At 38.0% G+C, this 115,343-nt stretch carries 114 protein-coding genes and 2 tRNA genes (1 of these 116 only partly in view); 47 read left to right on the top strand and 69 right to left on the bottom strand.

Features of this window, described 5'->3' with window-relative positions; genetic code table 11:
- Positions 1–89: 89 nt before the first annotated feature.
- Positions 90–1,088 (bottom strand): MBL fold metallo-hydrolase, encoded by a 999-nt coding sequence (locus BS34_RS0103040; protein WP_029407079.1) that lies wholly within the window; start codon positions 1,086–1,088, stop codon positions 90–92.
- A 388-nt stretch (positions 1,089–1,476) separates the two neighbouring features.
- Here BS34_RS0103040 and exbB point away from each other — a divergent pair, with 388 nt between their 5' ends.
- The 3 genes from exbB (at position 1,477) to BS34_RS0103025 (ending at position 3,232) form a co-directional block, all read left to right on the top strand.
- Entirely contained in the window at positions 1,477–1,917 is a 441-nt protein-coding gene (exbB, locus tag BS34_RS0103035) for a TonB-system energizer ExbB (protein WP_029407078.1), read from the top strand.
- Positions 1,918–1,934: 17 nt separating this feature from the next.
- On the top strand, positions 1,935–2,339 hold the full coding sequence (locus BS34_RS0103030; protein ID WP_029407077.1) for an ExbD/TolR family protein: 405 nt from the start codon (positions 1,935–1,937) through the stop codon (positions 2,337–2,339).
- An 83-nt stretch (positions 2,340–2,422) separates the two neighbouring features.
- Entirely contained in the window at positions 2,423–3,232 is an 810-nt protein-coding gene (locus tag BS34_RS0103025; RefSeq protein WP_158660967.1) for an energy transducer TonB, read from the top strand.
- A 26-nt stretch (positions 3,233–3,258) separates the two neighbouring features.
- On the opposite strand, the gene BS34_RS0103020 is transcribed toward BS34_RS0103025, so the two are convergent.
- Complete coding sequence (locus tag BS34_RS0103020; protein WP_158660966.1) at positions 3,259–3,795, bottom strand: YbjN domain-containing protein; 537 nt, start codon at positions 3,793–3,795, stop codon at positions 3,259–3,261.
- A gap of 155 nt (positions 3,796–3,950) precedes the next feature.
- On the opposite strand from BS34_RS0103020, the gene BS34_RS0103015 reads away from it, so the two are divergent.
- On the top strand, positions 3,951–4,385 hold the full coding sequence (locus BS34_RS0103015; RefSeq protein ID WP_029407074.1) for a SufE family protein: 435 nt from the start codon (positions 3,951–3,953) through the stop codon (positions 4,383–4,385).
- A gap of 133 nt (positions 4,386–4,518) precedes the next feature.
- Here the strand turns inward: BS34_RS0103015 and htpX are convergent, their stop codons facing one another.
- The 4 genes from htpX to gatC form a co-directional block, all read right to left on the bottom strand.
- Complete coding sequence (gene htpX, locus BS34_RS0103010) at positions 4,519–5,415, bottom strand: protease HtpX (protein WP_029407073.1); 897 nt, start codon at positions 5,413–5,415, stop codon at positions 4,519–4,521.
- Positions 5,416–5,675: 260 nt separating this feature from the next.
- Positions 5,676–7,106 carry an Asp-tRNA(Asn)/Glu-tRNA(Gln) amidotransferase subunit GatB gene (gatB, locus tag BS34_RS0103005; protein ID WP_029407072.1) on the bottom strand — a complete coding sequence of 477 codons (1,431 nt, stop codon included), beginning with the start codon at positions 7,104–7,106 and terminating at the stop codon, positions 5,676–5,678.
- Positions 7,107–7,122: 16 nt separating this feature from the next.
- Positions 7,123–8,577 carry an Asp-tRNA(Asn)/Glu-tRNA(Gln) amidotransferase subunit GatA gene (gatA, locus tag BS34_RS0103000; RefSeq protein WP_029407071.1) on the bottom strand — a complete coding sequence of 485 codons (1,455 nt, stop codon included), beginning with the start codon at positions 8,575–8,577 and terminating at the stop codon, positions 7,123–7,125.
- 13 nt (positions 8,578–8,590) lie between these two features.
- Positions 8,591–8,878 carry an Asp-tRNA(Asn)/Glu-tRNA(Gln) amidotransferase subunit GatC gene (gene gatC, locus BS34_RS0102995; RefSeq protein ID WP_029407070.1) on the bottom strand — a complete coding sequence of 96 codons (288 nt, stop codon included), beginning with the start codon at positions 8,876–8,878 and terminating at the stop codon, positions 8,591–8,593.
- Positions 8,879–9,418: 540 nt separating this feature from the next.
- Between gatC and BS34_RS0102990 the strand changes: the two genes are divergently transcribed.
- From BS34_RS0102990 to BS34_RS0102940, 11 genes are all read left to right on the top strand, one after another.
- Positions 9,419–10,465: a rod shape-determining protein gene (locus BS34_RS0102990; RefSeq protein ID WP_029407069.1), complete on the top strand. Its 1,047-nt coding sequence runs from the start codon at positions 9,419–9,421 to the stop codon at positions 10,463–10,465.
- Between the two features lie 70 nt (positions 10,466–10,535).
- On the top strand, positions 10,536–11,408 hold the full coding sequence (gene mreC / locus BS34_RS0102985) for a rod shape-determining protein MreC (RefSeq protein ID WP_084151549.1): 873 nt from the start codon (positions 10,536–10,538) through the stop codon (positions 11,406–11,408).
- Positions 11,405–11,902 carry a rod shape-determining protein MreD gene (gene mreD, locus BS34_RS0102980; protein WP_029407067.1) on the top strand — a complete coding sequence of 166 codons (498 nt, stop codon included), beginning with the start codon at positions 11,405–11,407 and terminating at the stop codon, positions 11,900–11,902. Before mreC ends, mreD begins: the two co-directional genes overlap by 4 nt.
- 23 nt (positions 11,903–11,925) lie before the next feature.
- Entirely contained in the window at positions 11,926–13,785 is a 1,860-nt protein-coding gene (gene mrdA / locus BS34_RS0102975; RefSeq protein WP_038126251.1) for a penicillin-binding protein 2, read from the top strand.
- A complete protein-coding gene (rodA, locus tag BS34_RS0102970; RefSeq protein WP_029407065.1) occupies positions 13,782–14,909 on the top strand; it encodes a rod shape-determining protein RodA in 1,128 nt (375 codons plus the stop codon). Before mrdA ends, rodA begins: the two co-directional genes overlap by 4 nt.
- 199 nt (positions 14,910–15,108) lie before the next feature.
- Positions 15,109–16,305: a D-alanyl-D-alanine carboxypeptidase family protein gene (locus tag BS34_RS0102965; RefSeq protein ID WP_029407064.1), complete on the top strand. Its 1,197-nt coding sequence runs from the start codon at positions 15,109–15,111 to the stop codon at positions 16,303–16,305.
- A 121-nt stretch (positions 16,306–16,426) separates the two neighbouring features.
- Positions 16,427–17,317 (top strand): D-amino acid aminotransferase, encoded by an 891-nt coding sequence (locus tag BS34_RS0102960; RefSeq protein WP_029407063.1) that lies wholly within the window; start codon positions 16,427–16,429, stop codon positions 17,315–17,317.
- A 17-nt stretch (positions 17,318–17,334) separates the two neighbouring features.
- Positions 17,335–17,619: a YbeD family protein gene (locus BS34_RS0102955; RefSeq protein ID WP_029407062.1), complete on the top strand. Its 285-nt coding sequence runs from the start codon at positions 17,335–17,337 to the stop codon at positions 17,617–17,619.
- A gap of 94 nt (positions 17,620–17,713) precedes the next feature.
- Positions 17,714–18,340, top strand: coding sequence for a lipoyl(octanoyl) transferase LipB (gene lipB, locus BS34_RS0102950; protein ID WP_029407061.1), 627 nt, complete (start codon positions 17,714–17,716; stop codon positions 18,338–18,340).
- 179 nt (positions 18,341–18,519) lie between these two features.
- Entirely contained in the window at positions 18,520–19,449 is a 930-nt protein-coding gene (gene lipA / locus BS34_RS0102945) for a lipoyl synthase (RefSeq protein ID WP_233993192.1), read from the top strand.
- A 79-nt stretch (positions 19,450–19,528) separates the two neighbouring features.
- Positions 19,529–20,419 (top strand): Hsp33 family molecular chaperone HslO, encoded by an 891-nt coding sequence (locus BS34_RS0102940; RefSeq protein ID WP_233993130.1) that lies wholly within the window; start codon positions 19,529–19,531, stop codon positions 20,417–20,419.
- A 116-nt stretch (positions 20,420–20,535) separates the two neighbouring features.
- Here the strand turns inward: BS34_RS0102940 and BS34_RS0102935 are convergent, their stop codons facing one another.
- Together BS34_RS0102935 and yaaA are read right to left on the bottom strand one after the other, a co-directional pair.
- On the bottom strand, positions 20,536–21,447 hold the full coding sequence (locus BS34_RS0102935) for a Dyp-type peroxidase (RefSeq protein WP_029407058.1): 912 nt from the start codon (positions 21,445–21,447) through the stop codon (positions 20,536–20,538).
- A 62-nt stretch (positions 21,448–21,509) separates the two neighbouring features.
- The gene (gene yaaA, locus BS34_RS0102930) at positions 21,510–22,286 is read right to left on the bottom strand and encodes a peroxide stress protein YaaA (protein ID WP_029407057.1); all 777 of its coding nucleotides are present in this window, start codon (positions 22,284–22,286) and stop codon (positions 21,510–21,512) included.
- A gap of 550 nt (positions 22,287–22,836) precedes the next feature.
- Between yaaA and BS34_RS0102925 the strand changes: the two genes are divergently transcribed.
- Positions 22,837–23,049 (top strand): cold-shock protein, encoded by a 213-nt coding sequence (locus tag BS34_RS0102925; RefSeq protein ID WP_029407056.1) that lies wholly within the window; start codon positions 22,837–22,839, stop codon positions 23,047–23,049.
- 133 nt (positions 23,050–23,182) lie between these two features.
- Here BS34_RS0102925 and BS34_RS0102920 read toward each other — a convergent pair whose 3' ends face one another.
- The gene (locus BS34_RS0102920) at positions 23,183–23,449 is read right to left on the bottom strand and encodes a hypothetical protein (RefSeq protein ID WP_029407055.1); all 267 of its coding nucleotides are present in this window, start codon (positions 23,447–23,449) and stop codon (positions 23,183–23,185) included.
- A gap of 373 nt (positions 23,450–23,822) precedes the next feature.
- Positions 23,823–24,545: a pseudouridine synthase gene (locus BS34_RS0102915; protein ID WP_029407054.1), complete on the bottom strand. Its 723-nt coding sequence runs from the start codon at positions 24,543–24,545 to the stop codon at positions 23,823–23,825.
- A 136-nt stretch (positions 24,546–24,681) separates the two neighbouring features.
- Here BS34_RS0102915 and BS34_RS0102910 point away from each other — a divergent pair, with 136 nt between their 5' ends.
- A complete protein-coding gene (locus BS34_RS0102910; protein ID WP_029407053.1) occupies positions 24,682–25,134 on the top strand; it encodes a PAS domain-containing protein in 453 nt (150 codons plus the stop codon).
- Positions 25,135–25,203: 69 nt separating this feature from the next.
- Here the strand turns inward: BS34_RS0102910 and murU are convergent, their stop codons facing one another.
- Positions 25,204–25,938 carry an N-acetylmuramate alpha-1-phosphate uridylyltransferase MurU gene (murU, locus tag BS34_RS0102905; protein ID WP_304412647.1) on the bottom strand — a complete coding sequence of 245 codons (735 nt, stop codon included), beginning with the start codon at positions 25,936–25,938 and terminating at the stop codon, positions 25,204–25,206.
- A 49-nt stretch (positions 25,939–25,987) separates the two neighbouring features.
- Positions 25,988–27,031 carry an aminoglycoside phosphotransferase family protein gene (locus BS34_RS0102900; RefSeq protein ID WP_029407051.1) on the bottom strand — a complete coding sequence of 348 codons (1,044 nt, stop codon included), beginning with the start codon at positions 27,029–27,031 and terminating at the stop codon, positions 25,988–25,990.
- A gap of 124 nt (positions 27,032–27,155) precedes the next feature.
- On the opposite strand from BS34_RS0102900, the gene BS34_RS0102895 reads away from it, so the two are divergent.
- From BS34_RS0102895 to BS34_RS0102870, 6 genes are all read left to right on the top strand, one after another.
- Positions 27,156–29,528, top strand: a complete 2,373-nt coding sequence (locus BS34_RS0102895; protein WP_051640652.1) for an LPS-assembly protein LptD — start codon at positions 27,156–27,158, stop codon at positions 29,526–29,528.
- 54 nt (positions 29,529–29,582) lie between these two features.
- On the top strand, positions 29,583–30,884 hold the full coding sequence (locus BS34_RS0102890; RefSeq protein WP_038126249.1) for a peptidylprolyl isomerase: 1,302 nt from the start codon (positions 29,583–29,585) through the stop codon (positions 30,882–30,884).
- A gap of 188 nt (positions 30,885–31,072) precedes the next feature.
- Entirely contained in the window at positions 31,073–32,056 is a 984-nt protein-coding gene (gene pdxA / locus BS34_RS0102885; RefSeq protein WP_029407048.1) for a 4-hydroxythreonine-4-phosphate dehydrogenase PdxA, read from the top strand.
- Positions 32,057–32,065: 9 nt separating this feature from the next.
- The gene (gene rsmA, locus BS34_RS0102880; protein ID WP_029407047.1) at positions 32,066–32,884 is read left to right on the top strand and encodes a 16S rRNA (adenine(1518)-N(6)/adenine(1519)-N(6))-dimethyltransferase RsmA; all 819 of its coding nucleotides are present in this window, start codon (positions 32,066–32,068) and stop codon (positions 32,882–32,884) included.
- Between the two features lie 36 nt (positions 32,885–32,920).
- Positions 32,921–33,778: a symmetrical bis(5'-nucleosyl)-tetraphosphatase gene (locus tag BS34_RS0102875; protein WP_029407046.1), complete on the top strand. Its 858-nt coding sequence runs from the start codon at positions 32,921–32,923 to the stop codon at positions 33,776–33,778.
- 6 nt (positions 33,779–33,784) lie between these two features.
- Positions 33,785–34,351 carry a hypothetical protein gene (locus BS34_RS0102870; RefSeq protein WP_029407045.1) on the top strand — a complete coding sequence of 189 codons (567 nt, stop codon included), beginning with the start codon at positions 33,785–33,787 and terminating at the stop codon, positions 34,349–34,351.
- 13 nt (positions 34,352–34,364) lie between these two features.
- Here BS34_RS0102870 and BS34_RS0102865 read toward each other — a convergent pair whose 3' ends face one another.
- On the bottom strand, positions 34,365–34,664 hold the full coding sequence (locus tag BS34_RS0102865) for a BolA family protein (RefSeq protein WP_029407044.1): 300 nt from the start codon (positions 34,662–34,664) through the stop codon (positions 34,365–34,367).
- A 256-nt stretch (positions 34,665–34,920) separates the two neighbouring features.
- On the opposite strand from BS34_RS0102865, the gene BS34_RS0102860 reads away from it, so the two are divergent.
- Both BS34_RS0102860 and BS34_RS0102855 read left to right on the top strand, forming a co-directional pair.
- Positions 34,921–35,445, top strand: coding sequence for a DsrE family protein (locus tag BS34_RS0102860; protein WP_029407043.1), 525 nt, complete (start codon positions 34,921–34,923; stop codon positions 35,443–35,445).
- A gap of 73 nt (positions 35,446–35,518) precedes the next feature.
- Entirely contained in the window at positions 35,519–36,232 is a 714-nt protein-coding gene (locus tag BS34_RS0102855; RefSeq protein WP_038126246.1) for a VIT1/CCC1 transporter family protein, read from the top strand.
- Positions 36,233–36,362: 130 nt separating this feature from the next.
- Here the strand turns inward: BS34_RS0102855 and BS34_RS0102850 are convergent, their stop codons facing one another.
- The gene (locus tag BS34_RS0102850) at positions 36,363–37,202 is read right to left on the bottom strand and encodes an ion transporter (RefSeq protein WP_029407041.1); all 840 of its coding nucleotides are present in this window, start codon (positions 37,200–37,202) and stop codon (positions 36,363–36,365) included.
- A 137-nt stretch (positions 37,203–37,339) separates the two neighbouring features.
- On the opposite strand from BS34_RS0102850, the gene BS34_RS0102845 reads away from it, so the two are divergent.
- Complete coding sequence (locus BS34_RS0102845) at positions 37,340–37,591, top strand: 2Fe-2S iron-sulfur cluster-binding protein (protein WP_029407040.1); 252 nt, start codon at positions 37,340–37,342, stop codon at positions 37,589–37,591.
- A 104-nt stretch (positions 37,592–37,695) separates the two neighbouring features.
- On the opposite strand, the gene BS34_RS0102840 is transcribed toward BS34_RS0102845, so the two are convergent.
- The 7 genes from BS34_RS0102840 to BS34_RS0102810 form a co-directional block, all read right to left on the bottom strand.
- Positions 37,696–38,655, bottom strand: coding sequence for a PstS family phosphate ABC transporter substrate-binding protein (locus BS34_RS0102840; protein WP_029407039.1), 960 nt, complete (start codon positions 38,653–38,655; stop codon positions 37,696–37,698).
- 311 nt (positions 38,656–38,966) lie between these two features.
- Positions 38,967–40,253 carry a phosphate regulon sensor histidine kinase PhoR gene (phoR, locus tag BS34_RS0102835; RefSeq protein ID WP_029407038.1) on the bottom strand — a complete coding sequence of 429 codons (1,287 nt, stop codon included), beginning with the start codon at positions 40,251–40,253 and terminating at the stop codon, positions 38,967–38,969.
- A 3-nt stretch (positions 40,254–40,256) separates the two neighbouring features.
- Positions 40,257–40,955 (bottom strand): phosphate regulon transcriptional regulator PhoB, encoded by a 699-nt coding sequence (gene phoB, locus BS34_RS0102830; protein ID WP_029407037.1) that lies wholly within the window; start codon positions 40,953–40,955, stop codon positions 40,257–40,259.
- A gap of 23 nt (positions 40,956–40,978) precedes the next feature.
- On the bottom strand, positions 40,979–41,725 hold the full coding sequence (phoU, locus tag BS34_RS0102825; protein WP_029407036.1) for a phosphate signaling complex protein PhoU: 747 nt from the start codon (positions 41,723–41,725) through the stop codon (positions 40,979–40,981).
- Positions 41,726–41,794: 69 nt separating this feature from the next.
- Positions 41,795–42,613: a phosphate ABC transporter ATP-binding protein PstB gene (pstB, locus tag BS34_RS0102820; RefSeq protein WP_029407035.1), complete on the bottom strand. Its 819-nt coding sequence runs from the start codon at positions 42,611–42,613 to the stop codon at positions 41,795–41,797.
- Between the two features lie 194 nt (positions 42,614–42,807).
- Complete coding sequence (pstA, locus tag BS34_RS0102815; RefSeq protein WP_029407034.1) at positions 42,808–44,448, bottom strand: phosphate ABC transporter permease PstA; 1,641 nt, start codon at positions 44,446–44,448, stop codon at positions 42,808–42,810.
- Between the two features lie 11 nt (positions 44,449–44,459).
- Positions 44,460–46,733 (bottom strand): ABC transporter permease subunit, encoded by a 2,274-nt coding sequence (locus BS34_RS0102810; RefSeq protein WP_029407033.1) that lies wholly within the window; start codon positions 46,731–46,733, stop codon positions 44,460–44,462.
- 435 nt (positions 46,734–47,168) lie between these two features.
- Between BS34_RS0102810 and glnA the strand changes: the two genes are divergently transcribed.
- Positions 47,169–48,575, top strand: a complete 1,407-nt coding sequence (gene glnA, locus BS34_RS0102800) for a type I glutamate--ammonia ligase (RefSeq protein ID WP_029407032.1) — start codon at positions 47,169–47,171, stop codon at positions 48,573–48,575.
- Between the two features lie 90 nt (positions 48,576–48,665).
- On the opposite strand, the gene glnE is transcribed toward glnA, so the two are convergent.
- Positions 48,666–51,410, bottom strand: coding sequence for a bifunctional [glutamate--ammonia ligase]-adenylyl-L-tyrosine phosphorylase/[glutamate--ammonia-ligase] adenylyltransferase (gene glnE, locus BS34_RS0102795; protein ID WP_038126243.1), 2,745 nt, complete (start codon positions 51,408–51,410; stop codon positions 48,666–48,668).
- A gap of 132 nt (positions 51,411–51,542) precedes the next feature.
- Positions 51,543–52,328 (bottom strand): class I SAM-dependent methyltransferase, encoded by a 786-nt coding sequence (locus tag BS34_RS0102790; protein ID WP_038126242.1) that lies wholly within the window; start codon positions 52,326–52,328, stop codon positions 51,543–51,545.
- Between the two features lie 157 nt (positions 52,329–52,485).
- Between BS34_RS0102790 and BS34_RS0102785 the strand changes: the two genes are divergently transcribed.
- From BS34_RS0102785 to fliL, 3 genes are all read left to right on the top strand, one after another.
- The gene (locus BS34_RS0102785; protein WP_029407029.1) at positions 52,486–52,824 is read left to right on the top strand and encodes a P-II family nitrogen regulator; all 339 of its coding nucleotides are present in this window, start codon (positions 52,486–52,488) and stop codon (positions 52,822–52,824) included.
- A gap of 14 nt (positions 52,825–52,838) precedes the next feature.
- Positions 52,839–54,086, top strand: a complete 1,248-nt coding sequence (locus BS34_RS0102780) for an ammonium transporter (RefSeq protein WP_029407028.1) — start codon at positions 52,839–52,841, stop codon at positions 54,084–54,086.
- A 333-nt stretch (positions 54,087–54,419) separates the two neighbouring features.
- Positions 54,420–54,830 (top strand): flagellar basal body-associated FliL family protein, encoded by a 411-nt coding sequence (gene fliL, locus BS34_RS0102775; RefSeq protein ID WP_233993129.1) that lies wholly within the window; start codon positions 54,420–54,422, stop codon positions 54,828–54,830.
- A 139-nt stretch (positions 54,831–54,969) separates the two neighbouring features.
- On the opposite strand, the gene BS34_RS0102770 is transcribed toward fliL, so the two are convergent.
- The gene (locus tag BS34_RS0102770) at positions 54,970–55,404 is read right to left on the bottom strand and encodes a hypothetical protein (RefSeq protein WP_029407026.1); all 435 of its coding nucleotides are present in this window, start codon (positions 55,402–55,404) and stop codon (positions 54,970–54,972) included.
- 68 nt (positions 55,405–55,472) lie between these two features.
- Between BS34_RS0102770 and BS34_RS0102765 the strand changes: the two genes are divergently transcribed.
- The 3 genes from BS34_RS0102765 to BS34_RS0102750 all read left to right on the top strand — a co-directional run bounded on the left by BS34_RS0102765 (position 55,473) and on the right by BS34_RS0102750 (position 59,964).
- Positions 55,473–56,264, top strand: coding sequence for a flagellin N-terminal helical domain-containing protein (locus BS34_RS0102765; protein WP_029407025.1), 792 nt, complete (start codon positions 55,473–55,475; stop codon positions 56,262–56,264).
- 240 nt (positions 56,265–56,504) lie between these two features.
- Positions 56,505–59,273 carry a valine--tRNA ligase gene (locus BS34_RS0102755; protein ID WP_029407024.1) on the top strand — a complete coding sequence of 923 codons (2,769 nt, stop codon included), beginning with the start codon at positions 56,505–56,507 and terminating at the stop codon, positions 59,271–59,273.
- Entirely contained in the window at positions 59,251–59,964 is a 714-nt protein-coding gene (locus tag BS34_RS0102750) for a TIGR04211 family SH3 domain-containing protein (protein ID WP_029407023.1), read from the top strand. Before BS34_RS0102755 ends, BS34_RS0102750 begins: the two co-directional genes overlap by 23 nt.
- Positions 59,965–60,316: 352 nt before the next feature.
- Here BS34_RS0102750 and BS34_RS0102745 read toward each other — a convergent pair whose 3' ends face one another.
- The 7 genes from BS34_RS0102745 to ffh form a co-directional block, all read right to left on the bottom strand.
- On the bottom strand, positions 60,317–61,066 hold the full coding sequence (locus tag BS34_RS0102745; protein ID WP_029407022.1) for a DsbC family protein: 750 nt from the start codon (positions 61,064–61,066) through the stop codon (positions 60,317–60,319).
- Positions 61,067–61,386: 320 nt separating this feature from the next.
- The gene (gene xerD, locus BS34_RS0102740) at positions 61,387–62,310 is read right to left on the bottom strand and encodes a site-specific tyrosine recombinase XerD (RefSeq protein ID WP_029407021.1); all 924 of its coding nucleotides are present in this window, start codon (positions 62,308–62,310) and stop codon (positions 61,387–61,389) included.
- Positions 62,311–62,498: 188 nt separating this feature from the next.
- On the bottom strand, positions 62,499–62,846 hold the full coding sequence (gene rplS / locus BS34_RS0102735; RefSeq protein ID WP_029407020.1) for a 50S ribosomal protein L19: 348 nt from the start codon (positions 62,844–62,846) through the stop codon (positions 62,499–62,501).
- A 93-nt stretch (positions 62,847–62,939) separates the two neighbouring features.
- Complete coding sequence (trmD, locus tag BS34_RS0102730) at positions 62,940–63,608, bottom strand: tRNA (guanosine(37)-N1)-methyltransferase TrmD (protein WP_051640803.1); 669 nt, start codon at positions 63,606–63,608, stop codon at positions 62,940–62,942.
- A 22-nt stretch (positions 63,609–63,630) separates the two neighbouring features.
- Positions 63,631–64,152, bottom strand: a complete 522-nt coding sequence (gene rimM, locus BS34_RS0102725) for a ribosome maturation factor RimM (protein WP_029407018.1) — start codon at positions 64,150–64,152, stop codon at positions 63,631–63,633.
- A 33-nt stretch (positions 64,153–64,185) separates the two neighbouring features.
- The gene (gene rpsP / locus BS34_RS0102720) at positions 64,186–64,422 is read right to left on the bottom strand and encodes a 30S ribosomal protein S16 (protein ID WP_029407017.1); all 237 of its coding nucleotides are present in this window, start codon (positions 64,420–64,422) and stop codon (positions 64,186–64,188) included.
- A gap of 291 nt (positions 64,423–64,713) precedes the next feature.
- Positions 64,714–66,099 carry a signal recognition particle protein gene (ffh, locus tag BS34_RS0102710; RefSeq protein WP_029407015.1) on the bottom strand — a complete coding sequence of 462 codons (1,386 nt, stop codon included), beginning with the start codon at positions 66,097–66,099 and terminating at the stop codon, positions 64,714–64,716.
- A gap of 760 nt (positions 66,100–66,859) precedes the next feature.
- Between ffh and BS34_RS0102705 the strand changes: the two genes are divergently transcribed.
- From BS34_RS0102705 to BS34_RS0102695, 3 genes are all read left to right on the top strand, one after another.
- Positions 66,860–67,651, top strand: a complete 792-nt coding sequence (locus BS34_RS0102705; RefSeq protein ID WP_029407014.1) for a cytochrome C assembly family protein — start codon at positions 66,860–66,862, stop codon at positions 67,649–67,651.
- A gap of 79 nt (positions 67,652–67,730) precedes the next feature.
- Positions 67,731–69,029, top strand: a complete 1,299-nt coding sequence (locus BS34_RS0102700) for an HlyC/CorC family transporter (protein WP_029407013.1) — start codon at positions 67,731–67,733, stop codon at positions 69,027–69,029.
- A complete protein-coding gene (locus BS34_RS0102695; RefSeq protein WP_051640650.1) occupies positions 69,022–69,861 on the top strand; it encodes an inositol monophosphatase family protein in 840 nt (279 codons plus the stop codon). Before BS34_RS0102700 ends, BS34_RS0102695 begins: the two co-directional genes overlap by 8 nt.
- A gap of 210 nt (positions 69,862–70,071) precedes the next feature.
- Here the strand turns inward: BS34_RS0102695 and BS34_RS12485 are convergent, their stop codons facing one another.
- Complete coding sequence (locus BS34_RS12485; protein WP_051640649.1) at positions 70,072–72,342, bottom strand: ATP-binding protein; 2,271 nt, start codon at positions 72,340–72,342, stop codon at positions 70,072–70,074.
- 140 nt (positions 72,343–72,482) lie between these two features.
- Here BS34_RS12485 and BS34_RS0102685 point away from each other — a divergent pair, with 140 nt between their 5' ends.
- Positions 72,483–73,079 (top strand): HvfX family Cu-binding RiPP maturation protein, encoded by a 597-nt coding sequence (locus BS34_RS0102685; protein ID WP_029407010.1) that lies wholly within the window; start codon positions 72,483–72,485, stop codon positions 73,077–73,079.
- A 113-nt stretch (positions 73,080–73,192) separates the two neighbouring features.
- On the opposite strand, the gene BS34_RS0102680 is transcribed toward BS34_RS0102685, so the two are convergent.
- The 20 genes from BS34_RS0102680 to BS34_RS12480 form a co-directional block, all read right to left on the bottom strand.
- The gene (locus BS34_RS0102680; protein WP_029407009.1) at positions 73,193–74,467 is read right to left on the bottom strand and encodes an OmpP1/FadL family transporter; all 1,275 of its coding nucleotides are present in this window, start codon (positions 74,465–74,467) and stop codon (positions 73,193–73,195) included.
- 151 nt (positions 74,468–74,618) lie between these two features.
- A complete protein-coding gene (radA, locus tag BS34_RS0102675; RefSeq protein ID WP_029407008.1) occupies positions 74,619–75,983 on the bottom strand; it encodes a DNA repair protein RadA in 1,365 nt (454 codons plus the stop codon).
- A gap of 142 nt (positions 75,984–76,125) precedes the next feature.
- Positions 76,126–76,392 (bottom strand): Txe/YoeB family addiction module toxin, encoded by a 267-nt coding sequence (locus BS34_RS0102670; RefSeq protein WP_029407007.1) that lies wholly within the window; start codon positions 76,390–76,392, stop codon positions 76,126–76,128.
- Positions 76,382–76,639: a type II toxin-antitoxin system Phd/YefM family antitoxin gene (locus tag BS34_RS0102665; RefSeq protein ID WP_029407006.1), complete on the bottom strand. Its 258-nt coding sequence runs from the start codon at positions 76,637–76,639 to the stop codon at positions 76,382–76,384. Before BS34_RS0102665 ends, BS34_RS0102670 begins: the two co-directional genes overlap by 11 nt.
- Positions 76,640–76,829: 190 nt before the next feature.
- Positions 76,830–77,489, bottom strand: a complete 660-nt coding sequence (locus BS34_RS0102660; protein WP_029407005.1) for a cytochrome c1 — start codon at positions 77,487–77,489, stop codon at positions 76,830–76,832.
- On the bottom strand, positions 77,490–78,734 hold the full coding sequence (locus tag BS34_RS0102655) for a cytochrome b (protein WP_051640648.1): 1,245 nt from the start codon (positions 78,732–78,734) through the stop codon (positions 77,490–77,492). It abuts the gene before it with no gap.
- Positions 78,734–79,348 carry a ubiquinol-cytochrome c reductase iron-sulfur subunit gene (gene petA / locus BS34_RS0102650; RefSeq protein WP_029407003.1) on the bottom strand — a complete coding sequence of 205 codons (615 nt, stop codon included), beginning with the start codon at positions 79,346–79,348 and terminating at the stop codon, positions 78,734–78,736. Before petA ends, BS34_RS0102655 begins: the two co-directional genes overlap by 1 nt.
- A gap of 221 nt (positions 79,349–79,569) precedes the next feature.
- On the bottom strand, positions 79,570–80,310 hold the full coding sequence (locus BS34_RS0102645) for a Nif3-like dinuclear metal center hexameric protein (protein WP_029407002.1): 741 nt from the start codon (positions 80,308–80,310) through the stop codon (positions 79,570–79,572).
- 247 nt (positions 80,311–80,557) lie between these two features.
- Positions 80,558–81,859, bottom strand: a complete 1,302-nt coding sequence (gene hisD / locus BS34_RS0102635) for a histidinol dehydrogenase (RefSeq protein ID WP_029407001.1) — start codon at positions 81,857–81,859, stop codon at positions 80,558–80,560.
- Complete coding sequence (hisG, locus tag BS34_RS0102630) at positions 81,852–82,493, bottom strand: ATP phosphoribosyltransferase (protein WP_029407000.1); 642 nt, start codon at positions 82,491–82,493, stop codon at positions 81,852–81,854. The genes hisD and hisG overlap by 8 nt, the downstream gene beginning before the upstream one ends.
- 130 nt (positions 82,494–82,623) lie before the next feature.
- Positions 82,624–83,886, bottom strand: a complete 1,263-nt coding sequence (gene murA, locus BS34_RS0102625; protein WP_029406999.1) for a UDP-N-acetylglucosamine 1-carboxyvinyltransferase — start codon at positions 83,884–83,886, stop codon at positions 82,624–82,626.
- Positions 83,887–83,976: 90 nt separating this feature from the next.
- Complete coding sequence (locus BS34_RS0102620) at positions 83,977–84,195, bottom strand: BolA/IbaG family iron-sulfur metabolism protein (RefSeq protein WP_029406998.1); 219 nt, start codon at positions 84,193–84,195, stop codon at positions 83,977–83,979.
- A gap of 21 nt (positions 84,196–84,216) precedes the next feature.
- A complete protein-coding gene (locus BS34_RS0102615) occupies positions 84,217–85,011 on the bottom strand; it encodes an ABC transporter permease (protein WP_233993128.1) in 795 nt (264 codons plus the stop codon).
- The gene (locus BS34_RS0102610; RefSeq protein WP_029406996.1) at positions 85,011–85,928 is read right to left on the bottom strand and encodes an ABC transporter ATP-binding protein; all 918 of its coding nucleotides are present in this window, start codon (positions 85,926–85,928) and stop codon (positions 85,011–85,013) included. Before BS34_RS0102610 ends, BS34_RS0102615 begins: the two co-directional genes overlap by 1 nt.
- A gap of 173 nt (positions 85,929–86,101) precedes the next feature.
- On the bottom strand, positions 86,102–86,404 hold the full coding sequence (locus tag BS34_RS0102605; protein ID WP_029406995.1) for an STAS domain-containing protein: 303 nt from the start codon (positions 86,402–86,404) through the stop codon (positions 86,102–86,104).
- Positions 86,401–87,057: an MlaC/ttg2D family ABC transporter substrate-binding protein gene (locus BS34_RS0102600; protein ID WP_233993126.1), complete on the bottom strand. Its 657-nt coding sequence runs from the start codon at positions 87,055–87,057 to the stop codon at positions 86,401–86,403. The genes BS34_RS0102605 and BS34_RS0102600 overlap by 4 nt, the downstream gene beginning before the upstream one ends.
- The gene (gene mlaD, locus BS34_RS0102595; RefSeq protein WP_029406993.1) at positions 87,058–87,528 is read right to left on the bottom strand and encodes an outer membrane lipid asymmetry maintenance protein MlaD; all 471 of its coding nucleotides are present in this window, start codon (positions 87,526–87,528) and stop codon (positions 87,058–87,060) included.
- Positions 87,529–87,584: 56 nt separating this feature from the next.
- Positions 87,585–88,349 (bottom strand): lipid asymmetry maintenance ABC transporter permease subunit MlaE, encoded by a 765-nt coding sequence (gene mlaE, locus BS34_RS0102590; protein WP_199774088.1) that lies wholly within the window; start codon positions 88,347–88,349, stop codon positions 87,585–87,587.
- Positions 88,350–88,380: 31 nt separating this feature from the next.
- Entirely contained in the window at positions 88,381–89,187 is an 807-nt protein-coding gene (locus BS34_RS0102585; RefSeq protein ID WP_029406991.1) for an ATP-binding cassette domain-containing protein, read from the bottom strand.
- A gap of 406 nt (positions 89,188–89,593) precedes the next feature.
- Positions 89,594–90,205 carry a DUF72 domain-containing protein gene (locus BS34_RS12480; protein ID WP_029406990.1) on the bottom strand — a complete coding sequence of 204 codons (612 nt, stop codon included), beginning with the start codon at positions 90,203–90,205 and terminating at the stop codon, positions 89,594–89,596.
- A 118-nt stretch (positions 90,206–90,323) separates the two neighbouring features.
- On the opposite strand from BS34_RS12480, the gene BS34_RS0102575 reads away from it, so the two are divergent.
- The 8 genes from BS34_RS0102575 to BS34_RS12475 all read left to right on the top strand — a co-directional run bounded on the left by BS34_RS0102575 (position 90,324) and on the right by BS34_RS12475 (position 96,813).
- Positions 90,324–91,313 carry a calcium/sodium antiporter gene (locus BS34_RS0102575; RefSeq protein WP_029406989.1) on the top strand — a complete coding sequence of 330 codons (990 nt, stop codon included), beginning with the start codon at positions 90,324–90,326 and terminating at the stop codon, positions 91,311–91,313.
- Positions 91,314–91,403: 90 nt separating this feature from the next.
- Positions 91,404–91,946, top strand: coding sequence for a KdsC family phosphatase (locus BS34_RS0102570; RefSeq protein WP_029406988.1), 543 nt, complete (start codon positions 91,404–91,406; stop codon positions 91,944–91,946).
- A 36-nt stretch (positions 91,947–91,982) separates the two neighbouring features.
- Positions 91,983–92,606: an LPS export ABC transporter periplasmic protein LptC gene (gene lptC, locus BS34_RS0102565; protein WP_029406987.1), complete on the top strand. Its 624-nt coding sequence runs from the start codon at positions 91,983–91,985 to the stop codon at positions 92,604–92,606.
- Between the two features lies 1 nt (position 92,607).
- Complete coding sequence (gene lptA / locus BS34_RS0102560) at positions 92,608–93,180, top strand: lipopolysaccharide transport periplasmic protein LptA (protein ID WP_051640647.1); 573 nt, start codon at positions 92,608–92,610, stop codon at positions 93,178–93,180.
- 11 nt (positions 93,181–93,191) lie between these two features.
- Positions 93,192–93,914, top strand: a complete 723-nt coding sequence (lptB, locus tag BS34_RS0102555) for an LPS export ABC transporter ATP-binding protein (protein ID WP_029406985.1) — start codon at positions 93,192–93,194, stop codon at positions 93,912–93,914.
- A 169-nt stretch (positions 93,915–94,083) separates the two neighbouring features.
- Positions 94,084–94,416 carry a ribosome hibernation-promoting factor, HPF/YfiA family gene (gene hpf, locus BS34_RS0102550; protein WP_029406984.1) on the top strand — a complete coding sequence of 111 codons (333 nt, stop codon included), beginning with the start codon at positions 94,084–94,086 and terminating at the stop codon, positions 94,414–94,416.
- Positions 94,417–94,623: 207 nt separating this feature from the next.
- The gene (gene mgtE, locus BS34_RS0102545; protein WP_051640646.1) at positions 94,624–95,985 is read left to right on the top strand and encodes a magnesium transporter; all 1,362 of its coding nucleotides are present in this window, start codon (positions 94,624–94,626) and stop codon (positions 95,983–95,985) included.
- A 180-nt stretch (positions 95,986–96,165) separates the two neighbouring features.
- Positions 96,166–96,813, top strand: a complete 648-nt coding sequence (locus tag BS34_RS12475; RefSeq protein WP_051640645.1) for an OmpA family protein — start codon at positions 96,166–96,168, stop codon at positions 96,811–96,813.
- 216 nt (positions 96,814–97,029) lie between these two features.
- Here the strand turns inward: BS34_RS12475 and BS34_RS0102535 are convergent, their stop codons facing one another.
- From BS34_RS0102535 to queA, 6 genes are all read right to left on the bottom strand, one after another.
- Complete coding sequence (locus BS34_RS0102535) at positions 97,030–98,604, bottom strand: peptide chain release factor 3 (RefSeq protein WP_029406981.1); 1,575 nt, start codon at positions 98,602–98,604, stop codon at positions 97,030–97,032.
- A 179-nt stretch (positions 98,605–98,783) separates the two neighbouring features.
- Positions 98,784–99,812, bottom strand: coding sequence for a protein translocase subunit SecF (gene secF, locus BS34_RS0102530; protein WP_029406980.1), 1,029 nt, complete (start codon positions 99,810–99,812; stop codon positions 98,784–98,786).
- Positions 99,813–99,821: 9 nt separating this feature from the next.
- On the bottom strand, positions 99,822–101,705 hold the full coding sequence (gene secD, locus BS34_RS0102525) for a protein translocase subunit SecD (protein ID WP_029406979.1): 1,884 nt from the start codon (positions 101,703–101,705) through the stop codon (positions 99,822–99,824).
- 111 nt (positions 101,706–101,816) lie between these two features.
- Complete coding sequence (yajC, locus tag BS34_RS0102520; protein WP_029406978.1) at positions 101,817–102,146, bottom strand: preprotein translocase subunit YajC; 330 nt, start codon at positions 102,144–102,146, stop codon at positions 101,817–101,819.
- A gap of 179 nt (positions 102,147–102,325) precedes the next feature.
- Positions 102,326–103,441, bottom strand: coding sequence for a tRNA guanosine(34) transglycosylase Tgt (gene tgt, locus BS34_RS0102515; protein WP_029406977.1), 1,116 nt, complete (start codon positions 103,439–103,441; stop codon positions 102,326–102,328).
- A 13-nt stretch (positions 103,442–103,454) separates the two neighbouring features.
- Positions 103,455–104,516 carry a tRNA preQ1(34) S-adenosylmethionine ribosyltransferase-isomerase QueA gene (queA, locus tag BS34_RS0102510; RefSeq protein WP_029406976.1) on the bottom strand — a complete coding sequence of 354 codons (1,062 nt, stop codon included), beginning with the start codon at positions 104,514–104,516 and terminating at the stop codon, positions 103,455–103,457.
- A gap of 222 nt (positions 104,517–104,738) precedes the next feature.
- Here queA and BS34_RS0102505 point away from each other — a divergent pair.
- Both BS34_RS0102505 and BS34_RS0102500 read left to right on the top strand, forming a co-directional pair.
- Positions 104,739–104,825, top strand: a tRNA-Leu gene (locus BS34_RS0102505).
- Between the two features lie 25 nt (positions 104,826–104,850).
- Positions 104,851–104,927: transfer RNA gene (locus tag BS34_RS0102500), tRNA-Val, on the top strand.
- Positions 104,928–105,319: 392 nt separating this feature from the next.
- Here the strand turns inward: BS34_RS0102500 and BS34_RS0102495 are convergent.
- The 11 genes from BS34_RS0102495 to BS34_RS0102445 all read right to left on the bottom strand — a co-directional run.
- Positions 105,320–105,634, bottom strand: coding sequence for a hypothetical protein (locus BS34_RS0102495; protein ID WP_029406975.1), 315 nt, complete (start codon positions 105,632–105,634; stop codon positions 105,320–105,322).
- Positions 105,635–105,655: 21 nt separating this feature from the next.
- The gene (locus BS34_RS0102490; protein WP_029406974.1) at positions 105,656–106,567 is read right to left on the bottom strand and encodes a DUF697 domain-containing protein; all 912 of its coding nucleotides are present in this window, start codon (positions 106,565–106,567) and stop codon (positions 105,656–105,658) included.
- Between the two features lie 11 nt (positions 106,568–106,578).
- Positions 106,579–107,964, bottom strand: coding sequence for a YcjX family protein (locus BS34_RS0102485; RefSeq protein ID WP_029406973.1), 1,386 nt, complete (start codon positions 107,962–107,964; stop codon positions 106,579–106,581).
- A 30-nt stretch (positions 107,965–107,994) separates the two neighbouring features.
- Positions 107,995–108,207: a hypothetical protein gene (locus BS34_RS0102480; RefSeq protein ID WP_029406972.1), complete on the bottom strand. Its 213-nt coding sequence runs from the start codon at positions 108,205–108,207 to the stop codon at positions 107,995–107,997.
- Between the two features lie 231 nt (positions 108,208–108,438).
- Positions 108,439–108,576 (bottom strand): hypothetical protein, encoded by a 138-nt coding sequence (locus BS34_RS12940; RefSeq protein ID WP_158660965.1) that lies wholly within the window; start codon positions 108,574–108,576, stop codon positions 108,439–108,441.
- Positions 108,577–108,714: 138 nt separating this feature from the next.
- Entirely contained in the window at positions 108,715–110,187 is a 1,473-nt protein-coding gene (locus BS34_RS0102470) for an ATP-dependent DNA helicase (protein WP_051640644.1), read from the bottom strand.
- 3 nt (positions 110,188–110,190) lie between these two features.
- On the bottom strand, positions 110,191–111,066 hold the full coding sequence (locus tag BS34_RS0102465) for a hypothetical protein (protein ID WP_029406970.1): 876 nt from the start codon (positions 111,064–111,066) through the stop codon (positions 110,191–110,193).
- Complete coding sequence (locus BS34_RS0102460; protein ID WP_029406969.1) at positions 111,066–112,835, bottom strand: DUF3696 domain-containing protein; 1,770 nt, start codon at positions 112,833–112,835, stop codon at positions 111,066–111,068. The genes BS34_RS0102465 and BS34_RS0102460 overlap by 1 nt, the downstream gene beginning before the upstream one ends.
- The gene (locus BS34_RS0102455) at positions 112,836–113,174 is read right to left on the bottom strand and encodes a hypothetical protein (RefSeq protein WP_029406968.1); all 339 of its coding nucleotides are present in this window, start codon (positions 113,172–113,174) and stop codon (positions 112,836–112,838) included.
- Between the two features lie 60 nt (positions 113,175–113,234).
- Positions 113,235–114,623, bottom strand: coding sequence for a DUF2130 domain-containing protein (locus BS34_RS0102450; protein WP_029406967.1), 1,389 nt, complete (start codon positions 114,621–114,623; stop codon positions 113,235–113,237).
- 180 nt (positions 114,624–114,803) lie between these two features.
- On the bottom strand, positions 114,804–115,343 hold the 3' portion of the coding sequence (locus BS34_RS0102445; protein WP_029406966.1) for a DEAD/DEAH box helicase. 2,463 nt of this gene lie beyond the right edge of the window; 540 of the gene's 3,003 nt are visible here — the last part of the coding sequence; its start codon lies off the right edge, out of view — the gene reads right to left on this strand; the stop codon is at positions 114,804–114,806.

The raw sequence follows: 115,343 nt of genomic DNA, 5'->3' as shown, positions 1-115,343 counted from the left end.
ATTTTGTTTCATCTTTAATGCTCTAAAAACCAAAAAGCCCGAAAAGACTCTTCTTGTCGGGCTTTTTGGTCATTTAAACAAATAACCTATTAGAAAAGATTATTTTCTACCTCAGCAATGGCAACCACAATAAACTTACCAATTGCTGATTCATAACCAGGCCATTGACTTGCCACATTTTTCATAAAAGGTTCTGCCATAATTTTAGGTTTCATCTCAAAATCAGATAACCCTTCATCATAATACTTGGCAGTTTGGTTATAGATAGTTTCCATAAACTCTTTACCTTCCTCAAGCAGCTTCACGCTATCATGTGCTCCGTGCATAGGAATATAATGATTTAGTTTCATATCAATCATCTTCTGCAAACCATTTATGGTACCCAGATAAGAACCATCTTCCATATTGGCAACACGGCGCATAACCATATCCCCAGTATATAAAGAGCTATCTTCTACAACTTGAACAGCAAGGTCAGAATCGGTATGCATTTTTCCAAAGTGATGAATCTTAAGCGTTGTGTCACCCAGCTTAATCGCCTCACCACCTTTTAGAGTTTTATTGGGTAAGCTCACCACCGTACCAGTAATTTTATTATTGGTATTAGTTTGCATAAAATCAAACCAAAACTGATCTCCACCTGCTTTCAAGTTATCAATACAAAGTTGATGAGAGTATATATCCACATTTGGATAAGCCGCTACAAATGCGTGGTTTCCTAACCAATGATCGCCATGAAAATGCGTGTTAATGACTTTAATAACCGGTTTATTAGTCACCTTCTTAATTTGGCGAAGAACCATTTCACCTATCTGAACTGAGCTTCCTGTATCAACAACAACAACCCCTTCAGAAGTCACAATAAAACCTGGATTAGAGAACATACCAAAATTATCGGGCGTTGGAACAGAGCCTAATGCAGGGATGGTATAACTTCGGTCACTTACCTTGATTGCATTAACATCAGGTACTTCTGGCCCACGAAAACCTTCCAAATCATCGTTTGCATACAATGGATTTATAGCAGACATACCAACTAAACTAGCTGATAAACCCAATGCCGATTTTAATAAATCGCGACGCTTCATAACAATCTCCTAACGATATTTAGTTTTTTTGATTTCAAGAAGTCTAGCATCTTTAAAAGAATATAAAATAATCATAATTACCACCTTTCCCCAAGGTTATATTTATACCCATATACAATTTAACTTATGTTAATTTAATACTTTCTTAACCATCCAGCATGACAAAGTATTAAAATACCTTGCATTATGAGAATTTTGCATAGAGAGTATGTGCGAATAAAAATGGTTCTAGGTACACCTTTAAGGTGAAAAATTAGGCAAATTTTCTCTCATTTTTCTTTCGCACCTATCTCGAGTTTAAGCCCTTGGATGCAAAGATCTCATTATAATCAAGTGCTTTGTACAAAAGGAGCACCTAAAACACCTAAACGCAGGAAGACTCTCTTCAATGGAACTATTAAAAGCCTATCTTGATTTAACTATTTTTGGAATATTAGGATTTATGGGGTTTATCACTTTATGGGTAATGATTGAACGTATTTTGTTTTATCGTTCAATTAATCTAGATGACTATGAGCACCAAGACATATTAAACATTGAACTCACTCGTAATCTTACATCTCTATCTATTATTGGCTCTAATGCGCCTTTTATTGGCTTATTAGGTACCGTCATAGGAATATTAATTACTTTTTATGACATGGGACAAAATCAAGCAATTGACACAGGATCCATTATGATAGGCTTAGCTCTTGCACTTAAAGCCACCGCTGCAGGTATAACTATTGCCATCCCAACAGTTATGATTTATAACGGATTAATGCGAAAGGTTGACGTCATAAACGCACAATATGGTTCTCGATTTAGTCAAAAAAATAAATTTAATTAAGAAAAATTACAATCAATATGGCTCATTACAAACCCAAACGTTTTGAAAGTATCAATGTCATTCCGCTAATTGACGTTATGCTAGTGTTGCTCGCAATCGTACTAATGTCTGCTAGTTTTATTGTAAAAAATAGCTTAAACATTGAGCTACCTGAAACAACTAACACGCAAACTTATCTACCCGCTGAAGACGAAGCTCCTATTCATTTATACATCAATGCACAAAATGAATATTTTATTGATGAAGTTCCAATCGACTTCAGAAAAATGGTATTACGCTTAACTGAACTGAATAAAAAACAATCCATTACATTACAAGTCGACAAAAGAGCTGACTTTGGTAGCTTCGTAAAACTTGTTGATATTTTAAAAGGTCAAAAACTTAACAACCTAACTATTTTGACCAAATCTCAACAATCATGAAAACAAGAGCCCTCATTTCATTTTTTGCCGCTTTAACTCTGTATAGTGTTTTTTTATTAGCAGGAATTTTGCTATGGCAGAGCGTGCCAGAAAAACCGGTAAAAGAAAATATAAAAATAGTTCCTGTTAACTTAGCAATGTTTGAAGAACCAAACATCAAACCCATAACTGAACCGACAATTAATACCAAACCCATTGAGCTAATTAAACCAATTAAACCAGTAGAAATAAAAAAAACTGAACCTATAAAAGAACAGATAAAAAAACTTAAAAAAGAAATTAAGAAAGAACCTAAGAAAGAAATTAAGCCGATTATTAAGCCAAAACCAATTCAGAAACCAGTCCATAAACTCATCCCTAAGCCTAAGCCTAAGCCTAAGAATAAGGCTATTAAGACGCCACCAAAGCCCGTCAAAAAAAATAAGCCTACTACTAAGCCAAAAAACCTGGTTCAAAAGACTCAAAAAAAAATTGAAAACAATTTAGACACTAAAACAGAAGCTATCAAACAAGTAGAACCCATAAAACCAGCTAAATTAGCCAAACCAGTTCCAGCAACAAAACCCACTTATAACAACCAACAAATTGCGGATGCTGAAAAAAAATATTTACTTGAATTAAGAAAACAAATTATTAATTATGCTAGAGACACCTACCCAAGAAGAGCTAAAAGGCGTAACTGGGAAGGAGATGTAACCATTCAATTTGTATTAACCTCAAATGGTTCCATTACAAATTTAAAAATAATCAAAAGCTCAGGAAAAAACATATTAGACCAAGCTGCACTAGAGGTCTTTCAAGACAAGATGCAAAGCCAGTTTAAGGCCTTTCCTAAAGAAATTAACCGTAAAACTTGGTTAATTAAAGTCCCTGTTGGTTATCATTTTAGATAATTTTTTTAGAAATATCTTTACAAGAATCAACGGCGCATAGCGTTTATTTCAGTTCCTATCGTTTGAGCTGTGCGATTGAAAACATTAAAAACATTGACTTGAAACTCTTTAGGGTTAAAGCCAAATTGCACCGGATAATTTACACTCAACACCATTTTTGAACGATTTTTCATCGAAATCTTGGGAACTTTTTGATTGGCATTCCAATCATTCGCATACTCTACGAGCTCTTCATAGCGGGTCACTTTAGTCGCAAATTGCGTTCTGACCTGCAAGTTCCATAACTGACTTTTACCCTGAATATACTGATTTGTTGTGTAGCTAAAAATAATATAGCCTTTCCAACCTTTATCTTTAAACGTGTACAACAAGTCACCGTCGGCATCTACGGTGTAATCCACCCCCATCTCATCTAACACTTTCATAACGGCCGTTTTTGATGGCTCATACACCGCTTGATAATTTAATTTTTCACCATGCAGCGTAACGGCGTGAGCATTTACTGATAATAAAGCACACGTTAAAAAAACAATTTTAGAAAGCCTTAACAATGAAATATCCACCTTAATTCACATTAAAAAAATAGATTACTTGAATCGCACCCGAATTACCATTTATGAATATGAAAATTTCAATAAATAACCCTACTCATATACGAAAATACAAAGCCAGTGTAATTTGGTAAAATGTGTCGCATTAAAATTTAAAGGATTAACTTGTGGACTATACCATTCCAGAAAAAACCATAGAAGAAGTACAAGCCGACTTAACCAAGCGTTTTATGCACTTTGCTAATCCAAAAGATCGTTACAAATATTTAATTGATATGGGCAAACAACTTCAGCAACTGGATGATAGTTACCAGACAGAAGAGAACCGAATTCACGGTTGCCAATCTCAAGTATGGATACATATTGAAGAAAAAGAGGGTCGCTTGTTCATGCAAGCCAAAAGTGATGCTGCGATTGTTTCTGGCTTAATTGCACTGTTATTAAAAATCTACAACGGAAGAAGCCCTAAAGAAGTCGCAACCACCCCTTTAGAATTTTTAGGTAAGATTGGCCTATTACAACAACTCTCGCCTAATCGATCTACCGGGCTTTATCACATGATTAAACGCATTCAAGCGGAAGGAGCTAAGCGCATTGCCTAAAACCACAACCACTTCTCTTTCAAGCCAGGTTTACTTCATTTGACCTTTGCATGATGCCATAAAAAATGTATAAAAAAGCCCCACTTAGTTACAACTAAGCGGGGCTTTCTGTATGAAATTTTAAAAGAGCTTATTAAGCGACTTTTAACTGGTCTTGAGTGGTTGCTTCTAAACGAGCAATACGGTCTTCAATGTCTGGGTGAGACTTGAATAAATCACCAAAAGACGATTTTTTAGCTGATATACCAAATGCGGCCATTTGATCTGGAAGTTCACCAGGCTGCATAGTTTGTAAGCGACGCAGTGCGGCAATCATATTCTCTTTACCTGCCAAATAAGCTCCACCATTATCAGCATGGAATTCACGGTAACGTGAGAACGCCATAGCAATCATACTTGCTAAAATACCAAATAAGATTTGAGCCACAATATCTACAACAATGAATGTAAGACTATGTCCCTCTTCTTCGTTTTTAAGTATTACACGGTCAACAATGTAAGCCACAATTTTAGCGAAGAAGATAATGAACGTGTTCAAAACACCTTGTAAAAGCGCCATGGTGACCATATCACCGTTGGCAACGTGAGCCATTTCGTGACCAAGAACGGCTTCAACTTCGTTTTGACGCATACTGCGTAATAACCCTGTTGAAACTGCCACCATTGAACTATTTTTAGTCATACCCGTAGCAAAAGCATTTGGCTCTGGGGAATCATAAATAGCAACTTCTGGTGTTTTAACGCCAGCTTTAGCGGCTAGTTTTTGAACCGTTTCCAGCAACCATCTTTCATCTGCGTTACGAGGTGATTCAATCACTTTTGCACCCGTAGACATTTTTGCTAACCACTTTGACATTGCCAAAGAGACAAAAGATCCCGCAAAACCAAAAATTAATGCAAACATAAACAGGTTGCTTAAATTCAGACTTGTGCCCTGCATGTAGTTCCCTACACCCAAGATATTCATTACTAACATTGCCACCGCAATGACCGCAATGTTTGTTAATAAAAATAAACCAATACGCTTCATGATTTTCTCCTTAGAAGAGTTGTGAGGTATTCATAATTTGCTTAACAACCAATATAAGGATTTTTTATAACCTTTCAAGTCTTATTGTTTGTTTTTTTAATAAATTTGCCATTATTTTAAGATTACCAGGCCTGGTAACCTTAAAAAGCTTTATTTAAACGTTATTAAACTGCATTTCATTAAATAAACTTATCATTAACATGGGTTTTAAGACTCATGGAATCTTTGTCAGTGTCGATAAGTGGATAAAACAATAATGTTTAACTCAACTTCTCTTTTAACATCTTATTCACTTGACCAGGGTTAGCCTGACCACCTGAAGCTTTCATGATTTGTCCTACAAAGTAACCCATCATTTTCTCTTGGCCGCCTTTATAGGCTTCAACTTGAGATTGATTATTCGCAAGCACTTCATCAACTAAAGCTTCAATTGCACCAGTATCGGTAATTTGCTTTAAGCCTTTCGCTTCAATAATTTCATCCGCAGTACCTTCACCATTCCACATTGCTTCAAAAACTTGTTTGGCGATTTTTCCTGAAATCGTATCGTCCATAATACGATTTAACATGCCGGCTAACATTTCTGCAGTAATTGGCGCATCTGTAACAGCTAGATTATCTTTATTAATGGCGGCGGCAAATCCAGAGGTCATCCAGTTTGCACACAACTTAGCATCTTTATTGTCTGTGGCCTTAACCACAGCCTCAAAAAATTCTGCCATGTCACGAGAGCCTGTAAGCACTTCGGCATCATAATCACTTAAACCAAACTCAGACACAAAACGAATACGCTTAGTATCTGGCAATTCAGGCATCGTCGCTTTAACCGCTTGAATATCTTCTTCGGTGATAATTACGGGTAGCAAATCCGGACAAGGGAAATAACGATAATCATTCGCCTCTTCTTTTGAACGCATTGAACGAGTCGTGTCGTTTTCAGAATCGTATAAACGCGTTTCTTGAACCACTTCACCGCCGTTTTCAATGACTTCGATTTGACGTTCAATTTCAAACTCAATCGCTTTTTCAATAAAACGGAACGAGTTAATATTCTTTAACTCTGTACGAGTACCAAACGGCTCACCTGGCTTGCGAATGGATACGTTTGAATCCACACGAAAAGAACCTTCTTGCATATTTCCGTCACAAATACCTAAGTACTGAACCAATTCATGCATTTTTTTAGCGTAAGCCACCGCTTCTTTAGCCGATGACATATCTGGATCTGAAACGATTTCTAATAATGGCGTACCGGCACGGTTTAAATCGATACCACTCATTCCAGGAACAACACCATGATTGGATTTACCCGCATCTTCTTCTAAGTGAGCACGAGTAACCCCAATGACTTTCTTTTCACCATCCACATCAATTTCTAAAGAGCCCTGCCCCACAATTGGAAACTCCAACTGGGTCGTCTGATAACCCTTAGGTAAATCTGGATACATATAGTTTTTGCGGTCAAAGACTGATTTACGCCCAATCTCTGCATTTAGCGCTAAACCAAGACTGATTGATTTATCAATCACCCCTGCATTAAGCACTGGCAACATCCCTGGCATACCTAAATCAATCGCACTTGCTTGACTATTTGGCGATGCTCCATAAGCAATGGATGACCCTGAAAATATCTTTGATTGTGTGGTTAACTGAGCGTGTATCTCTAAACCAATTACAACTTCCCAACTCATTTCTGTTAACTCCTAATTATTGATACTGTTCAGGCATCTGTTTATGCCAATCAGTCACTTGCTGATATTGATGACCAATATTCAGCAGTTTAGCCTCACTAAAATAAGGCCCAACAATGTGTAAACCTACGGGTCGATTATTAACAAATCCAGCAGGAACAGACAGGCCTGGTAAACCTGCTAAGTTAACCGGAATGGTGTATAAATCTGAAAGATACATACTGACTTGATCATCGGACTTTTCACCAATATTAAAGGCTGGACTAGGTGCAACAGGCCCCATAATCACATCACAAGACTCAAAGGCTTTAGTGAAGTCATCACGCACCATACGACGTAACTTTTGCGCTTTTAAATAGTAAGCATCATAAAAACCAGCAGACAATGCATAAGCACCCACCATAATACGGCGTTTAACTTCCGCACCAAACCCTTCTGAACGCGAGCGTTTATAAAGATCTTCTAAATCTTTAGGGGCCTCACAACGGTGTCCAAAACGAACACCATCAAAACGCGATAAGTTAGAGGAAGCTTCTGCTGGCGCCAATACATAATATGAAGGAACCGCTAAATCTTTGTTTGGTAAATGAACTTCAACCGTTTCTGCTCCAAGTTTTTCAACTTCAGCAATGGCATTACGAACAACGTCCTCAACCCCGGAATCCAAACCTTCACCAAAATATTCAGCAGGAACCCCAATTTTTAGGCCTTTTAAAGGTTGATTTAACTCAGCGGCAAAGTCCGGTGTTTCACGTTCTAAACTTGTTGAATCACGCTCATCAAACCCCGCCATAGCATTTAGCATCCAAGCAGCATCCTCAGCAGAACGTGTCATCGGTCCGGCTTGGTCAAAACTAGAGGCGTACGCTACAATTCCAAAACGAGAAACAGAACCGTAAGTTGGTTTAATACCCGTAATTCCACAGAATGAAGCCGGTTGACGGATTGAACCACCTGTATCAGTCCCCGTTGCCATTGGCGCTAAACCAGCAGAAATAACCGCTGCCGCACCACCAGATGAACCACCTGGTACGGCATTTAAATCCCAAGGGTTTTTGGTTGGACCATAATAACTACTTTCAGAAGTCGAACCCATGGCAAACTCGTCCATGTTGGTTTTACCCAAAATAGGCATTCCTACCTTTTTCAATTTCTCTACAACATAAGCATCATACGGTGCGATAAAATTATCTAACATTTTTGAACTACACGAGGTTTTCACGCCATCAGTACAAAAAATATCTTTATGGGCAATTGGAATCCCGGTTAACAATTCACCGTTTCCCGCTGCCAACATTTTATCAGCCGCTTCTGCCATTGAAATAGCAAGCTCTGGCGTTACGGTTACGAAAGCATTTAATTCCGCATCATATTGAGAGATACGATCTAAGTAATGTTGCGTTAATTGCACACTGGTAATTTCACCAGCGTGTAATTTTTCGCTCATTTGTTTAATGGTTAAATTATGCATTTTGTCTCTCTACTCACTCAATCACTTGTGGCACTAAGTACAAATCGTTTTCCACTTTTGGGGCTACCGATTGTAATTTTTCATGCTGGTCAACAGCTGTGACCACATCAGGACGCAATCGCTGAACCTGATCTAATGGATGAGCCATTGGCGATACGTTTTCGGTATCTGTTGCTTGCATTTGTGAGAACAAATCTAAAATATTAGACAATTTAGCGGCCACATCATTAACTTCAGATTCGTTAACTTCGATAGCCGCTAGACGTGAAATGTATTCGACTTCAGTTTTTCCTAAAGACACACGCTACTCCTAATCGGATACGGTTGAACTACTGGTTGAACGACTGCTTAACCTTTTAAGCGACTTTGTTAAACCTCTCATAACCAAACTTTCGTTAAAACCAGTAGATAAAATTTGGCCGTATAAAATACCATATTAACGTTTTCTTCTAAAGTTTAATTAACGCTTTTAAAAAGGAATTTTCCGAACAGAGAGGCCAATATGGAATCTTAAAATCCTTAAAACCATTAGCTTCAATCTATATATTCTACCCACTTGTCAATTTTCACAATAAAAGTAATCTTTTCACAAAAATTAGTCTTCTACCCTCATGCATAATAAGTTAAAATGCCAAGATTATTTTTCAGAGACTTTTGCCCGCGTCAGAGATGTAAGAAAAAAGAGATCGAACTCTTTAGCTGCAGTCTAAAAAAACACACAGAATAGCCAGAGCTATTGTGTGGTTTTTTAGGCTGGAGATAGAGACTTATAGCCTTTTTTAACCATTCATCGACTCTTGCAAAGCTCTTTTTCAGTCTAAATCTTTAAGGGCCACACTCTATGTTTCGCAAATTCATGGGACTTTTCTCAAACGATCTATCTATTGATTTAGGTACCGCAAACACGCTTATTTACGTTCGTGGGAAAGGAATGGTATTAAACGAGCCGTCAGTCGTTTCAATTCGCAACAACAAACGAAGTAACAATAGTCGTTCAATTGTGGCTGTAGGTGAAAACGCTAAATTAATGCTCGGTAAAGAAAACCAAGATATTCAAACTGTTCGCCCTCTTAAAGATGGTGTTATTGCTGACTTTGAAGTCACAGAAAAAATGCTACAAGCTTTTATCAAAAAAGTTCATGAAGCTAAATTTTTTCAGCCAAGTCCTCGTGTATTAGTTTGCGTGCCTTGTGGTTCAACCCAAGTAGAACGTCGTGCTATTCGTGAATCGGCCGCAGGTGCGGGGGCTCGTGAAGTTTACTTAATTGAAGAACCGATGGCTGCGGCTATTGGGGCGGGTATGCCAGTAAGTGAACCAACGGGTTCTATGGTGGTAGATATTGGTGGAGGTACTACTGAAGTTGCCACACTTTCTCTAAACGGCATTGTTTGGTCTGACTCGGTTAAAGTGGGTGGAGACCGTTTTGATGACGCTATAATCAAATATGTTCGTCGTAACTACGGCATGATTATTGGTGAAACGACTGCAGAAAAAATCAAAAAAACCATTGGTACCGCTTACCATGAAGTAACCCCTGACACGATGGAAGTTCATGGCTCTAACATTGCAGAAGCCGTACCTCGTCGTTTCACTCTAAACAGTAACGAAGTACTTGAAGCATTGCAGGAACCTCTATCTGCAATTGTCAGTGCGGTTAGAACCGCTCTTGAAAACACTCCTCCTGAATTAGGTGCTGATATTGCAGAACACGGAATTGTGTTAACCGGTGGTGGAGCTTTGCTTCGCAACCTAAGCACTCTGCTTTCAGAAGAGACTGGAATTCCTGTCATTATTGCGGATGACCCACTAACATGTGTAGCACGTGGTGGAGGCCGAGCACTAGAACTTATGGATGAAAAAGGCGTTGACGTTTTTTCTTTTGAGTAAAACGGCCAACTAACTCACTCCTAGGAGAACACTTATTAAGCTAATATCCCCATCCTCGCACAAGGAAGGCATGCAGTTTATTATTGCATTTCTGCTTTCCATTGTGCTAATGGCGGCCGACCACTATGGTCAAATTTTAGGTAGCTTGCGCAGTGTTCTTTTAACCACCTTAACGCCCATTGAAAGAGCAGCAACCTTTCCTCAACAAATCTATAATTTAATCACAACAGACTTTAGCTCAATTAATACTCTTGAAAGAGAAAACCAGCAACTAAAGACTGAAATGTTATTACTCAAAGCCAAGCAACAACAAGTTATTAATCTTGAACTGCAAGTTCAGCGTTTAGAGTCGTTACTCGGCACCACCGGTAAAATCACAAACCAAAATGTACAAATCGCAACAGTCACTTTTTATAGCAGTAATCCTTTATCTCAATTTCTAACCTTAAATAAAGGTAATCTTGATAACGTTAAAAAACAACAAACCGTTATTGATTCACAAGGCATTATGGGGCAAATAATACAAACGACCCCTACCACATCAAGAGTTTTATTAATTACAGACCCTGAACACCAAATTCCAGTTAGAGTTCAAAGAACTGGACAACGTGGTATTTTAAGCGGTACCGGACACGACAATACTCAACTAGGCTTTATCCCTGTGAATAGCGCTATTAGAGAAGGGGATATTTTAGAGAGTTCTGGTTTAGGCGGAATTTTTCCTGCGGGGTATCCCGTAGCGATAATTACCCAAATTGAAACACAAGGTGACAACCCTTACTTTAGAATTACAGCCACCCCTATTGCTAAATTAAACCAATCCCATAAAGTCTTAATCATCAACCAACAAGAAGATGAGAATTGGAATAATGACTTTGATTTTGATTTAGACTTTAATCTAAAGAGTCAAAAGGATGCATCTAGCAAAGGTAAAGAGCCATGACCGAAAGTTTTGTAAACATCCGATCTAGTCAGGTTCGTTGGTTAATCTTGCTAACCTACTTACTTGGGCTAATCATTGACAGTATGGTGCTATTAAATAGCTCCCTACAAATTTTGCCTCCAATGACTTTATTGGCTGTTCTATACTGGAGTGGCCATTTTTTAGATAGAACTTATTTTATAGGGGCATTCTCTTTAGGTGTTCTAACGGATGCGCTTTATCAAACTACACTTGGAGCGCATGCGCTTCTATACTGCGTCATTCTGTTTATGATGATTAGAAACCGCTTGCAATTTCGCACTTATCCCTCATGGCAACAAGCCTTTATTATTGGGCTCTATTTATTGATTTATCAGGCCTTAAACACACTATTTTTTAATCCTGTTTTAGATGATGGAACATTTGTGCCTTATTGGAGCATGCCGGCTGCCGGCATTTTAATCTGGCCTGTTTTATCAGGCATATTAAATAAACTTACGCAAAACACTCCCTAAAAGGACTAGGTAATAAGATTAATATGCAGGATTCCTTAAAATTCAACAGTGATGCTGAGAACCTCCAGCAAAAGCGACTTTTTCGCTTTCGTCTTTACTTTGCTTATGGCTTTGTACTTGTTCTATTTGCCTTTTTAATTGGGCGTATGGCACATTTACAATGGTATAACTTTGAACGCTACCATGGTTTAGCAGAAGGTAACAGAATCTCCGTTGAAACCTTACCGCCAACTCGTGGAAAAATTTATGACCGCAATCACATCTTATTAGCTGATAACCAACCCGTTTATGCTCTTACCATGATTCGAGAAAAAATGGATGATATTAAAGCCTTTAAACTTGAATTAATGAATTTATTAGATACCACTAAGCCCGAGAAAATAGAGCAGTATTTTAAAAAATTTAGACAATGGAATCGTTCAAAATCCTATACCCTGCCTTTTTCGGTTACCGAAGAACAGGCAGCACGCTTTTCCGTTATTAGCTATAAACATCCTGGCGTCACCCTAACCGCTCGCCTTAAACGCGTCTACCCAAATAAAAGCACAGCAGTTCATGCATTGGGCTACGTTGGCAGAATTAATGAAAAAGAGCTAAAAGGGTTAAATGCAAAAGAGTATTTAGGCACAAATATTATTGGTAAATCAGGAATAGAACGCTATTACGAAAAAATTCTTCACGGTTCGCCTGGTATTCAACAAATTGAAACCAATGCTCGTGGTCGAATCTTACGTAAGTTAGAAACCATACCCGCTACGCCCGGTAAAGATATACAACTCACTTTAGACATTAAGTTACAACAATATGCTGAATCTCTGTTAAAAGAAAAACGTGGTGCAATCGTTGCCATCGACCCGCAAAACGGTGAAATTTTAGCCTTTGTAAGTATGCCGACTTTTGATCCAAATTTATTTGTCGATGGTATTAATCAAAAAAACTACAGTCACCTGCTTAATGACCCAGACCGTCCATTTATTAACCGTGTTATAAACGGACAATACCCTCCTGGTTCAACAATTAAACCTTTTGTGGCCTTAGGAGCCATTGAGAACAACTATATTTCGCCCAAAAAGACAGTTTTTGATCCGGGCTATTTAGAATTTGCGGGGCACCGTTATCGTGATTGGAAACGCTGGGGACATGGATTGGTCGATATGAATGCGGCAATCGCTCAATCATGTGATACTTACTTTTACAAACTGAGTTTACTTATGGGTGTGGATGCTATTCACGATGCATTAGCACCTTTTGGCTTTGGTTCAAAAACCAATATTGATATTAATGGTGAATCTAAGGGGATTTTGCCGTCTCAAGAGTGGAAACAAAAAACCAAAGGTAAACCCTGGTATCGGGGTGAAACAATTATATCGGCGATCGGTCAAGGTTATAATTTAACCACTCCATTGCAATTAGCAAAAGCAACTGCCATATTAGCTAACCGCGGAAAAATTATTCAACCACATTTACTTAGAAATGAATTAACCGATTCACCCTCAGAGCAAATTGAAATTAAAAAAATCTCAAATTGGGAAGCTGTTATCCAGGGAATGAAAAATGTCATGCATGGAGCAAGGGGCACTGCTCGCAGAGATGGTAAAAATCTACCCTTTAAAATGGCCGGTAAAACTGGTACGGCACAAGTATTTAGCTTAAACCAAGGTAAATATAATGCCTCTGAATTAGCCAAACGATTACATGACCACTCATTATTTATTGGTTTTGCTCCTGTTAATAAACCTCAAATTGCAGTTTCAATTATTATTGAAAATGGCGGTAGAGGAGCATCAACCTTGGGGGTTAATTTAATAAAAAGATACTTAAAAGACAAGCTTCCTGATAAAAATACTAAATCAGATAAAAAACAAAAAACTACTTCAAAATGAAACTAGAAAATATACAACCACAACAGATGTATCGCCAAAATAAAGGCCTATTAGTCGCCCTGCATATTGATGGTTGGCTACTGTTAGTTTTATTACTTTTATTAACTGTCAGTATCGCAATTGTTTACAGTGCATCAGGTGGCGATGAGGCTGTTATTACCCGCCATATTATCCGAATTGGTTTTGCATTAGGGCTTATGTTTGTTTTTGCTCAAATCCCACCAAATATTATCTATATATTTACACCTTGGTTATTTCTATTAGGCATACTCATGCTAATAGCGGTGATTTTATTTGGTGACATTGGTAAAGGCGCACAACGTTGGCTAGATTTAGGGATAGCTAAATTTCAACCCTCTGAATTAATGAAACTTGTATTACCTATAACAGTTGCTTGGCTCTTTGCTAATAGCGAATTCCCGCCAAGTTATAAACGCTTATTCATGGGTGCCTTAATAATCGCATTAACCGCCAGCTTAATTGTGGTGCAGCCTGATTTAGGAACTTCATTACTGATTGCGATGAGTGGACTGTTTGTATTGTTTTTTGCAGGCCTGCCATGGAAAGTCATTCTAGCCGCCATTACTGCCACCGTTGCTAGCGCCCCCATTGCATGGCATTTTATGCACGCTTATCAAAAGCAGCGTGTTTTAACTTTTTTAAATCCTGAATCAGACCCTCTAGGCAGTGGTTACCACATTATTCAATCTAAAATAGCCATTGGTTCAGGAGGGATTGAAGGCAAAGGGTTTATGGGAAGCACTCAAGCACATTTAGACTTTTTACCTGAAAGTACAACCGACTTTATCTTTTCCGTACTTTCCGAAGAGTTTGGATTATTGGGCGTGATTACCCTACTTACGCTTTACTCATTTGTTATTGCACGTGGCTTGTATATAGCCTCTCAGGCACAAGATAACTTTACTCGCCTCATTGCAGCAAGCTTAACCATGACCTTATTTGTTTATATTTTTGTCAATATTGGAATGGTCAGCGGTCTACTTCCGGTTGTTGGTCTGCCCCTACCATTAATCAGTTACGGAGGGAGCTCGTTAGTTACTCTTATGATTAGTTTTGGTATATTAATGTCGATTCATACCCACAAACGCTTACTTACCGATTAATTTGCTACAAGAAGCACCAACCAGGCCTGGTAGCTTACTCTCTGACAATAAAAACATGCCTAATTTTTAGCCCTTAATTAATCATATTTCAAGGTTATATCGTTTAGATTCAACTTAAAATATGTTAAATTACTCCTTTTTAAAGCCTTTAAAACACTTCAGATTTAAACCCAATAACCGTAGGGAACTAGACGCAGCTATGCTTACTCTAAAAAATACAATTACGCTTTTAACGCTAAGCTTTTTCAGCTTAATAACCATGGTACAAACAGCTTCAGCTGACGCACTTCCCACCCCTACCATTGCAACACCACATGTTATTCCTTCTGCGCCAAACATCGCCGCTAAAGCCTATCTTGTGCTTGATTTTAACAGTGGTTCTACACTAGCAGAAAAAGATTCTCACTTAAGAGTTGAACCCGCAAGTTTAACCAAAATCATGACGGGATTTGTGGTCATTAATGAGCTGGCTAATGACAATATTCATTTAGATGACATGGTAACGATTAGTAAAAAAGCCTGGAAAATGCCAGGCTCTAAAATGTTTATTGAAGTTGGTAAACAAGTCTCTGTTAAAGATTTAATTAAAGGCATGGTTATTCAATCTGGTAATGATGCTAGTGTGGCGTTAGCTGAACATATTGCAGGAAGTGAAGAAGTTTTTGCAGAACTGATGAACAAATATGCAAAAAGTTTAGGAATGGAACATACTCACTTTGTTAATGCCACAGGCCTTCCTGACGCTGACCATTACACTACCGCTTATGATTTAGCATTACTCACCAAAGCGTTAATCACTCAATTCCCTGAAGAGTACAAATGGTATTCACAGAAGAAATTTACCTTTAATGGCATTACTCAATACAATCGCAACAAACTTCTTTGGCAAGACCCAACGGTAGATGGTTTAAAAACAGGCCATACCCAAAGTGCAGGTTATTGCCTAGTGTCTTCTGCTAAGCGCGAAAACGACCGTTTAATCACCATTGTTCTTGGAACATCAAGTTCTAAAATGCGAGTACAAGAGAGTCAAAAACTTCTTAATTACGGTTTTCGTTTTTTTGAAACACATAAACTTTATGCCGCTAAACAGCGTTTAAATGATGTAAAAGTTTGGGAAGGTACACGTGATTTAATTGGTGTAGGTTTAACCGATGATTTATACATCACTATTCCACGCGGGCAATATAAAAATATCAAAATAGAAAGTTCTGTTAACCCAGAAATTAAAGCCCCTATTGAAGAAGGAGTAACATTAGGTACCTTGCATATCACCTTAGGTGATGAAACTATTGCTGATAAAACATTAGTTGCTTTAGACCCAGTTGAAGAAGGTTCTTTCTTTAAAAAATTAATTGACCAATTTAAGTTATTCATTAACTCTCTTCTTGGCTAATAACTTTTTTAACTGTTTAACTGTTTAACTGTTTAACTGTTTAACTGTTTAACTGTTTAACTGTTTAACTGTTTTATGCCATGTTTATTTTTAGCATGGCATTGTCATTACAGGACACAAAATGACCCATACTCTTAATCAACAGATTGCCTATTTAAATGGCCAATACCTACCGGTTTCCGAAGCCCAAATCTCAACACAAGATCGTGGTTTTTTATTTGGTGACGGCGTCTATGAAGTCATTCCTGTCTATAATCAAAAAATGTTTTGGTTTGCAGAACATTTACAACGTTTAAAAAATAGCTTAAAGGGTACGAATATTCTCAACCCTCTGAGTGATAGTGAATGGCAAGAAATCTTAGAAACGCTAATCAAAAAACACGATTGGCAAGATCAATTTATCTATTTACAAGTCACGCGTGGCGTACAAATGCAACGTGACCATATGCCAGCCGATTGCCTCACTCCAACGATTTATGCTTATACTAACCCTCTCAAGCCTGTGGCAAAAAGCATACTTGAAAACGGTATTAAAGTAGTCACTTTAGATGATATACGCTGGTTAAGATGTGACATTAAAGCCATAACCCTTTTACCAAACGTTATGATGAAGCTCGCTGCAAAAGCTCAAGGTGCCGATGATGCAATCTTAATCACTAAAAAAGGCCTCGTCTCTGAAGGAACGGCCAGCAATGCTTTTATTGTTAAAGATAATGTTTTAATTACACCACCCAATAGTAATAAAATTTTACCCGGCATTACGCGCATGGTGATTGAATCGATTGCTATAGAGCACCATATCACTTTAGAAGAGCGCAATATTACGCAAGAAGAGTTGCATAATGCTGATGAGATTTGGTTATCAAGCTCAACTAAAGAAGCATTACCAGTCACCCAATTAGATGATAAACCTGTTGGAACAGGTAAACCGGGTGCGCTTTGGTTAAAAATGAATAAGCATTACCAAGCACACAAACAGCATTTTATTAAAGCTCATACTCAAAAAGACTAAAAGCTTAAGGTTCAATTATGACAAAAGACTTACACACTCCAGACAACGAATCACTCATTGAGTTCCCTTGTGACTTTAAACTAAAAGCCATGGGAAAAAACAGTGAAAACTTTGTCGATGTGGTTTATGAAATTACCTGTAAATACGCCCCAAACACTCCAAGAGAAAATATTCAAATCACGCCCTCTAAAGGCGATAAGTTTATCTCGGTTAACATTACTATTTACGCTACCTGTTTAGAACAAATTCATGGTATTTATGGCGATTTGAAAAAGCACCCTGAAGTGCTTATGTCGCTGTAAACTATGTCGCTGTAAACCGTGTCATTGTATACGTTGCATCTGTAATATTGTCTTTGTAAACAATGTTTTAAACCATCACCTATAGCGGGTTCTTATGTCAATTATCATAAAAAGTCTTGGCCTAAAAGACTACCAGGCCTGTTGGGAAGCAATGCAGACCTTTACAGATAATCGCACTGACGCCACCCCTGATGAATTATGGGTGGTTGAACACCCCCCGGTATTTACCCAAGGTTTAAACGGCAAAGCCGAACATCTACTCCAACAGACTGATATTCCAATTGTACAAACCGATCGTGGTGGACAAATCACCTATCATGGTCCCGGCCAAACAGTGGTCTATGTTTTAATTGATTTAAAGCGTAATAAACTTGGTGTTCGTGCTTTAGTCACGCTACTTGAAAACAGTATTATTGCCTATCTAACTCAATTGGGTATTGACTCTAAAGCACGTTCAGATGCTCCAGGCGTTTACGTTAACGGTCATAAAATCGCCTCATTAGGCTTAAAAATCCGCAAACAAAAAAGTTATCATGGCTTAGCGTTAAACGTAAACATGAATTTATCCCCTTTCAGTAAGGTGAATCCCTGCGGTTTACAAGGTATGAAAATGACTCAACTCGCCCATTTAGTGAGTACTAAAAACTGCCCTACAACTGATCAAGCGGGTCTTGCTATTGCCCATATACTCAGTCAAAGTATTACTGCTGCAGCGCAATAAACGCTAATCCAATTTTAAATCAGTTTTAAACCAATCCTAATCCAACGCTAATCCTTTATAATACCCATATTATTTATTTACTTAAGTCTGTAGAAGTTATGTCTAACCCTCCACAAATACAAGAAATTGGTCTTGATGCTATTGGCAATCGCAAGAGTTTAAAAGAGCAGTTGCAAACTATGCCAAAAGGTCAATACAAAACAAAGTCTTTAAAGCATCGTCCAGACCCAACGGCGGATAAGCTTAAAAAACCTCGCTGGATTAAAGCTCAATTGCCTAAAGCAAAAGATATGCATCGCGTGAAAGAGCTTAAGAATATTATGCGTGATAAAGGACTACACTCAGTTTGTGAAGAAGCATCTTGCCCTAACTTGGGGGAGTGTTTTGGTCATGGCACGGCAACCTTTATGATTATGGGTGACATCTGTACCCGTAAATGTCCTTTTTGCGATGTGACTCACGGTCGTCCAAAACCATTGGACAATAACGAACCAAAGCATTTGGCTGAAACGGTAAAAGCGATGCAACTTAAATACGTGGTCATTACATCCGTAGATCGCGATGATTTAAGAGATGGGGGTGCTCAGCACTTTACCGATGTGGTCACTGAATTACGCCAAAGCTTACCAAACTTAAGAATCGAAACCTTAGTACCTGATTTTCGAGGTCGCCTATCTGTGGCTCTAGAAACGCTGGCTCAATCTGCCCCGGATGTGCTTAATCACAACCTAGAGACCGTTCCTCGCCTATACGAAGAAGCTCGCCCAGGAGCAGACTACCAGGCCTCCTTAGATTTATTAAAACGCTTTAAATCAATGCAACCCAATGTAGTCACTAAATCAGGTTTAATGGTTGGTTTAGGCGAAAGCATGGAAGAATTATTGCAAGTGATGCGTGATTTAAGAGCGCATGATGTTGAAATGTTAACCGTAGGTCAATATTTACAGCCTAGTGATTTTCACCTTGGCGTAAAAAAATACTGGACCCCAGAAGAGTTTAAACAGGTAGAAGAGGAAGGTTATGCCATGGGATTCACCAATGTTGCATCCGGTCCAATGGTGCGCTCATCTTACCACGCCGATTTACAGGCTAAAGAGCTTGCGCAATAACCTAGAATAATGCCACCTTATTTGAGACTTTTTCACAAAATGAGTCTCTATTTACCAACGATTATTTACGAGAATCACCATGTCACAAGACTCATCGCCTATATCGCCAATGTCACCTAATGCTGTGCAACGTTTTTTATTTAAAGAACTCAACATTCGTGGTCAGCATATTCAACTTCAACAAAGCTGGCAAGAGATGATTAAAGATCGTCATTACCCTGCTGCTATCATTAACCTTTTAGGTGAACTAACGGCGATGTCGGTATTGATGGCTAATGGGATGAAACATAAAGGGCGTATTACCTTGCAAATTCAAGGTTCAGGCCCTATTACTCTATTAGTGGTGGATGTCACACATGACCTTAAGGTTCGTGGTATGGCTAAGACCAATAAAGAAATCACTACCGAATCGACATTAGATGAACTACTCGGTGATGGCCAAATCTTAATGACCTTAGAAAACACGCAAACGCAACACCACTTTCAATCATACGTGCCACGAGAAGGAGAAACCGTTGCTGAAGCATTTGAAACCTTCCTAAGTCAGTCAGAACAGCTCCCATCTAAAATCTGGCTTGCCGCTAATGAGCACAGCTTAGGTGGCGTGATGATTCAAAAAATGCCTGAAACCGATGGCCATGATATTGATGGTTGGGAACGAATATTACACTTAACCACAACCGTTCAGAATGATGAACTCACCTCTCTTCCTGCAGAAGCCTTATTGCACCGCCTATTTCATGAAGAGTTACTAGAACTATTTGACGCTGAAGAAGTCGTTTATGAATGCCCTAAGGATGAAGAGCGAGTGCACAATATGCTTAAATCTTTAGGAGAGGATGAAGTTCGTAAAATACTAGAAGAGCAAGGTCAAATTGTTATTCACAATGAAATGTGCAACTTCCATATGCGCTTTGAGAAAGAAGATATTGATGCCTTATTTGCTGATAAACAAACAACGGTTCAATAACTTAGGTTCAATAACTTAGATTCAATAACTTAGGTTCCGTAATTTAAATAGCTTAAATTAAAGCTACCAGGCCTGGTAGCTTTTAATATATTCTTCAACTGTACCACTAAAAACTCTTACCTAAGGTCTGTTAATACGGCATTTAAATCTTCAAGAGCCGGTGCAAACCAATAACTTCCTGATACCGCCTTTGAATAATTAATAAGTTGGTCTATTTTTCTATCCTTTGTTAATCCATACATACTGTCTAACTGGGTAGTAAAACGTTTTAATTCGCAAGCAAACGCTAAGAACATTAATCCCTTTTCGACTACTGTTCCATAGGGTGCCGAACGACGATATATTTTCATTGGCACACCGTCTACAGTTAAATCAGTGCGACTAATATGAGAATCTTCAGGCATCGCATCACCTTCTAATTCTATATTTTGTTCTTTCGTACGACCCACAATCCCTTCTTGGCAATGAACCGGTACCGCGTCCCATTTATCCATATCATGCACCCATTTTTGGCACATAACCAAACTTCCCCCTTCACCAGGTTGCCCAGCAGGAATTAAAGCCGCCGATCGTTTTAAATCGTCGGTTTTAGGGTTAGCTGTTCCATCTTCAAAGCCGATTAAGTCTAAATTCTTATGGTAATCAAACCCTTGTTGTTCCAAGCTTAACTCGGCAATGGTTTTTAAACTTTTATGCACCTGCATAGCTTGGTCATACACCACCCCCATATCTAATCCCTGAATCCAAAAAAACAGATCCGATTGAGTAGATGGAGCACAATGACCTTGTTCACCATTCAGCGTCATAAAATTTTCTAACGTTTGAGGTGTCCAATTGGGCTGCAAAAGTTGCCAGGCCTGCTTACCAAAACTAATCACCAAAGAAACTTCACCTGGCTGAATATTTTGAATTGCTTCAGTAATAGCCTTTTTAATAAGATTGCAGTTATTGCTTGTTAAGCGATATTCTAAAAAATGCATGTGATGCGAGTTTTCTCTAAAAATACCGGATTGTGGAGTTTTATTCATAATTTTCTTTTTGAAATATATAAGTTGAGACCAGCTAAAGGCTGTTTTTAATGCTTTAGCGACTATTCAGTCATTTTTCGAGTAAAGACCCAATCGGTTTCTGATGAAATTTCAGGATTAAATGCATAGCCATCCGTGTCAAAAAACTTTAAATCTTCAGCATTTTCAATAAAGTTATCGGCAGCATAACGTGCCATTAAACCACGGGCTTTTTTAGCGTAGAAACTAATGATTTTATATTGGCCATTTTTCCAGTCTTTAAAAATTGGCGTAATAATCCGTGCATTCAACTCTTTTTTCTTAACCGCTTTAAAGTATTCATTTGAAGCTAAATTAACCAATGTAGTGCTTTCATTTTTTAATAGATCTTGATTCAACTGTTCGGTAATTTCACTACCCCAAAATGTGTATAAATCTTTACCTTTTTTATTGGCAAACTTAGTTCCCATCTCTAAACGATAAGGCAACATGTCATCACAAGGTTTTAATAAACCATAAAGCCCTGAAAGAATTCTTAAGTGGTTTTGAGTGTATTCAATGGCCTTATCCGATAACGAATAAGCATCTAACCCTTGGTAAACATCCCCTTTAAATAACCAAGCCGCTTGCTTAGCTTTATCTTTTGGAAATGGCATTGTCCAATCTTGAAAACGCTCATAATTTAATTCAGAAAGTTTTTCACTAATGTGCATTAACTGACCAATTTCTACCGGGCCAACCTCTTTTAACTGTTCAGCTAATTCTTCCGCTTGTTTTAATAGAGGAGCTTGGGTGTGTAATTGCGTTTGTACCACAGATGTTTCATCTAAAGCCTTTGCTGGCGAGACTACCATTAACATTAAATAAACCTTTATATTTGAGACCTTTGGAGGAGTCGATGAATGTATAATTTTTTTAAATTATATACGAAGCAAGCACTCACTTTGATTGTAAACGTCTATCAAGTTGGTTGAAATAAACAATAACTGATTAATTTAGACACTTTACTCAACCAGGCCTGGTAACTTCTTAATCAAGAATCGGGCTGTTTTTAGTTATTTTATTCCTAGAAACCTCTTATAAAAAAGTCTCATTAAGCAAATAAAAAGCAAGACTAAGTTAAGAATTTAAAGTATTATTTAAAATTAGATGTTTAATATCAATATATTACAGACCGACCAATGTTAAAAACTTTTAACAAAAGTTTTTAGTAATGTCATATTAATTTCACTTTTATTATTAGTAAATCTGTATATAATGATTGGCGTAAGATTAAATGCTTTTATTTTTGTTTTTCGATTTCGTCCCGTTTTACGTTTCGCTTAGATTTCAATAGGTAACTGCACAATCTTCAGAATTTACGCCTGATAATCAGGCTTGTTTTACTTATGAAAAAATTAGGATTAGATTATGTCTACCACTACTGGCACCGTAAAATGGTTTAACGAAACAAAAGGCTTTGGTTTTATTGCACAAGATTCAGGACCTGATGTATTTGCTCACTTCAGTCAAATTTCTGGCGATGGCTTCAAAACTCTAGCAGAAGGCCAGAAAGTTCAGTTCACTGTAACTGACGGTCAAAAAGGACCTCAAGCAGAGAACATCGTTGTTGTTGAAGGGTAATTCTTTCCAATAACCTTGACATAAAAAAGGCCTGCATTTGCAGGCCTTTTTATTGCTTATGACTTTTAGCGACTGACTTTAGCGACTTTTAAAACCAATGCCTTAAAAGTCTTCTCATCGCATCAAATAATTTCTAAATCGTATCTGGCGTTAACTCTACTGATTCCAAAAAGTGTCTTAATTTAGTCACCTCAGCTTTATCCGCTAGCTCATGTCCATGATGCGGTAATCCCAATACTATTTCTTGATCCTTTAAAAACACCTTAGCTTTATTGCTATTTGAAACATCAATCGTCGCACCAAAATGCTCTAATGCACTTGATAATTTCTTCCAATCTAAATTGGTTGCGATAGGGTGAGCAAATACTTTTTCTATTAGGGCTTTATGTTTATGACTCATTTAATCATCCTTTATTTAATTAAGTTATCTAAGTTAATTCCATTTTATAACACCACCCAATAAAGCCAAGCTTTATTCATTTAAAAGTTATTTCAAATTAAGCATTAAGAGACCTACAAAAGTCTCAATGAGACCTTTGCACGAGAGTATGCACGAGTAAAAATGGTTCTAGGTGCCCCTTGAGGGTAAAAATTCACCTGATTTTTGTTGTACTCCAAGGGCACTTCCGTTGGGCGACAACTTGCGAATAGCTAGCTATTCCCTGCGTTTTCCGCCGCAAACGAAGAACTCGACGCCCGAAGGGGTAAGTCGAGAATCAGGCAAATTTTCACTCATTTTTCTTTCGTACCTATCTCGTGCAAAGGTCTCTCAATTAATTTTCATTACTAGAATTTGCAATTGACTTTTGCAATAAACCAACCTCATTAGCACTTAATTTTCGATATTCTCCTGGCATTAAACCCTCTAAACCAAACTGCATAATTTGAGTGCGTTGCAGACGACAGACTTTATAACCTAATGCTTTACACATTCTTCTTATTTGTAAGTTTAAACCTTGGGTTAGGGTTATCTCAAACACGTTTTCATCAGAAAATTCCTCCACAACCTCGACCTTACAGGGTAAGGTTGTGGTTTTTAAGATAGGCACTCCAGATGCCATTTTTAATAAAAAATCTTGAGTCAAAACCTTATTAACCCAAACACGGTAGACTTTTTTATGATGGTTTTCTGCACGCATTATCCTATTAACAATGTCACCTTGATTTGTCATCAATAACAAACCTTCTGAGTCTTTATCTAGGCGTCCAACGGCAAAAATTCGCTGTGGATAATTCAGAGCACTTTCAATATTATTTGTCACATTTAAATCATGAGTACAAACAACCCCTACCGGTTTATGATAAAGAATAATCACAGGTTCTGGTTTTATACTAATGGTTTCGCCATTAACTCGAACCGTATCCTCTGGTGCCACACACATTCCTAAAAACGCCACTTTCTGATTAACTGTTACCAAGCCATCTGCAATTAAACGGTCTGCTTGCTTGCGCGAACAGACGCCCATTTCACTTAGCCATTTGTTTATTCTTGTCATTGCTTAGATTTCTTATCCACAAAATTAAAAAGGTTTTATAACCTAATCATTGAATATTGTTAAAATCGCCTGTTATTCAGCCCTGAATCTCATCATTGCAAATTCTTATAACGCAATACTTTCAAAGGACTATATAGTGAAAGACAACATTGCTGTCACAGATAATGAATTTTTAATTCCAGAAGGCATGATAATCATGTCTGAAACGGATCTATTTGGCACCATAACAAAAGTTAATGATGCTTTTGTTCACTGCAGTGGTTACTCCGCAGAAGAGTTAATTGGCCAGCCCCACAGTATTCTTAGACACCCTGATGTTCCTAGTGGTGTGTTTGCGGATATGTGGGAAACGATTCAGCAAGGTAAGAGCTGGTCACAAATTGTAAAAAACCGCCGTAAGAATGGTGATTACTATTGGTTAAGAGCCAATGTTGGCCCAATTTCTGATGATACTGGCAACCTAGTCGGTTACATTTCTCATCGCATGCGCTGTATGGGACAAGAAAAAGATATTATGCTAGAACTCTACCAAGATGTGGTCGATGGTTACTTAACCATTAAAGGTGGTGAGATTGGCATTCCAGAATAAAATAAAACGACTCTGTTAAAATCTAATTTAGCTAAAATCTAATTTAAGTAAAATCTATTCGCAGTAAAACTATGAGTGACCTTTAGTTATTAAGCGTTCAGTTTCTTGCAAACGTTCTAAGGTACCCACATCTGACCATAAACCATATTCAAGTTGCCCGCTTATCTTCTTATTTTGCATGGCTTGACGCAAAATTGGGGCAAGCGGAACAAAATCGACTTCCATCCCGTTAAAAAGCTCGGGTCTTAAGATGCTGATGCCTGCAAAAGTATAATCACCTTGAGCTTCAACTTTATTTTGAGCATCCAGACCAAAATCACCTTTTAAGTTATGTGCTGGGTTAGGCACTAAAACTAAATGCCCCATGTTTTCTGTAGATATTTGACCATTCATTTCGGCTAAGCTCTTTGCTTTATTAACCAAAGAATCAAATTCCATTTCACAGTAAACATCACCATTAATCACCAAAAAGGGTTTGTCTCCCAGTAATGGCAAGGCATTAATTATGCCCCCTGCAGTTTCTAGCCCACCTTCTGGTTCTGCGGAATAATAAATTTTTACATTCCAGCGAGCCCCATCACCGAGCTGAGCTTCAATTTTTTCTCCCAACCAAGCATGGTTAATGATAATTTCATTGACCCCTGCTTTGGCTAACTTTTCAATATGATATTCAATTAAGGGCTTCCCACAAACAGGAACTAAGGGTTTTGGAGTGGTATCAGTTATGGGGCGTAAACGTTTGCCTCTTCCTGCAGCAAGAATCATGGCTTTAATTGATGATGTTTTATTAGAGGTTTGGCTCACGTGGTTTCCTAAAATATCGGGCTTGTGTACAACATGTAATCAATGACATTTAGTCCATTTTAGCTAATTTAGGCAGCACTTTTTGTTCTACTAAATTAGCTAAAGCGTGTGTATCTGAATATTTGCTGCCCACTTGTACAATGTAATTTAAGGTTAATGGAATGTCATTCAAATACCCCTCTTTACCATCGCGATGATATAAGCGTGCAAATATACCTGCTGCCTTTAGGTGTCGTTGAATCCCCATTAAATCCATTGATTTTTGAAACCCTGACCACTCGTCACGATGCAATATATTAGCTTGGCAAAGCTGTAAAAAGTAATTACGCTGCCACTCTAACACCTGCTCTTCTGGCCAAGAGATATAACAATCTCTTAACAACGAAACCGCATCATAAGTTAACGGGCCTTTTACTGCATCCTGAAAATCCAATACACCAGGGTTAAGCATTGCTGGATTTGTGTTATCCAAGACCATTAGGTTGCGACTATGATAATCACGATGGACATAGGTTTGTGGTTGCTTTAATGCAGATTCGACCAATGTTTGTTGTACATTTTGCCAGGCCTGGCTCTCAAGTTTATCCAACTCAATATCAAGGTGCTCGTCTAACAACCAATCTGAAAATAGTGACATTTCAAACATAAGTAAGGCTTCATTATAAGCTGGCAGTTCCTGTGAGGATTCTTTACCTTTTGTTTGTAAATTCACCAATGTTTTTAATGCATCGCCGTAAAGCTCATCAACTTCATGTTCTTGAGCTTGTTCTAAAACAGAAAGGTAAGTTGTATTGCCTAAATCCGTTAATAATAAAAAACCTTGGGTTAAATCTTGCTCTAACACCTTTGGCACCGTCAACCCCATCTCAATTAACTGTTGTGAGATCGCAATAAACGGACGACAATCTTCATTTTCAACAGGTGCATCCATAATAATATAACTTGTATGACCAGAGCTTCCCTGTACTTCAATTCTATAGTAACGCCTAAAGCTGGCATCACTCGATGCCGAAACCGGCTCGGTTACATCACAATCTTGCAAAACAGGTAGGTTTTGCATCCAATCCAACATCATTTGAAATCTTTCAGTCATTCGTTAAATACTCGGTTAAAATAAGCAGTCCGTGAATAATTAATGATTCTCTATTAGATGTCAAATTCTGAATGAAAATATCTGAATGAGATAAACAAGATTAACGCCGTTAAATAGAACCCGCATGAAGAATAAAAACACAGTCACCTCTACAATTCGCTTCAACACATTTAATACGCTACTGTGTTTATTTAGCTTTTTGCCTAACCAGGCCTGGTCACAAGAGACGATTCAACCTTCGACCCAACCTTCAACCCAAGCTTTGTCCCAGGCTGCCAAAAATTCAATGAGCACTAATCCTTGTGCCCCGCAACTTATTGCAGAGCCTCAAAGCATTACGCCAAAAGATCCAAAACAGGTTAATCCCCCTCAACATATTGAAGCAGACAGTTTATTACAGCCAAGTAAAGACGAATATTTATTACAAGGTAACGCCAATTTAAAACAACCAGGCCTGGTAGTGTTAAGTGATCAAGCTGTTTTAAACAAGCAGAAACAAACCGCTATTTTTTCTGGCAATGTTGAACTTCATCAGCCAGAAATAACGATTACCGCTAAAACGGCAGTCATAAATAATAAAAACGAAACCGCCAAATTAAAACAAACCCAATATCAAATGCTACCCAGTCGCACTCATGGACACTCAAAAAGCATTAAAATTGATCAAAAAGCCAAACTAGCCGCTTTAGCTAAGGCCACACTCACCACCTGTAAAGTCAACAGTGACAAATCATTAGATTGGGACTTAACCTTTGATGAATTGACTGTTAATAATGAAACCCGTCGTGTCGTTGGTAAAAACACCACTCTTTACTTTAAAGATGTCCCGATTTTCTATACCCCTTATTTTGATTATCCGTTAGATGATCGAGCAAGTGGATTACTGTTTCCTGAGTTCGGCAGTTATAAATCACTTACCCAAGATTCCTCTAACCAATATGCCAAAATACCTTATTACTTTAATATCGCCCCCAATATGGATGATACGCTAACGGCTATTCCCATGACTCAGCGAGGCCTAGCGTTAGAAAATGAATTTAGATACATCGCTAAAACCAATAACATTACCCATGGGGCCAAAATAACCTTAACCGGATTACAAGATCAATTAACGGCTTCAGAAGGAATCGTTTCTAGTGATTCCAGTGGCAACTTAATTTATGGAGATAAACGTTCTGAACGTTGGCGTGCAAGCATTGAAGCTAACCAAAACTGGAGCCATGGTTTTACTAGTAATGTCGATTGGGATGAAGTTTCTGACGAGAGTTTTTTTGCCGATATCCCCGTGCAAACCAACCTTAAAACGGCAACCCAAAAACAGCGTAAGGCACAACTTAATTATAAAAATCAAAATTTTAGTGCCTATGTTCAGCTGCTAAGTTATTTACGTTTACAGAACGCTTCAATAAACTATGAAAAGCGCCCCGAAATTAGTGCTAGTTACCTCAAACAAGTTGGTAATTTTGATTTTGATATTAATGCCACGGTGACCGATTTTGTAACCCCCGTTGCTGTCACAAACAAATATGAAGGCTTACGTTTTACCACCTCTCCTACCTTAAGCTATCAAATACAAAACAGTTACAGCTATTTAAAAACAACCTTAGTCGCAAATCAAACACAATATTCAATGCGAGATGATGGCTTTAATAATGAACCTCAAGATAAAAATATCACTCGCTTCGTTCCGCAAATAGCGGTTAAAAGTGGATTAACCTTTGAACGTAATATTGAATTTAATAAACAGAATTATATTCAAACCTTAGAACCCGAAATTCAGTACCTATATACGCCTTATGAAGATCAATCCAACATTACATTATTTGATACTGCCGAACGCAGTTTAGACTTTAGTAATCTCTTTGCCCTTAACCGCTTTACAGGCGCTGATCTGATTGGCGATACTCGACAGATATCCACCGCGTTGACCAGCAGATTACTGAGTCCCGTTGGTAAACAAATAGCAGAAATGGGAATCGGTCAGATTCTTTATTTAGAAGACCGCAATGTCACCTTAGACGACATTCCAGAAACCGAAAAGGTTTCAGATATTTTTGTTAAATTAGGGTTTGCGTTCAATGAATGGTATTTTGCCTCAACCGCTCAACTAGATAGCGATGACCAACATTTAACAAATGCTAATACAAGATTAAAATGGCAAAAAAATAACAATATCGCTTTAATTAACCATACTTTGTACGACCAAGGCACATCATCTGAAACAGAAATGCTTTCATTAGGTGGTTACACACAAATCAATTCCGATTGGAACCTAGGCATCTACAGCAGTTATGACCTAAATGAAAACGATTTTTATGAAATGCAACTTGGTTTACGCTACGACAGTTGCTGTTGGGCAGCAGAATTTGTTGCAGAACGTACACAACTTGAAAATGGCTTGTATAATGACGGAATTCAAATGCAATTTGAGCTTAAAGGTTTGAGCTCTTCTGGCACAAAATTTAAACAAACTTTAACCGAAAAACTCAATTTTTAGAGATTTTATCCAGCAATGTTAATACCTACATTTAGGATATTTAAAGGCACACGCATGAAAAAAACGCTTCAAACCCTACTACTGGCAATATTGACTAGTCTTACCCTGACGGCAACCTTAAGTTCTAACGCCGTTGCGAATGATGTTTTACTTGATAAAGTGGTTGCAGTGGTTGATGACCACATTATTCTTAAAAGTGAATTAACGGCCAAAATGTATGAACAAGCTCAAGCATTAGCTGCACAAAACATTCCGGTAAAGGATGCTCAAGCTCTTCAAGAAAAAGTATTAGACAGTCTTATTTATGAAGTGTTACAAGAGGACCGTGCTCATAAAATTGGTTTAAAAGTTAGCGATGAAGAAATCAACGAGCAGATGCAAAAAATAGCTGAAAAAAATAATTTATCGCTACTTGATTTACGCAACCAACTTAACCTAGAAATGTCCGGTGGATTTCAAAAAGCGCGTCAAAAAATCAAACAACAACTGCTTATCCAAAAATTAAGAGAAGCCGAAGTTATTAGCCAAGCTCAAGTAACCGAAAGTGAAATTCAAAACTATTTAAAACGCCAAAAACTGGCTGAAAAAAATGTTCAAGTTAGACTCAATCATATCTTAATTGAGCTTCCCGAATCAGCAACCCCTCAACAAAGAGAAAAAGCCTTAGCACAGATTAAATCTTTGCAAAAACGCATTCAATCTGGAGAAGATTTCTCTCAACTTGCCGTACGCTATTCAAACGGTGGTAAAGCCTTGCAAGGTGGTGACTTAGGTTGGATGAAAGAATCAGAAGTTCCTACCTTCTTTGCTGATGCCATCGAAAACCTAAAAGTTGGTCAAGTGAGTAATGTTATTCAAAGTGCTAGCGGCTTTCACTTAATTAAATTAGCGGATAAAAAAGATACCAGTCAAGTAGATGAAGTAACTGAGTATCATCTTTTCCGTTTTATTATTTTAAGTGACGATGTGAATAGAAATAAAATTCCTACCAGTTTAATGAAACTCTCTCAGTCGCTAAACAGCATGCAAGATTTTCAAGCACTTTCTACCAAGTACCCAGATATTCCGGCAGAAGTTAATGCCAATAGTGATTTAGGCTGGAGAACGATTGATAAAATTCCGAGTGTCATTCGTCAAGATGTCGCACAACAGCCAATCAAGACCGCATTACCCCCTCTTGCAACCGATAAAGGTTGGATGTTGTTATACCTTGATGACAAACGCGAAATAAACAAAGCCGGCGAAGACCAAACACAAAAAGCAATTCAAGCAATTCGTGTTCGCAAAGCAAATGAAATGTTTGATTTATGGCTACGTCGTTTAAAAGACGAAGCGTTTATTCAAATCAAACAATAAAAAATAAAAAACAAACCCAACTAAAAGCAGAGTGTTGAGCCAAATAACTCAACACCTGCTTTTTTGGCTTTAATAAACCTAATTGAAACCTAATTGAAACTTTATTAAGACTTTCTTAAAACCTTTTTAAGCAAAGGTTTCAATATCTACCAGGCCTGGTAGTTCTTAAAACAACAACGGAAATTAACATGACTCAACGTTTAGTAATCACCTCTGGAGAACCTGCTGGTATTGGACCTGATTTAGTGCTTCAACTTGCACAAAAAAGCTGGCCAATTGAAATGGTGGTCATTGCTGATAAATCCCTGCTTGCTCATAGAGCAAAACGTTTGGGTTTAGAGGTTGAGTTTATCAATTATGACGCGAGTCAGCCAGCCAAGCCGAGCCAAGCAAAAACACTCTTAATTGACCAAATTAACACTGATGAACCGGTTGTGGATGGAGAACTTAACCCGGCTAATGCAAACTACGTCATTAAAATGCTCAAACGAGCTATTCAAGGTTGCATGAATAATGAATTTTCAGGGATGGTTACCGGACCGGTTCATAAAGGCGTTATAAATGAAGCTGGCTTGCCATTTACTGGACATACTGAGCTATTGGCAGAAGACAGCAATACCCAACAAGTTGTTATGATGCTAGCCACTCCAAGCCTAAGAGTGGCTTTAGCCACAACACACCTACCATTAGCCGACGTGCCTAAGGCAATTACTCAGCCACTCTTAACAGATATTTTAAATATTACCCATCACGCTCTCCAAACACAGTTTGGTATTAAAGAACCCCATATTTTAGTCACAGGATTAAACCCTCATGCTGGAGAAGGTGGACACATGGGTCGTGAAGAAATTGATGTGATTGAGCCTGTTTTAGAAACACTCGGCAAAAAGATGAATTTAAATGGCCCCTTGCCTGCTGACACGCTTTTTACACCTAAATATCTAGAACAAGCCGATGCCGTTCTAGCGATGTATCATGACCAAGGCCTCCCCGTTCTTAAACACATGGGGTTTGGTAATGCCGTGAATATTACCTTAGGTTTACCTTTTATTCGTACCTCCGTAGACCATGGTACTGCTCTCGATTTAGCAGGAACCGGTAAAGCCGATGTTCGCAGCTTTGAATATGCGATTGAAGTTGCACTTCAAATGGCTAGTACGCAGGAACAATGAGAATCAATCATGGCAAAAAATAATAACCATCGTCCTTCTGGGCACAAACACAAAAAGCAGTTTGGGCAAAACTTTCTGAACAATGGTCGCGTGATTGATCAAATTGTGGCCGCAATTCGTCCTCAGCCTGAAAATCATTTGGTTGAAATTGGCCCTGGTGAAGCGGCATTAACAGAGCCATTAATCGATGTGGTTAAACGAATGGACATTATCGAGATAGATAATGACCTTATTGGACCTCTAAAAATTCGTTTTGCCAGCAAACCTGCTTTCAATCTGCACCACACAGATGCACTAGCTTTTGATTATGCCACCTTGCTAGAATTTGAGCCTGAACAACCATTACGTATCGTTGGTAACCTGCCATACAATATTTCTAGCCCATTAATGTTTCACCTGCTTAACTTTAGTGACCATATTCAAGACATGCATTTTATGTTACAAAAAGAAGTGGTCGACCGCATTACCGCAAACCCAGGCATTAAAGCCTATGGTCGTTTAAGTGTGATGATTCAATACGCCTGTGAAACCGAATATCTATTTACCGTTGGGCCAGAAAACTTTACCCCTCCTCCCAAAGTCGACTCCGCAATTGTTCGTTTGCTTCCCTACAAAAGTAAACCTTTTATTGCAGATAATGAAGCCGATTTTGCTGAACTTGTTAAACAAGCATTTAGTCAAAAACGTAAAACATTACGTAATACCTTAAAAGGATTTTTAGAGGTAGAAGACATTGAAGCTTGTGGAATTAATCCAACAGCCAGAGCCGAAACACTGAGTGTAGAAAAGTTTGTTGAACTAGCCAATGTTTACCATAAAATTAAATAACAATCGACCCACTAATATTTAGAGACCATTTACCAAATGACAACCTACGCTATTGGAGACTTGCAGGGCTGCTACGATGAACTGCAAGCCTTGCTAAAACACATTAACTATCAACCGGACTCTGATCATTTATGGTTTGTAGGAGATATTGTTAATCGTGGTCCAAAATCACTGGCTTGTTTACGTTTTGTTAAACAACTTTGTGAACAAGGTAAAGCAGATATGGTTTTAGGTAATCATGACTTTCACTTGCTAGCCGCCTATTCAGGCCTAGATAAATTTACCTCAAAATCAGATACCTTAAGAGATATTCTTGAAGCGGATGATGTCGATGAATTAATGGATTGGTTGCGCCTCCAACCTCTTATGGTGACCCACTCCTTTTATCATGCCGTGATGGTACATGCAGGCATTCCACCGCAATGGTCAATTTCTGAAGCTAGAAATTACGCTCAAGAGGTTCATAATCAGTTAGCACAACCTAACTGGCAAGATTTTATTGCCAAGAAACTGTTTGGTTCAGAACCTCGAGAATGGGATAACAGCCTAGCAGGTGATGATCGTCTGCGCTATATCGTGAATGCTTTCGCAAGAATGCGTTTTTGTACTGCAAACGGAAAACTTGAATTTAAGCTAAAAAATGCGCCAAAAGACTCTGATTCAAAGTATCAACCCTGGTTTGTTTTTCCCAAGCGTCGTAACAAAGATTATGAGATTTTTTTTGGGCATTGGTCAACGCTTGGTGCAATAGATGCTTATCATATTCATTCAACCGACACGGGATGCCTATGGGGTGGCAAAATGACCGCTTATGCATTAGATTCAAAACAGCGTTTTACAATTGATTGTGAACAACAGTGTAAACCTAAACTTAAAAAGAAAAAGTCGTTATAAATCAAAATGGATGATACCAGTCAAAATCAAGATTCTACACAAAACACGCCTTCTCCCGAGGAGATGTTAAAGCGTCTTAATGAAGTTGATGTTCAGCAATTTAATATAGATAAAGTCGCTGATGAAATTAAAGGCAACTATATTTGGGTATCCATTTTAACCATTCCCGTAAGTGCTTTAATTTTGGTGACCGTTACTCTACTGGGCAGTTTTCTATATGACCGCCCTGTTATTAGCTTCTTACTAGCGGCAGGGTTACTTTTTTGGGTAAGTAAAATTTTAGAATCTCAAGAACGAACAATTAAATTTAAAGCTCGTCAAGAGGTTATGAAGCGTATCGGCGAAACCGAAGGGGAATTTGGCTTAATCGCGCACTTTAAGCACTTTTTGCCCAATAAATATCGCCACCTTTATCAATCGGTTAGAAAAGGAAAATTCCATTATATTGAGCAATATGTTCAAGCCATTCTATTATTACAAAATAAGCTAGATGCCGAAAAATTTAGTCATATTTGGTATCTAACCTATCCTGAGACCGACCCCGATTACGTTCCCGACGAAGAACAAACTTAAGTTTGTTAATCAACTAATGCCCACCAGTACATTTTGGTGAAGCCGGAATACTCTGTTCTATTTCCAACCATTCGCTAGGCGTATAGGTATGAAGTGCCAAAGCATGAAATTGTGGCATCAACGCTACTAAAGCTTTATAAACAGCTTGTTGTCTTTTAACTTTATTTAACCCTTCAAAGGTACTAGAGACAATCGTCAATTTAAAATGCGATTCTGGAGCTGGCCCTGAGTGCATATGGCTTTCATTAAGCAACTCCATAAACTGAACGTCAAATTCGTTATTAATGGCCTGCTCTATTTGTGGTTGTATCATTTCTTTACTTCCTTAAAGTCTTTTTACGTGATTAAATCTCGGACTGAAAATCTCTTCCTAAGATTAACCAATAAGATTAACTTATTAGCTATATAAACAATTTTATTACAAGTTAATGTTTTGATGTAATAAATCAACATACAATAAACTAATAACTAAATGTTTATTTAGATTTCAATATTAGAGAGACCTTTGCATGAGACCGGCGCGAAAGGTCTCTAGAGTTAAAAACCTATTAAGGTAAAAGGAAAGACCTATGCGTTTATTCATCACCCTACTATTAAGCTTAAGTGTCATCTTTTCTAGCGCAATCAGTTTTGCCAACGAAGAGGCAAATACATCAACCACAGCAAAACATACCTTAAAAGTCACACCAGAAGTCAACGGTCCATCTAGCGATCGTTTCCCGGGGGATCCAGCTTCGCATAAAGTGGTTTATATGTTTAATAAATCAGATGCAGAGTACCAAACCCATATTCTTAACTCTATTCAAGCGATGATTCAACTTTATGGCGATGATGTACAAGTTGCCGTTGTTGCCATTGGACCCGGTATTCATGTTTTAGCCAAAAAGCCAATGCGTAAAGTTGACCCATTAATCTATCAACGTGTTGAAAGTTTTGCTAAAGATTACAATGTTCGCTGGATTGCTTGTGGTAACACCATGAAAACTATTGGCTGGACAGATGCTGATATTCGTCCTTTTGCCGAATATGCTCAAGTTGGCGCTGCGGCCTTGATGGTGCTTCAAGAAAAGGGTTATAAATTACTGGTTTGGTAATTTATTAGAATACTTCAACTAATGTGAGACTCTTGTAAAGAGTCTCAATGCTAAAGACAGAGTGGCAAACTCAATGAATACTACAGAAGATTTAAATACACATCTCATTGCAGAGCATTATAGCCATCGCATGGGTTGGTTAAGAGCGGCTGTTTTGGGTGCTAATGATGGCATTATCTCGGTAGTGAGTTTAATTGTAGGTGTTATTGCGGCTGGCGCTGACCGTGAACATATTTTACTGGTTGCCATTGCGGCATTAGCCGCAGGAGCTATGGCAATGGCCGCAGGAGAATATGTTTCTGTCAGTTCTCAATCTGACACTGAAGAAGCAGACCTTGAGATTGAAAAAAAGGCTTTGCAAGACAACTGGGAAACAGAAAAGCATGAACTCGCTCTAATTTATATGAATCGCGGGGTAAGCGAACAAACTGCCCACCAAGTAGCACATGAACTTATGGAGCATGATGCTCTCGATGCGCATCTTAGAGATGAATTAGGCTTATCAGAAATTCATAGCGCTAACCCAATTCAAGCGGCCTTTGCCTCAGCCGTTTCTTTCATTACGGGTGGAATTATTCCCGTTATATTAGTTATTTTTCTACCATTACAAAATATGGGAATCGTCATCACCATATCCTCATTAATTCTATTAGGTACTCTAGGAGCATTATCAGCCTGGGTAGGAGGAGCAAGCAAAATAAAAGGAGCAATGCGTGTCATCATATGGGGAAGCATTGCTATGGCGATTACAACATGGGTAGGAATGATTTTTGGTGTTGCCGGTTAATCAGCCTAAAAATTACCAACATCTTAAACAGTACCATCAAACTAAACATTACCAGGCCTGGTCATTGGGTTATTAAGAGATCTTTGCACGAGACGATACTCACCCGACGGTACAAACATCTCTTAACAATTTATTTATTGGATTGCTGCGCTAATAATGCATCGAGTTTTTGATGTAATAAAGCAATTTCTGTTTCCATCTTTTGTTCATGATTTTGAATAGCAACTAACTCTTCTACTTCTTGCGCTCTGTTGTTTTCCGCTTCCATTTTTTTATGCTCTTCATCAAGTACTTCAACGACGATACCTATCATCATATTTAAAAAGACAAATGCTGAGAAAAAGATAAAACTGATAAAGTAAATCCAACTTAAACCATACAGAGTCATTGCCTCGTACATCACATCAGTCCAATCTTCAAAAGTGGCAACACGAAACAGCGTCAATAACGAAACTCCTAAATCGCCCCAAAGCACAGGGTTAAGCTGTGCATACAGCATATTTCCAATAACGGCATATAAATAGAAAATGATAAACATCAACAAAGCCACATAACCCATTCTAGGCAATGCGGAAATTAAGGCACTCACTAAGACTCTAAGCTCAGGAATAAAGGAGATTAAACGCATAACACGGAACAAACGTAACATACGAGCGATTAGAGCATATTCAGAGTCATCTAAAGGAATTAAGCTAACCACCACAATAACAAAATCAAAGATATTCCAACCTTTTTTAAAAAAATCTCTAAAACGTGATTCTGCCGCCATACGGATAGAAATTTCCATCACAAAAAACAACGTAACCGCATAATCTAAAGAGACTAAAATCGTTTCTACCAGGCCTGGTAACTCATAAGTACGGATACCAATCATCAATGATGAAAAGATAATGACAAAAATAACAAAAAGCTCAAAGACCTTGTTATCACGAATTTTTTGAAAACGGTTTTGAAAGTCGAGCCACGTCATGTCATAAATACCTTATTAATTAAATGCTTAATTAAATGCTTAAACAATGTTAAAAATTTTGGCTATTTTACTGTATTGATTGATGAATTAAATTGTTAAAATAATGTTTTTTTATGAAAACAGGAATGAACTAAACCATGGCTAAGATTACAGTAGTAGGACAAGGGGAATGTGAATTTGATGGACAATTCTCAATGCTAGAAGCATTAGATGAAAATGGATTTGATATGCCTTATAGCTGCCGAGGGGGTAACTGTGGCGCATGTGCCGTACGTTTAATTTCTGGTGATGTAGAAGAAATTCAAGATCCCGCTTACGACACCCAAAAAGGTGAGATTTTAACCTGTAGCGTGATTCCATTAAACGATGTAGAAATTGAATTGATTTAAGTTATTTAGAAGTTTAATAACGTCTTTTTCAAGATATTAACAAACTCTACATACTAAAAAGCCCCGAATTAACGGGGCTTTTTTAATGCTGATTAAGACTTAAATTAGTTAAGTTTTTTCAACTCTTTAGCAGCAAACTTAGCTGGTAGAGGGATATAACCATCTTTTACTACCGCTTCTTGACCTTGCTTAGAAAGTACTAACTTAACAAACTCAGCAATAACAGGCTCAACACCTTTGTTAGGAGCTTTGTTTACATATACGTAAAGTACACGTGCTAGAGGGTAAGTACCGTTTAAAGCATTCGCAGGAGTAGCTGCTACTGCAGCTCCACCTTGTTTCTTAGAAAGAGGAACTGCCTTAACACCGGCTGTCTTATAACCAATACCAGAATAACCAATACTGTTTAAAGAAGCAGAAACTGACTGAACAACAGAAGCTGAACCAGGCTGTTCATTTACAGATGACTTGTAATCACCTTTACATAAAGCGTGCTTTTTAAAGTAACCATAAGTACCAGATACTGAGTTACGACCATAAAGCTGGATTGTCTTATTAGATAATGCACCTGTTACACCAACTTGCTTCCAGTTAGTCACATCTTCTTTGTCTCCACACTTACGAGTAGAAGAGAAAATTGCATCAACTTCAGGAATTGATAGTGCATTAATTGGGTTATCTTTGTTTACATATACTGCTAATGCATCAATAGCTACACCAATAGGAGTTGGCTTGTAACCATTCTTAGATTCAAACATCGCAATTTCTTTAGTTTTCATTTTACGACTCATAGGACCAATGTTAGAAGTCCCTTCAGTTAGCGCTGGAGGAGCAGTAGAAGAACCAGCTGCTTGAATCTGAATATTTACGTTAGGGTAAGTACGTTTAAATTCTTCAGCCCAAAGAGTCATTAGGTTAGCTAATGTATCAGAACCAATTGAAGAAAGGTTACCAGAAACACCAGAAACTTTTTGATAAGTAGGAAGATCAGCTGTTGCATATGCAGATGTTGTTGCAACTGAAGCTGCAAGACCCATAGCTAGAAAGATACTAGATTTTTTCATATTAAAACTCCAAAAATTAAATAAAATGAAACTGTTTGAATACGTGACAAAGTATAAAAAGCCTTCATAAAACAAACTTGACACTAATATGACAATTTCATGACAACCACTATGAGTAATTAATCTCATTCGTTCTGAGATATTTGCACAAGTTTGGGTGGAGATATAAAAAGAAGTCTTTAGATTTAGTCTGAAAACCACGCATAGTAGCTAGGTATTGATTGGATTGAATAAGCTCAAGATTGATAATATAAAGCCTTTGTTATAGATTCATGGGATTTAGCAAAAGCCTCTTTATAAAAGCCTAAATGCTAATGAGCCAAACTCAGTGGAAATTCACACCTAAAGGTACTGCCTTTGCCAAGCACACTCGTAATTTGTAAAGAAGCATTATGCTTTTCTAAAACATGCTTAACAATGGCCAACCCTAAACCAGTACCTCCTGTGACGCGAGAGCGGTCTTTATCTACTCGATAGAAACGCTCCATTAAACGGGGAATGTGTTCTTGCGAAATTCCTAAACCATTGTCCTCTACTTCATACACCAAATGTCGTTTAGTACCAAACCAGCGAACATAAATATTCCCCCCATCTGGCGAGTAACGAACAGCGTTGGAGACTAAATTCATAAAAAGACTTTTTAACGGTTCGGGATAACCATACATTTCTAGGGATTCGTCCACCTCAAAGAAAAATTGATGCTTACCAGCACTCAATTGCTTAGCATCTATTTCAAGTTGCTTTAATCTATCCGGTACGTTTATTTTCTCTTTTTCTGCGGTAATCGACTCTGATTCAATTGTTGATAGAGCAAGTAAGTCTTCAATTATCGATTGCATTCGATGAGCCTGAGTTTGCATATGCTCAAGCGGTAATTCCCAATGTTCTTGATGCTCACCTGGGGTATCAAACATCACTTCTAAATACCCTCTAAGGACCGTAAGCGGGGTTCGTAATTCATGCGAAGCATTCGCAATAAAATCTTTTCGAATCTGAGCTAACTGATAAAGTTCTGTAATATCTCTGACAACCAATAATTTATGGTTTTCAAAATATGGAATAATTTGCATCTCATAGGTGCGAGAGGGACGATAAGACGAATTGACGGTTAAAGGTTTAGTAAAATCATTTTTTTTTAAATATTCAACAAATTCAGGCTGTCTTATCACAGATGCAATTCTGCTACCTTTATCGTGAGTTCTAATACCCAATAATGATTTAGAAACACTATTAAACCACTCTATGCGATTGTGTTTTTCTAAAGAAACAACCGCATCAGGAATAAGCATAGAAGCGGCTTTAAACTGTTCCGATTTGTAAAGATTTAGGTCAGCATGTTTTTCTAAAGCTCGTTGCTTTTTAGAGACTAGATAAGTGAGTTCACTCCAAAAACCGGTCACCGGTGGATGTCTATTTTTTAAGCGACTATCCATCCATTTTTCAAATTGTCTAATACTCCATAACTGGCGAGCAATGTAAGATATGATAAAGATAAAAAGTGATAGCACCCACTGATCAGTTACTAATGCAAACAAGAGTAACACGCTAGCAGTGCTTACAATCCAGGTTAATTCACGTTTTATGCCATTAGATGACAAACGTTATTCCTCTACGACAGAGAATCGGTAGCCTGAACCACGGATGGTTTGTATATAGTTAGCTACTTGGGTGGGCTCAAGTAACTTTCTTAAACGGCGGATATGAACATCAACAGTACGTTCCTCAACCACTACATTTACCCCCCAAACCTGGTCTAGTAATTGCGCTCTAGAATAGACTCTATTAGGATGAGACATAAAAAAATGTACTAGTTTAAATTCTGTTGGCCCAAGCTTAATTTCTGCATCAACAACATAAAAACGATGAGACTTTAAATCTAACCGCATATTGCCTGTAATAAGTTCATCGCCTTTCGACTGATCAGGTGATTGACGTCTCAATAAAGCTTGTATTCGTGCAACTAAGGCTCGAGGAGAAAACGGTTTGATAACATAGTCATCTGCCCCAGAATTAAAACCTTGAACTTGGTCTTCTTCTTCACCACGCGCAGTTAGCATAATAATGGGAATATTTTTTGTTTTATCATTTTGACGTAATCTTTGAGCTAGGGTTACACCTGGCGTACCAGGCATCATCCAGTCAAGCAATATCAAATCTGGAATTTCTTCCAAAACCAATTTCCAGCCATCTTCAGCATTGCTCGCTTCGCTTACACTAAAGTCAGATGAGGTTAAAGTGAATTTAAGCATGTCACGTATTGCTGCTTCATCCTCAATCACTAATATTTTACTTTGACTCAAAAGTTACTCCAAAACTTGTTTTATTAACTTTTATCTTCTTCAGCCTTATTTAAAAAGTCATTTAGCTTTTCAGAATTCACATTACGTACATGCTCACCCTCAACCAAGTAAATAATACTCTCACAAACATTAACAATATGAGCTGAAACACGTTCTGCAGAACGAATTGAAACTATCATTTGCATGATATATTCAGCTAATGCATCAGAATTATTGTTTAAAGACTGTTGAATTTCAACTAAAGCTTTCGCTTTTATTGCAGAGACTTGATCTTCATACTCAATGATATCTGATAGACCATTTATATCTAACTCTGCAAAGCTCGTCAATACCTTTTGCAACATAGCTCTGTCAAAATCAAGAATCTGCATTAAATAGTCATAGGCTGGTAAGGTATTACAAGGTACTTCATCTGTTTTAGACATTTTAATGGCTAATTTAGAAGCATTAACCGCTTCATCACCAATACGCTCAAGATCAACCGCAATGCGGATTGCACTCACTACTAAACGTAAATCAGATGCTGTCGGTTGCTGTCTCGCAAAGACGCTTGCACAAAGCCGGTCAATTTCAACTTCTTCTTTATTAACAATTCTATCCAGTTGCTTGATTTTTTTGGCTAAGCTTTTGTCTTCACACTTAATAGCTTCAACCGCATTTTCAAGTTGTTTTTCTACCAAACCACCCATTTCTAAAACCTGATTAAAAAGGTCTTCTAAACTAGCATTGTATCGTTGCGATATATGAGATTTAAACTCTGTTTGTTCCATTTTATTTCTTCCTAATCTTTAACTAAAACACTTTATAAAAACTAACGAATGTAGAATTAAGTGGTTAAATTAGCCATAACGTCCTGTGATGTAATCTTCAGTGCGTTTTACTTGAGGATTTGTAAATAGACTATCCGTATCGGTATATTCGATTAAGTCTCCCATATACATAAATGCAGTGTAATCTGATACTCGAGCTGCTTGTTGCATATTGTGAGTCACAATTAAAATTGTAAAATCTTTTTTAAGTTCAAAAATAAGTTCTTCAATCGCTAAGGTAGAAATAGGATCTAATGCAGAAGTAGGTTCATCTAAAAGTAAAACTTTTGGTTTAATGGCAATGGCTCTAGCAATACATAAACGCTGTTGCTGCCCACCAGACATACCCAATGCATTCTCATCTAAACGATCTTTAACTTCTTCCCATAAACCAGCACCTTTTAATGCCCACTCAACAGCTTCATCAAGTGTGTTTTTATTTGTAATTCCCTGAAGTCTTAATCCATAACAAACATTTTCATATATCGATTTTGGGAAAGGATTTGGTTTTTGAAAAACCATACCTACACTACGACGTAAAGCCGATATATCCATGCTTTTTGAATATATATCGTCACCATGAAGGGTCATTTTTCCTTCAACCCTTACAATATCTATCAGGTCATTCATGCGATTAAAGCAACGAAGCAGAGTTGATTTACCACACCCTGATGGGCCAATAAAAGCCGTTACGCGATTTTCAGGTATAAGCATATTAATCTTATTAAGCGCTTGCTTAGCACCATAATATAGATCTAAATTTTCAACTTCAATTGAAATCTTTTCGCTCTCTAAAGACAATGATTGACTCTCTCTATCGACTGAGATTGATAAACCTTTTTCACTCATAATAATTTCCTCATTTAATTGATTTAATATACATAAACCAACACATAGTATTTAAATAAGATTTAATTGATGATTCATGACACTTACATCAATTTGAATTTTTAATATTTCTTAAAAGCCCTTACACCAATGAATAGAACAAAATAGAAAGCCGTTCTAATTTTTGGTCTTTACTCAATGTAATATCAGTTTAATTAGTGTTCTAAAGCCTTATATTTCTCACGTAAACGGTTACGGATAGAAATTGCACCAATATTTAATCCAACAATAATAATGACAAGCAATAATGATGTTGCATATAGCAATGGCTGCGAAGCTTCTACGTTAGGGCTTTGGAAACCAACATCATAAATATGGAAACCTAAATGCATAAACTTACGATCTAAATGAAGAAATGGGGCAATTGAATCAACCGGTAATTCAGGAGCAAGTTTAACCACACCAACCAACATTAATGGCGCTACTTCACCCGCAGCTCGTGCAATAGCTAAAATAAGCCCTGTCATAATTGCCGGAGTCGCCATTGGTAAAACGATTTTCATAATGGTTTCAAACTTGGTTGCTCCCAAGGCCAAACCACCCTCTCTAAGCGAACGTGGAATACGAGACAAACCTTCTTCTGTAGACACAATCACAACGGGTAAGGTTAACAACGCCATGGTTAATGCCGCCCATAATAAACCAGGAGTTCCAAATGTGGGGCTAGGTAAAGCATAGTCATAGAAAAGCTCATCTATTGAGCCCCCTAAGATATAAACAAAAAAGCCTAAACCAAAAATACCAAATACAATTGAAGGAACTCCAGCCAAGTTATTGATTGAGATTCTAACAATTCTTAACATAAACCCATCTTTAGCGTATTCACTCATATAGATAGCTGCAATAACCCCCATTGGAGTTACAAAGATAGTCATCAGTAAAACCATCGTGATGGTACCAATCATGGCAGGGAACACCCCCCCTTCGGTATTGGCTTCACGCGGATCGTCTAATAAAAAACTTTTAACCGAATGGCCGAAAAAACCAATCTTTTCAATAAAGTTCATATTATTTGGTTGCCACAAACTCACAATCTTTTTAAGTGGAATCGTCAGTTTTTGACCGCCACTAATTTCAACGGTAATACTTCCAAAACCATTTAATTGCTTATATAACACCGCAGTTTGTTTTTGAAATTCCTTAAATTGTGTTTGTAATAATGAACGTTCCTCATCAATTCTTGCAGCATCTTCTGGTGTGAATTCATTCTTTAAACGCAGTTTTTTCTCTTCAAAACGTAGTTGCTCAATTTCATAGTTAACCTTACCAATCTCAATTTTTTCGATATGGCGAATTTGTGAGCGTATTTCGGTACTTTTATCTACTTGTTGGTTAATTAACGCTAATAAATCATTTTGATTATTTAGTGTTTTTTCTCCAAGTTTCGCACTAATAAGGTGTCCATAAACATTACCGTATTCATAACGTTCTACAACTAAAACATCTTTGGATAGTTTATCTACTCCACCATCGAGAACATTACTGTTAACCCATCTAAAATCAATACCATAAACATCACGGTTACCCACTTTGAAAAGATATTGATCAACCGGTGTTTCCACTCCTGAAATGGGGTCAGTTGCATGTCCGGTTTTTTCATCATGAAGTTCTCCAACAATAGTCTCTTTTTGACCATTTTGATCTAGATGAACTTCATAAACCGCGTGTGGCCAAAAGTGTATCCCGCCTTTGTAGGTAATCATTCCCATCAATCCAATGACTAGAACCACACTGATACTAACCATGGCCGAACTCATCCATATCCAGTGTTCGCCTTTGTTAAACCATTCTTTCATCTCAATGTCTCCTATAATGAACCATATTTACGGCGCATACGTTGACGAACAACTTCCGCTAAGGTATTAAAAATAAAGGTAAAGATAAACAATACCAGGCCTGCTAAGAATAAAACTCGATAATGTGAACTTAAGACTTCTGCTTCAGGCATTTCCACAGCTAAGTTAGCTGATAGCGTTCTCATCCCTTCAAAAATATTCACTTCCATTAATGGGGTATTACCTGAGGCCATTAACACAATCATGGTCTCCCCCACTCCTCGTCCAAAACCAAGCATGATAGCTGAGAATATACCCGGACTTGCGGTAGGTAAAACCACACCCACCAAAGTTTGCCAGCCACTCGCACCTAGGGCTAAAGAACCATTAACCAGATAACTAGGTACATTGTAAATAGCATCTTCCGTTACAGAAAAGATTGTTGGAATTAAAGCAAACCCCATTGCAAAACCAATAACCATTGCGTTTCGTTGGTCAAAATCAATACCTGCTGATGCTGTTAACCAGTGACGCATATTGCCATCAAACATAACATTTTCAATAGGACCACTTAACTGCAAGGAGAACCAACCTAAAAAGATAATCACCGGCATCATTAAAACAGCACGCCTGCCTACCGGAATCATTAAGCGAATATTTTCAGGTAACCTTGACCACATATAACCAAATAAGATAATACCGACGGGTAAAACGACTAATATCGCAAAAAAGCCTGCCAAGTGCGTCTCCATATAAGGAGCAAGCCAAAGTCCTGCAAGAAAACCTAAAATAACAGTTGGTAAAGCTTCAATCATCTCTACCGAAGGTTTTACCCATTGACGTGTTGCTTTATCCATAAAGAAAGCAGTATAAATTGCGGCTAAAATCGCAATCGGAACTGCAAATATCATTGAGTATAATGCCGCTTTAATTGTACCGAAGGTTAAAGGCATTAAAGAGAACTTAGGTTCAAAGTCTGAACTTGCTGATGAAGACTGCCAAGTATAAGTTGGCTCTTCATAACCTTCATACCAAACTTTGCCCCACAAACTTTTAAATGAAACATCAGGGTGTTCATTATCAATTTCAAAATGTACTAACTGACCATTAGCCGATTCAACAATGGCCCCATCTGCTCGTGGTGAAATCGTGACCATTCCAGCCGCTTGACCCTCTACCACTGAGCGAGAACCTAAGTTACGTTCAGATGTTGAATGAAGTAGATGAAATTGGCCATTTTCATCGGTAGCTGCAAAACCTTTACGAGCCAATTCTATCCCAATTGATTTAATGGCCGATTCAGACACTGAAAACTTACGTATTTCTTTTAAGGAAAATTCATTTTGCTCATCACGAACAGGAAACCATTGATATATATTTCCCTTATCCGTTCCTATCATTAAAGAATAGTCACCTAATAAAAAACGAATGACTGTTGGCTTTTCACTATCAGCTAACAAACTAACATGCTGTACTAGGCTTGGTGATTCTAGATTAGAAATATCATAATAATCAGTTGTGCCTTGTTTAGAAATCAGGTAAAGATTTCTTCCACTGGTATCAATTTTCAACCATTTAACATCGCTAGTAGTTGAAACCTTAGATTCACGATCAAGCTCTAAAGTGACATCATCGGTTAGCATTGACTCAGTTTTAGTGTATTGTTTTATCGCTATCTGATTTGAGCCTTTAACTTGATAGGCTATGCGAACTTCAGAATCAGAGCTTTTAACCGCTAAACTTGTAATTTCTGTATCTGTCACTTGTAACGGTTCTTCTCCAAAAGGATAAGTGACTTCTGGCGTAATCGTTCTAACATCATTTGGATAACTTACTTTATAACCATATTTAGCAAAAAGTATTTGACCACTTGAAAGCCCCAAAGCGATGATGTGATCAAGTTCATTAACAACGGTAAAAGAAGTGATTTTTGCACCATTCAAAGGTAAAGCATCTGTAAAGTTAATTTCACCATCCGCAAGGGTAAATCCAATCAACTTACCTGATTGAGTAAATCTTATTGCCGAAGATTGATATTCATCTACACCATAATAAAGTGACTTTTCTACTGTTCCACCTGGTACTGAATAACTTGTGTTCTTTTCAATGGTAGGTGGAATAAACAACGGTATAACCACATACATTAAGAAAAACATAATGAGCAAAACAGCAAAGATAACACTGATTCCGCCTGTTGAGATCCCGTATTTTGAAATCGTATTCGCCATATTCCTACGGCGAATACGCTTTTCAAACGCTGGGCCACTTAGAACTGCGTCTAACTTATTTTGAATTGTTGTTGACATAAAAATCCAACCTTCTTTAAGAGCGATGCTTTTCACATTAAGCAAAGTAAAAACTAACCTTAAGTGAATCCATATAAATAAATTTATGAAGAATATTAACAAAGCTATATGACGTTAAAATGACATTAAATTTTATTTGAAAAAATTAAGCTTTATCTTTGTCATAAAACTGTAATATTTTAATGGCATCAATTTAAAAAATAAGACTTAAATGCAATTCAAAACCTCATTTTTGCACCATACCTTTCATTAGCATGCACCAAAAAAATCTTTTGAAAACCAAAAATCTCACCCATAAATTCATCTAAAAATGTCAAGCCATTGAAAACTAAAGAAATTAGAAGATTAATAAAAATAATTGGAATACTGGCACAGTTCACGCTATTATCTCTTCTGTTAATTTTTTATTTTCACAGCTGAAAAAAGGACTAAAAAATGCCACAAGCTATTTTAGATATGATCAAAGAGAATGATGTTAAATGGGCAGATTTACGCTTTACTGATACACACGGTAAAGAACAACACGTAACCATCCCTGCATCAAAAGTAGACGAAGATTTCTTTACCGATGGTGAAACTTTTGATGGTTCATCAATTGAAGGTTGGAAAGGCATTAATGATTCAGATATGCTATTAATCCCGCAAACTGACGGCGCATATCTTGACCCTTTCACCAATGATTCTACTATCATTATTCGCATGATGATTGTTTCTCCAGCAACAATGGAATCATATGATAAAGACCCTCGCGGTATTGCTAAGAAAGCAGAAGCTTACCTTTCTTCTACTGGTGTAGCTGATTCTGCATTCTTTGGTCCTGAACCTGAATTTTTCATCTTTGACAACGTTCAATGGGGTGAAGACATGTCGGGTTGTTTCGTTAAGTTAGATTCTGGTGAATCTTCTTGGGAAGCGGCTCGTGAACTTGAAGGTGGAAACATGGGTCACCGCCCTTCAGTTAAAGGTGGTTACTTCCCTGTTCCTCCTGTAGATCAACTACACGAAGTTCGTGCTGACATTTGTGCCATGGCAGAAGCAATGGGACTTGAACTTGAAGCTCATCACCACGAAGTTGCTGCTGGTGGACAGTGTGAATTAGCCGTTGCTGGTAACACGCTTACAGCTAAAGCTGATGAAGTTCAGATTCTTAAATATGCTGTGCACAACACATGTCATGCACTTGGTAAAACAGCGACATTCATGCCTAAACCAATTGTTGGTGATAACGGTACTGGTATGCACATTAATATGTCTTTATCTAAAGGTGGTAAAAACATCTTTGCTGGTGATGTTTACTCTGGTCTTTCTCAAGAAGCACTATGGTACATTGGTGGTTTAATGAAGCATGCTCGTGCACTTAACGCTTTTACTAACCCTGGTACAAACTCTTACAAGCGTTTAGTCCCTGGTTTTGAAGCTCCTGTACTGATTGCTTACTCTGGTAAAAACCGTTCTTCTTCAATCCGTATTCCTTACGCTCCTTCAGAGCGTTCACGTCGTGTTGAATTACGTTTCCCAGATCCAACAGCTAACCCATATCTAGCATTCGCTGCTTCATTAATGGCTGGTCTTGACGGTATTATTAACAAAATTGAACCAGGTGAACCTTCAGAGAAAGATCTATATGACCTTACTCCTGAAGAAGAAGCTGAATACAACACAGTATGTGCTTCTTTAGAAGAAGCTCTTGATGCTCTTGATGAAGATCGTGAGTTCTTGAAAATGGGTGGTGTATTCTCTGACGATGCAATTGATTCATATATTGATCTTAAAATGGAACAAGTTACACGTTTACGTGCAACAACTCACCCTATTGAGTTTGACATGTACTACTCAGCTTAATCCTTCTGGATTAACCAAAAAAACCTGCTTTTACGCAGGTTTTTTTATAGCTACCAGGCCTGGTAACTTTCTATTTTATCTTCACTTTAATCACGTCAAAAACAAATCATTCCAAACACTTTTAACCGCTTTACGGTTTTCTACAAAACTGTCATTTGAAACCAAGGGGTTTTCGTTTGCCAAAGCCATTCGATGGTATTTTTCACGGTAAACTTTGTAAGCTTCTGTTAACTGCGAGACAGACTCTGCAGAGAGCAACTCAAATTTAGCAACCACTTCTAAAATACGAACATTATCAGTATAAACGGCTAATTCAGGATATTTATTTGCATAAGACAATACTAAAAACTGCATCATAAATTCAATATCCACAATACCGCCTTCACCCTGCTTTAAATCAAAAACGGAATTACTACTTTTATCCAATGAATCTTTCATTTTTTGGCGCATTTCTACAACACTCTGCCGAATAGAATTAACCTCTCTAACCTGAGTTAAAAAGGTGGTTCTAAAAGAATCAAATGCATTAACACTTTCATCATCACCCACTACAGCTCGCGCTCTAACTAACGCTTGATACTCCCAGTTCCATGCTTTGTTTTCAATGTATTGCATATAACTATTAAAATCGGTAACCAACATGCCTGAATTACCATTTGGACGCAAACGCGTATCCACTTCATAAAGTCTTCCAGAAGGCATTACCGTAGAGAGCAAAGAGATAACCTTTTGCCCCATTCGTATAAAATAAATCGCATTATCTAGTGTTTTTCCATTAGCATTAATGGTCTGCTCACTAGAACCCACACCTTGATATACAAAAACTACATCCAAATCAGAGCCAAAACCTAACTCTAACCCGCCAAGCTTTCCGTAACCTAAAACCATAAAGGGGTTTCTAGGCGAATTAACCTCTAACCCACCGGGCAATCCACTACGCTTTTGCATTAATTGCCATGCAAATTCTACACTTACATTAACCACCGCCTCAGCAACCCAAGTTAAATAATCACTGACTTTCATTAAAGGTAAGTGCCCCATTAAATCAGCAGCTGCAACTTTAAAGACTTGTGCATGACGCCATTGACGCATTTTATCCATAAAAACTTCTTCGTCTAAACCTGTCTCTTGCAACAACGCAAAAGCCTGACTTTGCAAGTCATCTTTTCTTAAAGGTGAGTAAAGCTCACATTCATCTAATAGCTGATCTAATAAAGCAGGATATTTAACTAACATCTCAGTCAACCAAGCACTTGCTTCACACAACCCAACTAGATGCTCCAATGCCTCCGAATTTTCTTTGATCAACACAAGGTAAACACTTCGTTTAGCAATAGATTCAACTACTGACAGCACTCTTTGCAGGGTAACTAAGTTCATATTAGGTGAAATTAACGCTTTTAATATAAAAGGCATAACTTCATCTAAGCGTTCAATCCCCTCCTTGCTTAACGTTTTTATCTGACGTGATGTTTTAAAATCATTTAAGGCTTTTGCTAAACTCTTTGCTAAATCTTCAGCTACCCCTAAAGCCTCTAACTCATGCCAATCATTAAATTCACTTGACCATAAAACACTCATATCATCACGCACGTCACACTCTTTTTCTTGTGCAAATACAGCCTTAAATTGTGACTCAACAAATGCCCTATGCTCATTTAAAACCGCATAAAATGCCGAATAATCATTAAACCCCATTGAATTTGCGAGTAAGCATTGCTGACTATCATTTGTTGGCAAACTATGAGTTTGCTGATCTCCCCACATCTGCAATCTGTTTTCAGCCGTTCTTAAAAACCGATAGGCTTCAACTAAATTTTCATAAACATCATTTTCTAAAAACTCATGCTTATTCAACACCTTAAGTGTTGGCAATAAAGAGCGTGTTTGCAGCATTTTATCGCGACCGCCATGCACTAACTGAAAGGCTTGGGCGATAAACTCAATTTCTCTTATTCCTCCAGTGCCTAACTTTATATTGTCGACCATGCCTTTTTTAGCGACCTGATCAACAATCATCTGTTTAAGTTCACGCAATGAATCCATTGCACTAAAATCAACATAACGGCGATAGACAAATGGACGCAATATCTCAAAGAGTTCCTCTCCCTTGTTTTTATCACCCGCCATTACTCTAGCTTTAACCAGGGCATAACGTTCCCAGGCTCGACCATGTATTTCATAATAATGTTCTAAACTTGAAAAGTTTACAGCGAGAGGCCCCGCATCCCCAAAAGGCCTTAAGCGCATATCGACACGGTAAACAAATCCATCATTAGTTACCTCTACTAATGATTTGTTTAGTGCTTGCCCTAAACGAATAAAAAACTGATCATTAGAAATATTTTTAGCTCCTCCTTCTGTCTCCCCCCCTTCTGGGTAAGTAAAAATCAAATCAATATCTGAAGAAAAGTTTAATTCTTGTCCACCAAGTTTCCCCATCCCGATAACTATCAATTTTTGGGGTTCACCAGATTCACGACCTATGGGTGTTCCGTAGCGATGACAAAATCTTGCATAATGCCAATCTAAGGCTGCGCTCACTAATGCATCCGCCAATTCTGAAGTTGCAGAAACCGTTTCCACCAAAACAGAAAGTTGCATTAAATCCCTAAGAGCGATGCGCCCCATCATCCAATTACGTTGCACCCTTAGATGCTCTAATAATTCGGCTTCACTTTCAGCAGAAAATACCTTGCTGTAGACTCGTTCATACAAAGAACCTTGAGCCCAGGTTTCTTCATAACTAGAAGACTCTAATAAATCTGGATAACGTTGGGTTAACCTCTCAACAAAGGGAGACCAATTGAGCACTTTTTCAATTGAATGAGGCATTTTTTACTCCATTAAAATGTTTTTATGAATATAGCAATGAGCATTAAATAAAATTTAATAAAACTTCTGCCTTTTGGTAAATCTACCAGGCCTGGTCGTTTAATATCAACCTTAAGTGATTTGTAAAAACTGTTACAACCGATATATATACAAAATCGTTTTACGCGAATCCGACAGCTCCCAAACTTCACTCGGCTCAACTCCTGGAACGGGAAAACTGTTTGAAACAAATATGGACCCGGGATGCATCTCTTCTTTAACCTTTTCCCATAAACGAGGCATCGGTTCAGGAGACAAAAAGGCATAAACCACATCGTAATAGGCTAATTCTGTTTTCCACATATCCATTGCAAAAGTTTGACCACCTCTTAAAAGGGTAACTAACTTTGAAATTAAATACGGTATAGGAGCGGTTTCCACGCCATGTGATTCAGCAACAGGTTTCTGCTGAGACATATAAGCCACATTCCCTCCTAAACCACATCCCAAATCTAAAAAGCGCTGTCTTCGTTTCTTTTTGACTAAATTGCTTAACGCTTGACGAGTTGTATCATTAGTTAAATAAAGTGGCACTCGCTCTTTAAATGCATTAGAAAACACCAGCCAAACCACAACAAAAATAACCAGTGCCCAAATTGGGTCAAAATTAATTAACATGCCAGCATAAAGCCCGACAGGAATAAAAAACTGTATCCAACGCCACCAGCAGGGCAATCCTAACTTACAACTAACAAGAGCAGCTAAAGAACCCTGAATCAAGATTAAAACCCAATAGGGGTAAGGCGGTGAAACTAATAGCGGCGCTAAATACACTCCTAGTGCAATAACCAGTAAAACCATCCCTTGAATCAATAAAGCTAAAACTATCTTAGGTAGCCTTTCCAACACCTCATCTCCTTTTGCACCACTAACAACCATAAGCGCACCAAACTAAACCATAAAAAACCAAATAAAACGTAAAAATATCTAAATATTCAACATAACATATTGTTTTATATATTTTTTATAAAAAACGGCACACAAGTTGTTTAATAGAATCTGAACATTATTTTATTAATATATCCGAGAGGTTAGTATGAAACTGGTAGTTGCAATTATCAAACCTTTTAAACTCGATGACGTACGCGAAGCACTTCATGATATTGATGTGCAAGGTATGACTGTAACAGAGTCTAAAGGTTTTGGCCGTCAAAAGGGTCACACTGAAATCTATCGCGGTGCAGAGTACGCGATTGAATTTTTACCAAAAATCAGATTAGAAATCGCTGTTAGTGATGACAAATTAGATGGCGTAATTGAAGCGATTAGCGCTTCAGCAAAAACTGGAAAAATTGGTGACGGCAAAATCTTTGTCATGCCTCTAGAACAAACTGTCCGTATTCGTACAGAAGAAACTGGCGACATCGCTCTTTAAGAAAGGAAATTATTATGGAACAAGTACTACAATTAAGTTACGCGCTTGATACCTTCTACTTCCTAATGTCTGGTGCATTAGTAATGTGGATGGCCGCCGGATTTGCAATGTTAGAAGCCGGTCTTGTGCGCTCAAAAAACACAACAGAAATTTTAGCAAAGAACGTTGGCCTTTTCGCCATCGCTTGTATTATGTACATGTTAGTAGGCTATAACATTATGTATCCTGGTGAAGCAGTAAACAGCTTCTTCCCTGGAATTAGCTTCCTAATTGGTGGCGATAACGCTACTGCATCAGTTATTGCGGGTGGAGATGATGCTCCTTACTATTCAGGTATGTCTGACTTCTTCTTCCAAGTTGTATTCGTTGCAACTGCTATGTCAGTTGTTTCAGGTGCCGTGGCTGAACGCATGAAACTAATGGCCTTCTTTGCTTTTGCTATCGTTTTCACCGCTTTCATTTACCCAATGCAAGGTTTCTGGAAATGGGGTGGCGGATTCCTAGATGGTTTAGGCTTCCTTGATTTTGCAGGTTCTGGCGTTGTTCACATGGCTGGTGCATCTGCTGCTTTAGCGGGAGTATTGCTGCTAGGTGCTCGTAAAGGTAAATATGGCGCTAACGGTGAATCTCGTGCGATCCCTGGTGCTAACCTTCCTCTAGCTACGTTGGGTACTTTCATCCTTTGGTTAGGTTGGTTTGGTTTCAACGGTGGTTCTGAGCTTAAAATCTCAAACGTTGATGAAGCAAATGCGGTAGCAATGGTATTTGTTAACACATTGATGGCCGCTGCGGGTGGTGTAATCGGTGCGTTACTAATGTCTAAAATCAAATTTGGTAAAGCTGACTTAACAATGATGCTTAACGGTGCGCTTGCTGGTCTTGTAGCCATTACTGCTGAACCTCTAACTCCTACAGCTCTTGAATCAACTTTAATCGGTCTTGTTGGTGGTCTAATCGTAGTATTAGCTATCCTATTCATTGACAGTAAACTAAAAATTGATGATCCAGTGGGTGCTATCTCTGTTCACGGTGTCGTTGGTATCTTTGGTCTAATCGCAGTAACCTTCACTAACCCTGATGCAACTATCGTTGCTCAGTTAACAGGTATCGGTGTGATCTTTGCATGGGTATTTGGAACAAGCTTAATCGTTTGGGGAGTCATCAAAGCGGTTATGGGAATCCGAGTTACTGAAGAAGAAGAATACGAAGGTGTTGACCAATCTGAATGTGGAATGGAAGCCTACCCTGAGTTTACAAAATAAACTTAATGTCTTAAAAAACTAATAGTGTTTATCTAAAAAACACAACTCCTCAATGAGTTAGTTTAAACCCCGCCCTAGCGGGGTTTTTTTATATCTAAAATTAATAATAATCACGCCTCACATCAAATTAAATACACTCTAATTCAATCACAAGACATCAAGAATAACACTTCTAAAAACAGTAAAAATGAGGCACAATAACGTTAATATACTGCGGTTACCCAATAACCACTCATAACAACCATTCATTCAATTCACGTCAAGAGCCTCACAATGAAAACAATTCAAATAAAAATGCTTTTTAAAACTCTAGTAATTAGCAGCTTACTTTGCATGCCACTTAGCATGGCACATGCCTCTGATGAAGCTGAAGGCATGACTTACTCACCAAAATATAAGCAATTTGAGGCGCCTCACGAACACGTACCACAGTACTTCACTATGGACAAAGTTGTTGTAAACTTTCGCGGGGAAGGTAAAGCTAAGTTTCTAGCAGTCGATTTCAAATTTATGTCTTACTATCCACAGGTAGTGGAAACAGAAATGGAATACTTACGTCCCATTCTTAAAAATGATATCGATCGTGTATTACGCAACCAAACTTATTCAAAACTAAAAACCCCAACTGGACCAGATGAATTGCGTGCTGAAGTATTAAAAGTAGCAAGAGAAATTTTAGAAAAACACGACATCTACCCTGACCTTTTAGAAGATGTTTACCTAGACAGATTTGTAATGCAATAAACGCATTTTCAAAAAAAAGCCCCAAATAAGGGGCTTATTATTCTTTTCGCTTTATTGACATTAAATTGTAAACACTAATTTAACAACTAAAAAACCAACCTACCAGGCCTGGTAGCTTAATTATTTAAGCAATAAATGCTTATAAATTCCGAATCTTATACAACCACTTTAACCAAATCATTTTTAAACTAGGCTTAACTTCAATTGGGTGGTTAAACCTCAATAACACCGCATTTTCCTCTGGACTATAAAGAGGGTGATGTTTCCAATCCATTAAATCCTCATAAGAAAACCCACTATCCAATGCAATTAACTGCCAAGGAAAGTTTTGTCTCTCGTCAGGATTAACCGCTTCTGGCCCATTATCCATTATTTGCAATGCAATTTTTTCTTCAATAAACACTGTTTTGGCTTTACCAGACTCCATCCAAATCCTGACAGTTTCACCTTTTTGCAACAAAGTTCCGTAGGGTAAAAATTGATAAGTTGCTTCTAAATTAGAGACCGCATTATCAACTAAAGGAGGCCCTTCTGGAAACTTAAATTGGCAATAACCACCTGAACAACAAGACATTTTTACTTTCCCTTTGATGTATATAAGCGTAAGATAAACATATAAATAATTAATTTGGAGATTTTATCATGGCTATCGATGGTTATTCCCCTATTACATCCAGTTTATACTCACCAAGTATTTCTTCTGCTACGCAAAACATGGCGAGTGGTCAGCGCATCAATCAATCTGCAGATGATCCTGCCGGTCAAGCTATTGTTAATGCTTTTAATACTCAGATTAACACTCAAGATATTGGTGTGCAAAATGCAAATAGTGGCATATCTTTATTGCAAACCGCTGATGGAGCGAGTAGCTCAATTACCTCTTATTTACAAAGAATGAATGAACTTGCCATTCAAGCATCTAATGGTACCTTAAATGACTCTCAACGCAACAGTCTGAACCAAGAGTTTCAACAGAACATTCAAGGCATCAATCAGGTCACTGAATCGACATCTTTTAATAATCAAAATTTATTAAACGGTGAAATACAAAGTTTAAGCATTGCGTTAGGAGACTCTACTTCTGATATTTCTCTCCCAAACTTAAGCAGTGATGGTTTATCTATTACTGGACTTGACATTAGTAATTCATCTGGGGCGAGTTCAGCATTGAGCAGCATTAGTACCGCCATAGAACAAATTGGCACACAACGAAGTCAATTTGGCGCACAACAAAATGGTTTAACCTCTGCAATAGATAATATTCAAAACCAAAATATAAGCGCTTATGCTGCAAGAAGCCAAATCAATGATAGTGATTACGCTCGCTCAATGACCGAGCAAGTTCGCTATAACATACTTCAAGATAGCGCTATTGCAATGCAGTCACAAAACAATCAATCCAAGGCTTCTGTATTACAGTTACTTAACAGTTAAATAGATGTTCCTCTCTCCAAAAACCTACGGCAGTTTTATCTGCCGTTTTTTTATTCCTATCAGTGTTAACTCCCCTCTCTATTGAATGTATCATTTTAAAAAGTTAACCCCCTCTTTCTTCCCCACCTTATTAGCTAGATTTTTCATCAACAAACTAAAGTTAGTTAAGACATCCCGCTATCTGATTGTTATAATCACGCCTTATTCATTTTAAAAATTTACAAGCAGATTAAGACTTCTATGGAAAAGCATTTCGACCCCAATACAATCGAGACTAAATGGTATCAAACCTGGGAAAACCAAGGGTATTTTAAACCGCAAAAACCAGATGCTGAGCCTTACAGCATTATGATTCCGCCACCAAACGTGACGGGAAGTCTCCATATGGGACATGCTTTCCAAGACACCATCATGGATATCTTAATACGTTATAACCGAATGAAAGGTAATGACACTTTATGGCAACCGGGAACAGACCATGCAGGTATTGCAACGCAAATGGTTGTAGAACGCCAATTAGCTGCTCAAGACCTAACTCGCCATGATTTAGGGCGTGATAAGTTCATTGAAAAAATCTGGGAATGGAAAGAAGAATCTGGCGGCACCATCACCAAACAACTGCGTAGAATTGGGGCTTCTCCTGACTGGAGTAGAGAACGCTTCACTATGGATAATGGATTGTCAGAAGCTGTTAAAGAAGTCTTTGTAAAACTCTATGAAGAAGACCTTATTTACCGTGGTAAACGTTTAGTTAACTGGGATCCAGTTCTACACACAGCCGTTTCTGATTTAGAAGTTATTTCTGAAGAAGAGCAAGGCCATCTTTGGCATATGCGCTATCCTCTCACCGATGGTTCTGGTCATTTAGTGGTCGCTACGACCCGACCTGAAACCATGTTAGGTGACCAAGCCGTTGCCGTGCATCCCGATGATGAACGCTACCAACATCTAGTGGGTAAAACCATTACCCTGCCTTTAGTGGGAAGAGAAATTCCAATCATTGCTGATGACTATGTTGATTTAGAGTTTGGAACCGGTTGTGTAAAAATTACACCCGCTCACGATTTTAATGACTACGAGATGGGTAAACGTCACAACCTACCAATGCTTAACATTCTTACTGTTGACGCTGCCATTAACGAAGAAGCGCCGGAAAAATACCAAGGCCTAGATCGCTATGAAGCCCGTAAACAAATTATTGCTGATTTAGATGCACTTGGCTTAATGGATGAGATTAAACCTCATAAACTAATGGTTCCTCGTGGAGACCGTTCTCACGCAGTAATTGAACCTTTTTTAACAGATCAATGGTATGTAGCGGTAGAGTCTTTAGCTAAGCCGGCTATTGATGCAGTGAAAAATGGTGACATTGAATTTGTACCAAAAAACTGGGAAAACACCTACTTTGAGTGGATGAATAATATCCAAGACTGGTGTATTTCTCGTCAAATTTGGTGGGGACACCGTATTCCTGCTTGGTATGACAACAATGGTAAAGTTTATGTTGGACGAGATGAAGCTGAAGTTCGCGCTAAAAACAACTTAGCCAGTGACATTGAGCTGAGCCAAGATAATGATGTTTTAGACACTTGGTTTAGTTCAGCTCTTTGGACATTCTCAACCTTAGGCTGGCCAGAAAAAACTCCGGAATTAGAAAAGTTTCATCCAACTTCCGTTTTGGTAACGGGTTTTGACATCATCTTTTTCTGGGTAGCTAGAATGATTATGATGAGCCTGAAATTTACAGGTGAAGTACCATTTAAACAAATTTATGTGCACGGTTTAGTTCGTGATGGCGAAGGCCAAAAAATGTCTAAGTCAAAAGGTAATGTATTAGACCCTATTGACTTGATTGATGGTATTGAACTTGAAGACCTGGTTTCAAAACGTACTTACGGCATGATGCAACCAGAGAAAGCGGCTCAAATCGAAAAATCAACACGCAAACAATTTGCAGATGGAATCCCGGCTTTTGGTACCGATGCATTACGATTCACATTTGCTTCTTTAGCATCGACAGGTCGCGATATTCGCTTTGACATGAACCGTGCTGAAGGATACCGTAATTTCTGTAACAAATTATGGAATGCAACTCGCTACGTTCTCATGAATACTGAAGACTTTGACACCGGTATTGATGAATCTTTAGAGATTGAACTTTCTTTAGCTGACCAATGGATTACTTCACGCTTGCAAGAAGTAGAAGCAGAAGTTGCAAAACATTTTGCAACTTATCGTTTTGACTTAGCAGCAACCGCACTCTATGAATTTACTTGGAACGAATATTGTGACTGGTACTTAGAATTAGCCAAACCTATTCTAAACAAGGACAGTTCTGAAGCGGCTAAGCGTGGAACTCGTAAAACCTTAGTGAAAGTATTAGAAGCATTACTTCGTTTACTACACCCAATTACACCATTCATTACCGAAGAAGCATGGCAAGCCGTAGCACCTTTAGCTGGTAAAAACGGTGAAACCATCATGCTTGAGCCTTATCCTGAAGCGGATGAGAGCAAAATTGATACGAGTGCTATTGCAGAATTAGAATGGGTTAAACAATTTATTATTGGTGTGCGTAAGATCCGATCTGAAATGGATATTGCCCCTAGTAAAGCCCTTGAAGTTTTACTGGCCGGTTTAAATGAAAACGACCAGGCCTGGTTAAATAACAACCAAGTCTTCTTAAAGACATTAGCTAGACTAGAAAGCATTACGGTTTTAGAAGATGAAGCCAATGCACCAGAATCAGCCGTTGCGTTAGTCGGCGAAATGAAAGTATTAATTCCTATGGCCGGATTAATTGACAAAGAAGCTGAACTCGCTAGACTCACTAAAGAGATGACTAAGCTTCAAGGCGAAATTAAACGTTTAAGCGGTAAATTAAACAATGCTGGATTTGTGGCTAAAGCTCCAGAAGCCGTTGTAGCGAATGAACGTAAAAAATTAAGTGATTATAAAACTGCTCTTAAAAATTTAGAGGCTCAAAATGACAAAATTCAGCAACTTTAAGCTTGGAACACTCAGTATTCTATTAGCGACGACTGTCGCTATAAGTGCTCCTGTCAATATCGCACAGGCTGCTCAAAAAGGTTATACCAACTACATTAGTGATTCTATTAAAGTGCCTGTAAGAAGAGGCGCAGGCTATAAGTATAAAATATCGCGCATGCTTAAGTCTGGCTACCCAGTAAAAATATTGGAAGTCAATAAAAAAGGCTGGGCGAAAGTACAGTATCAACACTCAGGAAAAACTCACACGGGCTGGCTACCAACGATTCTTTTACAAAACCAACCGGTAGCAATAGATAGATTAGCGACACAAATCAAGAAAACAACCGAGGTTGAAGAGAAATACAACACCCTTGAACAAGAGCTAACGACCTTAAGAACGAGATTTGAAGAAACCGATGCTATTTTATCTAAGACCAAACAAGAGAAGTTTGAACTCGGTAAAGAGCTAGAACGTTTAAAAGATATTTCTAGCAATGCCGTTGAACTAGATCAGCAAAACCAACAAATGAAAATGCGCCTAACGCAACTTGAGAACCAAAATGCAATTATGAAAGAGCAGATTGATCAATCTGATGACTCTGTAAAACGCCAGTGGTTCTTAACCGGTGGTGGAGTATTATTATTAGGTTTGATTTTGGGTCGCTTCTTTAGACCACCTGGAAAACGTAAAAAATGGGGTGAGTTGTAAATTGAGACCTTTGCAATTGCCTCACATTAACCACTCAAAATAACACCATTACAAAAAAGCCCTCAATTGAGGGCTTTTTTTGGTTCTTTTTTTGGTTCTTTAGGGTAGCCATATTTTGTGATTGATTATCCAGTATTGTAAAAATTAACCACGACGACACAGAGGCACGAAGATAAAAAAATAAATAAAAGCGATTAATTTACAGGGTCTAATTTATTACGTTTAGTTTGATTATTCGTTAATTTAAGTTGGTATTAGATATTAGAAATCTTCGTGCTTTCGTGTCTTCGTGGTTAAAAGATTTATTTAATCAATCATAAAACACGCATACCCATCCTTTATAGCGATAAATTTACGAGTCACTAAGCACTTGTAGTAGTTTTTTTGCAGGCACGTAACCTGGTAACAAAGTACCGTTTTCTAAAAGGATATTAGGAGTACCATTCACCTCAAATTCTTGTGCATATTCTAAATGTTTATTAATAGGGTTTTTACATTGAGTTTTATCAATCGCTGCACCATTCATCGCATCACTCATTGCTTTTTGTGGGTTTTTAGCGCACCACACTGAGACCGCTTTAAAATAAGAAGGAGACCCTACTCCCGCTCTTGGAAAACTAATATAACGAACATTAACCCCTGCTTCATTCAAAACGGGAATTTCTTTATGAAATTTTTTGCAGTAGGGACAATCAACATCGGTAAATACCGTAATAGTATGTTTAGCCTTATCTTTACCCTGTTTTGCAGGATAAATAATTAACGAACTTTCATCAATACCATCTAAAGCCGTTTTTCGAGCTTTAGCAACCGCTACTTTGGTTAAATTTTTACCCGAATCTAAGTCAATCATATTGCCATTTAATAGATACTTACCATCTTTTGACATATAAACAACTGTCAATCCCACTTTTACCTGATAGATACCCTGCACAGAAGTCTCTGTAATGGTTGCCTCTTTTACATCTCCAGGAACAATAGTTTGTAAACGTTTTAGGATTGCACTCGACTCATCAGTCGCAAAACTAACTGTAGAGGCACACAATAGAACGGTACCTGTTACCAAACCTAATAAGTTTCTGTTTTTTATCGATTTAAACATTGATTAAAGCCTTTATTGCTATTCTTAGAGACCTTTGCACGAGATAGGTGCGAAAGAAAAATGAGGTAAAATTTGCCTGATTGCGACGGAAAACGCAGGGAATAGCTAGCTATTCGCTAGGTTTTCAACAAAAATCGGGTGAATTTTAACCATTTTTACTCGTGCATACTCTCGTGCAAAGGTCTCTCTTAATTACTATGATTATAACCTTCACAAAGGTCTCTTAGTTTTTCTTAATGGATTTTAATGGGTTCTATCATACCTAAATAAAAGTAAATAAAGCCAAATAAGCCTGACTCAAACATGACAAAAATTATTAATTAACCGCGAGGGTGATGCTGTTGATGGAGTTTATGTAGACGCTCTTTAGCAACATGAGTATAAATTTGAGTAGTTGATAAATCACTATGCCCTAATAACAACTGAACGGTTCTTAAGTCCGCCCCATGATTAATTAGATGTGTTGCAAAAGCATGGCGTAATGTATGCGGAGACAGATTGACATGTATACCTGCATCAAAGGCCAAATTTTTAATTCTATGCCATAAGGTTTGGCGTGTCATAGGGCGACCAATTCTTGAAATAAACAAGGTATTAACCCATTTATTTTTCGTTAAAACTGGACGAGATTCCTTTATATATTTCTCAAGCCACTCTATTGCTAACTCTCCTAAAGGAACAATACGTTCTTTGCTCCCTTTACCTGTGACTTGAACCAGGCCTGCTGATAAATTAAGTTGCTCAAAAGGCAATTCAACCACCTCTGAAACACGTAAACCACTCGCATACATCAGTTCTAAAATTGCCCTATCTCTTATTCCTAAAGGTGTGTACTCATCAGGAGAATAAAGCAAAGCCTCAACCTGAGCTTCTGTAATGACCTTTGGGATACTCTTTGGAAGCTTTGGAGCCCTAACAAGTGCGGTTGGGTCAGCATCAAAAAACTCATTACTTGCTCCCCATTGATAAAAACGCTTTAAGGTTGATAACAATCTGGCATTAGATTTTTCTTTACGGCCATCCTCTTGAAGAAACAACATAAAACTTTCAATACCTTCAGCAGAAATACCTTCAATAGTTTGATTGCAAATATCTTTTAACCAGGCCTGGTAGAGTTTTAAGTCTCGCTGATAAGCGGACAGTGTATTTGCACTTAGCCCTTCAGTTAGTTGCAAATAACTAAGAAACTCAGTGACTTTAGGATGGTGTAGAAATGTCTTTTTAGATTTTATTGCTTTTGCCATGTTCGATAGTATAGCGGAGAGGTGTGAATGCTTGCCAGATTATTCATTAACCCTATTGAGAAAATTCTGCATGAGAATAAATAGAGATAAAAACAAAAACGCCCCGTAATCAAAAGATTACGAGGCGTTTTATACAAGAAGCGAGAAGCGCTTTCGAAGTAAAACTTCTAAGCGACTACACTTCTTTATTATACTTTTTCTTTGATACGTGCTGCTTTACCAGATAGATCACGTAGATAGTATAGTTTAGCGCGACGTACAGCACCTTTACGTTTAACTTCAATGCTGTCAACTAATGGGCTATAAGTTTGGAAAGTACGCTCTACACCAACACCGTGTGAGATTTTACGCACTATAAAGTTAGAGTTAATACCACGGTTTTTCTTAGCAATAACTACACCTTCATATGCCTGAAGACGCTCGTTTTTACCTTCTACAACCTTAACTTGAACTACTACTGTATCACCAGGAGCAAACTCAGGAACTTCCTTAGTCATTTGCTCTGATTCAATGCGCTGAATAATATCGTTTTTCATTTTAAAACTACTCCAAATCAGAAAGTTTTCTTTCTGAATTTTATTTTATCCAACAATAACTAAATTCATTAGCCAGAGGTTGAATCCGAATTTTTACTTGTTTGTTCCAGAAAGTAAATCTGGCCGACGCTTTTGTGTTCTGGCTAATTTTTGCGCTTGTCGCCAAGCATCAATTTTAGCGTGATTGCCTTCTAGTAAAACAGAAGGAACCGTCATTCCATCCACCTCTTCAGGTCGAGTGTAATGCGGACAATCTAACAATCCGTCGGAAAAAGAATCTTGTTCTGCTGACTGGTTATGCCCTAATGCACCAGGAATAAGTCTTACAACGGCATCCATCAACATCATTGCAGGGAGTTCACCCCCACTCACTACAAAATCACCGATACTGATTTCTTCATCAATAGACGATTCAATCAATCGCTCATCAACGCCTTCATAGCGTCCACAAAGCAAGGTTAAATTTTTATATTGAGTTAACTCTGCTACTTTTTGCTGTGTAAGCGGCTGCCCTTGCGGGGATAAATAAACCACATGCGGTTTATCATCATTTTCACTCTTACACGCCTGTTCAATAGCGGTCAGCGTATCTTTTAACGGCTGATACATCATGACCATTCCTGGCCCGCCCCCATATGGACGATCATCAACCGTTTTGTGTTTATCTAAAGTAAATTGACGAGGGTTCCAGGTATTAAGCTGATAGAGACCAGATTGATTTGCTCGACGAGTTACACCTGATTCCGTTAATGCCTTAAACATTTCAGGAAACAAGGTAATGACATCAAATCTCACTTTCTGGCTCTTCCAATTCCCAGTCAACCACAATCTGTTTTTTGTCGGTATCAACACTTAATATGAATTGATCCATGACAAATGGAATCAATTCTTCATGCTCACCCGTTACACGTAAAACATCATGCACGCCAGTTTCTATCAAATCTTTAACCTTACCAATCACGGTGCCATCTTCCAACAACACCTGACTACCAATTAAATCAATCCAATAAAGTGAATCTTTGCGGTTTTTTAACTGCGATTCTTCAATCGCAATTTCACACCCCATAAATTCTCGGGCAACGTCTCGGTCATCTACTTTATCTAACTTGGCCACCAAGGTTTTTCCACCTTGCTGAACTTTTGAGTCAGTAATACTAACTTGTCGCCATTCGCCTTTGCATTTAATCCACCAAGGCGAATAACTTAGAATATTTTCGCGTGGGTCGGTATGAGAAAAAATCTTTACCCACCCATTTACACCAAAAATACCGTTAATCGAACCGACAATTAATTTATCTGCAGACATTGTTTAAAGCCTTACTTGTCGGTTAATAAATGATTAAGCGTTTTTTAGGATGCTTTTAACACGAGGGCTAACCTGAGCGCCTTGAGCTACCCAGTGATCAATTCTCGCCTGATCAACACGAATTTTTTCTTCATTTCCACGTGCAATAGGATTATAGAAACCTACTTGCTCAATGAAACGACCTGTTGCTGAATTACGTTGATCAGCTACAACCATTTTATAGAAAGGACGCTTTTTAGAACCACCACGGGCTAAACGAACTACAACCATTTTATTCTCCAAATATTTATCAGGCGATGAAGAGAAACCCTCTTCAACAATTTCTTCTATTAAGAAATCTCTTTGATTTCTTTACTATTTTCGTCCAAACATGAACGAGAAGCGGGATTATACAGAAGTTTGGTTTTTTATTCAAACCATAAACAAGATTATTTTTAACAAAATCATCTATTTGAAACCTAACTTAAGAGAGTGTAAAAAGAAAAAAGCCATTGCGTTAAACAATGGCTTTTTAAATATCTATGGTCTCAAGAGAGACCTAATTTTTACTTTGTTAAAGAATTAACGCATTCCTGGCGGCAGGCCACCCATTCCACCCATACCCGGTGGCAATTTACCGGCTAAGCCGCGCATCATATTTTTCATACCGCCGCCTTTCATCTTTTTCATCATTTTTTGCATTTGGGTAAATTGTTTTAGTAATTTATTAACATCTTGAACTGAGGTACCTGACCCATTGGCAATACGACGTTTACGAGAACCTTTAATTACAGCAGGAAATTGTCTTTCTTTACGAGTCATTGAATGAATAATCGCTTCTAAACGCTTAAACTCTTTAGCCGCCACATCTTCATCAACTTGACCGGCTAATTGGCCCATACCAGGAAGTTTACCCATCAGGCCTCCAACCCCGCCCATATTGTTAATCTGCTGAAGCTGCTCTAAAAAATCTTCTAAATCAAACGCTCCCGATTTTTGAACTTTTTTAGCGAACTTTTCCGCTTTCTTATGGTCAATCTTGGCTTCAGCTTCTTCAATTAAGCTTAATACATCGCCCATACCCAAAATACGACCCGCCATTCGGTCAGGGTGAAATGGTTCTAATGCATCCGTCTTTTCACCTGCACCAATAAACTTGATTGGCTTACCAGTAATTTCACGAATCGAAAGCGCGGCACCACCTCGAGCATCACCATCCGTTTTTGTCAATATCACACCACTTAACGGTAAAGCATCATTAAAGGCTTTAGCCGTATTAGCGGCATCTTGACCAGTCATAGAATCTACAACAAATAGAGTTTCACATGGATTAATGCTGCTGTGAAGTTGTTGCACTTCTTGCATCATTTCGTCATCAATGTGTAAACGCCCGGCGGTATCTAAGATTAATACGTCGGCAAATTGCTTTTTAGCTTCTGCATGAGCATTTTTTGCAATAGTAATGGGATCTTGGTCTGCTGATGATGGAAAGAAAAGCACATCAACTTGCTCAGCTAGAGTTTCTAGCTGCTTAATGGCGGCAGGACGATAAACATCTGCAGAAACCACCATAACCTTTTTCTTTTCACGCTCTTTTAGCCATTTAGCTAATTTAGCAACAGAAGTGGTTTTTCCCGCACCTTGTAAACCTGCCACCATAATGACCGCAGGCGGTTCGACATTAAAGTTGAGGGGTTCAGCTTCTTTTCCCATTACATCAGCAAGTTGTTCACGAACCACTTTAATAAAAGCTTGACCAGGATTTAAACTTGAAGAAACCTCTTGACCTATTGCACGCTCTTGAACTTGAGCAATAAAGTTTTTGACAACCGGTAATGCAACATCCGCCTCTAATAAAGCACGACGTACGTCTCTTAAAGCATCTTTAATATTTGATTCCGTTAAACGCCCTTGGCCACGGATAGCTTTAAAGGTTTTATTTAAACGGTCCGATAAATTGTCAAACATGAAAACTCCTGAACAGACTGAAATACTTTGCCACTACAAGCCACTAGAACTTAATTAACAGTAACTTATTTAACAGTAATTAAACTAACTTGAGACCTTTGCACGAGAGTATGTACGAGTAAAAATGGTTAAAATTCACCTGATTTTTGTTGAAAAACTTGCGAATAGCTAGCTATTCCCTACGTTTTCCGCCGCAATCAGGCAAATTTTACCTCATTTTTCTTTCGCACCTATCTCGTGCAAAGGTCTCAACTTAAAATTGAATCTCGTCATTATACCGGAAATACTAAAACGTAAATAGGTTTGAATATTGTGAGATTTTTGAATACGCTGATTACACGAAGGTTACATGGTGAATCACCCTTTAATTTTTCTAAAGAACTTGCCATAAAACTTGCTATAACTTCTTATTAATTGAATTTTCAATTACATAAAACAACTTCTACCAGGCCTGGTAGAAGTTAAATCAATCTTTTAAATCATAATTCGTATAAATTAAGCGTTAAAAGAAGCGTGCTATATCCTTGCTGTGAGTTACAATAATTGTTTATTAGAGACCTTTGCACGAGATAGGTGCGAAAGAAAAATGAGGGGAAATTTGCCTGATTGCGGCGGAAAACGCAGTGAATAGCTAGCTATTCGCAAGTTTTTCAACAAAAATCAGGTGAATTTTAACCATTTTTACTCGCGCATACTCTCGTGCTAAGGTCTCTTTAGATTTACTACTTATGATTATGACTAACGTTAGGGTTTGATATCAATGTTATCAACTGGAATTATTGCTGTACTGGCTAGCCTTCTCTACTTTTATGCCAGCTTTATTATTTGGAATAAAATTCAATCGCCAACCCAAATGGATATTCGGCCTAAAATCATTAAGATTATAATTGTTGCCGTTTTATTGCACGCTTACACATTAAGTCATTCACTTTGGTTAGACTCTAATATTATTTTTAATATTGGTAATGGCCTTTCTTTGGTAGCTCTTTTAGGTGCCGCTATTCTATTAGTTACGCATCTAAACAAGCCAACTGAAACACTAGGAATTTTTATATACCCTTTGGCCGCATTTACCACTTTGTTACCTTTGGCTATCAATTCCAAAATGCTACTACCGATAGAATTAGGTAGTCATATATTAATGTCCGTTGCCGCTTATAGTATTATGGGAATTGCCACTGCTCAAGCGATTTTATATGGTGTGCAAGAGCGCAACTTTAAAGCCAAACGTTTAACTAAATTAATGAAAGCGCTGCCTCCTCTACAAGTAATGGAAAGCACACTTTTACAGTTTGTTAAAACAGGTTTTATCTTTTTAACGTTTGCACTAATTAGCGGCGCCTTTTTTGTAGAGAACTTATTTGAGCAACACCTAATTCACAAAACGTTTTTTGCAATATTAGCTTGGCTGGTTTATGGCTTATTCTTATTTGGTCACGCTAAATATGGATGGCGCGGCCAAACCGCCGCCCGCTTTACCATTTGGGCGTACTTTCTATTGATTTTGAGCTATATCGGAACGGCTTTTATTCTTCAATTTATAATCCATTAGTTAGCTTTGCATTCTTTGCTTTTTTCAATAGCAATGAAAAGGTATAATTCCCTCTCATTCATAACCGATTAGAAAGACATTGAATTCTCTAGACATTTCAATCCTATTTGGGATTTTAGCTTTACTTATCATTCTATCTGCTCTATTTTCTAGCTCTGAAACCAGTATGATGGCGCTCAATCGTTATCGTCTAAAGCACCAAGTTAAATCTGGTCACAAAGGCGCAAAGCTTGCTCAAAAACTACTAGAAACTCCAGATCGCTTACTGGGTGTTATCTTATTGGGTAATAACTTTGTCAATATCTTTGCCTCTTCTATTGCCACGATCATTGCCATGAAACTTATTGGTGAGGCCGGTATTGCGATAGCCGCAGGTTTACTAACCATGGTGGTTTTAGTCTTTGCAGAAGTAGCACCCAAAACTTTAGCGGCACTCTATCCAGAAAAAATTGCTTACCCTGCCGCTTATGTTTTAACCCCACTATTAAAACTCTTATCGCCAATCGTTTGGCTGGTTAACTTTTTTGCTAATGGTTTTTTACGCATATTTAGAATTAACCTTAAAAATGCAGATGATGCACATGCATTAAGCCATGAAGAACTGCAGACGTTAATCTTTGAAGGGACCAGCCAGCTTCCTGAACAATATCGTTCAATGTTATCTAGTGTTCTTGAGCTGGAAAATGTGACTGTAGAAGATGTCATGATTCCTAAACAAGATATGTATGCAGTAGATGTAGACCAGCCCATTGAACATATTTTAAAAGCCATTCAAAAATCACCTTATACACGTGTACCGATTTACCGAGGTTCTTTAGATGAAGATTTAATTGGTATCTTAAACCTGCGCCGTGCTTTACCAGTATTAATGCGCGCTGAAGTCACCTTAAAAGATATTATTAAAATGATCCGCCCAGCTTATTTTGTGCCTGAAACCACCTCATTAAATGTTCAATTAGCTAAATTTAACTCTCATAAACGACGTATGGCTCTTATTGTTGATGAATATGGTGACTTACAAGGCCTGTTAACCATGGAAGATTTGTTGGAAGAGATTGTAGGTAAACTCTCAACTGACTCAAAAACAAAACAGGTTGAAGACACTATTGCACTGCATGACGATGGAAGTATGACCATAGATGCCTCTGAATTTATTCGTGATTTAAATAAAGGCTATAAGTTAAACCTTCCTACAGATGGGCCTAAAACGCTTAATGGGTTAATTCAGGAAGTACTTGAAGAACTCCCTTCTCCTGGCACCTGTATTAAGATCGATCATTACGTTCTTGAAGTCATGGAAACCTCTACCAACGCCATTGAAACCGTCAAGCTTTCTGTTCACTCACCCCTTAAAAGTAATAAGGCAGACCATGACTAACCAATCCACGTATTCTCACCCTTTTCAGCAAGAAACGGAATGGCAAAAGCTTCAGGCAGGCATTATTGCCCTAGCAAAAAAAGAAGTGCTTGCACGTTTTGAGCAAGTTGGTGCAGTTGAAAAAGATGATGGCTCTTTGTTAACCGAAGCGGATACTGAAATGCAAAAAAAGACCCAAAGCTTTCTTGCTGAACACTGGCCACAATATGCTTTTTTAGGTGAAGAATCCTCAACAGAAGAGCAAGAAACCGCGATGAATAGTCAAACAGGTTGCTGGATTTTAGACCCTGTTGATGGCACCAGTAATTTTGCTATCGGCATTCCCATCTATTCTGTGTCATTGGCTTTAATGATTGAAGGTAACATTGTAGCAGGCCTGGTATATGACCCTAGCCGAGATGAAATGTTTACCGCACGAGCTCAGCAAGGAGCTCAATTAAATGGTAAAAAACTCATTGCTAGTACTCCCAAGCAAAAACTTAAACAGTGTAGTGGCATTATTGACTTTAAACGTTTATCTCCAGAATTAGCCACTAAATTAGCCATAAACTCGCCGTATTCATCACAACGTAGCTTTGGCTCAGTCTGTTTAGATTGGTGTTGGATTGCGGCAGGTCGTGGTCAAGTTTATCTGCATGGCGCACAAAATATTTGGGATTATGCGGCTGGCTGGCTTGTGCTTGAAGAAGCGGGAGGGTTTAGCTGCGATTTAAACAATCAAACCGTGGTCACTCCTAAAGTGGTTAAACGTTCTGCCGTTGCGGCAACCACAAAAGCTCTATTTAATGAATGGAAAGCATATCTAGATATTGAGAGTTATAAATCCCATTAAAAACCTAAGTCTCTTTAAAAACCTAACTACCAGGCCTGGTTACTTTTTTCAGGCTTGGCAAAATAATCATTCGCACACCTTTAAGTCCCTTTAAACTATTTAAACCCAATCCTACCAATAATGTTTCCTTAAAAATTATCATGCAAAGTTTTTAATTCAAAAAGTTATTCAATAGTTATCCACAGGCAATCAATTTTAGTCAATGCCTTATTATGCAATTCCGTGACCCCATTTTTGTAATGCTTTTTTTAAGGCATCGACATTTATCGGCTTGGTTAAAAAATCATTCATACCAACCGCCATCACCGAATCATAACTCTCTTCATTTGAATTTGCCGTTAGCGCCACAATAGGAATGTGTTTTACCTCACTCTCAAGCATACGAATTTCTTGTGTTGCTTCTAAACCGTTCATTTCTGGCATCTGCATATCCATCAATATCACATCAAAATGCCGTTCAGAATCTTGTACCATTTCATAAGCTTCTAAGCCATTATTTGCCAATTCAACGCTGTGGCCTAACTTAGTTAAAATAGTTTTAATTAAAAATTGGTTAGGCAAGTTATCCTCAGCAACTAAAATAGACAAAGGTAGATCTTGATTAATTAAAGCATGATCTTCAAGCGTCTCGGTATTTTCAACTTCGTTAAAAGGGATTTCAAACCAAAAAACACTGCCTTTGCCTTCTTCGCTTTCGATACCGATTTGACCCCCCATCGCTTCAACCAGTTTTTTACTAATCGATAAACCTAAACCTGTGCCGCCAAATTTACGGGTTGTTGATGCATCTGCCTGAGAAAATTCAGCAAATAGTTTAGGGATATTTTCTTGTGAAATACCTATCCCCGTGTCTATCACTTCAAAACGCAAAGTATCTTGATTTGTTGGTTTTACATCGACTTTTACGCCCCCTTCAGAGGTAAACTTAATTGCGTTCCCCACCAGGTTAAGTAATATTTGTCTTAAACGTCCTTCGTCACCCAAATAATGAGTGGCTAATTCTTGTTTTAAGTTAAAGCCTAGCTCAATATGTTTGAGCTTGGCATTGGTTGCAGACATATCAATCACAGTTTGCAACTGTTGTTTTAAATCAAATGGTTGATGTTCTAACTCGACCTTACCGGCTTCTAATTTATTAAAATCTAAAATATCATTAATTAAATAAAGCAGGTGCTCACCTGAACGCTTAATCATCTCAACATGCGTCGCTAAATGCTCATCTAGATTTTCACTTAATAATAATCCCGAATTACCAATTACTGAGTTTAACGGAGTTCTAATTTCATGACTCATTACCGATAAGAAATCGGCTTTTGCTTTAGCCGCTGACTCAGCCAAAACACGTGCTTCTTTCAAATCGTCTTCCATCTGTTTACGTTCTGAAATATCTAATGCAAAACTCAGCAACCAAGTGTCGTAAGACTGGTTAACCTGTTTTACGTGCATTGGCACTTTACCCTGAAACATCCACAAAGCTTTATCCTTAAACTTAGCTTCTCTTTCTAACAACACCACTTCATCGCTATCTTGAATACGCTTATCTTCATTCGCTTGCTCTAGAGCAAAATCAATAGGGTAAATTTCAAAATCCGTTCTGCCAAGAACCTCGTTGCAATGTTTAGTAGTAAGTTTTTCAGCTTCTTTATTAAAGAAGCGATAACAACCTTGTGCATCTTTTACATAAATATAAATTGGCAATGCATCAATCATTTGTTGAATTAATGCTTCGCGTTGTTTGAGCTGAAGTTCAGTGTATTTACGCTCAGAAATATCAGTTAAGGTACCCGCTAAACGAATTGCTTTAGCCGTCTCCCATTGCGCTTGAGCCGCCATTGAAACCCATTGGTATTGTTGGCGCTCATTTAATACTCTAAACTCAAGCTGTAAGGGCCAATGACTCTCTAAATGCCCCTCTATACCTTCAATAACCTTATCAACATCATCTTTATGGATACGTTCAATCATCTGCTTATAAGTTGAACCCAAAATGTGGCTACTCACCCCCATCACTTCATAGGCATTTTGATTAAAATGAATAAAATCTGTCTCAATATCCCAGTCAAATACCCCAAACCCTGCTGAATCAATAATTAAAGAATAAACATCTGTTTTACTTTCGGTATTTGCCTTAGAAACATCATCTCCAAATAAGTCCGATGAATTACTTGTACTAACACCCGTTGTTAGAAATTGCACAAGCAAGCAGTCTTCATTCGGCGTTGCGCTAAAAGAGTAACTCTCTATCGCATTAGGAAGTTGATAGCTAAAAATTGAAGGCGTCACTTTTGACAAAGCATCCATTAACTCTAATTTAAAGCGAGGGTTAACAGAAACATCAAATTCCCCCCAAAGTGATAAAGCTGCGGAGTTTTGCCATAACAACTGCCAAAGGCCATCATCATCGCGCTCAAATAAAGCAGTGGCCATCGGTAAATCGGTATAAAGAGTTTCTACATTATTTTGAAAGGTATTTTTTGACATAAGTAGTAAATCATTGAGTCAATTAATAAATAGGAATTATCTATTCTATTCTCTGTTTAGAAGTTTTGGGGTTATTTATGAAACTTTTTACACGCCACAAGGTCTTCTTATTAAGTTAAACAAATTTACTGGGAGCTAACATGAAAAATATCGCAATCAGCCTTCAAAAAATAATGGATAATTTACAATCCTTGAGTTTTCTGGCATCTCTTTCACTTAGACTTTATCTGTTTCCCATATTTTGGGTCGCTGGTGTTAATAAAATCAATAGCTTTGAAGAAACCGTAATGTGGTTTGGCAATACCGAGTGGGGATTAGGCCTACCTTTTCCAACTCTTATGGCCTCACTAGCCACTGGCGCCGAAATTGGTGGAGCGATATTGATTTTAATCGGGCTAGCAACTCGCTGGGCAAGCATTCCCCTTATGATAACCATGATAGTCGCTGCCTCCAGCGTGCACTGGAATAATGGCTGGCAAGCCGTACATGATTTAAACTCTCCATGGGCTAATGAAAATGCCGTAGGAGCCATAGAACGCTTAGATAAAGCCAAAGAAATTTTACAAGAGTATGGTAATTACGCTTGGCTAACCGAACATGGTAACTTCATCGTAAGCAATAATGGTATTGAATGGGCAGTAACCTATTTGATTATGCTTCTAGCTCTATTCTTTTTAGGTGGTGGGAAATACCTAAGCATTGATTACTGGATTCGTAAACGTTATATGAACCATTAACCGTAAAGATTACTTATAACTAAAAAAGCCCGTTTAAACTAAATTTAAACGGGCTTTTTAACCTTGTAAATTTAGAGTTACCAGGCCTGGTAACTCTAATTTAAGTTAGTTTATTAATACTTCCAAACTAATTGAGCACTAAAAATATCTACTGCAGCTTCATATGAACCCACTAAAGTGTTAGCACCATCAGCACTATAATTAACTTTAGTTTCATCTGCAAAAAGATGACTATATGCCACATCTAAATCCATTGATTTACTCATTTTATAACCTAAACCAACAGAAACCCATTTACGATCAGAATCAGGTGTACGAGGGCTACGATGAGTCTCATTCGACACCGGTGTTTGGTCAAAAGCAATACCTGTACGCAGTTTCATATCATCATTTAACTGGTAAATACCACCTACTGATAAACGCCAACTATCTTTAAAGTCTTGTTTGGTATCAGTAAAAGTCGTTCCACTTGCATCTTGAATGGTTAGTGAACCGTAGTCACTCCATTTTGTCCATGTCGCGTCTGCTAGTAATTTAATTTTTCTATTATAATCATGAGACACACTTAAACTCGCTGATGCAGGCAGATTAACAGTAGAAGAAACCTTACCATTGTTTGAATCAAGCACTGTAGGATAATCAATCGTACCTTTAGCATCTTGAGTTACGCTAGAACGATATGAAAAGCCAACATTAGTGGTATCTTTAGGCTTCCATAAAAAACCAAAATTATATCCGTAACCCCAGCTGTCTGCCTTTATTTTTACAGGTTGATCACCATCAGAACCACCTACCAATGCTGTATTAAATTCCTGCTCTAAAATCAAATCAACATATTGTGCATTAAGCCCAAAACCAAAACTTAACTTGTCATTTATCTTGCCGGCAATGGCTGGATTGATGTTAATCGTTTTTAAATTGGTTTCTGTTGCAACGTAACGCCCAGCCCAATCATCATCATAAGAAAGGTGTTGTCCAAACGGAACATTAATTCCTAAGCCAATATCATAATCACCAGCTTTACCTTTCCAGTACATATTGGGAACAAAACCAATTGTTGCTCCGTCATCACCAATACCTCCTGTAGGAACTTTAGTTGTGTATGAAGGCGGTGCTAACGAAAATGAACCATCATCAGTAAACTTAGCCTGTGGAGAAATAATGTGCCCACCAATAATCACTTGATGCCCTTGTATCTCAGTTAACCCAGCAGGGTTAAACCACATAACACTTGCGTCTTCTGCATTAGCGGCAGCACCGGCATAAGATAGACCTTGTCCACTGGCACTTTGTTCAATTAATGCAAAGCCAGATGCGCTGGCTGTTTGTGAAGCAAGTGCTAATAAAATTGCACCGGTTAGTTTATTTAATGACTTATTTAATGACATTTTTTCTCCAAAGATTTTAGCTACTTAAAAATTTTTCGCCATTCTAACAAGCTCTTACACAAAGGGATAATTGAAATTTATATCATCCTAATAAGTAAATTGAATTAGCAATTAAAAATAAATACGTTACCAGGCCTGGTAACCAGGATACTCAGAGCCTATCTAAAGCTTGTTGTAAACTTTTAACCCCAATAATTTCCATTCCAGGAATTCCACCTTTTGGTACATTCCCTAATGGCACTATGGCTCGTTTAAATCCGTGTTTTGAGGCTTCTATAATTCGTTCTTGCCCACTGGGTACAGGACGAATTTCTCCCGCTAACCCCACTTCACCAAAGACAATTAATTCTTGGGATAAGGGCTGCGCTCGCATACTCGATAAAATAGAACATAAAACGGCTAAATCGGCACTGGTTTCAGAGACTTTAACCCCACCCACCACGTTGACATACACATCCTGATCGCTCGCTTGAATACCGCCATGACGATGCATAACCGCTAATAACATAGCCATACGATTTTGGTCTAAACCAACTGTGACTCGCTTGGGTGCACCATAAGGTGAATCATCCACTAAAGCTTGAATTTCAACCAATAAAGGGCGAGAGCCTTCCCAAATAACCATAACAACTGACCCTGGTGCTGGATCTTCTCCACGCGAAAGAAAAATGGCCGATGGATTTTTTATTTGCTTCATGCCTTTTTCAGTCATGGCAAATACGCCAAGTTCATTTACCGCGCCAAAACGATTTTTTATGGCTCTTAAAGTTCTAAAACGACTGTCGGACTGGCCTTCTAAAAAAACCACGGTATCCACAATATGTTCTAAAACGCGAGGCCCTGCCACTTCACCCGATTTTGTAACGTGCCCTACAAGAAAAATGGCAACATTATTTTGTTTTGCATAACGTGTTAAATAAGCGGCCGTCTCCCTTACTTGAGAAACCCCGCCTGCCGCACTGCTCACTTCTGCCAATTGCATGGTTTGAATTGAATCTACCACCATCACTTTAGGGTGCTCTGTTTCTGATGCTAGGGTAATCGCTTCAACATCCGTTTCAGTAAATAATCTTAGATGTTCGTCAGGTAATTGCATCCGTTTTGCGCGCGATGCAACTTGTTGCAAAGATTCTTCACCCGTGACATATAAAACCTTATGTTGAGTGCTTAAATGGCACATAACCTGTAATAAAATAGAGGATTTACCCACACCTGGATCGCCCCCAATAAGCACGACTGAACCGGGAACAATGCCACCACCCAAAACACGATCAAGCTCTGACATACCTGATGCAATTCTTGGAACTTCAGCTAAATCAACATCATTAATTGATTTAACTTGATTCTCAGTTTCTCCTGAATATCCCTTTGAAGCACCAGCTGAACTTTTTTTTGCAGAACTTACCTTAAACTCTTTTAGCGTGTTCCAAGCTTTACAAGCTTGACACTGACCTTGCCACTGAGAACTTTCTGCGCCACAGTCGGTGCATACATAAGCGGTTTTAACTTTTGCCATTCATTTTCCCTGCTGATTAAGCGTTTAATACCCGGTCGTTGCTAAGCACTCTGAAAGAGTTCAGGTTACTTACATTGAAACCTTTTTCTTCAAAGTTTTAGTTATAACGGGATACCTGAACTATTACTTTAGCTAAAGTAAGCTATTCATAGTGGTAACGGCAGGTAATGATAGTAACCTGATTTGAATCAACTGCATAAACAAGGCGGTTAGACTCATCTATCCTTCTAGACCAAAAACCTGATAGGTTCTCTTTTAATGGTTCGGGCTTACCAATTCCATCAAACGGTGAACGCATCGTATCTTTAATAAGTTTGTTAATTCGCTTTAAGGTTTTCTTATCTTGGCTCTGCCAGTATTCATAGTCAGACCAAGCTCTTTCTGTCCAAGAAAGAATTTCAATCATCATTGAACAGTCCTTTTTGAACCGTTTTCCCTGTCCTATATTGCTCGATAGATTGTTTTAAATGAACGACATTTGCAGGGGATTTAAGCAAATGAACGGTTTCCATTAAGCTATTAAAGTAATCTTGTGACATCACTACTGCATTATTAGAGTCTCTGCGAGTAATGATTGTACAATCAGCATTATCAACCACTGAATCCAAGACGGCCTTTAAACTGTTTCTGGCTTCTGTATAGCTTACTATTTGCATAATAATTCTCCTTTTAAGAAAATTATATCAAACATGTTCATTATATTGTACATGTTTATTCGGGTTTTTAGACAATGTGAACTAATCAAGGTATTACAGAGAAAAAACGTGCAATATACGCACGATAATAGTAGTAATATATCAGATAAAAAAAACCCGCCAAAGCGGGTTTTAATAAGCATGGTTTGCATTAATGCTTAATATCGCGCCAGTACTCTTTCTTTAATAGATAGGTTAATAACAGTAGAACTAACAAGAAAGCAATCACTTTCCAGCCCATATCTAAACGTTGTAATTTAGCAGGCTCGCCCACATATTCTAAAAAATTAGAGATATCACGAGCAGCTTGTTCATACTCTTCAGGTGTTGCATGTCGCTGAATACCTTCTAAAACATTTGGCATAGCCGTGCCTTTTAAAACATGATTATCCCAATCACCTTTTTCATTTTGGTAATATTCAGTTAAAAAAGTATAGATATAATCCGTACCTTTTAAACGTGCCATTAACGATAAATCAGGAGGGTTTGTGCCAAGCACTTGCATTGCCACTCCATCCTGCATACGAGTTTCTACGGTGTCTACCACTCTATTCTGGCCATAAGCCATTTTTGACACCACTTCATCATCTGTCCAACCGATATCACGAGCAATACGGTTATAACGCATATATTTTACCGAGTGACAAGCCATACAGTAATTAGAGAATAAAATAGCTCCACGCTGTAAAGAATCTTGATCTCTCAGATTGTTTTGAGCCGGTTTTAACTCAATACCATGCCCTCCTGCGGCTTGAACCGTTGCAGTAAAAGGCAATATACATAAACTCAAAATAGTCAGTAATTTTTTCATTTATTGCACCCTCTCTGGAACAGGCTTGGTTTTTTCATTCTTAGAAGTAAAAGGTAACACTAAGAAGAACATAAAGTATAAAGCCGTAAAAATTTGCGCTAATTTAGTCAACTCTGGAGTTGCAGGTTGTGTACCTAACCAACCTAAGACAACAAAACTCACCACAAACATCGTTAATAATAGTTTAAACGATAAACCGCGATAACGAATTGACTTCACCTTACAACGATCTAACCAAGGCATTGCAAATAAAACAGCAATTGCTCCACCCATTGCAACCACCCCTAAGAATTTATCTGGAATAGCACGCAAAATCGCATAAAACGGTGTGAAATACCAAACTGGTGCGATATGGTCAGGCGTTTTTAGTGGGTTTGCAGGTTCAAAGTTAGGTGGCTCAAGGAAGTATCCACCACCTTCTGGCATATAGAACATCACTATGGCAAATAAAGTAATAAAGAAGACCGCACCCATCGAATCTTTAACCGAATAATATGGATGGAATGGAATACCATCCATTGGTAACCCTTTATCATTTTTAATTTTTTTAATTTCAACACCATCAGGGTTGTTAGAACCGACTTGGTGAAGTGCCACAATGTGCATAAAGACCAAAATCAACAAAACCAAAGGTAAAGCAATAACATGCAGGGCAAAAAATCGGTTTAAGGTAACATCAGAAATAATAAAGTCACCACGCACCCATAACGCTAAGTCAGGGCCAACCACTGGAATTGCACCAAATAGTGAAATAATAACTTGAGCGCCCCAATATGACATTTGCCCCCATGGAAGCAAATAACCCATAAAGGCTTCAGCCATTAATACTAAGAACAATAGCATTCCAATAATCCACACTAACTCACGCGGTTCTTTGTAAGAGCCATACAGAAGACCACGCATCATGTGCAGATACACCACAATAAAGAACGCTGAAGCTCCGGTTGAATGCATATAGCGAATTAACCATCCCCAATCTACATCACGCATAATGTACTCAATTGAGTTAAAGGCTTCGGCGGCACTTGGCTTATAACTCATGGTTAACCAAACTCCGGTTACCAATTGATTGACCAAAACTAACAGTGCTAGTGAACCAAAGAAATACCAAAAGTTAAAGTTCTTAGGAGCGTAGTATTCACCTACGTGTTCATTCCAAGTACTAACTAAAGGATAACGCTTGTCAAACCAAGCCAATAAGGTACCTTGCTTTGCTTTATTTTCTTTTTTCTCAAATTCTGACATTATGCTTCTCCCTCTGTGGCATCTTCACCAATTCGAATAACAGAATCAGAAAGATAATGATGTGGAGGAATTTCCAAATTAGTTGGGGCTGGAACTGACTGAAATACACGGCCGGCCAAATCAAATCGAGAACCATGACATGGACAAAAGAAACCACCCTGCCAATCAGCACCGACATCAGGTGAACCAATTGCTGGACGATAGAGCGGCGCACAACCTAAATGGGTACAGACACCAACAACAACTAGGTATTCGCTATTAATGGCACGGGTTGAGTTCTGACAATATTGTGGTTGTTCTGACTTTTCAGAAGCTGGATCACGCAGTTCTTGGTCAAGCGGAGCCAGACCGTTAATCATGTCTGGAGTACGACGTACAATCCAAACAGGCTTACCACGCCATGCAACCGTTAACATTTGTCCAGGTTGTAACTGGCTAATATCCGCGTTTACTGGTGCTCCAGCCGCCTTAGCTTTTTCGCTGGGTTGCCATGAGCTAACAAATGGTACGGCTAAAAATGTCGCCCCAGTTGCGCCGACTACCCCTGTAGCGCCCGTTAAAATTTTACGACGCTGAAGATTCACACTCGAACCACTTTGTTCTTCTGTCGACATATGATTGTCTTCCTATATATGCAAGCAAATTCTGTTTATTTTACCGAAGCTTTGGTATAACTTAAATCAGTATCTTCTTATATACTTATTAAATCTATTTAAATAGCCTATAAAAAATAAATTATTCTATTTATTTCATAGCGTTATTTAAACACCATTTATTATATTTTTTTTACTTTATGAAACCTTTTTACAGGATTTATACGATATTGACACCGAATTCACACCGGATTAGCAATATCTACAAAGATACACTCAACATCAAAGGTTTGTTGCAAGTGTTCGCCTAAGGCCTTTACACCGACTCTTTCAGTTGCATGATGCCCCGCTGCCAAGTAATGGATACCACACTCTTTGGCTAAATGAGTGGTTTGTTCAGAAACTTCACCACTAATAAAAATATCCGCATTCCAGGCAATGGCTTGGTCAATATACCCCTGAGCACCACCACTACACCAAGCAATCGTCTTTACCTTATCAGGCCCACCAGGCAAGTGTAACGGTTCACGCTCTAAGCTTGTAGTAACCGTATCAATAAATGTCTCAATAGGCATTTCTCTTTCAAGCTGACCGAGTCTTACCAGGCCTGGTTGTGGGGTAATATCTTCTAAATGCCACAACTTACCCAATTGAGCATTATTGCCAAGCTCTTCATGCCCATCCAGAGGTAAATGATACCCAAACAAATTAATGTCATTCTCTAGTAAGCTTTTAATGCGTTTCTGTTTAAATCCGGTAATGACTTCAGGTTCGCTTTTCCAGAAGTATCCATGATGAACCAAGATTGCATCTGCATCTAACTCTATTGCTTTATCAATCAGGGCTTGGCAAGCGGTAACCCCTGTTACAATCTTACGAATTTCACCCTTACCTTCAACCTGTAATCCGTTTGGCGCATAATCTTTAAAATCTTTAATATTTAAAGTCTCATTTAAATATTTGTGCAATTCATCTCGTAACATAAAACACCCGGCCTTTAATTTAAAGCCCTATCATAGAATTTAATTATTAGATTCAATAAAGTCAACTAATCATAAAGCAAAATTAATAAAAAAACCACCAGGCCTGGTAAGGCGATGGTGGTTCTCTAAATCTTTATAAGCGTTTTGCACGAGATAAATAAGAGATAAGTACGAACTAAAAATCAGCTGAACTTTAACCATTTTGCTCGTGCAGACTCTTGTACAGACTTTTGTGTAACGCTCTCAACTAATCCGTTACACGGAAACGTGCAGACATGGCATGAGCATTTAACCCTTCACCATCCGCTAAAATACCGGCAACTTTACCTAAAGTATTTGAGCCTTCAGGCGAACACATTATTAAGCTTGAACGCTTCTGAAAATCGTAAACCCCTAAAGGTGATGAGAAACGTGCCGTTCTTGAAGTCGGTAAAACGTGGTTAGGACCTGCACAATAATCACCAATTGCTTCAGCCGTATAACGTCCCATAAAAATGGCGCCCGCATGACGAATCTTAGGCAATAAGGCTTTTGGATCATCAACTGATAGCTCCAAGTGTTCTGGAGCAATCACATTAATCATATCAATAGCTTGCTCTTCGTTATCCACCACAATAATCGCACCACGATCATCTAACGCTTTACGAATAATCTCTTGACGAGGCATTGTTGGTAATAAACGATTCATGCTTTCATAAACCTTTTCTGCAAACGCTGCATCTTGCGTAACAAGAATAGACTGAGCATCTTCATCGTGCTCTGCTTGAGAAAATAAATCAACCGCAATCCAATCTGGATTAGTTTGTCCATCACAATAGACAAGGATTTCAGATGGCCCAGCAATCATATCAATACCAACCGTACCAAATACCATACGCTTAGCGGTGGCTACAAAAATATTACCCGGCCCTACAATCTTATCAACGGCTGGAACGGTTTCCGTACCATAAGCGAGTGCTGCTACAGCTTGAGCGCCACCTAAAGTAAAGACCGCATCGACTTCACAAATCGCTGCAGCGGCCAAAACCATATCATTCACTTCACCATCTGGTGTTGGAACAACCATAATCAATTTATCTACACCGGCAACTTTAGCAGGGATAGCATTCATAATCACGGATGAAGGATAAGCCGCTTTTCCACCAGGGACATAAAGACCTACACTGTCTAACGGTGTGACTTGTTGACCCAACATAGTGCCGTCAGCTTCTTCGTAATTCCAAGAGTTTTGAACTTGCTTTTTATGATACTCACGAACACGGTCAGCAGATAACTGCAATGAATCACGCTGATCAGCAGGAATGCGCTCTAAAGCTTCTTGTAAACGCGCTTTAGGGATTTCTAACTCTGCACCCGTTTTTAAGGTTAAACGGTCAAACTTAGCGGTATATTCTAAAAGAGCTGCGTCACCTTTAGTACGCACATTGTTTACCACTTCAGTCACAATATCGTTAACTGATCCATTAGAAACCGTTTCCCAGGCAAGTAAACGATCTAATTCCTCTCTAAAACCTTCTGCATTGGCAGATAAACGACGAATATTAAGCATTTTCTTTCTCTATCACTGTTTTAAACTGTTGAATAATAGTATTGATTTGATCAAATTTTGTTTTATAAGCGTGCTGATTCACAATTAATCGTGAACTAATATCAGCGATATGCTCCATAGGAACTAAACCATTTGCCTTAAGGGTATTTCCTGTATCCACTAAGTCAACGATACGGTCAGCTAAATCAATTAACGGAGCAATTTCCATTGAGCCATAAAGTTTAATTAAGTCAACCTGCTCGCCCTTTTGAGCGTAGTAAGCTTGCGCTGATTTAAGGTACTTGGTTGCTATCTTTAAACGATGACCATGAGGTTTTTCCACTTCAGGTCCAGCAACCATTAATCGACATTTAGCAATTTCTAAATCTAAAAGTTCAAATAAGTTATGACTTGGAGCTTCCATTAAAACATCTTTACCGGCCACACCAATATCCGCTGCACCATGCGCAACATAAGTTGGCGCATCGGTTGCGCGTACAATCAACAGACGTACATTTGGCTGGTTAGTCGGTAAAATTAACTTACGACTTTTACTTGGATCTTCTAAAGGTTCAATACCAGCTGCTTCAAGAAGCGGCAAAGTATCTTTATAAATACGCCCTTTAGATAGCGCAATGGTTAACTGATCATTCATAACTTAAATAAACTTTTATAATTTTAATTTGGTTTTTTTTGCACCTTAGAGTTACCAGGCCTGGTAAGTCTACATTGCAAAAACTCAATAATATCTAGAGCGTTTTATTTTCTTCTAGTTTGATATTCTTCTAATTTGATAAACGATAAATATGAGCGCCGACTTTATGGAACTTTTCTTCGATTAGCTCATATCCACGGTCAATATGATAAACACGATTGACGACCGTTTCACCATCTGCCACCAGGCCTGCCAAAATTAAACTGGCTGAAGCTCTTAAATCAGTGGCCATTACCGGCGCACCTTTTAGTTCTTTAACGCCTTTAATGTGTGCGGTATTGCCTTCAACCGTAATATCTGCGCCCATTCTTGCTAGCTCTGACACATGCATAAAACGGTTTTCAAAAATAGTTTCTTCAATGCTTGATTCACCATCTGCTAACGCATTCATTACCAAAAACTGTGCTTGCATATCCGTTGGAAACAATGGATAGGGATCGGTAACAATATCAACAGGCTTTAACTGTCTATCAATCATATCTAGAGTAATGGTATTCGCCGTAGTGGTGACTTCTGCACCGGCTTCTTTAAACTTTTCTAATACCGCACCTAAATGGCTTGGGTTAACTTTAGTGACCGTTAATTTACTTTGGGTTACTGCGGCGGCGGCAAGATAGGTGCCCGCTTCAATCCGGTCTGGAATAACTTCATAATTCACACCGTTTAAACGTTCAACACCTTCAACCACTAAGGTATTTGTACCAATACCACTAATCTTGGCACCCATTTTAACCAAAAACGTTGCTAAATCGGTTACTTCTGGTTCACGAGCAGCATTTCTTAAAGTAGTAATACCATCAGCAAGTACTGCCGCCATCAAGAGGTTTTCAGTACCGGTTACGGTTACTGGTTCCATTGAAATATCAGCACCCTTTAAGCGTCCGTTTGATTTAGCAATAATATAACCTTGCTCAACATCAATTTTGGCCCCCATTTTTTCCATTCCATGAATATGAATATTCACAGGGCGAGAACCAATCGCACAGCCTCCAGGTAAAGAGACTTTTGCTTCACCAAAACGAGACAATAGAGGCCCCAAAACTAATATTGAAGCACGCATCGTGGTAACGAGATCATAAGGCGCTTCTTTAATGGTGACGTTTGAAGCATCAACTTCAATATTTAGCTCTTCATCAAATAGGATATCAACACCCATTGAGGCCAATAACTGAATGGTCGTGGTAACATCCATTAGATGGGGAACGTTAGATAATTTAACAGGCGTTTCTGCTAACAAACAACCCATTAAAATAGGTAATGCCGCATTTTTTGATCCAGAAATTTCTACACTACCAGAGAGTTGTCCCTGACTTTCAATTACAAGTTTATCCATAAATACGACTTTGTTTTCTATGCTCTAAATTAATACTTTTTTCGCGACTTTAGTCTAGCTAGTTCCTTAAAGGGACAATGCCTAACTAAACTACGCTATTTTAGTTTTTACAGATAAAGCGTGCAGTTCACCCGTTGCAAATTGCTCTTTAAATATATCAGTTACCATACGTTCACGTTTTAAAAGACTCACTCCTTCAAACGATGGGCTAGTGACTACAATGGTAGAGGTACAATCCGCACCACTAAACTCAACGTTACTATTGGGAATAGTAGCAAGAATCATCTCTTTGATCTTTTCCGGTGCCATATTTCTATATCTCTAAAATTTTTATTGGCGTATTTTAACGCCTTTATGCAATAAAATCAGATTTATCGCAGAAACCAAAACCACAAAAAAGATTGTGACACTTAAACTTAAATAAACCGATACGTCTGACTGCTGAAAAAATCCGTATCTAAACCCATCAACCATATAAAAGAAGGGGTTAAAGTGCGATGCTTGCTGCCATATTTCTGGTAAACCATGAATAGAGTAAAACACCCCACTTAAAAAGGTCAAAGGCATAATAATGAAGTTTTGAAAAGCCGCTAATTGATCATATTTTTCAGACACAATTCCAGCAAGCATACCCAAGCCGCCCATCATTGCAGCGCTTAATACGGCAAACAAAATAATCCAAACAGGATCTAACCAGGTCAAATCAAACCAAATAGCCCCTACCATTAAAATACCTAAACCGACTGCAATACCACGCACAACGGAAGCCGCAATAAAGGCTAAATAGAGTTCAAATGGAGAAATTGGACTTAATAAAACAAAGGTTAAATTTCCATGCATCTTAGATTGAATAAGACTAGATGAAGTATTTGAAAAGGCATTTTGTAAGATAGCCATCATTACCAGGCCTGGTATTAAAAACTGACTATATGACAGACCCGAATAGGTTTCTATTTGAGAGGCGATAACCTGCCCAAAAACCAATAAATACAATAGCGTTGAGACCACTGGAGCAAATACCGTTTGAACAACAACAGAATAAAAACGGCGAACCTCTTTAACAAATAAAGCCCAAAACCCAGTGAAGTTGAACCCGATTAGATTCATCATTATAAAACGCTTCATTACGCCATTCCCTCCGAGGTTAAGTCTAAGAACACCTCTTCCAAGGTTGCATCACGGCTACTAACATCCGTAACATCTAACCCCGCTTGTGCCATTAACCCTAAGGTTTCTGTCATTGAAGACTCTTTGTCCACTTGAAAAACAAAACCGTTAGACTCTTTTTCTACCAAACGCTCAGCTAACAGGCCTGGTAAGTCAATTTCGGGATTAGCCACATTAACACGCAAGTAACGATAGGGGTGTTGTGAAAGCAATTTCTGAGTATCATCTAACGCTTTAATTTCACCATGCTGCATAATGGCAACACGATCACACAAAGCTTCAGCTTCTTCTAAATAATGAGTGGTTAAAATAATCGTATGTCCTTGCTTGTGAAGCTCTTTAGTAAAATCCCAAAGGGTTCTACGTAAGTCAACATCCACACCTGCAGTTGGCTCATCTAAAACTAAAACTCTAGGTTTATGAACTAACGCCATAGCAATTAAAACTCGACGTTTCATTCCTCCAGAAAGCTGGCTTGTATTGGAGTTTGCTTTATCCGCTAAAGCTAATCTCTCTAATAACTCATTAATCCATCGGTTTTGTTCAGGCCCTTTCATACCAAAGTAACCTGATTGCAATTCTAATAATTCCTTAATGGTAAAGAAGGGATCTGCAATGAGTTCCTGTGGCACTAATCCAAGAAGTTTTCTGCTGTCTCGGTAACCGTCAATCACATCAAAACCTTGAACATGAATACTACCTGAAGTGGGCACAACTAAACCTGACATGGCATTAATCAAAGTTGATTTACCTGCGCCATTTGGCCCTAATAAACCAAAAAATGCTCCTTCTTCAACATCGAAACTCACACCTTTTAAGGCTTGAAATTCGCCATATTTTTTTACGACTTGATTAAACTGAACGGCTAATGACATTTAAAACCTTTTGTTAAGCGTGCTAGAGAACCTTGCACAAATTAATTCTACCCGAAGAGACCTTTGAACCTATCTCGTGTTTATGCCTTTGGGTGCAAAGATCTCTCTAAACTAAAAATAGGACCTCAGTCCTATTTTTATGTAAGTACTCGTGAGTTTAAAATTCGATTGAATCAGTTATAACTGAACTCATTCTCTAAATCGTATAAATTAACCAATGTTTTTAGATCTTCAGGCAAATCGATTATCGTTAATTGCTGTTCGGTATTGGCTGACCAAGACAACAATACGGCCAAAATAGCGCTATCCGCTTTTCTGACTTTTGAAAAATCGATCTGTTTAACGGGAAGCTTAAACCAATTTTCTTTTTTTAGCAGGCCTGGTAATACATCAATGGTCAATCGTTCAGGCAGACGTATTAACCCTTCTGAAGCATTCCATTCAACTGAGCCAATTGAAACAAACTGACCTATCACGACGACACTTTTCCATTAAATTCAGCATTTTTCTGCTGCATTTCAGTAATCACTGTATCCAAACCTTTTCTTGAAATATCTGAACCATAAGCCTTACGGTAACTTAACAACATACTAATGCCTTCAACGGCAACGTCATAAAGCATCCATTTATTATTCTTTTTGTTCAAATAGGCGCGATAAATAACATCTGATTTATTCCCATCAGACTGCAATACTTTAGAGGCCACCGTCACTCTGCCAGGTTTTTCCTCACGAGCAGGTGCAACGTCAACTGAATCAATATTTAATTTCAGCAAACTTTGCGAGTAAGAACGAATTAAGGTATTTGTAAAAGCATCTACAAAATCTTTCTGCTGACTTTCAGAAGCTGAACGCCAATATTTACCCATGACATAACGTGCCATTTTTTTGGTATCTAAATAAGGTAAAACATATGCCGTTGCAAACAACTTAACTTCTTGAGGGTCGCTCTCTAGTTTTTCACGGTTGTCGTTTAATTCTGAAATCACTTTTTTAGATAAAGATAAAACCATTTTTTCCGGGTCATCTTGTATGATTTCACTCGCTTGAGCTTGAGCCGTTCCCATAAAGAAAAAGCTCACCCATAGCATTAACAATACTTTTTGCATATTTATACGAACAAACGACATTTACTTATCTCCACCTTCACTAAATTTAACCAAAAACTGACTTATCAAATCTTCTAAAACCAAAGCAGATTGCGTTATTTCGATCTCGCTGCCATTTTCTAAATAGTCCTCTTCTCCACCAATATCAATACCTACATATTGGTCTCCGAGCAGACCCGAAGTGAGTATTGATGCAGAACTGTCAACCGATAGTTCATTATAATTTTGATCAATCTTCATCGCCACTTTGGCTTTAAAAGATTTAGGGTCTACTGTGATAGAGGTGACTCGCCCAATCACTACACCACTCATTTTTACCGGAGCACGAACCTTTAACCCACCGATATTATCGAACAGTGCACTAACTTCATAACTTGGACGTTCTTTCCAACTACTAAAATTACTCACCTGAAAAGCAATCATAACTAAGGCAGCCAAACTCATCAGTACAAAAGCCCCTACCCATATTTCAATTTTTGCTTGTCGTTTCATGTAAAAATTTCCTTAAAAGATTGTTTTTTTGAATCTGTTTACTTAACTAAATGCTCTTAATTAAACATCAGGGTTGTGAGAATAAAATCTAAGCCTAAGATACCCAAAGAACTATGAACAACGGTTTTGGTTGTCGCATTACTAACGCCTTCAGAGGTAGGAATCGCATCAAAGCCTTGGAACAGAGAAATAATCGCAATCAAAATAGCAAAAGCGATCGATTTAATAATCCCGTTCATGACATCTTCTTGCCAATCTACATGGCTATTCATCTGTGCCCAAAAAGAACCTTGATCCACCCCTAACCAGTCAACGGCGACCAAATACCCACCGATAATTCCCAATGCCGTAAATAATAACGTTAGTAAAGGCAATGCTATAATCGCGGCCATTAAACGAGGGGCATAAATATATTTAAGAGGGTCAATCGCCATCATTTCAAGTGCTGAAACTTGCTCAGTGGAGCGCATTAATCCAATTTCTGCAGTAAGCGCAGACCCTGCACGCCCAGCAAACAATAGTGCCGCAACCACCGGCCCAAGTTCACGCAACAAAGAAAGCGCCGTCATGGTTCCAACCGCCTCTTCAGAGTTATAGTCTACCAATACGTTATAGCCTTGAAGACTCAACACCATACCAACAAACAATCCTGCAGTAAGAATAATCGGTAGGGATAATACGCCTGTTACATAGACTTGTTTAATCAATAAATCAATTCGCCATAGAGAGTATGGAATCGCAGGTAATAGTGAAAACAAGAAAAAAGCCCCACGCCCAAATGAACTTAATATAGACAGAAACTGTTTACCAATTTTTTGCATAAACTGTAAAGGATAAGGCAAACTTTTTTGATTATTCATTATTCAGCACCATATCCGTCTTGTAAGAATTTGTTGAATAGTGAAAAGGCACTGGACCGTCTGGTAACCCATTTATAAACTGGTTTACATACCCAGTAGGATCTTGCAAAAGCTCTTCCTTGGTCCCTTTAGCAATAATTTTCCCTTCTGATAAAACACAAACATAATCGGCAATCGAAAGAACTTCATCAACATCATGCGACACAACCACGCTGGTTAAATCCAAGCTATCATTAAGCTTGCTAATCAACTCCACCAAAACACCCATTGTAATCGGATCTTGGCCAACAAAAGGCTCATCATAAAAAATCATTTCTGGGTCTAATGCAATTCCCCGAGCCAAAGCGACTCGTCGAGACATGCCGCCTGATAATTCAGCCGGCATTAAATCTTTAGCACCACGTAATCCTACAGCTTGTAATTTCATTAAAACCAGTGGATAAATAACCGATTCGGGTAACTTAGTGTGCTCTCTTAAAGGAAAGGCAACATTATCAAATACCGACAAATCCGTTAGCAAGGCGCCGCTTTGAAACAGCATGCCCATTTTGCGACGTAACTCATACAACTTCTTACGTGGCAATTTATGAACATTTAAGCCTTCAACATAAATTTCACCAGAATCAGGCATTAACTGACCGGCTATAAGCTTCAATAAAGTGGTTTTACCGGTTCCACTTGGCCCCATGATTGCCGTCACTTTACCTTTAGGAATGGTCAACGAAATATCATCAAATATTTTACGTTCACCTCGCATAAAGCTTAGGTTTTTAATTTCAATTAAAGTTTGATCACTCATGAGGTATCTTTGTTTTTTTTATATTCAAAAAGAGGACAGCAAAACCATCCAATAGATGACTATTATGTGTGTTTTCTAGATTAAATCTAAAAAATCTGGGATATATCATTGCAAATTACAGCCGGTATTTTAACGCATTATTAAGAATAAATAACTAAGAATAAGTAACATTAATAGATCACAAAAAATGACTAAAGCATTGAGCAATTTATTTTTTATAGAAGCCTATACAAAGTCTTTTATTAGAGACCTTTGCACGAGATAGGTGCGAAAGAAAAATGAGGAAAAATTTGCCTGATTGCGGCGGAAAACGTAGTGAATAGCTAGCTATTCGCAAGTTTTTCAACAAAAATCGGGGAAATTTTAACCATTTTTACTCGCGCATACTCTCGTGCAAAGGTCTCTATTAGTAACCTAGAAACTCACCAATGGTTTTTAAATTATAAAGCTGAGACATATCAAGCGCTTCGTTACGAACTAATAGTGCCGCCCCTTCTCTGTGTTCGGGAAGACTATTCATAAAGGACTTAAGAAGGTTAGTTTGTAGTTTTGCGTCTGTCGATAAATCCAAAACCACCCCACAAGGCTCCCCAGAACAAATATAACCCTGCTGCTCCCATTGCCAAGCCCCAAACGAAATCGATTTTGACACTAGAGTCACAGGTAACAAACTGTATTCAGCGGCAATATCAGCAGCATCATCCTGTTCTGAAAAAATCACAACACCTTTTGCACAACTTTCAAAAACGTCAACAATACGATTAAGCTTAAGTTGTTTAGAATCGGTAAATTCATCAATAACTTCAAAGAAAAAGCTAAAGTCACCTTCTACAGCATCAAGAAAATCTTCCAATTCATCTTCACGCCAACTTAACCAAACCATTTCAGGAACCAATACCACTCTGAATGCATTACTATAAAAATCCAGACGCCATTCTTCGGGAATATCTTCTGGGTAAAAACTGCCTACCCAGGAATCGTAATTCCAACCATATGCCCCAACTTGTAAGTTTTCCATTTAACCATCCCATAAATGTATTTGCGCAAAGCCATAAACTTAGTTTATTTAATATACGATTTTAGTTATAATCTTTTGCTAATTTTAAATCATTTATAAAATAAAGGCAGATAGATTAATGCTAACAACGTTGTTGCTCCCTAGCTTACTTCTCATTATTGGATTAGCACTCCTTGTTTGGAGCTCTGATATTTTTATTGAAGGAGCTGCTAGTACTGCAATACATCTCTCTATCTCACCACTTGTCATTGGCGTGGTTGTATTAGGTTTTGGTACTTCCATGCCCGAAATTGTCGTTGCCACCTTAGCCTCTTTAGACAATAGCCCGGGGCTGGCAGTAGGTAATGCGATTGGTTCCAATATTGCCAATATTGCATTAGTACTTGGTTTTACAGCCCTCATCGCTCCCATCGTCGTTAAATCTTCCATTCTCAAACGTGAACTACCCGTTCTTTTAGCCATCTCTATTGGTGCTTATTTATTGGTGTTAGATGGATATTTAAGCTTCATTAACGGAATCATTTTATCGATTGCTTTAGTGGGCGTCATGTACTGGATGATTAAAGCCAATAAAACCATGAATCAGCAAGACCCTTTAGCTGATGAAACTGAAAAAGAGCTTGAAGAGATACCCGAATTAACTAAAAACAAAGCGTTAATTTATCTCATTGGAGGCCTGGTTATTTTAATGGTTAGTGCCAAAATGATGGTTTCTGGCGCCGTTGAAATTGCTCATTATTTTGAAGTTTCTGAAGTCGTTATTGGTCTAACCATTATTGCCATCGGTACCAGTTTGCCTGAATTAGCCGCTGCCATTTCTGCCGCTCGTAAAAACGAAGCTGATTTAATGATTGGTAATATCGTAGGGTCAAACCTGTTTAACATCCTAGCCGTATTGGCTGTACCGGCCATATTGGCTCCCGCTGCCTTAGACAAAGATGTTCTTAATATCGATATGCCAATCATGCTTGGCTTTACTTTACTTATGCTAATAATGGCTATCCCACGTAAAGGTAAGGCTGTAATTCATAAACCACAAGGTTTTTTGCTGACCGGATTTTTTATTGCCTACCTAATCTTACTTTACTTCCGCTCAACAGCTGTTTAAAGTATAAGCCAACTTTTACCAATCTTCTTAATCGCCTTGTATCGTCAAGCTAAATAGCACGATACCAAGCTTTCACAAAGGCTTATATTTATGAATATCGCTCCTAACTTGCTTGAAAAAGCCAAAAAAATCAAACTACTTATCTTAGATGTTGACGGTGTTATGACCGACAACCGTTTATTTTATGGTGATGATGGGATTGAATATAAGTCATTCCACACGCGTGATGGGCATGGTATGGTTTTACTTCAAAAAAGCGATGTTGAAATTGGAATTATCACCGGACGCAAATCACAACTGGTCAGCAATCGCATGAAAGACTTAAAAGTCAAACATGTCTATCAAGGCGTACCTGATAAACTGCCCACCTTTTTAAGTTTGGTTAATAACCTTAATTTAGAAATGGACGAGATTGCTTATATTGGCGATGATATTTTAGATTTACCTATTCTTATGCGTATTGGGCTTTCTGTTACGCCGTTAAATGGAGATAATGAAGTCAAAACACGAGTTGATTACATCTCTAAATTTAACGGCGGTGAGGGTTGTGTTCGTGAAGTTTGTGAAATGATTATGCGCTCTCAAGGTAGCTGGCAAAAACATATGGATTTCTTTTTGAGAGACCTTGGTTAAAAGATTATAGGCTGAAGATTAATAGAGCTAACGAGTATGCAACTTTCCAGATTACGTGTTATTTTATTTACCCTACTTTTAGCGTCTGTTGCTTTATGGATTACAAATCAACAAACCCAAAGTCTTGCAACCAAACCGATAGACAAACCCAAATCATTAGCATACAGCTGGCAAGCTGAAGATACCAAAATTTGGAAATTATCACCTCAAGAACCAAACCAACAAACCATTATTGAAGCACACAACATTCACTATCAAGAGCAATTAAAAAAAAGTGAGTTTAGCGCTCCTGTGATTCAGGTCATTAACAATAACACCTTAACCAAGCTCACCAGTAAAACCGGTGAAAGCATTAATGATAATTTAGTCTCTTTTTATGGTGACGTTAAAATTGTGCAATCTTCAATACAATCTTCAATACAATCTTCAACGCAATCAAATCAAACTCAAAGTACCTTAAAAACGTCAAGTCTAAGCTACAACACAAAAACCAATCAAATTTATAGTGATGAAAAAGTTTTCATTACCCAATACAATGGACAAACAACAGGCACGGGTTTAAGAGCTAACTTAAACACATCAGAGTTTCAAATTTTATCTGATGTAAAAGGCACCTATAACCCTCAAAGCATGCAACCAATAAAATCTAAGAGTCAATAATATGGGGCACAAACTGTTCAACCACTTTACTCATACAAAGCATTCATCTTTAGGTCTGACTTCTGTCTTAATATTTGGACTATTTGCATTCAGTCAAGCAACTTTAGCGAATGAAGCAAAACCTGTTTCACAGCAAGCAGATGAAACTCAACCTGTCCAAATTACCGCTAACAGCCTTAAAGCCAATGAAAAAGCTGGCAAGAGTGTCTACAAAGGTAATGTCATCGTAACCCAAGGATCCTTAACTCTTAAAGGTGATAGCATTGACATCTCTCATCCTAAAGGCCAGTTACAACAAGTCATCGCTCTAGGAAAACCCGCTACGTTTAAACGTTACAGCCAAGTTGACCAGGCCTGGTTAAAAGGTAAAGCCAATAAAATTCAATACAACCCTATTGCAAAAACGGTGTTACTTGAAGGCAATGCGCAAGTTGAAGAACCTGGAAAACACATTATCACAGGCCCAAAACTTTACTATGATATTACCAACCAAACTTTGCAAGCCCAAAGCACAGCAACAGAAAAAAAACGAATCTCTGTTACCTTTAATCCAACCCCAACAAACGCAAAATAGGTTACTTTTTAATGGCGCACTTTTATGCACGCGGACTAGCTAAAAGCTATAAAAAAAGACACGTTGTGACCTCAGTTGATTTGGATGTATCAAGTGGGCAAGTGGTTGGTTTATTAGGTCCAAACGGGGCTGGAAAAACAACCACCTTCTATATGATGACAGGCCTGGTAGAAAATGATGACGGTCAAATATTTTTAGATGACAAGGAAATCTCTAAACTAGCTATTCACCAGCGTGCAAAATTAGGGATTGGTTACTTACCGCAAGAAGCTTCGGTTTTTAGAAAGCTTACGGTCACAGAAAACATTATGGCTATTTTAGAAATGCGCCCTGAACTTTCTGGCGATCAACGTAGATTATTATTTGAAAATCTAATTGATGATTTACAAATTGGGCATATCTTAGAACAGCCTGGCCAAGCACTTTCTGGTGGTGAACGTCGTCGTGTTGAAATTGCCCGCGCTTTAGCGATGGAACCAAAGTTTATCTTACTTGATGAACCCTTCGCAGGAGTTGACCCAATCTCCGTCAAAGACATTCAAAACATCATTACCCACCTTAAAAATAAAGGAATCGGCGTATTAATTACCGACCACAATGTTCGTGAAACATTAGGCGTGTGTGATTATGCCTATATCCTCCATGCAGGCACTATATTAGCCTCAGGAACACCTCAAGAAGTCTTAAGCCATAACGAAGTTAAAAGAGTTTATCTTGGCGAAAATTTTAAATAGACCAAAAATTACATTTGAAGAGTCCTTTGCACAAACTACTATGTGATTTTAAAATCTTGGTGTTATACTGGAATTGAACTTAAAGATTTTAAAAAATTTAAAATCTAATTTGGCATCAAAAAGCCAACTCTGAGAAGAATCGCAAAACACAAAATAAAGGAGCGATACTATGCAAATTAACATTACTGGCCACCATATCGATGTTACCGATGCTCTACGTACATACGTTACAGAGAAAATAAGCAAACTATCTAGACACTTTGACCACGTTACCAACGTTCACGTCATATTAACCGTAGAAAAACAGGCTCAAAAAGCAGAAGCCACGGTTCACTGTTCAGGTACTGATTTATTTGCACAAAATGATTCAGAAGATATGTACGCATCAATCGATGGCCTTGCTGATAAGCTAGATCGTCAAATTGTGAAACATAAAGAAAAAATTTCTGATCACAACAGAAAATCTGGTGGCGTGAAAAGCATGCCAGCAGCAGAAGCTTAATTTATAAAAATAAGCTTTCCAATAAAAAAAACGCCCAAACTGATTGTTTAGGGCGTTTTTTTATGTCTGTTACAAAGCTTTAAAGCTTTTATCCCCTCATCTCCTGCTACAATACAAACAAAAAGAGAACTTTGCACGATACCGATACTCGTATAAAGGGCTTTCTATACATTTTTGACTGTTTAAATAGCCCGTGAGGAGATGGTCATGACAACACAAACCCATACCGCCATTGACAAAGCCAAGCTTACTGAACAACTTCTTGCCGCTGTAGAAAGCCATAACACCCAACAGATAAAAGATTTTTTCTCGCATTTAGTTGCAGAAGAAATTGCAGAGATTCTCGAATCAACTCCGCCTAAAGATCGTCAAATTCTTTGGGAAACGCTAAATGGTGAAAATCAGGGTGAAATTCTTACTCACACTAATGATGAAGTTACCGCAACGCTTTTAGAATCTCTAAAACCCCACGAAATAGTCAACATTACCGAAGACTTAGAAACCGATGATATTGCCGATATTGTTCAGTCTTTAGATTCTTCCAAACAACAAGCCATTCTTTCTTCACTAGATGAAAACAACCGTACTGCGGTTGAGACTGCCTTAACCTACCCGGATGATACCGCCGGTGGATTAATGAGTACAGATTTAATCTCTGTTCGTGCCGATGTGACACTCGATGTAGTTTTGCGCTATTTACGCACCTTGGGAGAATTGCCTGATTCTACCGCTGAACTATTTGTTAGAGATCGTAATAAAAAATTTGTAGGCTCATTAAAACTAACCGCGTTATTAACCCATGATGAAGACACACTAGTAAAAGACGTTTTAGATACACACATCCCGGCTATTAGAGCCTTTACTTCTGAAAAAGAAGTCGCTCACTTTTTTGAAAAAAATGACCTTATTTCAGCCGCTGTCGTCAATGAAAACGACCAAATCATTGGCCGTATTACCATCGATGATGTGGTTGATATTATTCGTGAAGAGGCTGAGCACGCACAAATGGCCAGAGCGGGTCTTGATGAAGATGAAGATATCTTTGCACCAGCGAGTCGTGCAGCAAAACGTAGAACTTTCTGGTTAGGCATTAACTTAATTACAGCCATCTTTGCCTCTATTGTGATTGGCTTATTTGACGCCTCAATTGAAAAGGTTGTTGCGTTAGCCGTGTTAATGCCCATTGTCGCAAGCATGGGCGGGATTGCCGGAACCCAAACCGCTACCATTGTTATTCGAGCCCTAGCAACCGGTAAACTTGCCAAAAGCAACAGCCGTTCACTGTTAATCAAAGAGAGTACGGTTGGTCTCTATAACGGTGTAATCTGGGCTATATTGACAGGCATTGCCGTTCTATTTTGGTTTGATGATATTGCTTTAAGTTTGATTTTTTCAACCGCAATGCTCATTAACCTTTTTGCCGCCGCTTTTGCAGGTGCCATGATTCCATTAATCTTACAAAGATTGAAAATTGACCCTGCCTTGGCTTCAGGTCTTATGTTAACAACGGTTACTGACTCATTAGGATTCTTTGTATTTTTAGGCTTAGCCACCATTGTTTTAATTTAGAAGAAGCTTAAGTACTGACTATCATCAGCTTAATACTTTAGACAGCCTTGCCCCTCAACTATGCAATAAATATGGAAATGCCTTCACTTTAGTTTAATTCACTTGAAAGCTAGTCCATAATCACCTATAAATAAATTATAAAATTTACTTACCCCATTTTCTCGCCCTTTGGAGATTGATATGAAAAGAAAACTGATTGCCGCTATGGCGACTGCAACCCTTATTTCAATTACAGCAGGTTGTACTAATGATCCTAATCGTCCCGTTGCCGAACGCGAACAAGAACGAAATGTGATTACTGGTCTTGCCGCAGTAGCGGGTGCTTTAGCTGCTAACTCAATGGGAGTGGATAACAACCTAGGTAAAGTCGCTGTAGGTGCTTTAGCGGGTTATACTGCTCGCCAAGTCTATGGTGATGTTCAAGCTGGCACAGCATCTGATCCAAATACTGATGTTTCAGCGGTTAATATTGGTGGTCAAGAGTATGTTCAGGTTGAAGTTAAAGACGTTAACTTCCGCTCAGGTTCAGCACAACTAGAACCTTATGAACTATCACGTTTAAAACCGGTTTTAGATGCTTTACAGCGTCACCCAAATACACGTGTTCATATTGAAGGTCATACGGATTCTGATGGTTCTAGTTCATACAACCAGCAGCTATCTGAAAACCGTGCAAAGAATGTTGCCTTCCACTTAATGGATAATGGAATCTCTCGCGATAGAATCGTCACTTACGGATATGGTGAAGAACGTCCTATTGCAAGTAACAAAACGGCAGAAGGTAAACGCATGAATCGACGAGTGACCTTCTTAATCAGCGAAATCTAAAGATATTGACTAGCGATGGGTTAGTTTTTAAAACTACCAGGCCTGGTTAATAAACAGAAAATTTTGCATGAATATATGCTAAAAACCTTACCAACAAAAACGCCACTCAATGAGTGGCGTTTTTGTTTATGGCGGTTTGTAACTATTGGTAACCAGTTAAAACTCTAATCAATAATACTTAACTCATGATAAGACCTTTGCAACGGTCTCACCCTATTAATGCTCTCGAGTTGCCACAAATTGAAGTTCAGGCCAACGCTCTTGAATTAAGTTCAAATTAACACGGGTTGGTGCAATGTAAACCAATTGATCGGCGGCATCATAAGCAACGTTTTCACGTACTTTTGAGGTAAATTTCTCAATTTCGGCTTTTGGCCCAATTACCCAACGGGCGGTATTGACATTAACCGGTTCAAATATACAGGCCACGTTATACTCATCTTTTAAACGCTGTGCAACCACTTCAAACTGAAGAATACCCACCGCACCTAAAATCAAATCGTTATTGTTTACTGGACGGAACAACTGGGTTGCGCCCTCTTCAGATAACTGAGTTAATCCTTTTTGAAGCGCTTTCATTTTCATAGGATCTTTTAACTGAGCACGACGGAAAAGTTCCGGTGCAAAGTTAGGAATCCCGGTAAATTTAAGGTCTTCACCCTGGGTAAAGGTATCACCAATTTTAATAGTTCCATGGTTATGTAAGCCAATAATATCACCAGGATAAGCCACTTCAGCTTGCTCACGTTTATTCGCTAAGAAGGTAATGGCTTTCGCAATTTTCACATCTTTACCAATACGAACATGCTTTAACTTCATGCCTTTCTCATACTTACCTGAAACTATTCGCATAAAAGCGACCCGGTCACGGTGCGCCGGGTCCATATTTGCTTGAATTTTAAATATAAAACCGGTTAGATTGGTTTCATCGGGTTTTACTGTGCGAGTTTCGGTTTCACGCCCGATTGGAGTGGGGGCGTATTTAGCAAAGCCGTCTAAAAGTTCTTGTAAACCAAAGTTATTAACCGCTGAACCAAAGAACACAGGCGTTAATTTACCTGATAAAAAAGCTTCCAAATTAAATTCATTACTCGCACCTTGAACCAATTCCACTTCTTCTCTTAATTCATCCGCTTGCTCGCCAATTAGCTCATCTAAACGAGGATTATTGATTCCCTCAATTAATTCACCAGAACTGGCATTTTGCCCATCCGCAACTTCAAATAAACGTATGGTATCGTTATAAAGATGGTAAATACCTTTAAAACGTTTTCCCATACCAATTGGCCAAGTCATAGGTGCACAATCAATTTTAAGAACATCTTCAACTTCATCCATTAAATCGATGGGATCACGGCCTTCACGGTCTAATTTATTAATGAAGGTTAAAATTGGTGTGGTTCTTAAACGACAAACTTCCATTAATTTAATGGTGCGGTCTTCAACCCCTTTTGCCACGTCAATAACCATTAGAGCCGAATCTACCGCCGTTAAAGTACGATAAGTATCTTCAGAGAAGTCTTCATGCCCTGGAGTATCCAATAGATTAATCATCACATCTTTATATGGAAACTGCATCACCGATGAGGCAACCGAGATACCACGTTCTTGCTCCATCTTCATCCAGTCAGAAGTCGCACCACGATCAGTTTTTCGACTCTTAACTGCACCGGCCATCTGTATGGCACCACCGTATAACAGTAACTTTTCAGTTACGGTGGTTTTACCCGCATCAGGGTGAGAAATAATCGCAAAGGTTCTGCGTTTGGTGGTTTCTAAAATCAATGACATTAAGGGTTTTCTCTATCTATTTGGCTGCATTCTTTGGTTTAAGTATTACGTTTAAGCATTACGTTTAAACCAAAGCTACAACCTAATTTTTATTGTCTACGGTCTCTACTAACTAATAAAGCCAGCATAAGCTGGCTTTTTTAAACTACCAGGCCTGGTAGTTTCATTTGGAACTTAAGTTAAAGCTCTTCTTCGTCTAGCTTTTTACCTTTCTTGGCTAATTTTGCTTCGCGCTTGGCTTCACTTTCTAAGAATGCACGTTGTAGTTCAGCTTCTTGAGCTTCACGGTCAACTCCTTCAGATGGTGCTTTCATTAGGTCTTCTTTAGAAATTCCTAAAAACAGGGCAATTGCACTTGCAACGTAGGTTGATGAAAAGGTACCAACAATAATACCGGCAATTAAGGCTGCGGCAAAACCATGAATAATTTCACCTCCTAAGAAAAACAGTGCTAGCAATACAACTAAAGTGGTAAACGAGGTCATAATCGTACGTGATAACATCTGGTTAACCGCAACGTTAGTGATCTCAATTGGACTACCATCTCTCATGGTTCTAAAGTTTTCTCGCACTCGGTCAAAAACAACGATGGTATCGTTTAGTGAGTAACCAATTACCGCCAAGATAGCCGCTAATACCGTTAAATCAAATTGCATTTGAGTCCATGCAAAAACCCCCACCGTAATGACCACATCGTGAATCAAAGCCGCCACAGAACCCACTGAAAAACGCCACTCAAAACGTAATGCAACGTATATTAATATACCAAATAAGGCATATAAAACCGCTAAAGCCCCATCTTGGGTAAGCTCATCACCAACCTGAGGTCCAACAAACTCTACTCGACGTAAAGTAATGTCTTCATCCGTTGTTTGCCCTAAAGCCTCCATCACCTGGTTGCTTAACTGTGCAGAGTTCAACCCTTCACGTGGGGCAATACGAATTAATACATCCTCTGCAGAACCAAAGTGCTGTACAACTGCTTCACCGTAATCGGCCTTAGTTAAATCGCTACGTAACTTAGTTAAATCCACGGGGGTTGGATAAGACAATTCAATCAAAGTACCGCCAGTAAAGTCGATACCAAAATTAAGTCCCTTCATCCATAACCCTGCAAAAGAAGCAATGATTAAGAAAATTGAAAAAACCATCGCAATATGGCGCTGGCCCATAAAGTTAATATTTGTTGTTTTAGTCTCTGTACTCATTTCATCACCCTAGATTGAGATCTTTTCAACGCGCTTATTGCCGTATAAAAGGTTAATAATTGCACGTGTTCCCATAATTGCTGTGAACATAGAAGTGATAATCCCAATAGATAAGGTAATTGCAAATCCTTTAATTGGTCCGGTACCAAAACTAAATAACACCACTGCGGCCAATAAAGTAGTTATATTCGCATCGGCAATGGTAACAAAAGCCTTTTCATAACCGGAGTAGATAGCCGATTGAATTGAGCTGTTTTTCATCTCTTCACGGATACGCTCAAATATGAGCACGTTAGCATCAACGGCCATCCCCACCGTTAATACAATTCCAGCAATACCTGGTAAGGTTAAGGTAGCTTGCAGCATGGATAAAACAGCCACAATAATCACTAAATTGAGTAGCAGCGCAACATTGGCAACCATACCAAAAACTTTATAACGCCAAGCCATAATCACTAGCACGAGTAGGAAACCAACCAAAACAGACATAAACCCTTGATTAATATTGTCTTGACCTAAACTTGGTCCTACGGTACGTTCTTCAACAATTTCCATTGGCGCGGCTAAAGCACCTGCACGAAGTAACAATGCTAAATCTTGTGCTTCTTGTGGAGAATCTAATCCTGTGATTTGGAATCGGTTAGCAAATTGCCCTCGAATTACCGCTGCGTTTATTACATCTTTATTGGTAATACGTTTTTTAACTTTTACGCCATTTTCTTCAACCGTTTCGACACGATTTTCAATGTAAACTACCGCCATGCGGTTACCTACATTTTCTTTAGTGGTTGCCAGCATTTTACGTCCACCAGCTCCATCTAAAGAAACGTTAACCATGGCTGAACCTTGCTGAGAATCGATGCCCGATTGAGCATTAATCACGTTCTCACCACTAACAATAATACGGCGTTTTAATAATATTGGACGACCATCACGGAACTTATAAATAATTGAACCATTAGGTGCATAACCGGTTTTTTGCGCTCGGTATGCATCACCGTTTTCTTCCACTAAACGAAATTCTAAGGTTGCCGTTGCGCCTAAAATTTCTTTAGCGCGAGCGGTATCTTGCACTCCGGGTAGTTGCACAACAATACGTCTATCACCTTGTTGCTGAATAACCGGTTCTGCAACCCCTAATTCGTTAATACGATTACGTAAAGTGGTAATATTTTGCTGTAACGCATACTTTTTAGTTTCAGCAATCGTTGTAGCAGAAAGCGTTAAAATCGCTTTTGGTGCAGAGGTAGTTTCGTCTGATGTAATCTTAAAACGATTAGCAAACTTCTGATTTAAATTAACCAGGCCTGCTTGAAGCGTAGCCAAATCTTTAAACTGAACTTCTAAGGCTTGATTTTCAATTTCTACCGAAATATAACGAATCTTTTCTGCTCGTAAATCGCCTTTAATCTCATCAACATAACGCAAGTAGGCTTTATTAATCGCCGCTTCCATGTCCACATCCATTAAGAAGTGAACCCCTCCTCGCAAATCCAAACCTAAATACATAGGTTCGGCATTAAGACTTCTTAAAAAAGAGGGAGTAGCAGGTGCTAAGTTTAAAGCCACTACTGCTTGACGCCCCATGGTTTCTTTTAAAATAGATTTTGCTTTTAATTGGGTTTCGGTATCGTCAAATCGAATAAGAAACTTACCACCTTCAAAGACCGATGATTTAACGGTTATGCCGGCTTTCTGTAAAGCACTTTCTACTTGAAGCTGTGTATCCGCATTAAACTCAACGGATTTGGCAGGTGAGATTTGTACAGCTGGGTCATCACCAAATAAGTTTGGCATAGCGTAGGTTAAACCGATGACCGTAATCAAAACTAACAGCAAGTACTTCCAGGCTGGGTATTGATTAGCGATGATTTTTTGTTGTGATTGAAACATAAGTTCGATTCCAGTTTTGTATCCGGAGAAAAGATTCTCCTAAAACCACAAAAGGGGCAAAAGAACTTACCATAAAGCAAGCCCTTATTGCCCCTTGTTGCTTAAAGCGATTTACTCGCCTTTTAATGTACCTTTAGGTAGTAAACGAGAAATGTTCTGACGTTCTACTTTAACAATAACGTTTTCAGCAATTTCTACATCGCAAAAGTTTTCACTCATTTCACGAATTTTACCAGCAAGACCACCGTAAGTTACAACCTCATCCCCTTTTTTGATTGCTTCAACAAGGGCTTTATGCTCTTTAACTTTCTTTTGCTGAGGTCGAATCAACAAAAAGTAAAAAACCACAAATAAAAGAACAAGAGGAATAATGCCTTCCCATCCACCGCCTTGCGCTGCGGCAGTTCCTTCGGCCATTGCATCACTAATAAAAAAGCTCATAGTTGTAACTCCTAATATAAAAAAATTTAACTGCTGTATTTTGGCACAGCTGGCTTAAAAAATCTAAGTTAAATACGGATTAATTGCGGTTTTAAATCATTATTTAAACGCTAATCAACTTACCAGGCCTGGTAAGTTGATAATCCGCTGTTTTTAGACCATATTTTCAAAGAAAACATTTAGTCTAATCGTGGAACCGGCTGGCCAATACCTGCATAAAACTCCTCAACAAACTCATCTAGTTGATTAGCAGCAATGGCGTCACGCATACCCTGCATAACATCTTGGTAATAGTGTAAATTGTGAATGGTGTTTAAACGCGCGCCTTGAATCTCTTTACATTTATCTAAGTGGTGCAGATAAGATAAAGTGTAGTTTTGACAAGTGTAGCAAGTGCATTTTTCATCAATTGGTTTTAAGCTTGTTTTATGCTTTGCATTACGCAGCTTAACCACCCCTTGTCTGGAAAACAAAAAACCGTTGCGTGCATTACGGGTTGGCATAACGCAATCAAACATATCTATACCACGGCGAACTGCTTCTACTAAATCTTCTGGTTTACCCACCCCCATTAAATAGCGTGGCTTATCTTTTGGTAAATGAGGTTCAGTAAAATCAAGCGTGGCCATCATCTCATCTTTTGGCTCACCAACCGATAAACCACCAATGGCATAGCCATCAAAACCAATCTCTTTTAAGCCCTCTGCCGATTGAATGCGTAAGTCTTCATACATACCACCCTGCACAATCCCAAACAGTGCCGCAGAACTATCACCATGTGCATCTTTAGAGCGTTTTGCCCAACGCATAGAAAGCTCCATCGACTCACGCGCCGTTTTATGATCCGCTGGATAAGGCGTGCATTCATCAAATATCATCACAATATCCGATCCTAATTTACGCTGAACTTCCATAGACTCTTCCGGCCCCAAAAAGATTTTGGCACCATTTACTGGGCTATTAAAAGTAACGCCTTCTTCTTTAATCTTGCGCATTTTACCCAAACTAAAAACCTGAAACCCGCCTGAGTCAGTTAAAATTGGACCATCCCAATGAGTAAAGTCATGCAGATCGCCATGTAGTTCAATAATATCTGTACCTGGGCGTAACGCTAAGTGAAAAGTGTTGCCTAAAATAATTTGTGCACCGGTCTCTTTAATTTCTTCTGGCGTCATACCTTTTACAGAACCATAAGTACCTACGGGCATAAATGCAGGGGTTTCAACCACTCCGCGTTCAAACTTTAAACGCCCTCTTCGAGCTCGTCCGTCGGTATTATCTAATTCAAAGTCCATGATATTGTCCTATTTAGTCGACTATTTGATTCTTTTTTGGAAAAACTAGCATGGCATCACCATAACTAAAGAAGCGATATTGATTTTTAACCGCATGTTGGTAGGCTGCCATGGTTCTTTCATAACCGGCCAATGCCGAAACCAACATAATTAAGGTCGATTCTGGCAAGTGAAAGTTAGTTAACAACACATCCACTTCTTTAAACTCATAACCTGGGGTAATAAAAATATCGGTTTCACCTTGATAAGGAGCAATACTCCCCGTATCACTAAACTTAGCGGCACTCTCTAAACAACGCACAGAGGTAGTGCCCACAGCAATCACTCTTCCGCCTTTTTTACGAGCGTTTTCAATCTGTTTTACCAGGCCTGGTTCCACTTCTAAATATTCTGAATGCATAACATGCTCGGCAATATTATCCACCTGCACTGGCTTAAAGGTACCCGCTCCCACATGAAGCGTAACAAAACCGATATCAACCCCCTTAGCGTTAATATCCGCCATTAACTCATTATCAAAATGCAACCCTGCGGTAGGTGCAGCAACGGCACCAGGCTTTTGAGAGTAAACCGTTTGATAACGTTCTTTATCCTGCTCAGCATCCTCTTCACGTTCAATATAAGGTGGTAATGGCATATGACCATGCGCTTCAACCAACTCTAAAGCCGTTTGTTCAGACAACACTTTTACAACAAACAAAGCCTCTTCTCGCCCTATTACCTCAACATCAAAAGCATCTTCTATAGTTAAAATAGTGCCTGGCTTAGGCGAACGACTTGAACGAATATGAGTCAAAATGGTGCTTTCATCCACCACTCGCTCAATTAACAACTCAATTTTGCCACCTGTTGCTTTTTGTCCAAATAATCGCGCAGGAATCACCTTAGTATTGTTAAACACCAACAAATCATTCGGTTTTAAATAAGAGAGCAAATCAGGAAATTTAGCATCCACCAAAACATTATCTGCCTCAGCATCAGACATCACTAAAAGACGGCTATCTCGTCTTTGAGCGGCAGGTTGCTGAGCAATTAAGTTCTCAGGAAGGTCGAAATAGAAATCTTGTCGTTTCACAAAAGCACTGAATCAGCCGTTTTTAAAATAAAAACGTCCAATTATCCATAAAATAAAAGGGCGCTATTTTCGCTGATTGTGTCTTTATTTTCAAGCTGTTATATCAACTACAATCAAATTCAATTTAACCAAGCAATCAAATAATCTATACAAGACTTTTAACAAAGAGATTAATTTGACAGGCATTCTATAAGTCTCTATAATTCGCGTCCACAAGTTAATGCCAGTGTGATGAAATTGGTAGACATGACGGATTCAAAATCCGTTGCTAGTGATAGCGTGGCGGTTCGAGTCCGCCCACTGGTACCACATTACTTGTTGTTCAATCTATAGTACGACCGTAGCTCAGTTGGTTAGAGCACCACCTTGACATGGTGGGGGTCGGTGGTTCGAATCCACTCGGTCGTACCAATTATTTAAATTATTTTTCAATAAGTTATAAATTATAAAAATCCTACTTAATACTCATAATCAGTTTTTGAGCCCACATTGAGCCCATCCATGGCCCAATCCTTAATTTTGTTAAACAATCCACTCTATAAATTTGACCACAACCTTAACCATTAAAATATTAAAAACAAGATACCTTAGAAGAGCGCTTACCAAGTCCTTAGAGAATTTATAAAAGAGCAAAATACATGATTCTATGTTTTATTGTCAAAACAATGTCAGGATTATAAACATATATCTACTTTTAGACCGATTCACCCTACTTTTAAACTTCTAACATTATGCTAACTATGGCGATGAAGTTTCTAACCTTTTGGCTCCCAAAATACTGCCTTTTGTTTTAATATTTCGTATCAAACATAATTATTCTTCTTCCATTCACTCATAAATACGACTGATTTATATCGCTCTAAATTCACGGTCAAACCTAGCTCATTCATTTCTTTAGTAATCTGCTTATAATTTTTTTCTTCCAGATTAAACACTACGGTTTTCAGATATAAATAAGAAAGTATCTCTTCAGTATTTTTATAGTTTTCCAAGAATTTAAGTTTTTCTCTTGAATTCAAATCCATAAAAAATTTTAACAATTCTATATCAACCCACTCATGTAACTGCCCTTTAAAACGGCTGCATATCATGGTTTCTTGAACACTAAAGTAATTCATTGATTGAAAACACCAATTATTTCAGTCTAGATTAGTTTTTAAGTACTTGATAAGCGACTTACCCAGTCTTTGATTAAGAGATAAAGCAACCGCTGCATCTGCTGCATTATTTGCAAATTTATTCCCAATAGAACCTCCAAGTTGATTCGCAATTTCATCAGTAATCAAATCAGTAATAGAACTTGCCGCTAAGTTTTCTAACGCAATACGGAATAATTTCAGGTTTCCGTTTGCACTTGGACGAATACCAAAGACCAAGGCAATGCGTCTAAGAGTTCTAAAGCTAACCCATAATATGCCGAGAGTTTGAATCATAGAATTAGGACTGACTAAGCCAATCGTCCCCGCGGCAATAGACTCTTTGCGTAGCACTTTTTTTGCCTTATCTAATGTGGGTTTTAGTACTTGTTCTTGATAAATCTCTAATATTTCATCATTACTATGATATTCTTGAATGGTATGTTGAAATGAAGAATAGAGTTGTCGCGAAAATGGACTACCGCTTTGTAACTTCATGCGTTTTTCAATGGCCTTTAAAGTAACCGATTTTTCTCCTTTAGATTTCAATTCATCTAAAGACAAAACCTTATTATCGGACACCTTTTTTAAAGTGATATACCCTCTCCACTCTCTCCAAATCAGCACTGATATAGCAATGACAAAGGCCAATAAAAATAGGCTTAACACTGAAGCTATAATCTTGTGACTAATAAACATATCGCTCACAAACAAAACCGCTTCAACAACGGAAAAGCTTATAAACGCAAGTATCCCTGTGATTAAAACCATTAACCATACAGACCAGTAATGACCATTCTCCTCAAGGCCCTCTGATTCATCATTTATAACAGATTCAACCGGTAACTCTAGTTTGTCTTGCGGCTCATCGAGAATGCGTTTTTTCACTCTTGATTGATAATTTGGTGCTTCCATAAAATCCTCACTTAAGAACGAATTAAGTAGTCAACGAGCTGATCGATACCTTGTGCTCGATTCATACGAGGCAGAAGATCTTCAGGGACTCTAGACTGAATAACTGGATAGTTATGAGTAGGATCTAAGGCTTTTAAACTGGTTGGTATCTCTTCAAACTCCCACTCTTCACATTTATTATTTAGGTTAGTAAATTTAATTGAATTTGGTGTTTTTCCTGGATCGGTTGTTTTTATCGCTGAAATTAAAAAATGCTGAAACTCTGCATCCTTTTCTTTCAAATGGGCTCTGACTCCTGAAGTCATATCTTGAAGAAGTTTTAATAGGTTGTTTTGCTGAGACAGAGGAATGAGGTCAGCCTTGGTGGCAACAAAAGCGACTTTGGTAATCTCATTACGAAAGAGTATTTTTGGCTTGTACCATTTATCAGCACCATAAACAAAGCTGCTCGCTAGATTGCTCAAGGTTTCTTTTAATTGCTGCAAATGGGCTCGGCTATGACTTAACCCTTCATGTAAATCTAATAACACAATTTGTTTATCCGCTTTAGAAAAATAGGCTTCCTGCAATGGTTGTAACCATTCCTGCTGAAACTTCAGATAATTCATAGAAAAGTTTTGTGTCCATAGATGATTAGGGTCAGAAGTTATTCGACTTGGTAATGGAGCAAAACCATTTGCCAACCAATCAAAACTAGGGTTGGGCAGTAACATACTTCCAGGCTGCAAAAGCGTTATCCCCGCTGCTTTGGCTTTGATTAAATAAGCTTTAAATTGTTCTATATAATCCTCTACCCTTTCAGGACTTGGTGATAAATCAAAATCATAGTTTTCAACAAATTGGTGCCACTCATTAGCATAGAATTTTTGAGGTGGGTTAAGTTGTTGAGACCAAGCAGAATCAGACCAATCAGTGTAATTCTTTTGTAGCATAGGCAAATCGGTTAACCACTCACCAGGATAGTCATAAAATCGAAACGCCACTTCTTTTGAACGTTTAATTAACTTTGTAAAAGAATTATTTGGTAATAAGCTAATAACAAGCTCAAACCCAAATACCTGTTTGGTTGAATCTGGCCATTGGCCACTTTGTAGTTTTGCTAAACTTTCATCTAAAGGAAAAATACTTTCTCCAGGAATCGGTTTCAATTCAACAGACTTGATAAGTTCTTTTGGCAAACTTTTTAATAAAGGAAGGTTATCAAAGCCTTGTTGTGAGCGTTGGCTTAGCAATGACATAAAGCTGGTAAAAAACATCGATTTACCACTGCGGCTTAGTCCGGTAATCACTACATGATGTATATTTCGAGAAAACCAGAAATCTAAGCTATCAACACCTCTGTTAATGAGGCTTTCAAAGTTTCCTGAAATTGATTTAAAAATCTTCTGTTTATTCATATCAAGTCTATTTATTTAAGTGAAGAATTGTTAATGTATTGATTCCTGCTTTCTAAGATATTTAGATGTAGCCTTATTAATCTTGTATGCAAAATCAAACGCAAACTCGGGAGAAACTTCATTACCTTTTTTTAGTTTGCAAAGTAAGGCTTCAATTAAAGCTCTTTTTGCTAAAAGCAGAAGAGCATCTTCACTGTGATGAGATTTAATTGATTCAATTGATTTTTGAATATCATGAAGCATAGTGTTTCTTATAACCGATTTGTTATCCACTTATATATGCCCTAAATATTCATTCATCATTGGAGTAGGTGATGATCTTTTACCAACCCCATGCGGTAACAATACTTGATTATAGAAAGGGGCAATTAATCCATCTTGCTTAAAGTTTTGAACATCCTGTAATTTTAAAGCAATCTTAACAAATACACCGTAATGTTCATTTACTAGAGTTCTTAACTTAAAAAATTTTCGCTATTCTTTATTGGTAATTTTTCTTAAGTTCACTTCCCTCTCTAATTGCCTTGCTAGTAGGGGAAAATCTAATAACAGAGTCATTAGTGCTTCACTAATAAGTTCTTCATTATTAGATTGGTTTATAAAATCCGCCATATTTAACACCCTTGAAGTTTAACCGTAATAAGAGTTAAGAAACATCAAGCGTGCCAAAAACAAAAGATAATAAAAACAATGGGTTAAAAAACAAATAATGTAGATAAAGTGTATTAACTTACGCTTTGGTTAATATTTTTACATGCTCAATGATGATAGCAGTTTATCTGGAGGCAAATTTTTAGCAGCAGCTCTCAGCAAAGAATAAAACTTAACTGTTTCATTATCGATAAGAATATCACTGTGCTTTATAGGTCGACTTAACGAAAGTCCATCTAATGTTCGACATCGGCTTAGTGCAACATAAACTTGACCCGTTGCAAAAGCACCACTACCTAAGTCAACGTGAACTTTATCAAGAGTTCTTCCTTGGCTTTTATGAATTGTCATGGCCCAGCCTAATATCACTGGAAACTGTTTATAACCTCCAATAATGACTCTCTCAATTTCATTATTATCATTATTCCAGCGATAATCATATTCTTCCCATGAATGAATTCCCACTTCAACAAGAACGTTATTATCTTGCTTACGAATAATCAGCTCTTTCTTTTCAATTGAAATCTCTTCAACAATTCCAATAGTTCCATTAACCCACCTTTTATGTCTGTCATTTACTGTAAAAATAACTTGAGCTCCAACTTTTAATTTCAATTGTTTTGGCGAAGGTAGTCTATCCCCTTTAAATCTTCCAGACATTTCTCCTGTAAATGTAAGCAATGGAGTATTAAGTTCATTTAACTTTAGCTCGTTAGCATGAGATACATTTTGGTTAGTTGTCGATAACCATACAGCCCCATCAGGAACAGTTGTTGTAATTTGACAGGCAGAATTTAACTTATTTAATGTGTGGTTGATTTCCTTACCCTCTCTGATATTACTTAATAAATCTATAAAAACTTGATCTGTTTGTCTAAAGGTTTTCTTCAGTTCAATACCGTAATATGTGACCCCATTCATAGCTCGGGAATTAAAAAACTGGGGAGTTCCATAAATTCGCTCAAACATCCCTTTAGTTTGATTACTAACAACCGGAGGTAACTGAAATAAATCTCCAACACAGACAACCTGAATTCCACCAAAGGGTTTTTCACAATTACGATTTTTCTTTAAAAAAGCACTGGTACCATCAAGAAGGTTTGCATCAACCATAGAAACCTCGTCAATAATTAATACCTTAGCTTGCTCAAATAACTTATGTTGACGATGAGTTTTGATATCTTTTTTTAATATAAAAGAAGGGGGAAGACCAAAAGTTGAATGAAATGTTCGACCTCCTATATTAATCGCAGCCATTCCTGTTGGAGCAACTAAAAGAGCTTTTCCGTCATATTCATTTTGAAGCCATTCAATAAAAGTGCTCTTGCCTGTTCCTGCCCCACCAGTAACAAAAACAAAGGGAAAACCATTATCTACTAACTTTTTAACAAGCTTATACTCGGGTAACACCTCAATTTTAGTGGGTGAGTTGTTTACTTTTTTAGGAACAATTTTACTGGAATATTCAAGTTCTTTATGGCGACGCCCTTGCGCTTTTTGGTTTTGTTTTGAGTTTTGAGAAAAAACAAAGCCTGCACCAGCGGCTAATGCTATTAAAGTTAGAGGATCCATTATTTAGCTTAAATTCCATTCTCTTGCGCGATTATCTTCAATAATTTCTTGTAGTGATATTAAAACCCTGTCTTTGTCTTTCTTGCTTACTAAACTAAAAGTACTAAAATCTGAATGCGCCCCCCTAGCCGAGGAAGCCATAAACCCTGGGTCGGAGCTAATCGCACCTTTATCCGTAATAAACATACGCACATGAAAAAATTTATCAGGAGCCGTAATCCAAGCAAATGTGCAACATTCACTTATTAACGATCTATAAAAGTCATCAAATCTTCTTTCTAGTAAGTCAGTATTCTGAGACGATATGATCCTAATTTTTTTAATATTAAAACTATTAGTCATTTTTAACAGCTCTTCTAGTACGGGGTTTTCACCAACTCGAAAGTATTGATCAATCAATACAATTTCTTCACTCATAGAAATAAGGGGTTCTAGAGCAGAAATTATAGTTTTTGTTGTCCTTTCAACAGATATTGATGGTGAAGTTTGCCAACACTCAACATCTTCAATTATTTGATCAATATTTATAAATTCAGGGTTACCCCTTTCTGAAATAGAGCAGTCAAAAGGTTTTATTAGATTTTGTTCCTCCCACCAATCACCCCAGTCTTGAAAAGAGTCAAAACCACTTCTTTCTGGAATCAAAACAAAACCGTCAACATGCTTTTTCTTACTTAATTTATTGATAAAGTTCTTTACCGATTTAGCCCTAACTGGTTGAAGGTCGGACTCTTTAACAGCTGACATTGCTTCTCTTGCCCAAGCTTTACGGTTAATAGCAACATATCTTCCCTTGTTAAAACCGAAATGTTGCTTTATGAGGCTATAATAAAGATAATCTGCCATGCACTTAGGATCAAAAGCAACTTCTTTAAACATTAAAAAAGTTCCTCATCTCTCTCATCAAAAAAGCCATTTGGCCATTCATCTATGAAATCCCCCTCGTCGTCGATTCGCAGCTCTTTAACTTCGGAGCAACCATTAATGTTTTGCACATATAAAACTGAAACGTGATTAGGCGTTATGACGTGCTCACGAATACGTCTTAGCAGACGTAAAACGATATGCTCACTGTGGGTTTCAATAACAAAAGTTTTTTTTGACTGTTCATCTAAACTATTTTCGATGAATAAGTCTCCTAAAGGAGACTGCGCCCTTGGATGAAGATGAAGTTCAGGTTGTTCAACAGCAAAAAAACTGGTCTTTTTATCACAAGCATATACAACTACAGGTAAAACTTGAGATATTCCTACACCAATACTGCCTGCATCAGTTACATGATTATTGTTAATATTTATAAAACTAATTGGCCTAAGACCGGAAAACATTGAGGAATTTCTGAAAACTTTGGTTTCCTCCATCTTTTTTTCAATATTTGACCATTGCTGTTCATGCTTAATTTTTCTAACGAATTTATCTTTAGAGGCTTCAGTTCTATACCCCATTTCGTGCAGAACATCTCTTGGAATTGAATCAATCCCATTATTTTTATGAAACTCAGACAGATCAATTTCTGAACCATCTGGTGCATATGTAATTGACGGTGATGCTTCTTTCAATGTTAAAAATTGTTCACTAACAATGATTCTATACCCGGAGTTTAAGCGATTCTCTTCACTTAACCACTCATTCACCAATGACTGGTAATGAGTATTCATATATTCTTGCCCAAGAAAACTCCAAGCTTGCGAACCATCGTATATTTTAAAAGTCTGATTAATCGCTTGAAAGTTCGGTACCACACGTAAAGGACCAAGGTGCTTTGCAGCAGAAGTTGCCTTTTCGATATACTCGAAAGGCGCAGTAACAAGCAACTGAAGAAATGCAGTCATTAATTTTTTTTCAAAAGAATATTTAACCTCTTCACTCCAGCATGTTTCAGAAAATTGCAAACTCATATCTTTTGAAGGAGTGCGACCAGAAAAAGCAAACACTAATTCTCCAGAATCAAGGTTTTGATTTGTCTCTGAATCAAATGAACCCAAAAGCTGCTCTAAAACTTCTTTAGCATCTTTATCTTCAAAAATACTATGATTAGAATTAAAATCAGTTAAAATCCATCCGTTCAATTTACACAGTCTCTTAAGTTCATTAACATCTACCTTATAGTTATTCTCTGCATCTAAAGGCTTTTGAGAATCGGAAAATAAGGATTTTTCAATTGCATTTTCAACTAAGATATTGCTACTTTGAAATGATAATAGGTTTTGTCCATTAATTAGAATCGTAAAATTTGACTCATCTATATCAAAACCATTAGAACTATTTTTCCAGGTAACATCCACCCCCACCGTTTCAACCAAACTTGTAACATAACCAAAATCAATGCTTGTGACATCAATATTCCCAAGCTCCAACAGTTCTTGGTATTGAGCAAGTTGTTGCGCAGATTCAGACTCGAGAAGATCTCCCTCATCTTCTATATCAATAGTTAGGCCAACCGTCATTGTTTCAGAATTATTATGGAAAAAATCTGAAAATTCATGATTGTTAAGGGGATATAATGCACGCATCAAATCGATGGCTTGAATAATTGAGCTTTTACCTGCACTGTTAGGTCCAAAAAGTAATGTAACTGGTGCAAAATCAATAGTAGTTGGCTTTTTAAAGCTTTTAAAATTTTCAAGGCGTAACTGTGTAATTCTCATTTATCCGTCCTTATCATTCCATACTCCCTCATGCAACCAATCCGGATTATCTGGATCATAAAATCTTGGTTCTTTATTAAAGCCATAGTTCCAATCTGGATGATCTTTATAATATTGAAGATCTTCTTCTACATGGTTTCCAACACCAAAAACTTCTTGCTCTTGACTATTTCTAGTGGAAGATAAAAAGCCTAATTCAAAAAGTTTCATTTTGATAGCTTCAGGGGACCTTAAATGCTTTATTGCAATTTCTTCTGTAGGAATGCCCGCCTCAAAGTGTCTCACTAAAATTTTTTCTTCAGAATCTTGCCAGCTAGCATCGCTTCTTGGAAAACTCACCTTTACTCCCTTTCTTCAAAACTATAATTGATGATATAAATTTCATCAATTTGTACTTCATTATCCATTTAGCCCATCAAACATGGCTTTCATCGTTGGATTCTTTCGAGTAAGTTTTTTCACTGTCACATCCTGTGCTTTATTATTGGCTAAACGAAGGTTGCGATCTGAACTAATCAAAGCATCCTTAGTTTTTTGCAAGTGACTGATAGATTTATCAATTTCGTCAATTGCTGTTTGGAATTTACGTGATGCTAAATCGTAATTCTTACCAAAGGCGCTTTTGAACGTTTCTAAGTCTTCTTCAAAGCTGGTTACATCAACATTCTGAGCTTTGACTAATGCCAATTCCGTTTTGTACTGCAAAGAACTCATTGCTGCATTTCTTAAAAGCGTTATCATCTGAATAAAAAACTGTGGACGAATCACAAACATCTTTGGATAACGATGTGAAATATCGACAATTCCCGTGTTATATAGCTCGCTATCTGACTCTAACATAGAAACTAAAATCGCATATTCACACCCTTTCTGATTTCGGTCTTTATCCAGTTCTTTCAAGAAATCCTCATTCTTCTTCTTGGTCGCTGTGGCATCACTTTCATTTTTCATTTCAAACATGATTGAAACGATTTCTGTTCCACTAGCGTCAAGGTCTCGAAATATATAGTCACCCTTACTACCTGTGCTGGCGTCGTTGTCTTTTTCAAAATACGCCATTGGAAAAGCTGTTGCTCTAATGCGATTAAACTCTGTTTCGCAGTGCTGTTCTAACGTTTCGCCAACCATTTTAGTTGATAGACGAGCCTTCATATCCTTCAAACGTTCAATCGCCTCATCACGATCTTTAATCTGAGTTTCATAACGCTTTTTTAGTGCCTGCTCTGATAACTGTTTTTCTAGCTCAGTTCTTTCTAAACGACTTTTTAATTCACTTCGCTCTTGCTCTACTTTAACCACAGCATCTTGAATTGCCAACGTTTGCTGGTTCGTACTCGCCTCTAGCTGTGCCTGTAAACGCTGAATTTCGGCTTCTTTTTTTGCTTCGGCTTGTTGTAATTCTCTAAGAAGGTTTGCACTTGCTAGTTGAGATGATGATTCCATTTCATGTTTTGCTTGCTTCAGCGCATTAACCAATTCATCACGTTCTTTTTCCACGCTTTTTAATGCTTCAGAAACGGCTAGTTTCTTATCTGTTTCACCAGCATTTAGTTTCGCTTTTAACTCGTTAATCTGAGCTTCTTTATCAGATGCCGTTTTTTCCATCTCACGGACAATTTTCTCTTTCGCTAACTCAATTGCACTTTGTTTTTCCTTCTCTGCTAATTCAAGTCGTTGATTAATTTCTTGTTCGAAATCATCGTCTCGAACTTGCTTTAAAATATCAGCATAACCGGCTTCATCAACTTTAAAAGCTTTATTACAATGTGGGCATTTGATTTCATTCATGTCTTATCTCCAATTCTTTTAAAATGAGCACTTGTCAGACAAATGCATTAACCTATAAATAGCCGGAAGTATGCCATACAAACATTACTATAATTTTCAATAAGTTAGGAATTTACCAATTTCAAAATAGGTAACAAATAATACCTAAATGTATTTTTTATTATCTCTCTATATTGAATTTCAGGTATTAAGGACAGCCCCATCTTTTATTAGCTCAGCTTCAATTCTTGCAGCATCGTCTTTTCTTAAAACAGGCACTAAGAATTCTTTAGATAGTTCGCGCTTACTAGACAAAATTTTGTCCAAGATATAATCAAAGCTTCCTTGATTCAAAACTGGATGTCTAGCCATAGGATAGTAGACTGTTACGTCTTTGGTTTGTCCGATTCGATACGCCCGGTCAGTACATTGGTCTTCGACAGCAGGATTCCACCACCTAGTAAAGTGAATCACAATAGTCGCTTCTGTTAACGTTAAGCCAACACCAGCTGCTTTTGGTGAAAGTAAGAGAACATCAAACTGATTGTTTTTTTCTTGAAATTTATCCACAATCGCCATTCGTTTCTGTGCATCGACATCACCAAAGATTCGTTTCGGGTAGTGGTCCATTTTATAGCGTTGTTTTATGTAGACAGACAGCCATTCATGAATATCTTTAAACTCTATAAAAACTAATACTTTTTCGGCGTTAGCGTGTGCTTTGTCTAAGATTTCAATAAG

Source organism: Thiomicrorhabdus sp. Milos-T2, assembly GCF_000702325.1.
Lineage (GTDB): Bacteria > Pseudomonadota > Gammaproteobacteria > Thiomicrospirales > Thiomicrospiraceae > Thiomicrorhabdus.
This window is presented reverse-complemented; position numbering and strand designations above follow the sequence as displayed.

Excerpts from the sequence above, each read along its gene's own strand:
- hpf (WP_029406984.1), top strand. The coding sequence starts at position 94,084 with ATGCAAATTAACATTACTGGCCACCATATCGATGTTACCGATGCTCTA.
- BS34_RS0102655 (WP_051640648.1), bottom strand. The coding sequence starts at position 78,734 with ATGTCAGAATTTGAGAAAAAAGAAAATAAAGCAAAGCAAGGTACCTTA.
- lptB (WP_029406985.1), top strand. The coding sequence starts at position 93,192 with ATGGCGCACTTTTATGCACGCGGACTAGCTAAAAGCTATAAAAAAAGA.
- BS34_RS0102875 (WP_029407046.1), top strand. The coding sequence starts at position 32,921 with ATGACAACCTACGCTATTGGAGACTTGCAGGGCTGCTACGATGAACTG.
- BS34_RS0102960 (WP_029407063.1), top strand. The coding sequence starts at position 16,427 with ATGACCCATACTCTTAATCAACAGATTGCCTATTTAAATGGCCAATAC.
- BS34_RS0102895 (WP_051640652.1), top strand. The coding sequence starts at position 27,156 with ATGAAGAATAAAAACACAGTCACCTCTACAATTCGCTTCAACACATTT.
- BS34_RS0102870 (WP_029407045.1), top strand. The coding sequence starts at position 33,785 with ATGGATGATACCAGTCAAAATCAAGATTCTACACAAAACACGCCTTCT.
- BS34_RS0102920 (WP_029407055.1), bottom strand. The coding sequence starts at position 23,449 with ATGAGTCATAAACATAAAGCCCTAATAGAAAAAGTATTTGCTCACCCT.
- BS34_RS0102790 (WP_038126242.1), bottom strand. The coding sequence starts at position 52,328 with ATGGTTGTTAGTGGTGCAAAAGGAGATGAGGTGTTGGAAAGGCTACCT.
- radA (WP_029407008.1), bottom strand. The coding sequence starts at position 75,983 with ATGGCAAAAGTTAAAACCGCTTATGTATGCACCGACTGTGGCGCAGAA.
- BS34_RS0102785 (WP_029407029.1), top strand. The coding sequence starts at position 52,486 with ATGAAACTGGTAGTTGCAATTATCAAACCTTTTAAACTCGATGACGTA.
- yajC (WP_029406978.1), bottom strand. The coding sequence starts at position 102,146 with ATGAGCTTTTTTATTAGTGATGCAATGGCCGAAGGAACTGCCGCAGCG.
- BS34_RS0102750 (WP_029407023.1), top strand. The coding sequence starts at position 59,251 with ATGACAAAATTCAGCAACTTTAAGCTTGGAACACTCAGTATTCTATTA.
- BS34_RS12480 (WP_029406990.1), bottom strand. The coding sequence starts at position 90,205 with ATGGAAAACTTACAAGTTGGGGCATATGGTTGGAATTACGATTCCTGG.
- exbB (WP_029407078.1), top strand. The coding sequence starts at position 1,477 with ATGGAACTATTAAAAGCCTATCTTGATTTAACTATTTTTGGAATATTA.
- murA (WP_029406999.1), bottom strand. The coding sequence starts at position 83,886 with ATGGATAAACTTGTAATTGAAAGTCAGGGACAACTCTCTGGTAGTGTA.
- BS34_RS0102890 (WP_038126249.1), top strand. The coding sequence starts at position 29,583 with ATGAAAAAAACGCTTCAAACCCTACTACTGGCAATATTGACTAGTCTT.
- BS34_RS0102810 (WP_029407033.1), bottom strand. The coding sequence starts at position 46,733 with ATGTCAACAACAATTCAAAATAAGTTAGACGCAGTTCTAAGTGGCCCA.
- BS34_RS0102660 (WP_029407005.1), bottom strand. The coding sequence starts at position 77,489 with ATGAAAAAATTACTGACTATTTTGAGTTTATGTATATTGCCTTTTACT.
- lptC (WP_029406987.1), top strand. The coding sequence starts at position 91,983 with ATGCAACTTTCCAGATTACGTGTTATTTTATTTACCCTACTTTTAGCG.
- hisD (WP_029407001.1), bottom strand. The coding sequence starts at position 81,859 with ATGCTTAATATTCGTCGTTTATCTGCCAATGCAGAAGGTTTTAGAGAG.
- BS34_RS0102460 (WP_029406969.1), bottom strand. The coding sequence starts at position 112,835 with ATGAGAATTACACAGTTACGCCTTGAAAATTTTAAAAGCTTTAAAAAG.
- BS34_RS0102850 (WP_029407041.1), bottom strand. The coding sequence starts at position 37,202 with ATGACGTGGCTCGACTTTCAAAACCGTTTTCAAAAAATTCGTGATAAC.
- BS34_RS0102645 (WP_029407002.1), bottom strand. The coding sequence starts at position 80,310 with ATGTTACGAGATGAATTGCACAAATATTTAAATGAGACTTTAAATATT.
- tgt (WP_029406977.1), bottom strand. The coding sequence starts at position 103,441 with ATGGACTTTGAATTAGATAATACCGACGGACGAGCTCGAAGAGGGCGT.
- BS34_RS0102900 (WP_029407051.1), bottom strand. The coding sequence starts at position 27,031 with ATGACTGAAAGATTTCAAATGATGTTGGATTGGATGCAAAACCTACCT.
- fliL (WP_233993129.1), top strand. The coding sequence starts at position 54,420 with ATGCCACTTAGCATGGCACATGCCTCTGATGAAGCTGAAGGCATGACT.
- BS34_RS0102755 (WP_029407024.1), top strand. The coding sequence starts at position 56,505 with ATGGAAAAGCATTTCGACCCCAATACAATCGAGACTAAATGGTATCAA.
- glnE (WP_038126243.1), bottom strand. The coding sequence starts at position 51,410 with ATGCCTCATTCAATTGAAAAAGTGCTCAATTGGTCTCCCTTTGTTGAG.
- BS34_RS0102745 (WP_029407022.1), bottom strand. The coding sequence starts at position 61,066 with ATGTTTAAATCGATAAAAAACAGAAACTTATTAGGTTTGGTAACAGGT.
- BS34_RS12940 (WP_158660965.1), bottom strand. The coding sequence starts at position 108,576 with ATGGCGGATTTTATAAACCAATCTAATAATGAAGAACTTATTAGTGAA.
- BS34_RS0102770 (WP_029407026.1), bottom strand. The coding sequence starts at position 55,404 with ATGTCTTGTTGTTCAGGTGGTTATTGCCAATTTAAGTTTCCAGAAGGG.
- gatA (WP_029407071.1), bottom strand. The coding sequence starts at position 8,577 with ATGCATAATTTAACCATTAAACAAATGAGCGAAAAATTACACGCTGGT.
- BS34_RS0102620 (WP_029406998.1), bottom strand. The coding sequence starts at position 84,195 with ATGGCACCGGAAAAGATCAAAGAGATGATTCTTGCTACTATTCCCAAT.
- BS34_RS0102860 (WP_029407043.1), top strand. The coding sequence starts at position 34,921 with ATGCGTTTATTCATCACCCTACTATTAAGCTTAAGTGTCATCTTTTCT.
- BS34_RS0102765 (WP_029407025.1), top strand. The coding sequence starts at position 55,473 with ATGGCTATCGATGGTTATTCCCCTATTACATCCAGTTTATACTCACCA.
- petA (WP_029407003.1), bottom strand. The coding sequence starts at position 79,348 with ATGTCGACAGAAGAACAAAGTGGTTCGAGTGTGAATCTTCAGCGTCGT.
- secD (WP_029406979.1), bottom strand. The coding sequence starts at position 101,705 with ATGTTTCAATCACAACAAAAAATCATCGCTAATCAATACCCAGCCTGG.
- BS34_RS0102840 (WP_029407039.1), bottom strand. The coding sequence starts at position 38,655 with ATGAAAAAATCTAGTATCTTTCTAGCTATGGGTCTTGCAGCTTCAGTT.
- rsmA (WP_029407047.1), top strand. The coding sequence starts at position 32,066 with ATGGCAAAAAATAATAACCATCGTCCTTCTGGGCACAAACACAAAAAG.
- ffh (WP_029407015.1), bottom strand. The coding sequence starts at position 66,099 with ATGTTTGACAATTTATCGGACCGTTTAAATAAAACCTTTAAAGCTATC.
- BS34_RS0102705 (WP_029407014.1), top strand. The coding sequence starts at position 66,860 with ATGTTATCAACTGGAATTATTGCTGTACTGGCTAGCCTTCTCTACTTT.
- htpX (WP_029407073.1), bottom strand. The coding sequence starts at position 5,415 with ATGAAGCGTATTGGTTTATTTTTATTAACAAACATTGCGGTCATTGCG.
- yaaA (WP_029407057.1), bottom strand. The coding sequence starts at position 22,286 with ATGTTAATGGTAGTCTCGCCAGCAAAGGCTTTAGATGAAACATCTGTG.
- BS34_RS0102695 (WP_051640650.1), top strand. The coding sequence starts at position 69,022 with ATGACTAACCAATCCACGTATTCTCACCCTTTTCAGCAAGAAACGGAA.
- BS34_RS12475 (WP_051640645.1), top strand. The coding sequence starts at position 96,166 with ATGAAAAGAAAACTGATTGCCGCTATGGCGACTGCAACCCTTATTTCA.
- mrdA (WP_038126251.1), top strand. The coding sequence starts at position 11,926 with ATGCAGGATTCCTTAAAATTCAACAGTGATGCTGAGAACCTCCAGCAA.
- rodA (WP_029407065.1), top strand. The coding sequence starts at position 13,782 with ATGAAACTAGAAAATATACAACCACAACAGATGTATCGCCAAAATAAA.
- BS34_RS0102610 (WP_029406996.1), bottom strand. The coding sequence starts at position 85,928 with ATGTCATTAGCCGTTCAGTTTAATCAAGTCGTAAAAAAATATGGCGAA.
- BS34_RS0102670 (WP_029407007.1), bottom strand. The coding sequence starts at position 76,392 with ATGATGATTGAAATTCTTTCTTGGACAGAAAGAGCTTGGTCTGACTAT.
- BS34_RS0102600 (WP_233993126.1), bottom strand. The coding sequence starts at position 87,057 with ATGTCGTTTGTTCGTATAAATATGCAAAAAGTATTGTTAATGCTATGG.
- pdxA (WP_029407048.1), top strand. The coding sequence starts at position 31,073 with ATGACTCAACGTTTAGTAATCACCTCTGGAGAACCTGCTGGTATTGGA.
- BS34_RS0102685 (WP_029407010.1), top strand. The coding sequence starts at position 72,483 with ATGAAAAATATCGCAATCAGCCTTCAAAAAATAATGGATAATTTACAA.
- BS34_RS0102615 (WP_233993128.1), bottom strand. The coding sequence starts at position 85,011 with ATGAAGCGTTTTATAATGATGAATCTAATCGGGTTCAACTTCACTGGG.
- phoU (WP_029407036.1), bottom strand. The coding sequence starts at position 41,725 with ATGGAACAAACAGAGTTTAAATCTCATATATCGCAACGATACAATGCT.
- xerD (WP_029407021.1), bottom strand. The coding sequence starts at position 62,310 with ATGGCAAAAGCAATAAAATCTAAAAAGACATTTCTACACCATCCTAAA.
- BS34_RS0102680 (WP_029407009.1), bottom strand. The coding sequence starts at position 74,467 with ATGTCATTAAATAAGTCATTAAATAAACTAACCGGTGCAATTTTATTA.
- BS34_RS0102450 (WP_029406967.1), bottom strand. The coding sequence starts at position 114,623 with ATGAATGAAATCAAATGCCCACATTGTAATAAAGCTTTTAAAGTTGAT.
- BS34_RS0103030 (WP_029407077.1), top strand. The coding sequence starts at position 1,935 with ATGGCTCATTACAAACCCAAACGTTTTGAAAGTATCAATGTCATTCCG.
- pstA (WP_029407034.1), bottom strand. The coding sequence starts at position 44,448 with ATGAAAGAATGGTTTAACAAAGGCGAACACTGGATATGGATGAGTTCG.
- BS34_RS0102465 (WP_029406970.1), bottom strand. The coding sequence starts at position 111,066 with ATGTTTAAAGAAGTTGCTTTTGATCCTAAGTGCATGGCAGATTATCTT.
- secF (WP_029406980.1), bottom strand. The coding sequence starts at position 99,812 with ATGAGTACAGAGACTAAAACAACAAATATTAACTTTATGGGCCAGCGC.
- BS34_RS0102940 (WP_233993130.1), top strand. The coding sequence starts at position 19,529 with ATGTCACAAGACTCATCGCCTATATCGCCAATGTCACCTAATGCTGTG.
- BS34_RS0102955 (WP_029407062.1), top strand. The coding sequence starts at position 17,335 with ATGACAAAAGACTTACACACTCCAGACAACGAATCACTCATTGAGTTC.
- mreD (WP_029407067.1), top strand. The coding sequence starts at position 11,405 with ATGACCGAAAGTTTTGTAAACATCCGATCTAGTCAGGTTCGTTGGTTA.
- rplS (WP_029407020.1), bottom strand. The coding sequence starts at position 62,846 with ATGAAAAACGATATTATTCAGCGCATTGAATCAGAGCAAATGACTAAG.
- mlaE (WP_199774088.1), bottom strand. The coding sequence starts at position 88,349 with ATGCAAAAAATTGGTAAACAGTTTCTGTCTATATTAAGTTCATTTGGG.
- BS34_RS0102485 (WP_029406973.1), bottom strand. The coding sequence starts at position 107,964 with ATGAATAAACAGAAGATTTTTAAATCAATTTCAGGAAACTTTGAAAGC.
- BS34_RS0102990 (WP_029407069.1), top strand. The coding sequence starts at position 9,419 with ATGTTTCGCAAATTCATGGGACTTTTCTCAAACGATCTATCTATTGAT.
- BS34_RS0102535 (WP_029406981.1), bottom strand. The coding sequence starts at position 98,604 with ATGTCATTGATTTTAGAAACCACCAAACGCAGAACCTTTGCGATTATT.
- lipA (WP_233993192.1), top strand. The coding sequence starts at position 18,520 with ATGCCAAAAGGTCAATACAAAACAAAGTCTTTAAAGCATCGTCCAGAC.
- BS34_RS0102780 (WP_029407028.1), top strand. The coding sequence starts at position 52,839 with ATGGAACAAGTACTACAATTAAGTTACGCGCTTGATACCTTCTACTTC.
- lipB (WP_029407061.1), top strand. The coding sequence starts at position 17,714 with ATGTCAATTATCATAAAAAGTCTTGGCCTAAAAGACTACCAGGCCTGT.
- BS34_RS0102575 (WP_029406989.1), top strand. The coding sequence starts at position 90,324 with ATGCTAACAACGTTGTTGCTCCCTAGCTTACTTCTCATTATTGGATTA.
- BS34_RS0102470 (WP_051640644.1), bottom strand. The coding sequence starts at position 110,187 with ATGGATCCTCTAACTTTAATAGCATTAGCCGCTGGTGCAGGCTTTGTT.
- glnA (WP_029407032.1), top strand. The coding sequence starts at position 47,169 with ATGCCACAAGCTATTTTAGATATGATCAAAGAGAATGATGTTAAATGG.
- BS34_RS0102480 (WP_029406972.1), bottom strand. The coding sequence starts at position 108,207 with ATGCTTCATGATATTCAAAAATCAATTGAATCAATTAAATCTCATCAC.
- BS34_RS0102855 (WP_038126246.1), top strand. The coding sequence starts at position 35,519 with ATGAATACTACAGAAGATTTAAATACACATCTCATTGCAGAGCATTAT.
- BS34_RS0102495 (WP_029406975.1), bottom strand. The coding sequence starts at position 105,634 with ATGAATTACTTTAGTGTTCAAGAAACCATGATATGCAGCCGTTTTAAA.
- mgtE (WP_051640646.1), top strand. The coding sequence starts at position 94,624 with ATGACAACACAAACCCATACCGCCATTGACAAAGCCAAGCTTACTGAA.
- BS34_RS0102570 (WP_029406988.1), top strand. The coding sequence starts at position 91,404 with ATGAATATCGCTCCTAACTTGCTTGAAAAAGCCAAAAAAATCAAACTA.
- rimM (WP_029407018.1), bottom strand. The coding sequence starts at position 64,152 with ATGTCTGCAGATAAATTAATTGTCGGTTCGATTAACGGTATTTTTGGT.
- BS34_RS0102665 (WP_029407006.1), bottom strand. The coding sequence starts at position 76,639 with ATGCAAATAGTAAGCTATACAGAAGCCAGAAACAGTTTAAAGGCCGTC.
- BS34_RS0102585 (WP_029406991.1), bottom strand. The coding sequence starts at position 89,187 with ATGAGTGATCAAACTTTAATTGAAATTAAAAACCTAAGCTTTATGCGA.
- trmD (WP_051640803.1), bottom strand. The coding sequence starts at position 63,608 with ATGTTTAAGGCATTAACGGAATCAGGTGTAACTCGTCGAGCAAATCAA.
- BS34_RS0103040 (WP_029407079.1), bottom strand. The coding sequence starts at position 1,088 with ATGAAGCGTCGCGATTTATTAAAATCGGCATTGGGTTTATCAGCTAGT.
- BS34_RS0102965 (WP_029407064.1), top strand. The coding sequence starts at position 15,109 with ATGCTTACTCTAAAAAATACAATTACGCTTTTAACGCTAAGCTTTTTC.
- BS34_RS0102935 (WP_029407058.1), bottom strand. The coding sequence starts at position 21,447 with ATGAATAAAACTCCACAATCCGGTATTTTTAGAGAAAACTCGCATCAC.
- BS34_RS0102490 (WP_029406974.1), bottom strand. The coding sequence starts at position 106,567 with ATGGAAGCACCAAATTATCAATCAAGAGTGAAAAAACGCATTCTCGAT.
- lptA (WP_051640647.1), top strand. The coding sequence starts at position 92,608 with ATGGGGCACAAACTGTTCAACCACTTTACTCATACAAAGCATTCATCT.
- BS34_RS0102925 (WP_029407056.1), top strand. The coding sequence starts at position 22,837 with ATGTCTACCACTACTGGCACCGTAAAATGGTTTAACGAAACAAAAGGC.
- BS34_RS0102865 (WP_029407044.1), bottom strand. The coding sequence starts at position 34,664 with ATGATACAACCACAAATAGAGCAGGCCATTAATAACGAATTTGACGTT.
- hisG (WP_029407000.1), bottom strand. The coding sequence starts at position 82,493 with ATGAATGATCAGTTAACCATTGCGCTATCTAAAGGGCGTATTTATAAA.
- mlaD (WP_029406993.1), bottom strand. The coding sequence starts at position 87,528 with ATGAAACGACAAGCAAAAATTGAAATATGGGTAGGGGCTTTTGTACTG.
- BS34_RS0102915 (WP_029407054.1), bottom strand. The coding sequence starts at position 24,545 with ATGACAAGAATAAACAAATGGCTAAGTGAAATGGGCGTCTGTTCGCGC.
- gatB (WP_029407072.1), bottom strand. The coding sequence starts at position 7,106 with ATGAGTTGGGAAGTTGTAATTGGTTTAGAGATACACGCTCAGTTAACC.
- mreC (WP_084151549.1), top strand. The coding sequence starts at position 10,536 with ATGCAGTTTATTATTGCATTTCTGCTTTCCATTGTGCTAATGGCGGCC.
- BS34_RS12485 (WP_051640649.1), bottom strand. The coding sequence starts at position 72,342 with ATGTCAAAAAATACCTTTCAAAATAATGTAGAAACTCTTTATACCGAT.
- rpsP (WP_029407017.1), bottom strand. The coding sequence starts at position 64,422 with ATGGTTGTAGTTCGTTTAGCCCGTGGTGGTTCTAAAAAGCGTCCTTTC.
- BS34_RS0102845 (WP_029407040.1), top strand. The coding sequence starts at position 37,340 with ATGGCTAAGATTACAGTAGTAGGACAAGGGGAATGTGAATTTGATGGA.
- pstB (WP_029407035.1), bottom strand. The coding sequence starts at position 42,613 with ATGAGTGAAAAAGGTTTATCAATCTCAGTCGATAGAGAGAGTCAATCA.